This window comes from Zoogloea sp. (assembly GCF_041908905.1).
Taxonomy (GTDB): Bacteria; Pseudomonadota; Gammaproteobacteria; order Burkholderiales; family Rhodocyclaceae; genus Zoogloea.
Genome location: NZ_JAYREK010000014.1, coordinates 1 through 88,647, shown reverse-complemented (window position 1 = coordinate 88,647; position 88,647 = coordinate 1). Strand labels below are relative to the sequence as shown.

The window sequence follows — 88,647 nt, the reverse complement described above, 5'->3', positions numbered from 1 at the left end:
GGGACGGGATGCCCTGCTCAAGCTTCATGAAGCCCCGCAGCCAGTCGAGTTTCAACTTGGCCCACTCCTCGATGCCGACAAAGTCGTCCGCGCCACTGAGCACCCCGCACACCACGACCGTCAGAAGTTCGGCCAGATCGTGCTGTGTGTGCCGAGGGCTGCGCGGATCGGAGATCGAAACAAACACCTGCATCAGCGGCATCACTCCTGTCTTCATGGGAAGCCCAAAAAGCCAGGAAACTACACACTTTCTGCGGCTGTGAACAGGGGGTGTGTAAGGCTATGAAGGTGAACGATGTTTTGCGGTGGGGTATGTCGGGTCGGTACGATTGCCCTGTCCCCAAGGGATCGTGGACTGCAGCCGAAACGGGTCGGCGACGATTCGTCACTGGGGATGAAGAGGACGTTGAGCGTCGATATTGCATGGAAATGCCTACCTACGGTGCGCTATTAACCCGGCTCTTGAATAAAGACTCCGCGGCACCGTCGGCTACCCATGTACTGCTTTGAATACATGCGTATTTCAGACTCTCAGCCACCAGTAAATTCAAGGGCCTTGTTAATAGCTCGACTCACCCGAGACGCGACCCGCAAGCGCGATGCTTTTACCGGCCCCTTCGCGGCTTTGAGCTCCGACCCCGTAGCCCTCAGGCTGGCAGCTTGCTGCTTTTTGCAGCGCGACGGCAGCCCGAGGGCTATGCCGTTGATGCAAAAAGCAGCACCGGAGTAGCCCTCGGGGTCGGGTGTCGATGCAAAAAGCAGCAAGCCTGGCGCTTTGACGGCCGAGCTTGCACCTTTCTGGTGCGTGCCCGGAGCCTTCGGGCTTCGGAATTGCCCGTCCGGGCCGCGAAGTCAGGGCTCAGCGCTGCGCCACCGCAGCCTGGACGGGCGAGATGGGGGCTTCGGGCATCCGGCGCCGGGCCCCGCGGGGGAGAAACTCAGGCGTCGGGCGCGGGGGTGTCGCCGGACTTGGTGCCGCCGCCACCGAAACGGCTGGCGGCGGCGGCACGCAGGGCGTCGAGGGCCACGCCCTTGCCGCCGGCCTTGGCAAAGCGGTAGCCGTCCAACACGGCCTCGCTGAGGTCGCTGCCGAGGGCCATCTCGGTGTCGTCGGCGCGCGCGGTGAGCCGGCGCAGGCGGTGGAAGAGCGGGCGCAGGGTGTCGAGGGCGGTGAGGTCGCGGCGCATCTCCTCGAGGTCGAAGCTGCGCGGGAGCAACTCGGGGTTGGCTTCGAGCACGGTCAGCCCCTCGCGCACGAAGGCTTCGGAGCGGGGCCCCATCTTGACGAGTTCGATACGCTGGTCGACGGAGAGCTCGACCAGGTCGGCGAGGCTGGCCTCCAGGCTGGCGAGGGCCTGCTGCACGGCGGCGAGCCGTTCGGGCGAGACGGTGAGGGAGACGATGTTCTGGGGCATGGCGGCGGATCTCCTGGGGGACATGACATGAGCTAGGCCGGCAGTCGCACGGCCGGGGCCAAGTCTAGCCAAACAGGCTAAAAATATACAAATGTATTTAAGACGGACCCCGTCTGCGGCTCGTCAGCGGCAGCAGCTCCGGTGTACCCTCGCGCTCCCGAGCCCTGTCAGCCGTTTCCGCCCCCTCGCCATGTCCGACACCCTCCTCGTCCTCACCAACCTGCCCGACGCGGCCAGCGCGGAGCGCATCGCGCGCCTGCTGGTGGAGCAGCGCCTGGCCGCCTGCGTGAACCTCCTCGCCCCGTGCACCTCGGTGTATCGCTGGCACGGCGCCGTCGAGACGGCCACCGAGGTGCCGCTGCTGATCAAGACCACCCGGGCGCGCTACGCCGAGTTGCAGGCCACCCTCGCCGAGGCCCATCCCTACGAACTTCCCGAGATCGTCGCGGTCCCTCTGGAGGCTGGGCTGCCGGGCTACCTGGCCTGGGTGGCAGCCGAGACCACGCCGCCGCAAGCCTGATCGCCGTTTCTTGATCCAAGCGGGCGCCGCCCGGCGCCCTTGCCCCTACACTGCCGGCCATGACGCATACCGCCCGCCTCCCCCGCTTTATTGCCTTCCTGTTTGCCACGCTGCTCGGCCTGCTGGCCCTGGGCGCCCACGCCGCCGACGAGCCGCTGCCGGCCGAGGAGGCCTTCCGTGCCAGCGCGCGGCTGATCGACAACCAGCAGATCGAGATCCGCTTCCAGGTGGCCGACGGCTATTACCTCTACCGCCACCGCTTCAAGTTTGCCGCCGACGGCATCAGCTTCGGCGAGCCCGCGCTGCCGCCGGGCAAGCCCAAGAAGGACGACGCCTTCGGCGAGGTCGAGATCTACCGGGGCGAGCTGGTGTTCACGCTGCCGATCACCACCGGCCAGCCGCCCTTCACGCTGCAGCTGACCAGCCAGGGCTGCGCCGACATCGGCATCTGCTACCCGCCCCAGCAGCACGCGCTGCAGGTGTCGGCCGGCGGTGGCGGGCTGCTCGACCGGGCCCTCGGCCGCAGCGCGGCGCCGGCGGCCCAATCCACGGCCCCGGCCGCGGCCGCGGCCGCCCCGTCCGGCGACGAGCATGACGAATCGGGCCGCATCGCGCGGCTGCTGGCGGGCGGCTCGACGCTGGCCACCCTGGCGAGCTTCTTCGGCTTCGGTCTGCTGCTGGCCTTCACCCCCTGCGTGTTCCCGATGATCCCGATCCTGTCGGGCATCATCGTCGGCCACGGCCACGCGATCTCGAAGGGCCGCGCGCTGGGGCTATCGCTGCTTTACGTGCTGGGGATGGCCGTCACCTACGCCGCCGCCGGCGTGGCGGCCGGGCTGTCGGGCACCCTGCTGGCCGCCGCGCTGCAGAACCCGTGGGTGCTCGGCGGCTTCGCGCTGGTGTTCGTGGCGCTGGCCCTGTCGATGTTCGGCTTCTACGAGCTGCAGCTGCCCACCGCGCTGCAGAGCCGCCTGTCCGACAGCGCCAACCACCAGCAGGGCGGCTCGCCGGCCGGGGTGGTGGCGATGGGCGCCCTGTCGGCGCTGATCGTCGGGCCCTGCGTGGCGGCACCGCTGGCCGGCGCGCTGCTCTACATCGCCAGGAGCGGCGACGCGGTGCTGGGCGGCGCGGCGCTGTTTGCGATGGCCCTCGGGATGGGCGCGCCGCTGGTGATCGTCGGCGTGCTGGCGCGCAGCGCGCTGCCCAAGCCCGGCCCGTGGATGGAGGGCGTGCGCCGGGCCTTCGGGGTGATGCTGCTGGCCGTGGCGGTATGGCTGGTGTCGCCGGTGCTGCCGAGCATCGTGCCGATGCTGGCCTGGGCCGGGCTGCTGATCTTCTCGGCGATCTACCTCCACGCCCTCGACCCGCTGCCCAGCCACGCGGCGGGCTGGCAGCGCTTCTGGAAGGGCGTCGGGGTGCTGGCGCTGCTGGCCGGCGCGGCGCTGTTCGTGGGCGCGCTGGCGGGCTCCCGCGACCCGCTGCAGCCGCTGGCGATCCTGCGCGCCCAGGCCGCCCAGGCACCGGAGGCCGGCACAAAATTCCAGCGCGTCGGCTCGGTGGAGGCGCTCGACCAAGCCCTGAAAACCGCCACCCGCCCGGTGATGCTCGATTTTTATGCCGACTGGTGCATCTCGTGCAAGGAGATGGAACGCTTCACCTTCGCCGATCCGGCAGTGGCGCGGCGACTGGCGGGCTTCCAGCTGCTGCAGGCCGACGTGACCGCCAACAGCGACGCCGACAAGGCGCTGCTCAAGCGCTTCGGGCTCTTCGGCCCGCCGGGGATCATCTTCTTCGATTCCGCCGGCCAGGAACGCCAGGGGCTGCGGGTGGTCGGCTTCCAGCCGGCCGAAGCCTTCGGCAGGGTGCTCGACGCGGCCCTGGCCCAGTGATGGGCACGGGGTTCAGGAAAGCGTCGCAAAAACCGATATAATCGCCGACGTCTTCGAGGAGCGCTGCAAGGCACGGGTGCAAGGCCCGCCGCCCCAGGCTCGATGTCAGCGCCGGCCTCCCGGCGCCGCCAACCGCGCTCACCCGTCCATGCTTAGTTTGCAAACCCGTGCCGGGCACGGGGAGACGCGGTGAGCCCCCGCAAAGCCACGCGCAGTCCCCTCCCGGCCACACGTTCGAGGAAAACCCATGAACACTGTGGCTGAAAAGTTCACCGATTACGTCATCGCCGATCTCTCCCTGGCCGACTGGGGCCGCAAGGAGATCCGCATCGCCGAAACCGAAATGCCGGGCCTGATGGCGATCCGCGAGGAGTTCGCCGCCAGCCAGCCCCTGAAGGGCGCCCGCATCACCGGCTCGCTGCACATGACCATCCAGACCGCGGTGCTGATCGAGACCCTCACCGCCCTCGGCGCCGAAGTGCGCTGGGCCTCGTGCAACATCTTCAGCACCCAGGACCACGCCGCCGCCGCCATCGCCGCCGACGGCATCCCGGTGTTCGCCGTGAAGGGCGAGTCCCTGGCCGACTACTGGGACTACACCCACCGCATCTTCGAGTGGGCCGACGGCGGCTACAGCAACATGATCCTCGACGACGGCGGCGACGCGACCCTGCTGCTGCACCTGGGCGCCCGCGCCGAGCAGGACCTCGCCGTGCTGGCCAACCCGGGCTCCGAAGAAGAGACCGTGCTGTTCGCCGCGATCAAGGCCAAGCTGGCCACCGACCCGAGCTGGTACTCGGTGCGCCTCGCCGCCATCAAGGGCGTCACCGAGGAGACCACCACCGGCGTGCATCGCCTGTACCAGATGCACGAGCGCGGCGAGCTCAAGTTCCCGGCGATCAACGTCAACGACTCGGTCACCAAGTCCAAGTTCGACAACCTCTACGGCTGCCGCGAGTCGCTGGTGGACGGCATCAAGCGCGCCACCGACGTGATGATCGCCGGCAAGATCGCCGTGGTGGCCGGCTACGGCGACGTGGGCAAGGGCTCGGCCCAGGCCCTGCGCGCGCTGTCGGCCCAGGTGTGGGTCACCGAGATCGACCCGATCTGCGCGCTGCAGGCCGCGATGGAAGGCTACCGCGTCGTGACCATGGACTACGCCGCCGAGCACGCCGACATCTTCGTGACCGCCACCGGCAACTACCACGTGATCACCCACGACCACATGGCCAAGATGAAGGACCAGGCCATCGTCTGCAACATCGGCCACTTCGACAACGAGATCGACGTCGCCTCCATCGAGCAGTACCAGTGGGAAGAGATCAAGCCGCAGGTCGACCACGTGATCTTCCCCGACGGCAAGCGCATCATCCTGCTCGCCAAGGGCCGCCTGGTTAACCTCGGCTGCGCCACCGGCCACCCGAGCTACGTGATGTCCAGCTCCTTCGCCAACCAGACCATCGCGCAGATCGAGCTGTTCACCCGCACCGCCGACTACCCGGTGGGCGTGTACACCCTGCCCAAGCACCTCGACGAGAAGGTCGCGCGCCTGCAGCTCAAGAAGCTCAACGCCCAGCTCACCGAGCTGACCGACGCCCAGGCCGCCTACATCGGCGTGTCCAAGGAAGGCCCGTACAAGTCGGAGCACTACCGCTACTAAGCTTGATCCAAACTTAACCAACATCCACAATGGAACCATAACGATTCCATTGTGGACTGCGCCGTGCCCGTCACCCTCACCATCAAGAACGTCCCGGACGAACTGGCCGAACAGCTCCGGCTTCTCGCCGCTGCCCACCACCGTTCGCTTCAGGGAGAGCTGATGGCCATCGTCGAAGCCGTCGCGCGCAACCATAACGCCGGCAAGGCACATCCGGCGGTCTTTCAGCCCACGAGACCCGCCAGCCGAGACCACGCGAAACTCGACGAGGGGCCGTCCGACGACCTCCTCGATCAGCTTGATGCCATCGTAGTCGGCAGCCAGTGGGGGCAGGCCCCCATCCTGACCCGCAGCCAGGCCCACGACCGGGCACTGGCACGAGAGTTCGACTATCAGGTGCAGGAAGCAGAAGTGCGCTACAAGCCATGAGTTCCCCCTACTTCCTCGACACCAACATCCTGATTTATGCAACGTCGCTGGCCGACGATCACGCCGCCAAGCGGCCACTCGCACGAAGCTGGGTGGCCCGCGCCGATTGGGGTCTGTCCACCCAGGTGTTGATGGAGTTCTACGCCAACGCCCGCCAGGCCCGACACGGCCTGCTACCCACGGCAGCACAGGCTTTCGTCGAACGCCTCGCTGCCTGCCGGCCCGTGCAGGCGGTCGACCGCGAACTGGTGCTCGCCGCACTAAGCCTGCGCAACCGCTACAACCTCAGCCACTGGGACGCAGCCATCCTGTGCGCCGCGGCACGCCTCGGCGCCCACACGGTCATCAGCGAAGACCTCTCCCACGGGCAGCAGTACGATGGCGTCACCGTTCTCAACCCGTTTGTGGTTTAGGCCCAACTGACCTGCCTCCTATAACAACTCTTGTCGCCATCCCAATGAGCAAGCTGGAATAACCCAAGCTTTTTCCTCGCAGACATTATTTATCGGAGTGACGCGGTTCCCCTTGAGCTGCGCGACTTTGTCGAGACCTGTTGCCGGGCACCCGCGGCAGCGTAACCATTGCGACTTCGACCGCTTAACACGCCGTAGAGCTGAACCCGCGCCTTCAGGAGAACGCGCAGCCCATATCGAGACTATTTGCTCAGGATCTGCAATCAATGACTCAGCCAAGCCCCATCTCCATCGAATTCTTCCCGCCGCAGACCGCCGAAGGCGCCGAGAAGCTGCGTGCGGTGCGCCAGAAGCTGGCCGCCCTCGAGCCCGAGTTCTTCTCGGTGACCTACGGCGCCGGCGGCACCACCCAGGAACGCACCTTCGAGACGGTTTTCGAGATCCAGCGCGAAGGCCACCAGGCCGCGCCGCACCTGTCGTGCATCGGCTCGACCCGCGAGCAGATCCGCGAGATCCTGCAGCGCTACCAGGCCGCCGGCATCCGCCGCATCGTCGCCCTGCGCGGCGACCTGCCCTCCGGCGTCGGCTTCGCCGGCGAGCTGCGCTACGCCAACGACCTGGTCGAGTTCATCCGCGCCGAGACCGGCAGCCACTTCCACATCGAAGTCGCCGCCTACCCCGAATACCACCCCCAGGCCAAGACCCCGCGGGACGACCTGCTCGCCTTCAAGCGCAAGGTGGATGCCGGCGCCGACTCGGCGATCACCCAGTATTTCTACAACCTCGACGCCTACCTGCACTTCCGCGACGAATGCGAGGCACTGGGCATCACCATCCCCATCGTGCCGGGCATCATGCCCATCGTGTCCTTCTCCAAGCTGGCGCGCTTCTCGGACGCCTGCGGCGCCGAGATCCCGCGCTGGATGCGCCGCAAGTTCGAGGCCTACGGTGACGACACCGACTCCATCAAGGCCTTCGGCCTCGACGTGGTGAGCGAGCTGTGCGCCAAGCTGCTGGCCGCCGGCGCGCCGGGGCTGCACTTCTACAGCATGAACCAGGCGGCCCCCACCATCGCCCTGTGCGAACGCCTGGGGCTCGCCGGCTGACCGCCATGCGCGATCCCTATGAAGTCCTCGGCGTCGCCCCGACCGCCACCGACGAGGCGGTCAAGACGGCCTACCGCAAGGCCGCCCGCCTCTACCACCCGGACAAGAACCCCGACCCGTCGGCCGCCGCGCGCTTCCGCGACATCCAGGCCGCCTACGAGCTGCTGGCCGACCCGGCCCGCCGGCGCGACTACGACCTGCTGCGCCAGCGCAACCTGATCGACGACCCCCTCAAAGAGGCCAGCTCCCTGTGGGCCTCCTACCTTGAAAAGGTGCTTGCTTGACCTCGTTCTACTTTGAAGACCTCTTCGAGCGCTACGCCGCCGAAATCGACGACCTCAGCTCCGACTCCGAAGGCCGCGACGTGCTGAAGAAGCGCGTCCGCGAGAAGCACAAGGAATTCGGCTTCCTGCTGTCGATGATGGACACCGCCCCCGAGATGGTCGCCCCGGCCTTCCACGGCGCCTTCACCTTCCGCAGCCAGCCCCTCGTGTACGGCGCCGCCCACAGCGAGCCCGGCGAAGACGACTTCCCGGCGTGGAGCGAGCTCGCCCGCACCCTCGACATCGCCCCCTGGGCCGAGCCGCTGGTCGCCCAATGCCTGGCCCGGGACGGCGGCGACAGCTTCCTGGTCACCGCCGCGGTGCTCGAGCACATGCTCGGCAGCGGCATCAAAGTGCGCGCCGCCCCCGAGACCGCCCGCGACGACGAGGAGCAGGACGAAGACCTGGGCGAAGCCGGCGACGAATGGATGGCCGAACAGGGCTTCGATTCCGTCGACCGCTGAGCCGCGCCCACCCCACTTCCGACGAGATCTTCCATGAACGACCTGATCATCAAACAGACCCACGCCCTGATCCAGGCCGGCGAGATCGCCGAGGCCGAAGCCAACCTGGCCGTCATCGCCGAGCAGGAGGGCGACCACGCCCTCGTCGAAGTCCTCGACGAGATGGCCCCGAAGGACGTGCTCGCGGTGATGCGCGAGTTCGACACCAGCAAGGAATCCATCATCAACCTGGTGGTGAGCCCCGAGCAGTTCGTGCAGGCCATCGTGCTCGAACGCCAGTACGGCGAGCCCATCGAGCGCTACGTGCCGCGCCTGCGCAACACCATGAACGCGGTGATGCACCGCACGGCCGGCGCCTGCGCCGAGGTGCTCGAATGCCTCGCCGAGCACGACGAGGGCGTGCGTGTGCTGGCCGACTACTTCACCGACCACTACGACTCCCTGCAGGCCCTGGCCTACCACGGCGTCTTCGAGGCCGAGATCGACCTCGAGAAGGCCCTCGCCCCCAAGTCGGCCGCCACCTGGGACGCCGAGCGGGTCGACGAGCTCGACCAGGGCCTCGAGATCGGTGACGCCATCGAGATGGTGCGGGTGCGCATCCCCCGCTCCGAGGTGGCCGACGGCGACTGGATGGAGACCGCCTGGGTGCTGCGCCACGAGCTCCCCGACACCTTCGAGCTGATGATCATCGAGATCCAGGACCGCCTGCGCCGTGCCGCCGAGGCCGCCGCCGCCCCCGTCGTCGAAGCCGCCGAGCCGGGCGTGCCGCGCCTCGACGAGGACGACGAGGAATCCGCGATCTGAGCCCCGCCGCGCCATGACTTCCATCGCCACCGTCGACAGCCGCCCCTACTTCGAGCGGGCGCTGTGCCACGCCCGCACCGAGGGCCTCGTGGATGCCGCCCGCCTCGAGGCGATCCAGCGCGAAGGGGCCAAGGGCATCGTGCAGCTGGCAGCCTACTTCAGCACCGCCAACCTGCGCCCCGAGCTCGAAGCCGCCCGCACCCGCCTCGTCACCCTGGTCGGCCTGGCCCTCGAGGCCGAGTCCGGCGGCAAGCTCGACGTGGCGGCGCGGCTCCTGCGCGACAAGACCCTGCTGGCCCTCTCCAAGGCCGGCGCCGACCGCCTGCGGCGGCTCCACGCGCTGCCCACCGAGCGCCTGCTCGGCTCGCCCGAGATCTTCCGCGAGAGCGAGAAGGAGTATCTCGACCAATCCACCCGCGAGCCGGTGATCACCTACGCCCGCTACCTGGCCGAGCACGCCGCCCGCGAACGCAACCAGCACTACATCGACGCCGCCTACTGGCTCGCCGAGCGCTTCGGCGTGGCCCGCGGCGACGCCCAGGCGTGGCACGTGTTCTGTGAATCGGTCATCAACAGCGCGCTGCTGGTGCTGTTCACCGAGAAGAAGCCCGGCGGCTTCTTCAGCGTCGACCGCTTCGTCAAGCTGGCCGAGGCCGCCCGCAAGAAGCGCGGCAGCGACTTCGGCGCCCTCGAAGCCTGGCTGGGCGACGCCACGCCGGCGGTGCGCCGGGTCATCGAGCGGGAATGCGCGCGCTTCGCCGCCGAAGTGCTGCCCATCCTGCGCGAGGTTCCGGCCACCGAGATCTACCGCAACCAGGACCGCTTCTCGGGCCTGTTCTTCTTCGACAGCCACTCGGTCAGCGAGATCACCCACCACGACAAGGCCCGCGCCGAGGAGTGGCGGCGCATCACCGGCACCCAGGGCGAGCACGTGGATGTGCAGTGCGGCGTGCTCTTGATGGTCGCCTGCGGCCTCGAACCGGCGCGCAGCCTGCGCAAGAAGGACGCGCTGGCGATCCGGGACGCCTTCGGCGCCGGGGGCTTCGACGAGGCCGCCGTGGCCCGCTTCATCGACGAGGTGGTGCCCTTCGAGTACCAGGCCGACGTGCGCCGCATGTGGGACGACGACCTCGGCCCCGAGGCCCGCGTGCACCTCGACAGCGACGACGAGACGCGGGTGCTGGATTACCTGCAGGAAACCTGCCGGGCGGGCTGGAAGAAGCGCGGCTGAGACGCCGACCGCCCCCTCGCACAGGAGACACACCCATGAGCACCGAGATGCAGACAGTTCAGACCGACCACATCAACTTCAAGGACATCGACAAGGGTTACGAGCCCTTCGCGGAGGCCTTGCGCTCGCTCGGGTTCGATTGGCAGATCGCGCGCGCGGAAGAGCTCAAGGGTTTCTGCCAGGCTCACGGCGGCAACGCCCTGCTGTTCTTCCAGCTTCCCGCCGTCGGGCAGGGCCAGACAGGGGCAGAAGCCACCGAACGGGCGGTGATCTCCAACCTGTGGTCGGGCATCAGCGAAAGCCTGGCGGTGATCCGGCAGAAGCAGCCCGGCAAGCTGATCAAGGTGCGCAGCATGCAGCTCGACGGCAACAGGCTGACGTTCTCGGTGTCGTAATCCACCCACAAAGAGGAGAGCAGACTTGAGCGACCGGATCACCAAGGTATTCGAGCACGAGGACTTTGCCATCTGGCACGTGCCCCAGGCCAACGGCTACGTCTATGAAGCCGCCGGCATCGCCGTCGACAACGACAGCTACGCGGACTGCCCGTTCGAGAGCACCTACGACGATGCGCTCAACGCGGCCTGCGAACTCTACGACGTCGAGGTCGGCTCGCTGAGCACGCCCTTGCCGGTGGTGTATTCAAACGCGCTCTTCAAGGTGTATCAGACACCGGCCGGCGAATACATCCACGTCGCCTGCGACGACGCCGCCGGGACGCCCACCGACCAGAGCGTTCAGGCGTACCCGGGCGAGGTCTACAAGCGCAAGGAGGACGCGGTGATCGCCGCCTTCGAGCAAGACCTCGCAGCGCGGCGGCCCTGACCGGCGCGCTGCGCCGGGGGCCTGCCCGCGGGCCAGGCGCGATCCGCGAGCGGTCGGCCGCCCCGCCCCCTACCCTATCGTCCCCGGCTTGTTGCCGAGCATCGCCCGCAGGTTGGCGATGCGGGCCTTGGCGTCTTCCTTGCTCACCGGCTCCTGGGATTTTTTATCGGCGCGGCGGATGCCCTCCATGCCCATCTCGTCGATGAAGCGCGACGGGTCGCAGGTGCGCACCTCGCGGCCGGCCTTGCGGCGCTCGCAGTAGCTGATGGTAAGGCTGCGCTGGGCGCGGGTGATGCCCACGTACATCAGGCGGCGCTCCTCCTCGATCTTGTCCTCGTCGATGGAACTCTGGTGGGGCAGCAGGCCCTCCTCGACCCCCACCAGAAAGACGTGCTTGAACTCCAGGCCCTTGGAGGCGTGCAGGGTGGCGAGCTGGACCTGGTCGAGCTCGGCGTCGTCCTTGTCGAGCATGGTGATCAGGCTGATGGTCTGGATCATGTCGGAGAGCGTCTTGCCGTCCTCCTCGCCCTTGCGGCCGAGCCAGCCGGTGAAGTCACCCACGTTGGCCCACTTGGTCTCGGCCTCGCGGGGCTCGCAGCTCTCGTACAGCCAGGCCTCGTAGTTGATCGCCTTGAGCAGGTCGTTGATCACCTGGCCGGCGGGCTCCCGCGGGGCGCGGTGGGCGATGCGGTTCATGAAGTGGCAGAACTCGCGCAGGGACTCGAGCTGCCGCGCGCCCACGTGCTCGGTGACGCCCTCCTCGAAGACCGCGGTGAACAGGCTGATGTGGCGCTGGGCCGCGTAGTGGCCGAGGGACTCGATGGTGGCGGCGCCGATGCCGCGGCGGGGCACGGTGATGGCGCGGATGAAGGCCAGATCATCGTCCTCGTTGGCGATCAGGCGCAGGTAGGAGCACAGGTCCTTGATCTCGGCGTTCTCGAAGAAGCTGCGCCCGCCGGAGATCGCGTAGGGGATCTTGTGGTTGCGCAGCTGCTGCTCGAACAGCCGCGCCTGGTGGTTGCCCCGGTAGAGGATCGCGTAGTCCTTGAAGTGGGTGCGGTGCTCGAACTTGTGGGCCGACAGCTTCATCACCACCGACTCGGCCTCGTGCTCGGGGGTCTGGCAGGCCACCACCGTGACCGGCTCGCCGGCGCCGTGCTCGGACCACAGCTTCTTCTCGAAGAGCTTCTCGTTGTTGGCGATCACCGTGTTGGCGGCGTTGAGGATGCGCGTGGTGGAGCGGTAGTTCTGCTCCAGCTTGATGACCCGCAGGTTGGGGAAGTCGACGGGCAGCTGGCGCAGGTTCTCGATGTCGGCGCCGCGCCAGGCGTAGATGGCCTGGTCGTCGTCGCCCACCGCGGTGAAGGCGGCGCGCACCCCGGCGAGCAGCTTGAGCAGGCGGTACTGGGCGCGGTTGGTGTCCTGGTATTCGTCCACCAAGAGGTAGCGCAGCTTGTTCTGCCAGCGCTCGCGCACCTCGGGGTGCTCGTCGAAAAGCTTCACCGGCAGGCGGATCAGGTCGTCGAAGTCGACGCCCTGGTAGGCCCGCAGGGTCTTGTCGTAGTCGCGGTAGAGCAGCGCGGCGGCCGAGGAGATCTCGTCGTTGGCCCGGTGGGCGGCCTCCTCGGGCTCGATGAGGGCGTTCTTCCAGCTGGAGATCTGCCACTGCAGCGCCTTGGCGCGGTTCTTGTCGGTGTTGCCGGTGAGCTCGGCGATGATCTGCGTGGTGTCGCTGGCGTCGAGGATAGAGAACTGCGGCTTGAGGCCGAGCAGCTTGGCCTCCTGGCGCACGATGCGCACGCCCATCGCGTGGAAGGTGCACACCGTCAGCCCGTTGGCACCACGGCCCCCCATCAGCTTGGTGATGCGCTCGAGCATCTCCTTGGCGGCCTTGTTGGTGAAGGTGATCGCCGCGATGTTGTGGGGGCTCATCCCGCACTCGGTGATCAGGTAGGCGATCTTCTGGGTGATCACCCGGGTCTTGCCCGAGCCGGCCCCGGCCAGCACCAGGCAGGGGCCGTCCAGGTAGTGGATGGCTTCGCGTTGGGGGGCGTTGAGGAGCAGCGACATGGCGGGGACTTCGGGTGGAGCGGGCCGCCGAGTCTACTCCAAGCCGCCCGCCGCTTCGACCCGCCTCAGCCCAGGTGGTGGTGCTGGCGGGCGTGGAACTCGTCGAGGGCGACGAACTTGAGCCGCGCCTCGGTGACCTTGACGGTCTCGGGGCTGACCGGGTTGCGCCGGGTGAACACCTCGACGTCGACGGTGACGCAGGTGTGGCCCACCGAGACGATGCCCGCGTAGAAGCTGACGATGTCGCCCACCGCGATGGGCTGCTTGAAATCGAAGGAATCCACCGACACGGTGGCCACCCGCGACTTGGCGTGGCGCATCGCCGGGATCGCCCCGGCGACGTCGACCATCGACATGATCCAGCCGCCGAACACGTCGCCCGACGGGTTGAGGGCCGGCGGCATCGGCATCACCTGCAGCACGATGTCCTTGTCGGTGGGCAGCGCGCAGGCGGGCGCCTCGGCGGCCGGCGCCTCGGCGGGGATCAGGCGCTTGGTGCCGGCCTCGTCCACCGCCACGTAGGTGAGGCGCGCCTCGGTGACCTTGACCACCTCCGGCTCGTTGGGGTTGCGCTCGGCGAAGACCTCCACGTCCACCGTGATCGAGCTCCGGCCCACCGAGACCACCTCGGCGTGGAAGCTGACGATGTCGCCCACCCCGACCGGGTGCTTGAAGACGAAGGAATTCACCGCCACCGTCACCACCCGGGAGCCGGCCCGGCGGATCGCCGGCAGCGCGCCGGCCACGTCGACCATCGCCATGATCCAGCCGCCGAACACATCGCCGGACGGGTTGAGGTCGGCCGGCATCGGCATCACGCGCAGGGCAAGGGGCTTGCTCGTCAGGGCGTCGCTGGAAGGATGGTGGGCAGAGGGCATGGCTGGCTCCTGTTGAAGAGGACATCAAGGATACCCAGCCTGGCCCGGCAGGCAATGGGGGGAGCTACCTATGCCTAGGCGACCCGGTTGCGGCCCTCGGCCTTGGCCCGGTAGAGGGCGTCGTCGGCCACCCGGAGCAGGGCCGCGATGTCGTCGCCGTCCTCGGGGAAGGCCGACACCCCCAGGCTGACCGTCACCCGCGGCTCGTCGGGCAGGGCCATCACCGCGCGGCGGACCTTGTCGGCCACCTGCAGCAGCTGGGCCCGGTTGGAGTTGGGCGAGATGATGACGAACTCCTCGCCGCCCCAGCGGCACACCAGGTCGGAGCGGCGGATGCTGACCTGGGCCTGCTCGGCCACCTGCTTGAGGACGGCGTCGCCGACCAGGTGGCCGAAGTCGTCGTTGACGCGCTTGAAGTGATCCACGTCGAAGAAGCACACCCCCAGCGGCAGCCCCAGGCGACGGCACAGCTCGAGCTCGGCCTCGAGGAAGCGCTCGCCCTGGCGCCGGTTGGGCAGGCCGGTGAGGGCGTCGCTGGAGGCGAGGCGCTCGAGGCGGAGCTGGAGCTCCTTGCGCTCGGTGATGTCCTGCAGCATGCCGACCGCGCGGGTCGGCGCGCCCCGGCCATCGCGCTCGCAGACCCGGCCGCGGTCGTGCACCCACAGGTAGCGGCCGTTGCGGTTGCGAAGGCGGTACTCCGCCTCGTAGCGCCCGCGCTTGCCGTCCAGGTGCTCCTGCAGGATGCCCATCACCCGGTCGCGGTCGTCGGGGTGGAGCGCGTCGCTCCAGGTGGCCAGCACCCCGGCCATCTCGTCGGGGCTGTAGCCGAGCATGCGCTTCATCTGGGGGCTGAAGAACAGCTGGCCGGTGGCGATCTCCCAGTCCCACAGGCCGTCGGCGGCCTCGTTGAGGGCGAACCACAGCTGGCTCTCGCGGCTCTGCATGTCCTTCTCGAGGGCCAGCCGCCGCCGCACGTCGCGGGCCACCGACAGGAAATACTCGCGCCCGCCGAGGCTGAAATGGGTGGTGTTCACCTCCACGTGGATCTCGTGCCCATCGGCGTGGCGGTGGCGGCCGACGAAGGTGAAGCACGGCTGGGCGCGGATCACCCCGGCGATCTCCGACCACTGGGGCATGCCCGTGACATCCATCTGCAGGCTGAGCACGCTATGGTCGAGCACGTCCTCGCGGCTGAGGCCCAGCATCGCCCAGGCGGCCCGGTTGCCCCACACGATGGCGGAGGTGGCGGGGTCGATGAGATAGACCGCGTCGGCCATGTGGTCGAACAGGGCGGCGGCTTCGGGCAGGGCGCTGCGGTGCGTCACGAATCGTGTACGGTCGCTTGGAAAGCCCAAATGGTATACCGACTTGGCCGTCCCGGCGCCCCCCGTGCACGCCCCGGCGCGGCCGCCATGATGTAAGCTGCGGCCATCATGTCCGTGTTCACTTCCGTCACCGAATCCGATCTCGCCGCCTGGCTGCGCAACTACGCCATCGGGCGGCTCGAACTGCTGCAGGGCATCTCCGCCGGCGTGCAGAACAGCAACTTCTTCGTCACCACCAGCCTGGGCCGCTACGTGCTCACGCTGTTCGAGACGATGCCCCGCGCCGAGCTGCCCTTCTACCTGCACCTGATGGCCCACCTGGCGCGCCACGGCCTGCCGGTGCCGGCCCCCATCGCCAACCGCGACAACGAATACCTGGGCACCCTGTCGGGCAAGCCGGCCACCCTGGTGTCGCGGCTCGCCGGCCGCTCCGAGATGGCGCCGGGCGTCGGCCACTGCGCGCGCATCGGCGCGATGATGGCCGGCCTGCACCTGGCCGGGATGTCCTTCGGGCGGCGCCAGGCCAACCCCCGCGGCGCCGAGTGGCGCAGCGAATGCGCGGCCCGGGTGCGCAGCCACCTGCCGGCCGACCAGCAGGCCGAGCTCGACGCCGAGCTGGCCTACCAGGCCGGCTTCGACCTCAAGGCCCTGCCCCAGGGGGTCATCCACGCCGACATGTTCCGCGACAACGTGCTGTGGGACGGCGACTTCATCGGCGGCGTCATCGACTTCTACTTCGCCGGCCACGACGCGCTGCTGTTCGACGTGGCGGTCACCGTCAACGACTGGTGCGCCAGCGCCGACGGCGGGCTCGAGCCGGCCCGCAGCGCCGCCCTGCTCGCCGCCTACGCCGAGACCCGCCCGTTCACCGACACCGAGCGGGCCGCCTGGCCGGCCATGCTGCGCGCCGCGGCGCTGCGTTTCTGGCTGTCGCGCCTCGAAGACTTCCACCGGCCGCGGGCCGGCGAGCTGGTGCTGGTCAAGGACCCGGACGAATACCGGCGCATCCTGCGCCACCGGGCCCAGGCCACGAACCTGCCGGCCCTGCCCGCCTGACGCCGCGCGGTTTGAACTTCCGGCACGATTTGGGCTAGCATTCTGCCGCAGCGCAACATCCTGATTTTCCGTTCACTTTCCCGCCATGACCGAACCGGCCTCCCCGGCAGCCCACCCCTACCAAGACGCACGCCACCCGCGGCCCCGCCACGTGTCCCCGGCCGCCAGCCTGACCTGGCTGAAGAGCGGGTGGGCGTCCTTCACCCGCAACCCGGGGGTGTGGATGGCGATCAGCCTGGTGTTCTTCGTGATCCTCGTCGCGCTGCTGGCGATCCCGGTGCTCGGCATGGTCGTCGCGATCATCGGCTTCCCCGTCCTCGCCGCCGGCATGGTGCAGGGCTGCGCGGCCCAGGCGCGGGGCGAGCCGCTCAAGGTGGACCACCTCTTCGCCGGACTGCGCGTGCACGCCGCCCACCTCGCCCTGGTCGGCTGCTTCTACCTGCTCGGCACGGTGGTCGCCGGGGTGCTGCCGGCGCTGCTGGGCGGCCTGCTGCTCACCGGGCTGTTCTACACCAAGCTGCACAGCCTCAGCTGGCTCGCCGTGGTGCTCGGCAGCGCAGCCTTCGCCACCGGGATCATCATCACGATCATGACCATCATGATCACCGCCCTGTGGTTCGCCACCCCGCTGGTGGCCCTCAAGGACACCCCGCCCCTTGACGCCATGAAGATGTCGCTGGCCGCCTGCTTCAACAACCTCGGCGCCTTCGTGGTGCTGGGGGTGCTGATCTACGTGCTGATCTGGGTCGCGCTGCTGCCCCTGGGGCTCGGCATGCTGGTGCTGGTCCCGGTGCTGGCTGGCACCCTGCATGCCTCCTTCCTGGACGTCTTCGGCGCCCCGCCGGCCCTGGCGCCCGCCGGCGGCACGGAGACCTGAACCGATGCAGGCCCACACCCTACCGGCCCAGCGCGGCTGGGCATGGATCATCGAGGGTTTCCGGCTGTGGAAGCGCAACCCGGCGCTGCTCACCTTCCTCGTCTTCGGCTACTGGCTGTGCCTGCTGGTGGTGGCCGCCATCCCCTTCGTGGGCCAGGTGCTGATGTCGCTGATCATGCCGGCCCTCGCGCTGGGCATCTACAACGGCTGCAAGGCGGTGGCCGACGGGCGCAAGGCCGGGCCGGACATCCTGCTGTCGGGCTTCCGCCAGAACTTTCCCGAGCTGGTCAAGATCGGCGGCATCTACCTGATCGGCACCTTCGCGGTGCTCGGCCTCACCGCCCTCGCCGACGACGGCATCCTCGCCGAGCTGATGCTCGGCCGGCGCAAGCTCGACGAGGCCACCGCCGACGACCCGCGGCTCACCGTGTCGCTGCTGATCGGCGTGCTCGGCTCGACGCCGCTGATGATGGCCTACTGGTTCGCCCCCCTGCTCGCCGGCTGGGGCCGCATCTCGGCGCCGAAGGCGATGTTCTTCAGCTTCGTGGCCTGCTGGCGCAACTGGCGGGCCTTCCTGGCCTACAGCTTCGGCCTGCTCACGGTGGTGATGCTGCCCAGCATGCTGATCGGCATTCTCAACCTCGTCTCCCCCGTCCTCGGCCTGCTGCCCAGCATCGCGCTGCCGGCGATCTTCATCCCGGTGGTGTTCGCCAGCTTCTACGCCAACGCCGTCGACGTGTTCGGCAAGATCACCCCCGATGACGCGGCCTGAGGCCGGGCCGCTGGGGATTTTCGGCGGCACCTTCGACCCCATCCATTACGGCCACCTGCGCCTCGCCGAGACCGCCCGCGAGGCCCTCGGCCTCGGCCGGGTGCGCCTGATCCCCGCCGGCCAGCCGCCCCACCGGGCCACCCCCGGGGCCGCCGGCGCGCACCGCCTGGAAATGGCCCGCCTGGCCGCCGCCGACAACCCGGCCTTCGAGGTCGACCCGGCCGAGGTCGAGGCCGCGCAGGCCAGCTACACCATCCTCACCCTCGAGCGCCTGCGCGCCGAGCTCGGCCCGCGCCGGCCGCTGGTGCTGCTGCTGGGCGTGGACGCCTTCCTCGGCCTGCCCACCTGGCGGCGCTGGACCGAGCTCTTCGACTTCGCCCACCTGGCCGTCGCCAACCGGCCGGGCTATGCGCTCGACGGCGCCGCGCTGCCGCCGGCCCTGGCCGACCAGGCGCGCCGCCGCCAGGCCGCCCCGGCCAGCCTGGGCGAAGCGCCCGCCGGCCGCCTGGTGCAGTTCAACATGACGCCGCTGGCCATCTCCGCCACCGACATCCGCGCCCGCTGCGCCGCCGGGCAGAGCCTGCGCTATTTGCTCCCGCCCGCCGTTCTTGACTATATTTCCCGGCATCAACTCTATCTCTGATTCAATGGACATCCAGCACCTCGAAACCCTCGTCGTTTCCGCCCTCGAAGACATCAAGGGCAAGGACATCCGCGTCATCGACACCACCCGCCTCACGTCGCTGTTCGACCGGGTGGTCATCGCCACCGCCGACTCCAACCGCCAGACCCGCGCGCTGGCCCGCCACGTGGCCGACAAGGCCCGCGAGGCCGGCATCGAGGTAATCGGCGTCGAAGGCGAAGACGGCGGCGAGTGGGTGCTGGTGGACCTCGGCGGCATCGTCGTGCATGTGATGCAGGGCGCCGTGCGCAGCTACTACAACCTCGAGGAGCTGTGGGGCGCCGCCCCGGCCCGCGCCCATCGCCCCGGCGGCTTCGCCGCCCACGCCGCCTGACCCGGGCCGCCCCGGCGGCCGCCGCACCATGAAACTCATCCTCGTCGCCGTCGGCACCCGCATGCCCGGCTGGGTCGACACCGCCTTCGACGACTTCGCCAAGCGCATGCCGCGGGAGCTGCCGCTGCAGCTCGTCGAGGTCAAGGCCGAGCCGCGCACCACCGGCAAGACCGCCGCCGCGATGATGGCCGCCGAGGCGGCGCGGATCGAAGCCGTGCTGCCGCCGCGCTGCCGCCGCCTGATCCTCGACGAACGCGGCGAAGACCTCACCAGCAAGGCCCTGGCCCGGCGCCTGGAGCGCTGGCAGGAGGGCGGTGACGACGTGGCCATCATCGTCGGCGGCCCCGACGGCCTCGACCCGGCCCTCAAGGCCACCGCCCACGAAACCCTGCGCCTCTCCAGCCTGACCCTGCCCCACGCGCTGGTCCGCGTGATGCTGGCCGAGGCGGTCTATCGCGCCTGGAGCGTGCTCAAGAACCACCCCTACCACCGGGAGTAAGCCCCCGCCCCCGCACCATGTCCATCTACCTCGCCTCCAACAGCCCGCGCCGGCGCGAGCTGCTGCACCAGATCCACGTCCGCCACGAAGTCCTGCTCTTCCGCGGCCCCGGGCGGGAAGACCACGACATCAACGAGGACGCCCTCCCCGGCGAGGACGCCTTCACCTACGTCCAGCGGGTCGCCCGCGCCAAGGCCGAGGGCGGCATCCAGCGCATGCACTGGCGCGGCCTGCCGCAGCAGCTGCTGCTGGCCGCCGACACCACCCTCGAACTCGACGGCGAGATCATCGGCAAGCCGGCCACGCCCTCCCACGCGATGGAGATCCTGCGCCGCCTGTCCGGCCGCAGCCACCAGGTGCTCACCGCCGTGGTGCTCACCGACGGCACCCGCTTTGCCCAGCGCCTGTCGGTGAGCCAGGTGCTCTTCCGCACCCTCGACGACGACGAGATCCACCACTACGTTTCCAGCGGCGAAGCCGCCGACAAGGCCGGCGCCTACGGCATCCAGGGGCGCGCGGCGATGTTCGTCGAGGAGATCCGCGGCAGCTACAGCGGCATCATGGGCCTGCCCCTGTTCGAGACCGCGGCCCTGCTGCGGGAATTCGGCTATTCTCTCTGACTGAGCGCCGGAAACCTCCGGCCCCCACCACAGGAAGATCCAGCCACCGGCCGCCCGAGCGGCCGGGTTTCTGCACGAGTGGCGATCGGTGAAGGCCCGGCCGTGGCCCGCCCTCACCCATCACCATTTGCCCTTGCCACCATGTCCGACGAATACCTGATCAACTTCACCCCCCAGGAGACCCGGGTCGCCCTCATGCAGCAGGGGGTCGTCCAGGAAGTGCATGTCGAGCGCAGCGCCAGCCGCGGCATCGTCGGCAACATCTACCTCGGCCGCGTGGTGCGCGTGCTGCCGGGCATGCAGTCCGCGTTCATGGACGTGGGCCTGGAGCGCACCGCCTTCCTGCACGTGGCCGACATCTGGTGCGACCGCCACGCCGGCGAGGGCCCGCGCCCGATCGAGCGCATCCTCGCCGAAGGCCAGAACCTGATGGTGCAGGTCCTCAAGGACCCGCTGGGCACCAAGGGCGCGCGGCTGTCCACCCAGATCTCCATCGCCGGCCGCATGCTGGTCTTCCTGCCCCAGGACAAGCACATCGGGATCTCCCAGCGCATCGGCGACGAGGCCGAGCGCGAGGCCCTGCGCGAACGGGTGCACCGCCTGCTGCCCGCCGACGAGAGCGGCGGCTACATCGTGCGCACGATGGCCGAGAACGCCACCGACGAGGAGCTCGCCGCCGACATCGCCTACCTCAAGAAGCTGTGGGCCGAAATCAAGAACCGCGCCATCGGCGCCCGGCCGCCCACGGTGCTGTACCAGGACCTCAACCTCGCCCAGCGGGTGCTGCGCGACCTGGTCACCGAAGACACCACCCGCATCGTCGCCGACTCCCGGGAGAACTTCCAGAAGCTCAGCGCCTTCGCCCGCGAGTACATGCCCCAGGTGGCGCCGCTCCTCGAGCACTACACCGGCGAGCGCCCGCTGTTCGACCTGCACGGTGTCGAAGCCGAGATCGAGAAGGCGCTGGCCCGGCGGGTGGACCTCAAATCCGGCGGCTACCTGATCATCGACCAGACCGAGGCGATGACCACCATCGACGTGAACACCGGCGGCTTCGTCGGCGCACGCAACTTCGACGACACCATCTTCAAGACCAACCTCGAGGCGGCCCAGGCCATCGCCCGCCAGCTGCGGGTGCGCAACCTGGGTGGCATCATCATCGTCGACTTCATCGACATGGAGAACGTCGAGCACCGCAGCGCCGTGCTCGACGAGTTCCGCAAGGCCCTTGCCCGCGACCACACCAAGATGACGGTGAATGGCTTCACCTCGCTGGGGCTGGTCGAGATGACCCGCAAGCGCACCCGCGAATCCCTCGCCCACCTGCTGTGCGAGCCCTGCCCCACCTGCAACGGCCGCGGCGAGGTGAAGACCGCCCGCACCGTGGCCTACGAGATCCTCCGCGAACTCCTGCGCGAAGCCCGCCAGTTCAACGCCCGGGAGTTCCGCGTGCTGGCGGCCCCCAACGTGATCGACCTGTTCCTTGAGGAGGAATCGCAGTCGCTGGCGATGCTCTCCGACTTCATCGACCGCACCGTCTCACTGCACCCCGAGGCCAGCTACGGGCAGGAGCAGTTCGACATCGTGCTGTTGTAGCCGGCAGGGCGTTGCTCCGCGCCCACCGGTTTTACGGACGCTCGACGCTCCGGAACTCCCTTCAGGCCTGCTCCGTCGGGGCAGGTGCCGACGCTGCGCTCCCCCACAGCGCCGCCCCGCCCGCCTCGACCCAGCACAGCCAGGCCCGCACGTCGAACTCCAGCTGGTGGTAGGCGGGCTCGATGCGGCAGCACAGCTGGTAGAAGGCCTTGTCGTGGTCGGGCTCCTTCAGGTGGGCCAGCTCGTGGGCGACGATCATCTGCAGGAACTCCTGCGGCGCCGCGCGGAACAGGTTGGCGATGCGGATCTCCCGCTTGGTCTTGAGCCTGCCGCCCTGCACCCGCGCCACCCGGGTGTGGGTGCCCAGCGCGTTGTGGATGCTGGCGAGCTTGCCGTCCCAGATCACCTTGTTGAGCGGCGCGGCGTTCTTGAGGTGACGCGCCTTGAGCCCGCCCACGTAGTCGTACAGGGCCCCGTCGTTGCGCACCGCGTGGGGCGCCGGGTAGCGACGGCGCAGGCGCTCGCCCAGGCTGCCGTCGTCAAGACAGGCACGCACCTGGTCGACGAGATGCTCGGGATAGCCGGCGAGGTATCTGAGGTGGGCTGGGGTCATCGCGGGAGCCGGACGGGGACGGGGCGGGGGCGGGATTCTACCCCGCCGCCGTACCCGCGCGGCAGGGCCCGCTCAGGTGCAGTCGCAGTTGGCGGTGAGCCGGCTCAGCACCGGGATGATCTCGTCGCCGATCGGCTCGAAGCCCTTGAACTTCAGGTCGTCGAGGACCTTCTGGCCCGACGGGTCGAGGTGCATGCCGCACAGGATCTGCTGGATCGCCTCCCGCTTGTCGGCCCACTCGGGCGCCACCATGAAGCAGTGGAAGGCGTGGCCGTCGTGGCTCTCGCCGATCACCTGCAGCTCGGAGCGGGTGGTGGCGTTCATGCCGGCCCAGGTCTCGTTGAAGACGAAGCCCAGGTCGGCCTCGCCCTGCAGCACCGCCTTGGCGGCGTTGAGGTGGTTGCCGACATACTTGAACTCGGCCGCCGCGGCGTCGATGCCCAGCCGCTCCAGCACCTGCAGGCCGAGGTTGTGGATGATCAGCTTGTCGGTGGCGCTGGCGATGCGCGGCGCGGCCGGCACCTCGGCGCCAGCGCGGGCCACCACGATGGTCTCGTCGACCACATTGACGGGGCGGGCCACCGGCACGAAGCCCTTGTCGCGGGAGAAGCACAGGGCGCTGTACGGGTTGGCATACACCACCACGTGGTGAGGCTGCTCGAGCACCGTCCTGCGTTCGACCAGGAAGTTGTCCTGGGGGTCGAAGTGGATGCCCGTACCGAGCTTGCGCTGCAGGTAGGTGTTGAGGGTGAACCAGCCAAGCAGGTTCTTGGCGGTGTCGTGGGGGCAGACGCTGAGCTTGTATTGGCTGACCATGCGCTCAGGCTCCTGACCGGTGGGAAAGGGAGGGAGACGGCGGAGATGCCGGATTGTCGTGATGGGACATGGGGTTTCACCTCTGACGGGTTGAATTGTTGTTTGTCACCCTCGACCAGAAGTGGCCGGGTGTGGTCGGCCATGATACCTGCAACAATTTTCACACAAAATTGCATTTTCACGCCCTGCAGCAAAATGCGTCACACCCCGATGTCGTTTGCGTGCCCCCTTGTCCTGAACCCAGCGCTAGAGCCAGTCCACCAGTGAGACGCCGAGCCCAAAGATGCTCTGGCGATGGTTGTAATCGATCAGTGTCTCGCCATAACCGGTGAAGAACTGCAGGTAGCCCTTCAGGTTGCGGTGGATGGGGAAAGTCCAGTCGAGCTGGGCCGAGCCCCGGCTGTAAAAACCCGGCCGCAGGTTGAGGGACAGCTCGTGAGCATCGAGGCGCCAGGTGGCCTGCAGGTCGCCGTAGCCGAGGTAGCGGCTGATGTCCGGGTTGTCGTCCTTACTGGCCGTCTCCTCGAAGCGCTTCCAGCTGCGCAGCATCAGCGCGAAATCGCCCCTCTCGATGCCGCCCTGCAGCATCAGCCGATTCCAGCTGCGCGACAGGGGCTGGCCACGGCCGTTGGACTGGTGGTTGAGGCCGACGGAGAGCATCTTCACCTTGAAGCCCAGGCCGGCATCCAGGTTGGTGCGGAACACCGCCATCAGCTCGGGCTCGTAGCCGGTCTCGCGGAAGGGCGACGAGAAGCTCTTGTTGTACACCTGCCAGTTGGACTGCTGGGTGTAGCCCAGCCACAGATCGCCGTGATGCCCGACGAGGCCCTCCCACAGCTTGGTCTTGAAGCTGATCTGGTATTTGGCCTCGGCGGCGTTGACGTCGAGCTTGTCGTCGACCTGGTTGGCCGGGTTGGGCGACGCCGGCTGCCGGTTGGGCGAGTTGCTCCAGCGCCCGACCAGCATGTAGGTGGGCTTGTAGGGGGTGATCAGGAAGGTGCCGCGCTTGTCGCCGGCGTCGAGCTCCCAGCGCCGGGAGAGGGCCGAGGCCTCCGCCGGCACCGGCGCCGCGGCGACCGGCAGCGGGGCCTCCTGGTGCGGGCGGCCGACGGCGCCGTCGTAGCAGGCGAGGCGCTCGGTGTTGTCGGCGATCGCGGCACAGGCCGCCGGGTCGCCGGCGAGGGCCGGGCCCGCGGCCAGCAGGCCGAGGGCGAACGGCAGCAGCGTGGCCGGGCGCGCCCGGCCCGCCGGGGCGGTGTTGCTGAATGGCATGTTCATGACCTCGTAATCACGTCGCGGCGGATTATCGGCGACCCGCCCACGCCTTGTCGAGCCGGGCCGCCGTTCAGCCCGCGGGCGGGCGCCGGGCGGCCAGGAACTCGCCGAGGATGCGCCCGGTGTGGGAGCGAACCTGCTGCACCACCGCCTCCGGCGGCCCCTCCGCGACGATCTCGCCGCCGCCGTCGCCCCCTTCCGGGCCGAGGTCGATGATCCAGTCGGCCTCGGCCATCAGGTCGAGGTCGTGCTCGATGACCAGCACCGTGTGGCCGGCCGCGGCAAGGCGGTGCAGCACGTGGATCAGCTTCTCCACGTCGGCCATGTGGAGGCCGACGGTGGGCTCGTCGAGCACGTAGAGGGTGTGCTTCTCGGGGGGCAGCGGGCGGCCCGGGCCGCTGGGCGATTCGCCGGCCCGGCCGCGCACCTTGGCCAGCTCGGAGACCAGCTTGATGCGCTGGGCTTCGCCGCCCGACAGCGTCGGGCTGGGCTGGCCAAGGGTGAGGTAGCCGAGGCCCACGTCCTGCAGCAGCTTGAGCGGATGGGCGATGGACGGGTGGGCAGAGAAGAAATCCACCGCGTCCTCGACGGCCATGTTCAGCACCTCGGCGACGCTCTTGCCCTTCCAGCGCACGGCCAGGGTCTCGGGGTTGAAGCGGGCGCCGCCGCAGGCCTCGCAGGGCAGCTTCACGTCGGGCAGGAAGTTCATCTCGACGGTGATCTGGCCCTGGCCCTCGCACACCGGGCAGCGCCCGGCGCCGGTGTTGAAGGAGAAGCGTGAGGCCGTCCAGCCGCGGATCTTCGCCTCGTTGGTGTCGGCGAACAGCTTGCGGATGGCGTCCCAGAAGCCGATGTAGGTGGCCGGGCAGGAGCGCGGGGTCTTGCCGATGGGGGTCTGGTCCACCTCCAGCAGGCGGCCGATCAGCTCGCGCCCGGCGAGGCGGGTACAGCCCACCGGCGCTTCCGCGGCCAGGCTGGCGTGCAGCACGTCGCGGGCGAAGGTGGACTTGCCCGAGCCGGAGACGCCGGTGACCACCGTCAGGCGGCCCAGCGGCACGCGGGCGCTGACGTTCTTCAGGTTGTGCAGCGTGGCGCCCTCGACCACCAGGGCCGGATGGTCTTCGGCCACCGGCCGGCGCGGGGCCAGCGGGTGCTGCAGCGGCGCCAGCAGGCAGCGCCCGGTGGCCGACTCGGGGGCCGCCATCAGGTCGGCCAGACGTCCCTCGGCCACCACCCGGCCGCCGCGCACCCCGGCGCCGGGGCCGAGGTCGATGACGTGGTCGGCGCGGCGGATGGTGTCCTCGTCGTGCTCCACCACCAGCAGGGTGTTGCCGCGGCCGCGCAGGGCCTCGAGGGTGTCGAGCAGCAGCTGGTTGTCCCGCGGGTGTAGGCCGATGGTGGGCTCGTCGAGGATGTAGCACACCCCGGTGAGGTTGGAGCCCAGCTGGGCCGCCAGCCGGATGCGCTGGGCCTCGCCGCCGGACAGGGTGGGCGCGGCGCGGTCGAGGGCCAGGTAGCCGAGGCCGACCTGCTGCAGAAAGTCGAGCCGGCCGCGGATCTCGGCGACCAGGTCGCGGCCGATCTCGGCCTCGCGGCGGGCCAGTTGCAGGCCCGCGAAGAAGCCGGACACCTTGCCCACCGCCAGCGACGCCAGCTCATGCAGGCCGAGGTCGCGGAAGCGCACCGCGCGGGCCACCGGGTTGAGGCGGGCGCCGTGGCAACTGGGGCAGGCCTCGTCGGTCTCGGTGTCGAGTTCGCCGAGGTCGAGGTCGTCGGGGTTGTCGACGCGGCCGGCGATCTTGAGGCCGGTGCCGTAGCAGTCCGGACACCAGCCGTGCTTGGCGTTGTAGGAGAACAGCCGCGGGTCGGGCTCGGGGAAGCTGGTGCCGCAGTCGGGGCAGGCCCGCAGGGTGGACAGGGTGAGCAGCGGCGTGCCGGGCGCGTCGAGGCGATTCACCTTGAGCACGCCCTTGCCGTGCTCCAGCGCGGCCTGCACCTGCTCGCGCAGGGCGGCCTCCGTGGCGGGGCCGACCTGCACCTGGCCCACCGGCAGCTCGATGTTGTGCTCCTTGTAGCGGTCGAGGCGCGGCCATTTTTTGGTGGGCAGGTAGTCGCCATCCACCCGCAACTGCTCGAAGCCCTTGCCGCGGGCCCACTTGGCGAGGTCGGTGTACAGGCCCTTGCGGTTCACCACCAGCGGTGCCAGCAGCTCCACTGACTGGCCGGCCGCTTCGCGCATGATCTGGGCGACGATGGCCTCGAAGCTCTGGGGCGTGACGGGCACGTCGCAGTCGGGGCAGTACTGGGTGCCGAGCTTCACGTAGAGCAGGCGCAGGAAGGGCTGGATCTCGGTGAGGGTGCCCACCGTGCTCTTGCGCCCGCCGCGGCTGACCCGCTGCTCGATGGCGACGGTGGGCGGGATGCCGAAGATGGCGTCCACGTCCGGCCGCGCCGAGGGCTGGGCGAACTGGCGGGCGTAGGCGTTGAGGGACTCCAGGTAGCGGCGCTGGCCCTCGCCGAACACGATGTCGAAGGCCAGCGTGGATTTGCCCGAGCCGGACAGGCCGGTGATCACCGTGAACCGGTCGCGGGGGATGCTGAGGCTGACGTTCTGCAGGTTGTGGTGGCGGGCGTGGCGGATGGTGATCGCCGGGTCGGGCACGGCGCGGTAGCGCACCGGCGGCTCGGCCACCACCGGCGCCGCCTGCAGCGCGGCGAGCTGGGCGGCGTAGTCGGCCAGGGCCCGCCCGGTGTGGGAGGCCGGGGTGGCGACGAGCTGGGCCGGCGTGCCTTCGGCGACGATCATCCCGCCGCCGCTGCCGCCCTCGGGGCCCAGGTCCACCAGCCAGTCGGCGGCGGCGATCACGTCGAGGTTGTGCTCGATGACGACCAGCGAGTGGCCGGCATCCAGCAGCTTCTCGAAGGCCGACAGCAGCGTGGCGACGTCCTCGAAGTGCAGGCCGGTAGTGGGCTCGTCGAACAGGAAAAGCAGGCCGGGCTCATCACCGGTGGCGCCCTTCTTCGCCTTCTTGCCGGCCAGCTGGGCGGCCTCGGCGAGGTAGCCGGCGAGCTTGAGGCGCTGGGCCTCGCCGCCCGACAGGGTGGGCACCGGCTGGCCGAGGCGCAGGTATTCGAGGCCGACGTCGGCCAGCGGTGCCAGCGCGGCGAGCACGGCCTTTTGATCGGCAAAGAAGGCGATGGCTTCGGAGACGGTCATCTCGAGCACGTCGGCCACGCTCCTGCCGCGCCATTGAAGGGCCAGGATATCCGGCCGGTAGCGCTTGCCGTCGCAGTCCGGGCAGCGCAGATACACATCCGACAAAAACTGCATCTCGACGTGCTCGAAGCCCGAGCCGGTGCAGGTGGGGCAGCGCCCGGTGCCGGAGTTGAAGCTGAAGGTGCCCGGCGTGTAGCCGCGCTCCTTGGCCTCGTCGAGGTTGGCGAAGAGCTTGCGGATGGCGTCCCAGGCGCCCACGTAGCTCACCGGGTTGGAGCGGGCGCTCTTGCCGATGGGCGACTGGTCCACCATCACCACGCCCTTGATGTGGTCCAGGCCGGCCAGCCCGTCGAAGGCGCCGGGCGGCTCGGCCGGCTGGCCGAAGTGCTTGGCCAGCGCCGGGAACAGCACATCCTGGATCAGCGTGGATTTGCCCGAGCCGGACACGCCGGTGATGCCCACCAGCCGCCGCAGCGGGATCGCCAGATCGACGCCCTGCAGGTTGTGCTGGCGGGCGCCGGTGAGGGTGAGGCGTGCGTCGCCCTCGGTCACCGGGCGCGGCTGGCGGCGGGTGTCGACGCGCTTGCGGCCGGCGAGGTAGGCGCCGGTGAGGGAGGCGGGGTCGTTGGCGATGGCGGTGGGCACGCCGTAGGCGACGATCTCGCCGCCGCGCTCGCCGGGGCCGGGGCCGATGTCGAGCAGGCGGTCGGCGGCGAGCATCAGCTGCGGGTCGTGCTCGACGACGACCAGCGAGTTGCCGGCGTCACGCAGGCGCTCCATCACCCCGAGGATGCGCCCGATGTCCCGCGGGTGCAGGCCGATGGACGGCTCGTCGAGCACGAACAGGGTGTTCACCAGCGAGGTCCCCAGCGCGGTGGTGAGGTTGATGCGCTGCACCTCGCCGCCCGACAGGGTGCGCGACTGACGATCCAGCGTGAGATAGCCGAGGCCCACGTCCTGCAGGTAGCGCAGGCGGCCGCGGATCTCGCCGAGCAGCAGCTCGGTGGCCTCGTCCAGCGGTGCGGGCAGCGCCAGCGCGGCGACGAAGGGCCCGACCTCGTCGATGGGCAGCGCGAGAAGCTGGTGGATCGCGAGGGATCCGGCGAGGAGGCCCGGCGCCGCAGCGGTACGCTGACGATCCGCCGCCCCCACGCCTTCCTCAGCCCGGCGCTGGAGACGCCACAGCAGCGCATCCGGCTTGAGGCGGGCGCCGTGGCAGGCCGGGCATTCGGTGTAGCTGCGGTAGCGCGACAGCAGCACCCGGATGTGCATCTTGTAGGCCTTGGTCTCCAGCCAGTCGAAGAAGTGGCGCACGCCGTACCAGTGGCGCGGCCAGCTGGAATCCCAGTTCTTCCACTTGTCGTCGCCTTCGAGCACCCAGCGGCGGTGCTCGGCGGGGAGGTCGCGGAAGGGGATGTCCATCGCCACGCCGTACTTTTTGGCCATCCGGGCGAGGTCGTCCTGGCACTCCTTGAAGCTGGGGCTCTGCCAGGGCTTCACCGCGCCTTCGGCGAGGGTCTTCGATTCGTCGGGAATGACCAGCCCGAAATCGACGCCGATCACCCGCCCGAAGCCGCGGCAGGTGTCGCAGGCGCCCACCGGCGAGTTGAAGGAGAACAGGCTGGGCGTCGGCTCGGCGTAGGCGATGTCGCAGTCGGCGCAGTGCAGGCCGGTGCTGAACTTCCAGCGGGTCTCGCCACCCTCGCCCAGCGCGTGCACGGTGAGGCGGCCGTGGCCGGCGGCGAAGGCGGTCTCGAGGGCCTCCATCACCCGGGCGTGCTCGGCGCCGGCGAGGCGGAAGCGGTCCTGCACCACGTGCAGCAGGCTGCCGTCGCGGGCGTGGATGCGGGTGTAGCCCTGGCGGGCCAGCAGCTCGGTGATCTCGTCCTCGCTGAAGCTGGCCGGCACCGTGACCGGGAAGCTGACCACCAGGCGCGGGTCGCCGGCCGCCGCGGCGCGGGCCGACAGGTCGGCGAACACCGTGGCCGGCGTGTCGCGCTGCACCGGCTGGCCGCAGCCGCGGCAGTGCAGGCGCGCGGCCCGGGCGTAGAGCAGCTTGAAGTGGTCGGCCAGCTCGGTCATCGTCCCCACCGTCGAGCGGGAGGTGCGCACCGGGTTGGTCTGGTCGATGGCGATCGCCGGCGGCACGCCCTCGATGCGATCCACCTGGGGCTTGTCCATGCGGTCGAGGAACTGCCGTGCGTAGGGCGAGAAGGTCTCGACGTAGCGGCGCTGGCCCTCGGCATAGAGGGTGTCGAACACCAGCGAGCTCTTGCCCGAGCCGGACACGCCGGTCACCACCACCAGCTCGTGGTGGGGGATGTCGAGGGACAGGTTCTTGAGGTTGTTCTGGCGGGCGCCGCGGATGCGGATGGCGGCAGCGTCGTCAGCGCCGGCGGCGTGGGGAGCGGGGCAGGCAGGGTCGGAGCACATGGCAGCAGGCGAAAAATGCGGGCGGACCGCATTGTAGAGCGCCCGCAGCCGGCTGGCTGCGCCCGCCGCAAAACCCGCTCAGGCGGGCCCGGGCTGGAGGAGCCGGTTGCTGGCCGCCTCGTCGACGAGGGAGGCCGCCCGGAACAGCTGCGACTCGGGCAGCTCGACCTGCTGGGACAGGGCCCGGGCGGTGATCGACAGCTGGAGGTTCTGGTCGCCGTCGGCGATCAGGATGGCCTGGCGCTGCGGCGCGAACAGGGCCACGAAGCCGCGCATCACGCTGTCGTCGGGCAGGGCCACCGAGACCGGGTCGCCGACCTCGAGGGCCGCCCAGGCCGGCGGCAGCGGGAGTTCGCCGGGGACATACTGCTTGTGCTTGAGCACCCGCAGGCCGTTCTTCTCGGCGCGGCGGCCCAGGGTCGGCCGGCAGGATGAGCGGCGCGGCACGAACTCGGGAGCCGGCTTGCCGGCGATGAGGTTGGCGTGCAAGGCCATGCAGGGCGCGAGGGCGTCCCAGATCCGGCTCTCGGTGAGGCCGACCCAGGCCAGGCCCTCCTTGAGCTCCTCGATCAGGTAGGGGATGTCGGCGATGCGCCGCTTCAGGCTGCGTGCGCCCTGGCTGTCGTCCACGGAAGCCAGCAGCCGGTTGGCGGTGTGCAGGCGGGTCGCCCACTCGACGCTGTCGGAGCCGTGGCGGTAGGCCACCTTGGCGATCACATGTACCCAGTAGTTCTCGAGGAAGTTGCGCACCGGGCTGGGCTTGGCGTGGCCGATCACCAGATAGAGGGCGCGGCAGGCGTGCTGCAGCGCCACGTCGCGGCGCTCCATGCGCTCGACCTCGTCCTTGAACGCCGCGGCGCGGGCCAGGGCGGTCCGCTGGCGGCTGGTGACCAGCTCTTCCACCGCCCCGAGGGCCGCCTCGAACTCCTTGTCGGAGATCCGCGGCGCGTGGACGAGGGTGTTGACGATGGCGAGCAGCCCCCGGCAGACGGGCAGCTCCGGCGAGCAGTCGGGCGCCAGGGTGCGCCCCAGGTTGGCGATCTGGTCCACCAGCCGCAGCGCCGCGTGGCGCTCCGGCGCGAGCAGGGTCTCGCTGCGCAGCGCCAGGCGCAGCAGCGGCACCCGCAGCCGGGCGATGAGGGAGCGGAATGCCGCCGGCAGCCGGGGCGCGTCCAGGGCGTAGTTGCAGATCGTCTCGATGACCTCGACGGCGGCCGCCTTGACCGGGCTGAGCAGCGCGCCCAGCTCGCTCGCCCCCAGCGCCACCGGAACACCGGCGCCGTATTGCTGGCGTTCCCCCAGCCAGGCCTCGATGCGCTCGATCAGCGCCGAGGCCAGCCCCGGGTCGAGGTTGCTGGGGGGCTGGGACGGGTTGTCCTCGTGGCGGGCCAGCACCGACAGGCGCAGCGCATCCACCGGCTGGATGGCGAGGCCGGCCCGCCCCGGCCTGCCGTCGGCCGCGTTCGCCTCCTCCGGCTCGGGCTCGGGGTCCACGTGCTGGGGACGGCCACGCACGCGGGAGCCGAGGCTCTCGTTGGCCAGCTCGTGCTCGAAGCTGCGATAGAAACCGGAAAGATGACGGCGCAGGGGCTCCTCGAGCTGCTGGGCGAGCCGCAGGGCCTCGGTGGCGCTGAGCCGCTCGACCTCCTTGAGACCCCGCAGGGCGCGGCAGACGCTCTCGGTGCCGAGGGGGGATTCGTCCTGCAGCACCATCGGCGTGCCCATCAGCTGCATGCGCATGCGCATGTGGAGGGCCGCCAGGTCGCGGCCGCAGTAGTCGTGCAGGCGCTGATCGAGGTTGATCAGGCCGATCGAGTAGTCGGTCTCGTTGTCCTGGACCAGATTCATCCGCGACGCGGTGAGGCCGCGGGAGTCGTCGAAGACCTGCCCCGGACGCGCGCTGGCGAGCTCGTCGAAGCACTCGCCGGCAGCCCGGGTGAGGGCGTCCAGCCAGTCGGGGTGATGGATGACCTCCTCCGCCGCTTCGCGGAGCGCTTTCAGGAAGCGGCCCCGGCAGCGGGTCAGGAGGGCCTCGGCCCGCTCGGCAGGCGAGCCGCCGGATCGGGACTGCTGGGTCATGGGTTGGGGGCGCGGGAGTCCGGTTTATCTTGAAACAGTTATACACAAGCCACCCGGGGCTCGGCCGTGACGCACGCCCTCATCGCACCAATTTAGCCGACAGGCGCCACCCCATCCACAGCGCAAACGCCAGCACCAGCGCCCACTTGGCCGCCGAGCACAGGGCAGACAGGGGGATCGCCGCCACCTGCGCGCCGGAGGGCCCGGCCAGCAGCTGGAGCTGCAAATGGTTCTCGAGCAGGTCGAGCAGCGCCGCCACCGGCAGCATCCACGCCGCCCGGCGCCCGAGCCGCGCCTCGGCGGCGGCGAACACCCCGCCGCGGGTCGCCAGCAGGTAGCCGAAGACAGCGTAGATCAGGGCGTGCAGGGTGTCGTAGCCGAAGTGCCCGCGGTACGCCTCCCGCCCGGCCTCGCCCCACTGCCCGAGGATTCCCCAATAGCCATTGGCATCGAAAGTTAACTGAAGAACCAGAATATTCGGCCGTAAATCATCAACGAGGTATATGAGATACGCCTGAGATGCCGCAAGAACCAGGCCGGCGACCAGCACCAGGGGGCGAGAGTCCTTCGTCATGGAGCCCCTCCATTGCCCCCGGTGAAGGCGCAGGCAGACGAGCCCCGGCGCGAGCATCCGGATGAACCGACCCATTGAGAGAGCCCCGAGCCCAGCATTGCAGCCCTCCTACACCATGAACACAGACACCTTACACCAAGCGCCCTCCCAGGCGGAACTCGAGGGCGTCCTCGCCAGCATCCGCATTCCGGCCTGCCCGGCCATCGTCTCCGAGGTGATGTTCGAAGCCCAGCGCGAAGAGCCCTCCCTCAAGGTCCTGACCCGCATCCTGTCGTCCGACGTGGGCCTGTCGGCGATGGCGGTGAAGCTGGCCAACTCGCCGATCTTCGGCAGCACCGCGCCGGTGCGCAGCGTACAGCAGGCGGTGAGCCGGCTGGGTATCGGCAACATCCTCAACGTGGTGATCGCAGCGGCCCTGCGCAATGCCTCGGAGCATCCGCCGACGCCGCTGATGGAGAGGTTCTGGTCGCGCGCCTCCACCCTGGCCCTGGCCGCCGGCGTGCTGGCGCGCAGGCACGTCGGCATCCCGCCCGAGAGCGCCTACACCTACGCCCTCTTCCACGATGCGGCGATCCCGGTGATGCTGTCGAACTTTCCCGAATACGCCGACGTCTATGCCGCCTCCCAGGACCGCGGCGCGACGCTGCTGGCCCAGGAACAGCAGCGCTTCCGCTGCGACCACGCGGTGGTGGGCTGGCTGCTGGCCCGCAACTGGGGGCTGCCGGCCAAGATCGCCGCCGCGATCCGCTACCACCATGATCCGGAAGTTTACATCCTGCCCGAGAAGGAGCTCCCGGCCGGCGCCCTGGCGCTGATCGCCGTCACGCTGATCTCCGAGCACGTGCTGAGCGAGTTCGTCGAGGACGCCGACATCGTGAATGAACGCGCCCTCGAAGACGCCCGGATCTTCCTCGGCACCTCCGACGCCGACATCGACGACTTCCGCGAGACCATCATCACCGCCATCGCCTGACGCCCCCGAGATGAAAAAAGCCCGCCGGAGAAGGCGGGCTTTTTTATGCCTGACGCAAGCGGCGCTTACTCGGCCGCCTTCTTGCGGGTGGCGGGCTTCTTGGCGGCGGGCGCCTTGGGCTCCTTCTTCTCGAACTCGAAGCCGACCTTGCCGTCGTCGCCGCGCACCAGGAAGGCCGAGAACTTGCGCTTGGTGCGGCTGGAGACGAAGCCGCGCAGCAGGTCGGTCTTGCCGGTCTCGAGGAGCTTGTGCATCTGCTCCCGCTCGATGGGTTGCTGCAGGATGATCTTGCCGGAGCGGAAGTCGCAGGACTTGCCCGGCCCGACGGATTTCTCGCAGACGTAGGACAGGCCCTGCTCGAAGACCCGCGACGCGCACTTGGGGCAGGCGCCGAGGGGCTGCTGGTCGGAAAAATCGACCGGCTCGGCGCTCTCGTCTTCCTTGGGCTGGCCGAAGTCGAACTCGGGCTGCTTGTCGTCGTTGAGGCGGATCTCGGCGTTGAACAGGCGCCCCATCTTGTTGCGGAAGCCGAGCAGCGGCCCGACCCGGCCAGTGGACAGCAGCGCCTCGATCTCCTCGATCTCGAACTGGCGGCCGGCGACGATCTTCCAGGCGCTCCAGTCGCAGCTCTGGCAGGCGAACTTCTTGTAGTTCTCCTTCACGACGCCGCCGCACTTGGGGCAGGGCGTGGCGAGGGTCGCGAAATCGCCGGGCACGGTGTCGGACTCGTAGCGCTTGGCCCGCTCGACGATGTCGCGGGTCATCGCCTGGATGTGCTCCATGAACTCGGCGCGGGACAGGGCGCCGCGCTCCATCTGGGCGAGCTTGTGCTCCCATTCGCCGGTGAGTTCGGGCGAGGTGAGTTCGTTGGTGCCGAGGCCGCGCAGCAGGGTGATCAGCGAGAAGGCCTTGGCGGTCGGGATCAGCTCCTTGCCGTCGCGCAGCATGTAGGTCTCGCCGATCAGGTTCTCGATGATCTGGGCACGGGTGGCCGGGGTGCCGAGGCCGCGGCCGGCCATCGCGGCGCGCAGCTCCTCGTCGTCGACCATCTTGCCGGCGCCTTCCATGGCCGACAGCAGCGTGGCTTCGTTGAAGCGTGCAGGCGGCTTGGTGACCAGCGCCTTCAGCAGGATCTCGTCGGTGCTCACCGTCTCGCCGGGCTCGACGGCCACCAGCTGCGGCGCACCGCCGTCATCCTCGCTGACCGCCGCGGACTTGCCATACACCGCCAGCCAGCCCGGATTGACGAGGATCTTGCCCTCGGTCTTGAAGGCCTCGCCCTCGACCCGGGTGATGCGGGTGGTGACGCGATATTCGGCCGCCGGGTAGAACACCGCCAGGAAGCGCCGGGTGACCAGGTCGTAGATCTTGGCCTCGGCCTCGGACAGGCTCTTGGGCGCCGTGCCGGTGGGGATGATCGCGAAGTGGTCGGAGATCTTGGCGTTGTTGAAGATGCGCTTGTTGGGCTTCGCCCAGCCGTGCTTGACGATCTCGTTGGCAAACGGGGCGTAGGTGTCCGGCAGGCCGCCGAGGATGCCCTTGACCTGGCCCACGTAGTCTTCGGGGAGCGCGCGGGCGTCGGTACGCGGATAGGTGAGGACCTTGTGCTTTTCGTAGAGGGCCTGGGCCAGCTGCAGGGTGGTGCGGGCCGAGAAGCCGAAGCGGCCGTTGGCCTCGCGCTGCAGCGAGGTGAGGTCGAAGAGCAGCGGCGAGAGCTGGGTGGACGGCTTGGACTCTTCCTCGACGCTGCCCGGCTTGCCCTCGCACTTGGCCTTGATGGCCTCGGCGCGTGCCTTGTCCCACAGCCGGAAGGCGGTGGCGTGTTCCGCCAGCGGCGCGCCTTCCTCGGGCTTTTTGAAGCCTTCGTCGAACCAGCGGCCCGCGTAGGCGCCGGCCTGGCAGCCGAAGCTGGCCTCGAGCTCCCAGTAGTCGGTGGGCTTGAAGGCGCGGATCTTCTCCTCGCGCTCGACGACGATGGCCAGCGTGGGCGTCTGCACCCGACCGACGGTGGTGAGGTGGAAGCCGCCGGTCTTGGAGTTGAAGGCGGTCATCGCCCGGGTGCCGTTGATGCCGATCAGCCAGTCGCTCTCGGCGCGGCACACCGCGGCCTCGCGCAGGCCCTCGACCTCCGAGGCGGCCCGCAGCTGGGAGAAGCCGTCGCGGATCGCCGTGGCGGTCATCGACTGCAGCCACAGGCGCTGCACGGGCTTGCTGGTGCCCGAGTGCTGCACGATGAAGCTGAAGATCAGCTCGCCCTCGCGGCCCGCGTCACAGGCGTTGATCAGGCCGGTGACGTCCTTGCGCTTGATGAGGCGGGTGAGGAGCTTGAGGCGGTCCTCGGTCTTCTCGATGGGGTTGAGCGCGAAATGCGGCGGAATCACCGGCAGGTGCGCAAACGACCACTTGCCGCGCTTGACCTCGAACTCGGCCGGCACGGTGAGCTCGAGCAGATGCCCGACCGCCGACGACAGCACGTAGTGCTCCGACTCGAAGTAGTCTTTCTCTTTGGTGAAGCCACCGATGGCGCGGGCGATATCCGCCGCAACCGAAGGTTTCTCAGCGATGATCAGTTGCTTGCTCATGCCCGTGGTGCGACCGAAGACGCCTGACTCTGGTTATGGGGGAGCGGCGCATCATACGAAAGGCTGCGCCGGGCTTGCAAGCGGCTGGGCGGTCAATGCAGGACGATTGCCTCGATGGCGTCCTCGGGCTCGTCGGCCTCGTTGAGCAGCTCGTCGAGGATCAGGCCATTGATCGGCCGATCCTGCTGCCACAGGACCATCAGCACGATGACCTTGAGGTTTTCGAGTTCGATCTCGCCCTCGCCCAGCGCGAGGGCCCGCTCGACGATCATCTCGCGGCAGGCGGCATCGAGGATGCCGGCGTTCTCGAGGAACAGCAGGAAACCGCGGCACTCGACGCCCAGGCGACGGAGCTCGTCCTCGCCATAGACGCGCAGCGAGCCGGGACGCGCACAGTGGGGCGGGCGGTCGGCGTCGGAGAGCTGGCGCAGCCCCGACAGCCACTCCAGGGCGTCGGCGATCTCGTCCTCCTCGAAGCCGGCGGCGGTCAGCTTGCGCGCCAGTTGCGCGGGCTCGGGGCACGCGTCGGCGTGAACGTAGTTCTCGAAGAGATAGACGAGGATGTCGAACATGGCTCGGGGGCCTGGGGCCGGTCGATTTCAGAGGCGCTGGAGACGTCCGCCGGGCAGGCGCGACACTCGCCCGTCAAGCTCCAGCGCAAGCAGAATGGCGTAGAGCGCTTCCGCCGTCAAGGTGGTGCGCTGCACCAGCGTGTCGACGTCCACGGGGTCGTGCCCCATCGCCTGCATCACCCGGGCTTCGTCGCCACCGCCCTCCTCGGGCGCCAGATCGCGGGCTGGCGCGGCTTCGCGGGGCGCGAGGCGTAATTCATCGAGGATGTCGGCGGCCGTTTCGACGAGCTTGGCGCCGTCGCGTATAAGCTGATGACATCCCCGCGCGACCGGCGAATGGATCGAACCGGGGATCGCGAAGACATCGCGACCGCAGTCGGTGGCCAGCCGCGCGGTGATCAGCGAGCCGCTCTTCAGGGCCGCCTCGACCACCAGCACGCCCTGGGCCAGCCCGGCGATCAGCCGGTTGCGGCGCGGGAAGTGGTGAGCCAGCGGGCCGCTGCCGAGGGGAAACTCGCTGACGATCGCGCCGGCCTCGGCGATCTGGCGGGCCAGCGCGGCGTTGCGCGCCGGGTAGATGCGATCGGCGCCGGTGCCGATGACCGCCACCGTGGCGCCCGGCCCGGCCAGCCCGCCCCGGTGGGCGGCGGTGTCGATGCCCAACGCCAGGCCGCTGACGATGCACAGCCCCGCCTCGGACAGCGACCGGGAGAAAGCCTCGGCGTTGGCCTCGCCCTGGGGCGTCGCGTTGCGGGCGCCGACCACCGCCAGCGCAGGCCGCGACAGCAGCGCGACGTTGCCCTTCACGTAGAGGGCCACGGGCGGGTCGGGGATCTCGAGGAGCGCCGCCGGATAGGCCTCGTCACCGAGGGTCAGCAGCTGGTTGCCGGGCTGTGACAGCCATTCGAGGGCGGCGTCGACGGCCGGGGTGGCGTCGTGGGACAGCAGGGTGTGGGCTGCCGGACCGCCGATCACCGCGGCGATGGCGGAATGCCCGGCGGCGTAGATGGCATCGGGCGGGCCGAAGGCGGCGAGCAGCTGGCGCTGCTGGCCCGGCCCGACCCCGGGGGTGAGGACGAGGCGCAGCCAGGGCGCCAGGGGATCGGCGGAGGGCAAGGCGGCGCGCGCGGCGTCAGGGCTTGCGGACGCTGTCGGCCACGCTCACCGGCCCGACGCTCTCCATCACCAGGCCGTAGGAGATGCGCTCGAAGACGCGGAACACGAAGAGCAGGCCGTAGCGCTGCTCGGGCAGCTGGAAGGGCTGCGGCGCGCCGACGTCGTCCTCGCGGTAGATGGCCTTGCCGCGGTTGCGGTGCAGCGACAGCACATGCCCGACCTCGATGCCCTCGCGCTTGCCGAGGCTGAGGGACACCACGTGGTAACGGCCGGTATCGGCGACGCCATTGACGATGGAGACGATCCGGCCGTTCACCTCCTGCTCGGGGGCATGGGGCACGTAGCTGAGCAGCTCGGGCCGGCCGGCGGGGAGCAGGCGATCGCCCTTGCCGATCTCCTGCTTGGCGCTGGTGACCATCAGGCCGGCCGGGATCGGCGTGGCCTCCTTGCCATCGGCGCCCCTGGCATCGGCATCGTCGGGGGACAGCACACCCGCCTCGGATTGCACCCGAGCCTGGCCGAGATAGGTGGCTTCGTAGCCGAGGATTTCGCCGGTCACCGGCTCGGTGAGGGGCCGGGCCTTGCGGTAGACGTTCCAGAGGGGGACGCCCGGGGTGATGCGGGTGGCGAAGATCGTGTCGCCGGCGCTGGTGAACACCCGGCCTTCCTGGGTCGCGACGATGATGCCGGCGGCGCTGTCTTCGGTGTCGCTGACGACCAGCGGCTCGGTGAGGAAGGGCGCGATGGCGCGTACCGGGATGCTCTGGATGGCCGCCTTGGCGGGCTCGGAATAGACCTGCGGGAAGCGCTTCTCGTAGAGGGCGCGGTCGCTGCCGCCCTGGCCGATGCGCCGCCCCAGGCTGAGGGTCGGCCCGCGACGGTCGAGGAAGATCATCTGGCCAGGATAGATGAGGTGCGGATTGCGGATCTGCTCGCGGTTGAGGCGCCAGACCTCGGGCCAGCGCCAGGGCTCCTTGAGGAACTTGCCGGAGATCCCCCACAGGGTGTCGCCGGGGACGACCTCGTGGCTATCGGGGGCGCCCTCGGCGAGCTGGATCGGGCTGGCGGCACCGGCCCCTGCGGGGAGCAGGGCGGCGACGCCGATCAGGAGGGCGGATATAATGCGCATCATTGGAATTTTGCTCGCTTTCGAATTTCGCGCGCGTTCAGCGGTCTGACATGCAGGGCCGGATGCCCGCATCGGCACGACGTGGTCATCCCGTATTTGGCTCAAAATTCTGCACGTAAAGTCTTCATCCGGCAATCTTTATGGCTCTCCTACCCATTCTCCGTTACCCCGACCCTCGCCTCCACACCCGCGCTACCCAAGTTGCCGAGGTGAACGACGAGATCCGCCAACTGGTCAGCGACATGGCCGAGACCATGTACGAGGCGCCGGGCATCGGCCTGGCCGCCACCCAGGTCAATGTGCACCAGCGCGTCGTCGTCATCGACGTCTCCGAGGACAAATCGGGCCTGCTGGCGCTGATCAACCCCGAGATCATCGCTCGCTCCGGCGAACAGGTGTGTGAAGAAGGTTGCCTGTCGGTGCCCGGCATCTACGACAAGGTCACCCGCGCCGAGAAGGTGCGCGTGCGCGCCCTGAACCCCAAGGGCGAGACCTTCGAGTTCGACGCCGAGGGCCTGCTGGCGGTGTGCGTGCAGCACGAGCTCGACCACCTCGACGGCAAGGTCTTCGTCGAATACCTGTCCCAGCTCAAACAGACCCGCATAAAGGGCAAACTGGCCAAGAAGGCCCGGATCACCGCCTGATGAAAGTCGCCTTCGCCGGAACCCCCGAATTCGCCGCCGCCGCCCTCGAGGCCATCCTCGCCGCCGGCTTCGACGTGCCCCTGGTCCTCACCCAGCCCGACCGCCCGGCCGGCCGCGGCATGCAGCTGCAGCCCAGCCCGGTGAAGCGGGTCGCGCTGGCCGCCGGCATCCCGGTGCATCAGCCCGAAAAGCTGCGCACGCCCGAACAGCAGGCGCCGCTGGCCGACGTGCAGGCCGACGTGCTGGTGGTGGCGGCCTACGGCATCATCCTGCCCCAGGCGGTGCTCGACCTGCCGCGCCAAGGCTGCCTCAACATCCATGCCTCGCTGCTGCCGCGCTGGCGTGGCGCGGCGCCCATCCACCGGGCGATCCAGGCCGGCGACGCAGAAACCGGCATCACCATCATGCAGATGGACGCCGGCCTCGACACCGGGCCGATGCTGCTGTCCCGCGCCGAGGCGATCCACGCCGACGACACCACCGGCAGCCTCCACGACCGCCTCGCCCTGCTGGGCGCCGAGATGATCGTCGAGGCCCTGCGGGCGCTGCCGGGCGGCCTCACCGCCACGCCCCAGCCCGCCGACGGCGTGACCTACGCCGCCAAGATCGGCAAGGCCGAGGCCAGCATCGACTGGAGCCGCCCGGCCGTCGAGCTCGAACGGGCGATCCGCGCCTTCAACCCCTTCCCCGGGGCAGTCGCGACGCTGCAACAGACGCCGGTCAAGCTGTGGCGTGCGCGGGCCATCGACGCCGCCGGCACGCCGGGCGAGGTGCTGCTGGCCGAAGGCGCCGGCGTGATCGTCGCCTGCGGCGAGGGCGCCCTGTGCATCACGGAGCTGCAGAAGCCCGGCGGCAAGCGTCTGCCCGCAGCCGACTTCCTGCGCGGCATGCCGATCGCTGCAGGCAGCCGGTTCGATTGAAATCCGTGCCGGCCGATTGAATTTTCTGCGGCCGGCATCATCTAAGCCATAGTTTCCCGTCAACATCCTGGAAGGATGGATAGTCAAAAATGTTAGGCAACTGGCTGAAAACCTCGATCCTGATGGCGGGCATCATCGCCCTCTTCGGCGTGATCGGCATGATGCTGGGCGGCAAGCAGGGCATGCTGCTGGCGCTGGCCTTCGGCGGCGCGATGAACGTCTTCGCCTACTGGAATTCCGACAAGATGGTGCTGCGCATGTACAACGCGCAGGAGGTCGACGAGACCAGCTCACCCTACCTCTACAACATGGTGCGCGAACTGGCCGGCCGGGCGCAGCTGCCGATGCCCCGGGTTTACATCATCCACGAAGACCAGCCCAACGCCTTCGCCACCGGCCGCAACCCCGAGCATGCCGCCGTCGCCGCCACCACCGGCATCCTGCAGATGCTCTCCGAGCGCGAGCTGCGCGGCGTGATGGCCCACGAGCTGGCCCACGTGAAGCACCGGGACATCCTGATCTCGACGATCTCGGCCACCATGGCCGGGGCGATCTCGGCGCTGGCCAACTTCGCGATGTTCTTCAGCGGCCGCGACGAGGAAGGCCGGCCCACCAACATCGTGGCGTCGATCGCGGTGTCCCTGCTCGCCCCGCTGGCGGCCAGCCTGATCCAGATGGCGATCTCCCGCGCCCGCGAGTTCGAGGCCGACCGGGGCGGCGCCGAGATCGCCGGCGACCCCCACGCCCTGGCCGACGCGCTGCTCAAGATCGACGCCTTCGCCCGCGGCATCCCGATGCCGACCGCCGAGGCCCACCCGGAGACCGGCCAGATGATGATCATGAACCCGCTCTCCGGCGGCGGCCTGCGCGGCCTGTTCAGCACCCACCCGGCCACCGAGGAGCGCGTCGCGCGGCTGCGCGCCCTGGCCGGCGGCCGGCGCTGAGACACCCTCCCGCCCGATCCGGAACCCGGCCCTGGCCGGGTTCTTTTTTTCAGCGGGTCGGAGCGAGGGGCAGCGTGACCCGGAAGCAGCTCCCGCGGCCGGGCGCGCTGCGCACGGCGATCCGCCCGCCGTGGCTGCTGATGATGCGATAGGCCGACGACAGCCCCAGCCCACGCCCCTGCCCCACCGGCCGGGTGGTGAAGAAGGGCTCGAAGATCCGGGCGCGGGTGGCCTCGTCCATGCCGCAGCCGTCATCCTCCACCTCGATCACCAGTTCGCCCCCGTGCTCCCGCGCGCGCAGCACGATACGGCCGGAGGTCTTGCCGAGGGCCTGGGCAGCATTGCGGAGCAGGGCTTCCAGGGCGCTGCCGAGCAGCGGCGCATTGGCCTGGAGCACCGGCAACACGCCGTAGTCGCGCTGCAGCGGCTGGTCCGGCAGGCGGCTGTCGGCGGTCGCGGCGGCGACCCCGTCGAGCAGCTGCGCCATCGGCACCGGCGCCACCTCCAGGGGCCCGGGGCTGGCCAGCCCCTGCAGCACCTGCACGATCTCGCCCACCCGCTGCAGGCCGCCTGAACACTCCTCGAGCAGCCCCGGCAGGTCGGAGACCAGGAAATCCACGTCAGCAGCCCCGCGCAGGGCCTGCCACGCGCGCCCCTGCCCGCCGACCTCCGCGAGCCGGCCGGCCTCCTCGGCCAGGGCGAGCAGGCGCTTGGTGTACTGGTGCAGGGTGCGCAGGTTGGCGCTGATGAAGCCCAGCGGGTTGTTGATCTCGTGGGCGACGCCAGCCGCCAGCTGCCCCACGGCGGCCAGGCGATGGGCCTCGTGGAGGCGCTGCTGGGCGGCGGCGAGGGCGGCGGTGCGCTCGGCGACCCGTGCCTCGAGGCTGGCGTTGATGTTCTGCAGCTCCTTGTTGCGGTCGGCCACCAGCCCGAGCAGGCTGCGCACCGCCGTGATCAGTGCCGCGCTGCCCGGATCGCGGCCCTGAGCCTGGTCGGCGGCCAGCGCCTGCGCCGGCGACATGCCGGCCGCCACCGCGCGCAACTGGCGGGCCATGCTCTGGTCGGTGTCCAGGATGTGGAAGCTCAGCCAGCTGGTCACGAAGTTGTACAGGCCCGGCAACACTTTGGCCGGGTCGACGGTGTTGCGCATCGCCTCGACCTGGGTGACGAACTCCTGGTGCGCCCTGCGGTGGGGGTCGATGTGGCGCGGGTCCAGCCCGGCCTGCTCCATCAGCGCCTCTTCTTCCGCGAAGTGGTGGAGCGCATAACGGCCCAGGCCGTCGAGGGCGTGGGTCAACTCGTCCGCCTGGATCGGCGTGCCGCTGACGGCGCGGCCGGCCAGCGCGTTGATGAAATCCACCAGCTTGTGATGCTGCCCGTCGATGTCGTCGAAGCCGGTTTCAAAGTAGTCCGCCCACACGAAGGGGTGGATCGCCGGGCTGCTCATGGCTGGCCCTCCCCGCCCATGGCGAGGCGCTCGCGCAGCGCGGCGACGAGGGCCTGGGTGCTGTCGGCGAGGGCCTCGACCTGCCCTGCCAGGGTGGCCGGGTCGCCCTGCCCGCGCACTGTCGTGCACACCCCCGTGGCCAGCTCGAAGACCCGGACCGCACCGATGTTGCCGGCCGACCCCTTGAGGGAATGGGCCAGCTGTTCGAGTTCCTTCAGCCGCCCGTCTGCGAGGCAGGCACGCAGCCCGTCGGCCACGGTGGCCTGGGCGTTCAGGAAGACCCCCAGGATGCGCAGATAGACCAGCCACTTGCCGCGCACGATGGAAACACCCTGGCGCGGGTCGAACCCGTCGATGCCGGCCAGGCGCGCGGCCCAGTCGATCTCGGTGACGACCGGCGGCGGCGGGGCTGGCACGGCCGGTAGCCGTGCCGGCGGATCCGCCGGCTCGTCGCTGGCGAGCCAGCGCAGCAGCACGCGCTGCAGGGCCTCGGGGGCCACCGGCTTGGTGATGAAATCGTTCATGCCCGCCGCGAGACAGGCGGCCTGGTCTTCCTCGAAGACGTTGGCGGTCATCGCCAGGATCGGGATGTCGCCGCGGTCGGGCAGGCGGCGGATCTGCCGGGTGGCCTCGAGGCCGTCCATCACGGGCATCTGCATGTCCATCAGGATCAGGTCGTAGTCGCCGCGGGCGGCGCGCTCGACGGCCTCCTCGCCATTCTTGGCCAGGTCGATGCCCAGCCCCAGATCACTCAACATATCCACCGCCACCTCCTGATTGAGCGGGTTGTCTTCGACCAGCAACACCTGGGCCCCCGCCAGTCGCCCGACGGCCGACGCGCTGATGGCGGGCACGTCACCGGGCTCCGGCTGCGGCAGCGTGACGCCGGGGCGCTTCTGGAGGCGGGCGGTGAACCAGAACACGCTGCCCCGGCCGGGCTGGCTCTCGGCGCCGGCGTCGCCCCCCATCAGGCTGGCCAGGTGACGGGTCAGGGCGAGGCCCAGCCCGGTGCCGCCGTACTTGCGGGTGGTCGAGGCGTCGGCCTGCTGGAAGGACTGGAACAGCCGTCCCAGTTGTTCGGGGGCGATCCCGATGCCGCTGTCGCTGACCTCGAAGCGCACCCGCAGCGTATCGCCCTCGTCCTCCTCGACCCGCGCCCGCAGCACCACCGCGCCGTACTCGGTGAACTTCACCGCGTTGCTGAGGTAGTTGAGCAGGGCCTGGCGCAGCCGCGTCACGTCGCCGCACAGCACCGGCGGCAGGTCGCCCAGGTCGCTGTGGAAACCCAGCTTGCGGGCGACGATGCGGTCGTGGATCAGGGCATAGGCCTGCTTGAACAGCACCTCCGGAGAAAAATCCACCGCGTCCAGGTGCAGCTTGCCGGCCTCGATCTTCGAGATGTCGAGGATGTCGTTGATGATCGCCAGCAGGTGGGTGCCGGCGTGGCGGATGCGCGCCAGGCGGTCCTGCTGGGCGGCATCCAGCCGGCTGCGCTCGAGCAGCCGCGCCTGGCCCAAGATGGCGTTCATCGGCGTGCGGATCTCGTGGCTCATGTTGGCCAGGAAGGCGCTCTTGGCCCGGCTGGCCGCCTCGGCCCGCTGGCTGGCTTCGGCGAGCTGGGCGGTGCGCTCGGCCACCAGCTCCTCGAGGTGGTGGTGGTAGCGGGCCAGCTGCGCGTCGAGCTGGCGCATCTCGGTGATGTCGAAGAAGGTGGCCAGCAGGCTGTCGTCCACCGGGATGCCGGAAGCCATCAGGGTCCGCTCGCTACCGCTGCGGCTGACCACCCTCAGCTCGCGGGGCTCGACGGGGCGCCCGCTGCGGCGGGCCTCGTCCATCGCCTGCTCCCACATGCCCTGGGCCCAGCGGCGGTATTCCGGGTCGGGCACCGCCCGCTCCCACAGGGCATCGGTGGTCGGGACATCGGCGCGGACGTAGCCTAGGGTGTCGACGAAGCTGCGGTTCAGATCGCCGATCCGGCCGTCGGGCATGACATACACGAACGGCACCGGGGCCAGGTCGAACAGCTTGCGGAAACGCGCCTCGCTGGCCCGCAGGGCCGACTCCTCCCGGTGGCGGCCGATGGCGATGGCGGCGCCATCGGTGGCCAGACGGATCTGCTCCAGCTGCGCCAGCGTGGGTTTGACCACCCGCATCGAGTAGAGGGCGAGGGTTCCCAGCACCTGCCCGTCCCGGCTCAGGATCGGGAAGGACCAGCAGGCGCGCAGGCCATGGGGCGCCGCCAGCGTGACATAGGGCGCCCACAGGGGATGCCGGGTGATGTCGTCGACGATCACCGCCCGCCCGGTCGCCGCGGCGGTGCCGCAGGACCCGACCCCCTGCCCGATGGCGATCCCGTCGACGACCCGCACATAGGGCTCCGGCAAGGTGGGGGCCGCGCCGTGGCGCAGATGAACGCCGTCGGCGTCGAGCAGCAGGATGGAGGCCAGCATGTCCGGCAGCAGCGCCTCGAGACCGCGGGCGAGGGTGTCGAGGGTGGACGACAGGCTCGCCCCGGAGGCGACCATCTCGAGCACCTTGCGCTGGTTCTCGAGGGACTGCTCGACCATCTTGTGGTGGGTGATGTCGGTCAGCACCCCGAACACCTCGACCTCGCCGCCCCCGCCGGCGAGGCGCGCCTCGTCGCGCAGCCACACGTAGTGCCCGTCGCGGTGGGCGAAGCGGTACTCCACCGACACCGGCTGCCCGCCGAGGAGCGCCGGCACGATGCCAGCGACCCGGGGGGCGTCGTCGGGATGGATGTGCTCCGACCACCAGCAGGGCGTCATGATTTCGGCGGGCACGTAGCCGAGGATGCGCTGGACGTTGTCGCTGACGGCGCTCGGCACCAGCTTCCCGCTGGCCTGGCGAAGGGAATACAGGATCGTCGGGCTGGCCTCCACCAGGCGGCCCAGCTGCCCTTCGGCCACCTGCTGGCGGCGCCGGGCCTCGTCGCGCTCGCCGCGGTCGCGCAGCGCCCGCAGCCCGAAGGACAGATCGCCGCTCAGCTCGGCGAGCAGGCGCATCTCCTCGTCGTCGAAGGCGTCCGCCTCGACGGAATACACGTTGAGGGTGCCGAAGCACACGTCGCCATCGACCAGCGGCAACGCGCAGGACGAGGCGTAGCCCCGCCTCATCGCCGCGTCGCGCCACGGCGCCAGCGAGGGATCGCTCTGGATGTTGCGGCAGCTCACCGGACGATGCTCGCGGATGGCCGTGCCGGTGGGGCCTTCGCCGGCCTCGGTGTCGGCCCACGAGATATCCAGCCCGGCCAGATACTCGGGGTCGGCACCGGCGCTCGCCACCGGCCGCACCGGGCGCCCCGGCCCCTCCTCGGCCAGGCCGAACCAGGCCATCCGATAGCCGCCCATCTCCACCATCAGGCGGCAGACGTCCTGCATCAGGCGGGTTTCGTCGCTGGCGCAGGCCAGCAGCTGGCTGCATTCGCTGACGGTGCGCAGCGCCCGGTTGGCGCGCTTGAGGTGCTGCTCGACCGGTTTCCTGTCGGTGATGTCGCTCCAGATGGCGGCCAGATAATGGGTCTCGCCACGGATGCGGATGCCGCGGCCGCTGATCCGCACATCGCAGAAGCGTCCGCAGCGGTGGCGCAGCCGGCTCTCGGTCACGAAGCCGGCCGGGGTGTTCATGCGCGCCAGCCACTCCGTCACCGTGGCCGCATCTTCCGGGCAGCCGAGCTCGTAGACCGACAGGCCGGCAAAATCCGCGCGGCTGTAGCCGAGGTTATGGTGGGCGGCGTCGTTGAATTCGACAAAACGGCCCGTCCGCGCGTCCAGCACCGCGATCGAATCGGCGGCCTGGGCGACGATGCTCGAGAAGATCTCCTCCCGGTCCCGCAGGGCTGCCTGAACGGCCCGTGTCTCGCCGACGTCCCGCGCCACCGCCAGCACGCCGATCAGGCGCCCGTCGTCGCCCCGCATCGGGGTCTTGATCACCTCGAGCAGCTCGCTGTGCCCGTCCCGGGCGAACACCCGCTCCATCTCGCCGCGCAGCGCGCCGGCCCCGTGGATGGCGGCGAGGTCGCTCCTGCGGCACTCGTCGGCATCGGCCCAGCCGAAGAAATCGTAGTCGGTCCGGCCCACGATCTCCGCCTCGCTCGCCCCGACCAGGGCCTCGAAGCGGGGATTGCAGGCGATGAAGATCCCGTCCGGGTCCTTCAGCCAGACGAGGTCGGGCAAGGTGCGGACCAACGCCTTGAGAAAATTGCGCTCCGCCACGACGGCCGGCGCGGCACCGAGCAGGCCCGCCCGCAGCGCCGCCGGCTCCGTCACCCGGGCCCCCTGCGGGCATTCGGCAAGCGCTTGCCCGGCAGACGGATTGTCAGGACTGGACGACAGCGGCTTTGACTCCTGATCCATTCGATCACCATCACTGATTGGTCATGCCAGGCATCCACCCGCTCCGGAAGATCACGCGGGCGCCGCCGGGAGCCAGCCCACCCGGCCACAGTGGGTGCCTTGCGTTACGACATCGTTTAACGGCACAGGGGCGCCGGTATTGAGGCAATCGGCCCCGAATACGCCCGGGGCAGCTCCGGCGGCCCGCCCGAAAAGCCTCCGAACTTACCCGAAAATGCCGGTAAGCCGTTGTAAAAGCGCCTCTTTTCGGGGGTTACGGGGTGCGTGGCGCTGTATTTTTGCAGCGCGAGGTCGTATCATTCGGCTCCCCCGATTCACCTTCCCCCGGTTTCCCATGCTTCACCCCACCCGATTCGACGTGATCGTTGTCGGCGGCGGCCATGCCGGCACCGAGGCTGCACTCGCGGCGGCGCGGGCCGGATGCGCCACCCTGCTGCTCACCCACAATATCGAAACGCTCGGCCAGATGAGCTGCAACCCGTCGATCGGCGGCATCGGCAAGGGGCACCTGGTGAAGGAGGTAGACGCCCTCGGCGGCGCCATGGCCGCGGCCACCGACGAAGGCGGCATCCAGTTCCGCATCCTCAACGCCAGCAAGGGCCCAGCGGTGCGCGCCACCCGCGCCCAGGCCGACCGGGTGCTGTACAAGGCCGCCATCCGCCGCCGCCTCGAGAACCAGCCCAGCCTGTGGCTGTTCCAGCAGGCCGTGGACGACCTCACCGTGGTGGGCGACCGGGTCACCGGCGTCGTCACCCAGATCGGCCTGCGCTTCGAGGCGCCCGCGGTGGTGCTCACCGCCGGCACCTTCCTCAACGGCCTGATCCACGTCGGCATGCAGAACTACTCCGCCGGCCGCGCCGGCGACCCGCCGGCGATCAGCCTCGGCCAGCGCCTTAAAGAGCTCGCGCTGCCCCAGGGCCGCCTCAAGACAGGCACCCCGCCGCGCCTCGACGCCCGCACGATCGACTTCTCGGTGATGGAAGAGCAGCCCGGCGACGACCCGGTGCCGGTGTTCAGCTTCCTCGGCCAAGCCAGCCAGCACCCGCGCCAGCTGCCGTGCTGGATCACCAGCACCAACAGCCGCACCCACGACATCATCCGCGCCAACCTCGACCGCTCGCCGATGTACTCCGGCGTGATCGAGGGCGTCGGCCCGCGCTACTGCCCGAGCATCGAAGACAAGATCCACCGCTTCGCCGACAAGGACAGCCACCACGTCTTCCTCGAACCCGAGGGCCTCGACACCCACGAGATCTACCCCAACGGGATCTCCACCAGCCTGCCCTTCGACGTGCAGCTCGACATCGTGCGCTCCATCAAGGGCCTCGAGAGCTGCCACATCCTGCGCCCCGGCTACGCCATCGAGTACGACTACTTCGACCCGCGCCGGCTCAAGTCAAGCCTCGAGACCAAGTCCATCGGCGGGCTGTTCTTCGCCGGCCAGATCAACGGCACCACCGGCTACGAAGAAGCCGCCGCCCAGGGCCTGCTGGCCGGCATCAACGCCGCGCTGCAGGTGAAGGGGCAGGACCCATGGTGCCCGCGCCGCGACGAGGCCTACCTGGGCGTGCTCGTCGACGACCTCATCACCCGCGGCGTCTCCGAGCCCTACCGGATGTTCACCTCCCGCGCCGAATACCGCCTCAGCCTGCGCGAGGACAACGCCGACCTGCGCCTCACCGAAACCGGCCGCAAGCTCGGCCTGGTGGACGACATGCGCTGGGCCGCCTTCTGCGCCAAACGCGAGGCCATCGAGCGCGAAACCGCCCGCCTGCGCGCCACCTGGGCGACCCCGGCCAAGGTCTCCCCCGAAGCCGCCGAAGCCGTGCTCGGCAAGAGCATCGAGCGCGAATACAGCTACTTCGACCTGCTGCGCCGCCCCAACGTGAGCTACGCCGCGCTGATGACCCTGCCCGGCGCCCCCGAGGCCCCCGAAACCGACCCGCAGGTGGTCGAACAGCTCGAGATCGCCGCCAAGTACCAGGGCTACATCGACCGCCAGCAGGACGAGGTCGCCCGCCAGGCCGACGCCGAGAACACCCGTCTGCCCGCCGACCTCGACTACACCACCGTGCGCGGCCTCTCCAAGGAGGTGCAGGGCCGCCTCAACCAGCACAAGCCCGAGACCATCGGCCAGGCCAGCCGCATCCAGGGCATCACCCCGGCCGCCATCTCGCTGCTGCTGGTGTGGCTCAAGCGCAGCGAGCTGGCCCGCGGCAAGGCGGAGGTCGAGCGCCCATGAACCTGCAAGACGCCCTCGCCGACGGCATCCGGGCTCTCGGCCTCGACCTGCCCGAAGGCACGCCCGAACGCCTCGAAGCCTTCGCCCGGCTGCTGATCAAGTGGAACAAGGTTTACAACCTCACTGCCATCCGCGACGAAAACCAGGTGCTCACCCACCACCTGCTCGATTCGCTGTCGGTGCTGCCGGCGCTGGCCGGCATCACCCGGCTGGTGGACGTAGGCTCCGGCGGCGGCCTGCCCGGTGTCGTGCTGGCCATCGCCCGGCCCGACCTGCAGGTCGACTCCGTCGAGACCGTGCAGAAGAAAGCCAGCTTCCAGAACCAGGCCCGCATCGAGCTCAAGCTGTCCAACTTCCGCGCCCACCACGCGCGCATCGAGAACTGGCAGCCGGCCTACGCCCCCGCGGCGCCGGATGGCATCATCTCCCGCGCCTTCGCCGACCTGGCCGACTTCGTCGAGCTCACCGCCCACCTGGCCGGCCCCGACACCCGCATCCTCGCCATGAAGGGCCTCTACCCGACCGACGAAATCGCCCGCATCCCGGCCGGTTTCGCGCTGGAACGGAGCCTCGAACTGACCGTGCCCGGCCTAGCCGCCGAGCGTCACCTCATCATCGTGAAACGAACCTGACATGGCCCGCATCTTCTGCATCGCCAACCAAAAGGGGGGCGTCGGCAAGACGACCACCTGCGTGAACCTCGCCGCGGGTCTCGCCACCGCCGGCCAGCGCGTGCTGCTCATCGACCTCGACCCCCAGGGCAACGCCACCATGGGCAGCGGCATCGACAAGCGCAGCCTCAGCCACTCGGTGTATCACCTGCTGGTCGGCCTGTGCACGGTGGCCGAAGCCCGGGTGCGCTCCGAGACCGGCAACTACGACATCATCCCCGCCAACCGCGACCTGGCCGGCGCCGAGATCGAGCTGGTCGACCTCGAACGCCGCGAGAACCGCCTGCGCGACGCCCTCGCCCTGCACGAGGGCGAATACGACTTCATCCTGATCGACTGCCCGCCATCCCTGTCGCTGCTCACCCTCAACGGCCTGTGCGTCGCCCACGGGGTGATCATCCCGATGCAGTGCGAGTACTATGCCCTCGAGGGCCTCTCCGATCTGGTCAACTCGATCAAGAAGGTGCACGCCAACCTCAACCGCGACCTGTCCATCATCGGCCTGCTGCGGGTCATGTTCGACCCCCGCGTGACCCTGCAGCAGCAGGTCTCGGCCCAGCTCGAGGCCCACTTCGGCGACAAGGTCTTCAAGGCGGTGGTGCCGCGCAACGTGCGCCTCGCCGAAGCCCCCAGCCACGGCATCCCCGGCGTGGTCTACGACCGCAGCGCCAAGGGCGCCCAGGCCTATCAGGCCTTCGCCAACGAACTGATCGAACGGGTCAAGGCCCCCTGATGCACAAGCACGCCCCGGCAGGCGGCATCACCGGATCGCCGCACCGCCCGGCGACTCCCTGAGAGCGAACCATGGCAACTCCCAAACTCAAAGGCCTCGGCCGCGGCCTCGACGCCCTCCTCGGCGCCAACAACGACGACACCGACGCGCCCCAGGGCCAGCTGCAGAACCTCCCCGCCACCGAGCTGCAACCCGGCCGCTACCAGCCGCGCACCCGCATGGACCCGGGCTCCCTCGAAGAGCTCGCCGCCTCGATCAAGACCCAGGGGGTGATGCAGCCGATCCTGGTGCGGCGCCTCGACGGGCCCCAGGGCGGGCTGTTCGACGCAAAACGCTACGAGATCATCGCCGGTGAACGCCGCTGGCGCGCCGCCCAGATCGCCGGTCTGGCCGAAGTGCCCTGCCTGGTGCGGGAGATCCCCGACGAGGCGGCGCTGGCGATGTCCCTCATCGAGAACATCCAGCGGGAAGACCTCAACCCCCTCGAGGAGGCCGCCGGCATCCAGCGCCTCATCGACGAGTTCGGCATGACCCACCAGCAGGCGGCGGAAGCCGTCGGGCGCTCCCGCCCGGCCGCCACCAACCTGCTGCGCCTGCTCCAGCTGGCCACGCCGGTGCAGGAGCTGCTGATGGCCGGCGACATCGACATGGGCCACGCCCGCGCCCTGCTGCCCCTCGACGGCGCCACCCAGATCGGCCTCGCCAACCTGATCGCCGCCCGCGGGCTGTCGGTGCGCGAAGCGGAGCGCCTCGTCCAGCAGGCCCTCAACCCCAAGTCCAAGCTGCCGGCGCCGCCCCCCAGCCGCGACCTGCTGCGCCTGGAAGAGGAAATCGCCGACCGCCTCGGCGCGACCGTCAAGATCAAGGCCAACAAGAAAGGCGCCGGCGCGGTGACGATCCAGTTCGGCGACCTCGACCAACTCGAAGGCCTGCTCGACAAGCTGCGCTGAACCGGCGCCAGCCCGCGCAAAGACAAACGCGCCGCCCGCCATGGACTGGCCGGCAGCGCACCCGCGCTGAATCTCCGCAAGACAGAACCCGACCTCCCGGCAACCAGGCCGGGCCGATGGCTCAATCTGATGCCTTCTCCGGCTTCTGGCCGCCATGCCCCTCCAGCTGCCGCGAAACCTCGCGTTTCGCCGCCTGACGTTGCGCCCCCGGCGTCTTGGCATGGGCGCCGGCCTTGCGTTGCAGAGCCGGCAGCACGAAGGGATTACGGGGCTTGTTCAGGCCGCCAGCTTGTCCGGGCCCCTTTCCGGGCCCGCGGAAGACGAGCTTTTGACGGGTGCCGAGGGTTCGGTTGGCCATGGGGATGAAGCCTCCTCCCGGGTGACGTGATGAGCCGCCTCGGCGGCGGCCACTTCCGCGATCACCGCGGTTTCGGTGACGCCGGACATGTCGGCAAAACAACCATCCAGCGGGCAGTGACGACCGGGCGGACATTCATGCTCGCGTGCGCATTCGGCCTGGGTCTGGTCGGTCAGCACCATTTCGCGCACGGCTTCGCAACGGCTGATGGGCGAATCAATGAAGCACATGGTCTTTCTCCTCTCTTCTCTACTTGAACTATAGACAAGAGAGGAAAAATTACCTTGTTACAAGCAGGGTTTCTTGATCAACCGCTACCCGATGCGAGCCGGCCCCCGCGCCTCGTTCAGTGCTGGACGACGAAGGGCTTGAGCTTGAGCACGCCGGCGATCCGCTCGGCCATCGTGCGGGCCTCGCCGGCCGACGCGAAGGGGCCAACCTGGAGGCGGTACTTGCCCCCCAGCGAGAGCACCTGCACCGACTCCGTGAGCCACTTGAGCTCGCTCTCGACGAAGACCTTGAACGATTCTGCGGTCGGCAGCGACGGGAAGGACGCCAGCTGCAGGAAGACCTGCGCCCCCGCGCGCTCCGGCGCCTTGCCGGCCACCGCGACGGGCGCCACCGCCGTGGGAGCGGCGGACACCACCACGGGCGGCGGGGCGACCGCCACCACCTGGGGCTCGGCGGCCGACGGGCGGGACGGCTCGACCGGCACCGGCGTCGCCGGCTGACGCGCGGCGGCAACGGCCCGCGCCTTGCGCATCGGCGGGATGGGGCGTGCCGGCTGCACCAGGGCCACATCCTCGGGCAGCACCAGCGCCACTTCGACGCTGGCCTGCCCCTGATCGAGATAACCGAGCTTGTAGGCCGCGGCGTAAGAGAGGTCGATGATCCGGCCCGGATGGAAGGGGCCCCGGTCGTTCACCCGGACCACCGCCGAGCGGCCGTTGCCGAGATTGGTGACGCGCACGTAGCTGGGAATGGGCAGGCTCGGGTGGGCCGCCGTCATCGCGTACATGTCGTAGGGATCGCCGCTGGAGGTCTTGCGGCCATGGAAGCCCTTGCCATACCAGCTGGCGAGGCCCTGCTCGCGGAACGCGCCGCCGCTGCCCGGCAGGGCGGACGGCAGGGCGTAGTCGGTCTTGTCGACCTTGTGGACCGGACGCGGCGCCACGCCGTCGGCGAGGCCGGGGGTCTCGTCGCCCGGCGCATCGGGGGCGCCGTCGAACTTGAAGCGACCACCCGTCAGGGCCGCCGGGGACGACAGCTTGAGACCGGCGTGGGGCGCCACCTCGGGCACGACGGGCTCGGCGTCGGACGCCAGCACGCCGGCGGAAAACAGGAGGGCAGTCAGAAACTGCGCCAGCAGGGGGCCGGCGCGACGGAACATCGCTACAGGGGGCATGACGCGCTTTCCTGTTCGGGCACGCGCAGCCAGGCGCGCGCGGGTTCAGGTACCTACCCGGCGGCGATGGCGCTGGATGCTCATGAGCATTCCGACGCCAAGACACAGGGTAACGAGTGCAGTGCCACCGTAACTGACGAAGGGCAGCGGAACCCCCACAACCGGGAGGATTCCGCTCACCATACCCATGTTGACGAACGCGTAAGTGAAGAGGATCAGCGTCAGTGCGCCGGCGAGAAGGCGCGAGAACAGGGTCGGGGCACCAGCGGCAATAAAAAGACCGCGTAAAATCAATAATATATAGACTACAACAAGAAACAGCGCACCGGCAAGCCCGAATTCCTCGGTGAGCACCGCGAAGATGAAGTCGGTATGCCGTTCGGGCAGGAAGTCCAGGTGGGTCTGGGTGCCCCTGCCCCACCCCTTGCCGAACACGCCGCCGGAGCCGATCGCGATGGTGGACTGGATGATGTGAAAGCCCTTGCCGAGGGGGTCGGAGGTGGGGTCGAGCAGGGTGCACACCCGGTGCTTCTGGTATTCCCGCAGGCCCGGCCACTCGACGCCCGGCTGGCAGATGGTGTCGCCCATCGCGACGATGGCGCCGATGCCGACGATGCCCACCAGCGCGACGGGCAGGATCAGGCGCCAGGCCAGGCCGGCAAAGAACAGCACGTAGAAACCGGCCGCCGCGACGAGGATCGCCGTGCCGAGGTCGGGCTGCTTGGCGATCAGCGCGACGGGCAGCAGCAGCAGGCCGGCGGCGATGAAGAAGTCCTTCGCCCGCAGCATGCCCTCGCGGCTCTGGAAGTACCACGCGAGGGTCAAGGGGACGGCGATCTTGAGCAGCTCGGACGGCTGGATGCGGGTCACGCCGATGTTGAGCCAGCGCCGGGCGCCCTTCGAGACGTCGCCGAACAGCGCCACGGCGATCAGCAGCAGCACCCCGACGACGTAGAGCGGCAGGGCGGCGCTCATCATGCGCGAGGGCGGCGTCCTGGCGGCGACCCACATCACCACGAAGGCCACGCCCGTGTTGAGCGCCAGCATCCCGAGGCGCTCCGGCGAAGCGCTCACCATCACCACCGTCGCGTAGCCGACCAGGATCAGCAGCAGCAGGGTCAACGGGCCGTCGAGGGGGGCCAGCAGATAACGCAGCCAGCGGCGGGGGTCGAGGCGCGGGTTCATTCCGCCGACTCCTCGGCCGCCGGATCCTCGGCGGCGATGCCCGCCGGCACCTTGCCGAGCAGGTAGTAGTCGAGGGCCTGGCGGGCGATCGGCGCGGCGGACTGGGCACCGAAGCCGCCGTTCTCGACCAGCACGGCCAGCGCGATGACCGGCTTGTCGGCCGGCGCGAAGGCGATGAACCACGAGTGGTCACGCAGGCGCTCGGCCACGCGGCCCTCCACGTACTTGCCGCCCTTCAGCGAGTAGACCTGCGCCGTACCGGTCTTGCCGCCCACCTCGTAGGGCGCCCCGGCAAACGCGCGGGAGCCCGTGCCGGCCTTGTTCACGCCGACCATCGCGCGCTTGACGAGGTCGATGTGGGCCTGCTTGAGGGGGATGGTGCGCAGGGGCTCCGGCTCGATGGTCCGCTTCTCGCCGGTCTTGGCATCGACCACGTGGCGGGCGATGTGGGGCCGGTAGAGCACGCCGTTGTTCACCATCGCGGCCAGCGCCTGGGCCAGCTGCAGCGGCGTGTAGGCGTTGTAGCCCTGGCCGATGCCCACCGAGATGGTCTCGCCGCCGAACCACTTCTGCTGCTCCGGGCGCTTGAAGCGGCGCTTCTTCCATTCGGGCGACGGCAGCACGCCCTCGGCCTCGCCGGGGAGGTCGACGCCCGAGCGCTGGCCGAAGCCGAACGGACGCATGAAGTTGGCGATCGCGTCGATCCCCATGTCGTTGGCGAGCACGTAGTAGTAGGTGTTGCACGACACCACGATGGACTTGTAGAGGTCGACGGGCCCATGACCGCCGGCCTTGTCGTCCATGAAGCGGTGACCACCGTAATTGAAGTAGCCGGGGTCGGCGAGGACCTGGCCCGGGGTGCGCTTGCCGATGGTGAGCGCGCCGAGGGCCATGAAGGGCTTGAAGGTGGAGCCTGGCGGGTAGGCGCTGTAGATGGCCCGGTTGAGGAGCGGCTTGTCGATGTCGGTGTTGAGCTGGTCCCAGTCCTGGGGGGCGATGCCGTCGACGAACAGGTTGGGGTCGAAGGTGGGCGTGGACACCATCGCCAGCACCCCGCCGGTGGAGGGCTCGATGGCCACCAGCGCGCCGCGGCGGTTGCCGAAGGCCTTCTCGACGATCTCCTGCAGCTTGAGGTCGAGGGTCAGGACGACGTTGTTGCCCGGGATCGCCGGGGTGCGCCGCAGGAGGCGCACGGCGCGGCCGCCGGAATCCACCTCGACCTCCTCGAAGCCGGTGATGCCGTGCAGGTCGCGCTCGTAGCTCTTCTCGAGGCCCGACTTGCCGATGTGGTCGGTGCCCCGGTAGTTGGCGGCGTCGTCGCTCTCCTCGATGCGCTCGAGGTCGCGGTCGTTGATGCGGCCGATGTAGCCGATCACGTGGGACGCGAAGCTGCCCAGCGGATAGTCGCGGAACAGCCGCGCCTTGAGCTCGACCCCCGGGAAGCGGTAGCGCTGGGCCACGAAGCGGGCCACCTCCTCGTCGGAGAGGCGGTTGCGCAGCGGCAGGGACTCGAAGCTCTTGCTCTCGTCCATCAGCTTGCGCAGGCGGCGCCGGTCCTTGGGCTGGATGTCCACCAGCTTGGCGAGCTCCTCGATGGTGGCGTCCAGGTCGGCGATCTTGGAGGGGGTGACCTCCAGGGTGTAGGCCGAATAGTTGCGCGCCAGCACCGTGCCGTTGCGATCGGTGATCAGCCCGCGGTTGGGCACGATGGGCACCAGCGAGATGCGGTTATCCTCGGCGCGGGTCGAGTAGTAGTCGTAGCGGACCACCTGCAGGTAGAAGAAGCGCGCCACGAGCAGCCCGAAACACAGCAGCGCGACCACCCCGGCCACCGCCAGGCGGCCGCGGAAGCGGGCGAGCTCCTGCTCGGACGTGCGGATGACGGTCATGGCGCGCTAGATCGGCCGGTTCTCGTCACGCGAGACCGGCTGGTACTGGGGCAGCAGCAGCACGTAATGCAGCGGGATCCACAGCAGCGCGGCGACGAAGGCGCCGAAGAACATCCACCAGCCCGGGAACTCGGCGCCGGCCATCAGGCGCACCACCACCATCACCACCTGGGACATGAACAGCAGCGGCAGTACGTGCAGGGCCTGCTCGACCGGCGTGAACCACAGCACCCGACGCGACAGCTCGTTGGCGGCATAGGCCAGCAGCACATAGGCAAAGGCATGCTGGCCGAGGGCCGCGCCGACCCCGACGTCGGTCAGCAGCCCGAACACGAAGCCCGCACCGATGCCGATCTTGAGGGGCTCCCGGACGCACCAGAAGGCCAGCACCAGGGCGACGAAATCCGGCACCGCCGGCAGGTGGCCGGTGGGGATGTAGTTGAGGAACAGCGCGATGAAGAGGGTCAGATAGACGAACCACATCTTCACCGGGAGCAGGATTCGGCGCGAACGGTGGGTGGGTTGCACGGCTTACTCCTTGGCGGCCCTGGCCTTGCGACCCTTGCCACCCTTGCCCTTGTTGATCGCCTCGGGCTCCGGCGGCCGCGGCGGCAGGCTCTCCCGGTGCCCCAGCACCAGCACGTGGCTGAACTGCTCGACCCCGGCGGCGGGCAGGCACGGGATGCGGGCGAAGGTCTGGGCCTGGTCGCGCTCCACCTTGACCACCGTGGCCACCGGCAGGCCGGGCAGGAAGACGCCGTCGAGGCCCGAGGTGACGACCCTGTCGCCCGGCTGCACGTCGGCGTTGGCGGCCAGATAGCGCAGCTCCATGAGGCCGTTGCCCGAGCCGAACAGCACCGCCCGCAGGCCGCTGCGCACGATCATCACCGGGATCGCCTGGTCCTTGTCGGTGAGCAGGGTAAGCTCGGACTGCATCGGAAAGACGCGGGTGATCTGGCCGATCACGCCGGATTCGTCCACCACCGCCTGGCCGGCGGCGATGCCGGCCTGGTCGCCCTTGTCGAGGATGACCTTGCGCGAGAACGGATCCTTGGCGGTGTACATGATCTCCGCCACCACCGACTTCACCGGCTGGCGCTCCCGCGCGTCGAGGAGGGAACGGAGGTGGCGGTTCTCGAGCTCCAGCTGCTCGAGGCGCAGCATGCGCTCGGCCCCCTGCAGCTGGCGGCTCTTCAGCTCCTTGTTCTCGATCTGCAGGCGCACCAGCGACGAGAAGTAGTCGGAGGCGTTGCGCACGAAGTCGGCCGGCGTGGCAGCCGCCATCTGCAGCGGGTAGGCCAGCACCGACAGCCCCTGGCGGAAGGCCTCGAGGTAGCGCAGATTGAGGTCGGAGACCAGCAGCGCCAGCGAGACCAGCCCGAAGAAGACGAGCTTGGCCAGCGGAGCCGGCCCGCGCTTGAAGAAGGGAGGAGGCGAATGGCCGACCACGGCAGGCGGGATCAGGTCGCTCGGTAAACGGCACGACCCGGGACGCGCCCGGGTCGCTGGCGCACGCGGTGGATCGGGGGATTCACGCGGGCGCCCGGCCGTTCAGCCGATACTTATTCGCTGGTGAAGATGGAGCCGAGCTGGTCCATCTTTTCGAGGGCCATGCCGCAGCCGCGCACCACGCAGGTCAGCGGCTCGTCGGCGACGATCACCGGCAGACCGGTCTCTTCCATCAGCAGGCGATCGAGGTCGCGCAGCAGCGCGCCACCGCCGGTGAGCACCATGCCGCGCTCGGCGATGTCGGCGCCGAGTTCGGGCGGGGTCTGCTCGAGGGCGATCTTGACCGCCGAGACGATCTGGTTGAGCGGCTCGGCGAGGGCCTCGAGAATCTCGTTGGAGGAGATCGTGAAGGCGCGCGGGATGCCTTCGGCCAGGTTGCGGCCCTTGACCTCCATCTCCTGCACCTCGGAGCCCGGGAAGGCCGAGCCGATGCCCTTCTTGATGGATTCGGCGGTGGTCTCGCCGATCAGCATGCCGTAGTTGCGGCGGATGTAGTTGACGATGGCCTCGTCGAACTTGTCGCCGCCGACGCGGATCGAGCCCGCATACACCATGCCGCCCAGCGAGATCACGCCCACCTCGGTGGTGCCGCCGCCGATGTCGACGACCATCGAGCCGGTTGCGTCGGCCACCGGCATGCCGGCGCCGATCGCCGCGGCCATCGGCTCCTCGATGAGGTACACATTGCTGGCGCCGGCGCCCAGGGCCGATTCGCGGATCGCCCGGCGCTCCACCTGGGTCGAGCCGCAGGGCACGCAGATGATGATGCGCGGGCTCGGCGAGAACAGGCGGGTGTCGTGGACCTTCTTGATGAACTGCTTGAGCATCTGCTCGGTCACCGTGAAGTCGGCGATCACGCCGTCCTTCATGGGGCGGATGGCGGTGATGTTGCCCGGCGTCTTGCCCAGCATCTGCTTGGCCGACATGCCCACCGCGAGGATGGTTTTCTTGGCGTTCGGCCCGCCCTCGGTGCGGATCGCCACCACGGAGGGTTCGTCAAGGACGATGCCCTTGCCACGCACGTAGATCAGGGTGTTGGCGGTGCCGAGGTCGATGGCGAGATCGTTCGAAAAATAAGAGCGCAGAGAACCAAACATCGGAGAAAAATCCCGGAGAAACCGTTGGAGGGGTTGGGAATTGGGGCAACAGAATCGCTTATGATAACCTACAAACCTTTGTCGTTTAAGCAACTTTGTAAATTGCCATGTCACTTTCCCTCGATGAAGTCCGCCACATCGCCAAGCTCGCCCGCCTCGAACTCGCCGCCGGCGAACTCGAGGCCACGCAGGCCAAACTGAACGGGATTTTCAGCCTCATCGAGGAGATGCAGGCGGTCGACACCGACGGCGTCGAGCCCATGAGCCACCCCCAGGAGCTCGCCCAGCGCCTGCGCGAGGACCGGGTCACCGAAACCGACCGCCGCGCCGCCTTCCAGGCCGTGGCACCGCAGACCGAGGCCGGGCTGTACCTGGTGCCCAAGGTCATCGAGTAAGCCGCCGCCCCGAACCCCGGCGCCGGCCCCGGCCTGCGCCCCGTCACGCATCCATCGTCGTCCACGCCCATGATTGATTCCAGCCTCAAGGACATCGCCGCGGCCCTCCGCGCCAAGACCGTCTCCGCCGTCGAACTGGCCACCGACAGCCTCGCCCGCATCAAGGCCCGCGACGGCCAGATCAACGCCTTCGTCACCGTCGACGAGGCCGGCGCCCTCGCCGCCGCCCGCGCCGCCGACGCGCGCCTCGCCGAAGGCAGCGCCGGCCCGCTCACCGGCATCCCCCTCGCCCACAAGGACGTCTTCTGCACCGAGGGCGTGCTCACCACCTGCGGCTCGAAGATGCTCGCCAACTTCGCGGCCCCCTACGACGCCCACGTGGTCAGACTGCTCAAACAGGCCGGCGCGGTGATGGTCGGCAAGACCAACATGGACGAGTTCGCAATGGGCTCCTCCAACGAGAGCTCCCATTTCGGCGCCACCCGCAACCCCTGGGACACCACCAAGGTGCCCGGCGGCTCGTCGGGCGGCTCGGCCGCCGCGGTGGCGGCGCGCATGGTGCCGATCGCCACCGGCACCGACACCGGCGGCTCGGTGCGCCAGCCGGCCGCCCTGTGCGGCATCACCGGCATCAAGCCCACCTACGGCACGGTGTCGCGCTTCGGCATGATCGCCTACGCCTCGTCGCTGGACCAGGGCGGCGCCTTCGCCCGCTCGGCCGAAGACTGCGCCCTGCTGCTCAATGCAATGATTGGATTGGACGAGAAAGACTCCACGAGTTTTTTAGGAACATCCCTTGATGAGAAGATGCGGGAAATTCCGAACCGAGATCTTGGTGATTTAACCCGCGAGATTTCCCGAGTTCCTGAAGATCCGGCACGCCCCCTCGCCGGCCTGCGCATCGGCCTGCCCCGTGAGTTCTTCGCCGAGGGCATGTCCGCCGACGTGCGCGCCGCCGTCGACGCCGCCATCGCCGAATACCGCCGGCTCGGCGCCACCCTGGTCGAGGTCAGCCTGCCCAACGCCCGCCTGGCGATCCCGGCCTACTACGTGATCGCCCCGGCCGAGGCCAGCTCCAACCTCAGCCGCTTCGACGGCGTGCGCTACGGCCACCGCGCCGCCGAGTACACCGACCTCAACGACATGTACTGCAAGAGCCGCGCCGAAGGCTTCGGCGCCGAGGTCAAGCGGCGCATCCTGGTGGGCACCTACGTGCTCTCCCACGGCTACTACGACGCCTACTACATCAAGGCGCAGAAGCTGCGCCGCCTGATCGCCCAGGATTTCGCCGCCGCCTTCGCGCAGTGCGACATCATCGCCGGCCCGACCAACCCCACCGTCGCCTACGGCCTCGGCGAGAAGACGTCCGACCCGGTGCAGATGTACCTCGGCGACATCTACACGGTGGCCGTCAACCTGGCCGGCCTGCCCGCCCTGTCGCACCCGGCCGGCTTCGGCGCCGGCGGCCTGCCGGTGGGCCTGCAGCTGATCGGCAACTACTTCGGCGAGGCCCGCCTGCTGAACGCCGCCCACCAGTTCCAGCAGGCCACCGACTGGCACACCCGCGCGCCGGCGCTGCAGGACGCCTGATGCCCGCCCTGCGCCACCTCGCCCTCGCCGGGCTGCTCGCCGGCCTGGCCGGCTGCTCGACGCTCCCCGACCTGGCACCGGGCGGCGACCGCACCGGGCCGGGCAGCGCCGCCGACGCCCCGGCCGCCGGGAAGGGCCGCCTCAAGCCGATGCCGCTGCGCACCTTCTCGGTAAGCACCCAGTGCAACTTCCGCGACGAGACCGGCAACTTCGGCAAGGCGACGGTGGACATCGCCAACTCCAGGGTCAACGCCCTCAAGATCGAGCTGACCATGCCCAAGCGCGGCAGCTGCCGCTACGACCTGGCCAGCTTCCGCCAGACCCAGGCCCTGCCCTCGGTCGAGCTCGCCGGCCCGCGCGACTGCCGCATCCACATCTGGGAACAGGCCAACCAGGTCACCGTGGCCTTCGCCGACTGCCACCAGATGTGCGCCCCCGCGAGCGCCCACGACTACGTGTGGCCGCTGCTGATCGACAAGGCCACCGGCCAATGCGACTGAACTGAACGAACCGGAATCCAGAGAACAAACATGAGCAGAACCGACTGGGAAGTCGTCATCGGGCTGGAGATCCACACCCAGCTCAACACGCAATCCAAGATCTTCTCGGGCGCCAGCACCGCCTTCGGCGCCGAGCCCAACGTGCAGGCCTGCGGCGTCGACATCGCGCTGCCCGGCGTGCTGCCGGTGCTCAACAAGGGCGCCGTCGAGCGGGCCATCCGCTTCGGCCTGGCGATCGGCGCCACGGTGGCCCCGAAGAGCATCTTCGCCCGCAAGAACTACTTCTACCCCGACCTCCCCAAGGGCTACCAGATCAGCCAGTTCGAGCTGCCCGTGGTGCAGGGCGGCGCGATCACCATCCTGGTCCCCGACGGCAAGGGCGGCGCCTACGAGAAGGTCGTCAACCTCACCCGCGCCCACCTCGAGGAGGACGCCGGCAAGAGCCTGCACGAAGACTTCCACGGCATGACCGGGATCGACCTCAACCGCGCCGGCACGCCGCTGCTCGAGATCGTCTCCGAGCCCGACATGCGCTCGTCGGCCGAGGCCGTCGCCTACGCCCGCGCGCTGCACGCGCTGGTGCGCTGGATCGACATCTGCGACGGCAACATGCAGGAAGGCTCCTTCCGCTGCGACGCCAACGTCTCGGTGCGACCGCGCGGCCAGGCCGAGTTCGGCACCCGCCGCGAGATCAAGAACCTCAACAGCTTCCGCTTCCTGCAGCAGGCCATCGACTACGAGGTGCAGTGGCAGATCGACCTCATCGAGGACGGCGGCAAGGTCCAGCAGGCCACCGTGCTGTTCGACCCCGACAGCGGCGAGACCCGCGCCATGCGCAGCAAGGAAGACGCCCACGACTACCGCTACTTCCCCGACCCCGACCTGCTGCCGCTGGTGATCGACAGCGACTGGATCGCCCGCGTGAAGGGCGAGCTGCCCGAGCTGCCCGCCGCGCTGTCGGCCCGCTTCCAGGGCGAATACGGGCTGTCTGCCTACGACGCCACCACCCTCACCGCCAGCCGCGAGGTGGCCGAGTACTACCAGGCCGTGGTCGCTGCCGCCGGCGCCGCCAACGCCAAGGCCTGCGCCAACTGGGTGATGGGCGAACTCGCCGCGCGCCTCAACAAGGCCGAGCTCGACATCGGCGCCAGCCCGGTGAGCGCCGCCCAGCTGGCCGGCATTGTCCTCAAAATTGCCGACGGGACAATCAGCAACGCGGGAGCCAAGACCCTGTTTGCACACATGTGGGAAAGCATGCGACAGCAAGGCTCCTTCGCCTACGGCGCAGCGACTATCGGGCAGCTAAGTGCTACAGGCGGCAACATCGCACCTATCGAAACTAGCATTGACGGACTAATCGAGAGTTTGGGCCTCAAGCAGGTCACCGACAGCGGCGCCATCGAGGCGATCATCGACGAGGTGCTGGCCGCCAACCAGAAGTCGGTGGACGAGTTCCGCGCCGGCAAGGAGAAGGCCTTCAACGCGCTGGTCGGCCAGTGCATGAAGGCCAGCAAGGGCAAGGCCAACCCGGCCCAGGTGAACGAGATCCTGAAGAAGAAGCTGGGCTGAGGCACGCCCTCCCCCACGACGGGCCGCGCTCCTCCGGGAGGCGGCCCGTTTTTCGTGCACCGCGCGTAGCCACCCGATCGCATCGGCCGGGAGCTTTTTGGCTTTTTGCCTGTCATCCCATGGCAAGGCCGCGGATTGCGGCGGGCCCGTCGGGCCGCCGGCGCGACGCCGCCGCCCGGCGAAACGCTCCCGCAACATCCATCACAAATAATCCCAGCCACCAGGAGACCCCCATGACCCGCCAGATCGCCCTCCTGCTCGCCCTCGCCCTCGGCTTCGCGGCCGGAGCCCAGGCCTGCGGCGAGAACACCTCCAAGAACACGAAGCCGGAGATCAGCAAACCGGCCGCCCCCCGTCCCGGCGCCTGACCCGCGCCGCCACCCAGCACGCACCAGAGGAGACCCCCATGCCCAACCGAACCCTGCGCCAGGTCATCACCGGCCAGACCCTCGTCACCGCCCGGCGCGACACCAGCGTCCGCGCGGCCGCCGTCGCGATGGCCGAGCAATCCGTCGGCGCCATCCTGGTGGTGGACGACAGCGGCCGGCTGATCGGCCTGTTCACCGAACGCGACGCGCTCAACCGGGTCGTCGCCCGCGGCCTCGCCCCCGAGCAGACCCCGCTCGCCGCGGTGATGACCGACAAGCTGCAGACCGCCACCCCCGACAAGACCCTCGGCCACGCGCTGCACCTGATGTTCGAGGGCGGCTTCCGCCACCTGCCGGTGGTCGAGGACGGCCGCCCGGTGGGCATGGTGTCGGCCCGCAACGCCCTCGGCCTCGAGATCCTCCAGTTCGAGCGGGAACGCCAGGAACGCGACCACCTCGCCGAGATCCTCTGAAGCCCACCCCCGGCCCACCGGCCCGGACGGCCCCGCGCGGGCCCTCCGGGCTCTTCCGTTTGCCGCACAAACCGCCAGCCGGGCGCTGAAATCGCCTAAAATTGCGGTTTTAGCTCCCTGAGGCCATCCCATGTTCTCCGGAATCGTTGCTGCCATCGGCCGCATCCAGCAGGTCTCGCCCCTCGAAGACGGCGTCCGCCTGACCGTCGATGTCGGCAGCCTCGACCTCTCCGACGTCCAGCTCGGCGACAGCATCGCCAACAACGGCGTGTGCCTCACGGTGATCGCCCACACCGGCAACACCGTGCAGTTCGACGTCTCCCGCGAAACCCTCAACTGCACCGTGGGCCTGGCCGCGCCGGGCGAGGTCAACCTCGAGAAGGCGCTGCGCCTCTCCGACCGCCTCGGCGGCCACCTGGTCAGCGGCCACGTGGACGGCATCGGCGTCGTGCAGAAGTTCGAGCCCGTCGGCGAGAGCCACGAGCTGGTGATCCGCGCCCCGGCGGCGCTGGCCGGCTACATCGCCAAGAAGGGCTCGATCACCGTCGACGGCGTCAGCCTCACCGTCAACCGGGTCGAGGGCCGCGACTTCTCGATCAACCTGATCCCCCACACCGTCCAGGTCACCACCCTCAAGCGCGTCGCCGCCGGCAGCAACGTGAACCTTGAGATCGACCTGATCGCCCGCTACATGGAACGCATGCTGGCCTGGCGCGACGAAAACCCCGGCACCGAAGGAACCCCCGCATGAGCGCACTCGCCCCGATCCAGGACATCATCGCCGACATCAAGGCCGGCAAGATGGTCGTACTCGTCGACGAAGAAGACCGTGAAAACGAAGGCGACATCGTCATCGCCGCCGAGCACATCACCCCCGAGGCGATCAACTTCATGGCCAAGCACGCCCGCGGCCTGATCTGCCTGACCCTCACCGAAGAGCGCTGCCGCCAGCTCGGCATCAACCAGATGGCGCGGGACAACCGCAGCCAGTTCTCGACCGCCTTCACGGTGTCGATCGAGGCCGCCGAGGGCGTCACCACCGGCATCTCCGCCGCCGACCGGGCGCGCACCGTGCAGGCCGCGGTGGCCCGCCACGCCAAGGCCGCCGACATCGTGCAGCCGGGGCACATCTTCCCGATCATGGCCAAGCCGGGCGGCGTGCTGATCCGCGCCGGCCACACCGAGGCCGGCTGCGACCTGGCCGGCATCGCCGGGCTCGAGCCCGCCTCGGTGATCTGCGAGATCATGAACGACGACGGCACCATGTCGCGGCTGCCCCAGCTCATCGAGTTCGCCGCCACCCACGGCCTCAAGATCGGCGCCATCCGCGACCTCATCGAGTACCGCGCGCGCACCGAGAAGCTGGTCGAGAAGGTCAGCGAGAAAACCGTCGACACCCCCCACGGCCCCTTCCGCCTGTGCGCCTTCAAGGACAAGACCTCCGGCGACGTGCACCTGGCGATGGTCCATGGCCGCATCGACCCGGCGGTCGAAACCCTGGTGCGCGTCCACGAACCCGTCTCGGTGCTCGACTTCCTCGACCCCCGCAGCGGCCGCCACAGCTTCCCCGTCGACACCGCGCTGGCGCGCATCGCCGAACACGGCCACGGCGTGATGGTGCTGCTCTACAGCCCGCAGAGCGGCGAAGACCTCCTCGCCCAGCTCGACGCCGACACCCGCGCGCCCAAGCCCGCCCAGAAGTGGGACCCGCGCCTCTTCGGCATCGGCGCCCAGATCCTCCGCGAGCTCAACGTCGGCCAGATGCGCCTGATGGCCAACCCGCGCAAGATCCCCAGCATGGCCGGCTTCGGCCTCACGGTCGTCGGCCACCTCCCCGCCGAGGCCTGAGCCCCGACGCGCCGCCCTCATATTCCAGGTAATCCCATGCCCCGCTACGACAACATCCCCGAAATCGCCCCCAACCTCGACGGCAGCGGCCTCAAGGTCGGCGTCGTCATGTGCCGCTTCAACCTCGACGTCTGCGAAGGCCTGCTGTCGGCCTGCACCGACGAGCTGCTGCGCCTCGGCGTCGCCGCCGGCGACATCACCATCGCCACCGTGCCCGGCGCCCTCGAAGCCCCGCTCACCCTTCAGACCATGGCCAGAAGCGGCCGCTTCGATGCGCTGGTCGCCCTCGGCGCGGTGATCCGCGGCGAGACCTACCACTTCGAGCTGGTCTCCAACGAGCAGGGCGCCGGCATCACCCGCGTCACCCTCGACACCGGCGTGCCCATCGCCAACGGCATCCTCACCACCGAGGACGACGACCAGGCCCTCTCCCGCATGCAGGTCAAGGGCGCCGACTGCGCCCAGGCCGCCGTCGAGATGGCCCGCCTGCTGAAGGCCCTGGCATGAGCGCCGCGCCCAAATCCCCCCGCCGCCGCGCCCGCGAGTTCGCGCTGCAGGGCGTCTACCAGTGGCTGCTCAACCAGTCCGCCCTCACCGCCATCGAGAGCCAGATGGCCGAGGTCGGCGGCTTCGACAAGTGCGACCGCGACCTCTTCCTGGGCCTGCTGCGTGGCACCATCGGCAACGCCGCCGAGCTGCAGGTGGGCTTCGCGCCCTTCATCGACCGCCAGCTCAACGAGCTGTCGCCGATCGAGCGCGGCATCCTGCTGATGGGCACCTTCGAGATGGTGCATCGCCCCGAAACCCCCTACCGGGTGATCATCAACGAGGCCATCGAGCTCGCCAAGGGCTACGGCGGCACCGACGGCCACCGCTTCGTGAACGGCGTGCTCGACAAGCTCGCCGCCCGCCTGCGCCCCGAGGAGTTCGAGGCCAACCAGCTGCAGCGCCGCGCCGCCCGCGCCGGCAAGCAGGGCGGCGACCAGCCCGCCTGAGCCCGCGCGCCATGCCCTCCGAGTTCGCGCTGATCCGCAGGCACTTCACGCGTCCCGCCCGCCACACCGACCTGGCGGTGGGCGACGACGCGGCGCTGATCCGCCCCTCGGCCGGCATGCAGCTGGCCATCTCCACCGACATGCTGGTGGCCGGCACCCATTTCTTCGCCGACACCGACCCTGAAGACCTGGGCTGGAAGACCCTCGCGGTCAATGTCTCCGACCTCGCCGCGATGGGCGCGGCGCCCCGCTGGGTCGTCCTCGCCGCCAGCCTGCCGGCCGCCGACGAGGCGTGGATCGCCGCCTTCGCCCGGGGCTTCTTCGCCTGCAGCGAAGCCTTCGGCATCGACGTGATCGGCGGCGACACCACCCGCGGCCCCCTCAACCTGTGCCCGACCATCTTCGGCGAGGTGCCCGTCGGCCAGGCCATCACCCGCGCCGGTGCCCGGCCCGGTGACGACCTGTGGATCTCCGGCGCCCCCGGCCGCGCCGCCCTCGGCCTGGCCCAGCTGCGCGGAGAAGCCACCCTGGCCGGCGCCGACCGGGCCGACTGCCTCGCCGCCCTGCACCGGCCCCAACCCCGGGTCGCCCTCGGCCTCGCCCTGCGCGGCCTCGCCAGCAGCCTGCTCGACGTCTCCGACGGCCTGCTCGGCGACCTCGGCCACATCCTCGAACAATCCGCCGTCGGCGCGGTGATCAGCGCAGGCGCCCTGCCCCTCGCCCCACTCGAGGCCGCCTGCGGCGACGCCGCGCTGGCCTTCCGCGCCTGCACCGCCGGCGGCGACGACTACGAACTGCTGTTCACCGCCCCCGTCGCCCGGCGCGCCGAAGTCGGCGCCCTGGCCGAACGGCTCCATCTGCCCCTGCACCGCATCGGCTCCATCACCCCGGCCGAGCAGGGGCTCCGCCTGCGCGACCACGACGGGCAGCTGCGCCCGCTGGCCGCCAACGGCTACGACCACTTCGGGCGCTGACATGAAACCCGACCGGCGCTTCCTGCTGGCCGACCCGGCCCATTTCGTCGCCCTCGGCTTCGGCTCCGGCCTGTGGCCCAAGGGCCCGGGCACCGCCGGCACGCTGGCCGGCTGGCTGCTCTTCCCCTTCGTCAAGGCGCCGCTGTCCGACCCGCTGTTCGGCGCGCTGCTGGTGGCCTGCTTCCTGTTCGGCGTCATCGCCTGCGAACGCACCGGGCGCAGCCTGGGTGTCGCCGACCACGGCGCCATCGTATGGGACGAGATCGTCGCGATCTGGCTGGTCCTGTGGCTCACCCCCGCCACCCTGGCCTGGCAGGCCGCGGCCTTCGCGCTGTTCCGTTTCTTCGACATCGTCAAGCCCGCCCCCATCCGCTGGGTCGATGAACACACCCGCGGCGGCTTCGGGGTGATGCTCGACGACATCCTGGCCGCCGGCTACACCCTGCTGGCGCTGGCCCTCCTCCTGCGACTCATCGGCTGATGCACCTCGACCCCCAACTCGACACCCTCTCCCGACTGGTCGGCGAGCACCTGGCCGCCCGCGGCTGGCGCCTCGCCACGGCCGAATCGTGCACCGGCGGCTGGGTCGCCGAAGTCGTCACCGCCACCGCCGGCAGCTCTGGCTGGTTCGACTGCGGCTTCGTCACCTACTCCAACGACGCCAAGTGCGCCCTGCTGGGCGTCTCGCCGATGACCCTCGCCCGCCACGGCGCCGTCAGCGAGGCCACCGTCGCCGAGATGGCCCTGGGCTGCCTCGAACGCTCCGAAGCCGAGGTCACGCTGTCGATCTCCGGCATCGCCGGCCCCGGCGGCGGCTCGCCCGCCAAGCCCGTGGGCACCGTGTGTTTCGGCTGGGCCCGCCACGGCGAGGCGCCCCAGACCGCCACCTGTCGCTTCGACGGCGACCGGGCCGCCGTGCGCCGCCAGGCAGTGGTCTTCGCGCTCACCGAACTCCTCCGCCGCTTTCAGTAAAATCCCTGACGATTCAGGCCACTGGCGATTGGGCTGGACTCTGCCCGGAAGCTGTATAAAATAACAGCTCACGCAGCACCGGGCGCCTGCGCGCCACAACCCCCAGCTGCGCATCCACCCGCACGCAAACTCTGTGCCATAATCACCACAACCTTTCTTCAAGGATCACGACCCATGGACGACAACAAGGCCAAGGCCCTCGCCGCCGCGCTTTCCCAGATCGAAAAGCAGTTCGGCAAGGGCTCGATCATGCGTCTCGGCGACGGCGAGGTCGAAAGCGACATCCAGACCGTCTCCACGGGCTCGCTGGGGCTCGACATCGCCCTCGGCATCGGCGGCCTGCCCCGCGGCCGGGTGGTCGAGATCTACGGCCCCGAATCCTCCGGCAAGACCACCCTCACCCTGCAGGTCGTCGCTGAAATGCAGAAGCTCGGCGGCACCGCGGCCTTCATCGACGCCGAGCACGCCCTCGACGTCACCTACGCCCAGAAGCTCGGCGTCAACATCGGCGACCTGCTGATCTCCCAGCCCGACACCGGCGAACAGGCCCTCGAGATCGCCGACATGCTGGTGCGCTCCGGCGGCGTCGACGTGGTCGTCATCGACTCGGTGGCGGCGCTCACCCCGAAGGCCGAAATCGAAGGCGAGATGGGCGACCAGCTGCCCGGCCTGCAGGCCCGCCTGATGTCCCAGGCGCTGCGCAAGCTCACCGCCAACATCAAGCGCACCAACACCCTGGTGATCTTCATCAACCAGATCCGCATGAAGATCGGCGTGATGTTCGGCAGCCCCGAGACCACCACCGGCGGCAACGCCCTCAAGTTCTACGCCTCGGTGCGCATGGACATCCGTCGCGTCGGCACCATCAAGAAGAACGACGAGGTGATCGGCTCCGAGACCAAGGTCAAGGTCGTCAAGAACAAGGTCGCGCCGCCGTTCCGCGAGACCCTCTTCGACATCCTGTACGGCGAGGGCACCTCCCGCGAAGGCGAGATCATCGATCTGGGCGTGCAGCACAAGTTCATCGACAAGTCCGGCGCCTGGTACGCCTACAACGGCGAGAAGATCGGCCAGGGCAAGGACAACGCCCGCGAGTTCCTGAAGGCCAACCCGCACATCGCCCGCGAGATCGAGAACAAGATCCGCGTCGCCGTGGGCCTGCCCGAGATGGCGCCGATCGCACCGGCGGCGCCGGCAGCGGCCGCCTGACGCCACCCCGGCCTCCGTCCCGCCGCCCATGGCCGCCAGCCTCCACGAACGCGCCCTGCGCTGCCTCGCCCTGCGGGAACACTCCCGCGCCGAGCTGGCCCGCAAGCTCGGCAGCCTGGGCGACGCCGACGAGGTCAATGCCGAGCTCGACCGCCTGACCGAGCTCGGCCTGCTCTCCGACGCCCGCTTCGCCGATGCCTACGTGCGCGCCAAGGCCGCCCGATTCGGCGCCGCGCGGCTGCGCCTCGAGCTCGGGCGCAAGGGCGTGAGCGCCGAGCTGATCGCCGCCAGCCTCGAAGACAACTGCAGCAGCGGCGAACTCGACCGCGCCCGCGACATCCACCGGCGCAAGTTCGCCGAGCCCCCCCAGGACGCCCGCGAATGGGCGCGACAGGCACGTTTTCTTCAAGGCCGGGGCTTTTCTTCCGAAATAATCCGTAGCGTCCTCAAAGGGCACCCCGGCGATGAGCCTGCTTAAAGTCAGCAACCTGCAAAAGAAATACAAGGCCCGCACCGTCGTCCACGACGTCTCCTTCGACGTGGGCAGCGGCGAGGTCGTCGGCCTGCTCGGCCCCAACGGCGCGGGCAAGACCACCTGCTTCTACATGATCGTGGGCCTGGTGACCGCCGACGGCGGCGAGATCACCCTCGATGACCAGGTGCTGACCCACCGCCCCATCCACCAGCGCGCCCGCCTCGGCCTCTCCTACCTGCCCCAGGAGATGAGCGTCTTCCGCAAGCTCACGGTGGCCGAGAACATCCAGGCCGTGCTCGAGCTGCAGGACCTCTCCAAGGCCCAGATCGACGAGCGCCTCGAGACCCTGCTCGGCGAGCTGGGCATCGAGCACCTCCGCGACAACACCGCGATCTCCCTGTCGGGCGGCGAACGCCGCCGCTGCGAGATCGCCCGCGCCCTGGCCAGCGACCCGCGCCTGATCCTCCTCGACGAGCCCTTCGCCGGCGTCGACCCGATCGCCGTGATCGACATCCAGAAGATCATCCGCTTCCTCAAGGAAAAGGGGATCGGCGTGCTGATCACCGACCACAACGTGCGTGAGACCCTCGGCATCTGCGACCGCGCGTTCATCATCAACGCCGGCGAGGTGCTGGCCAGCGGCCGACCCGACGAGATCGTCCGGAATGAACAGGTCCGTCAGGTTTACCTCGGTGAGCACTTCCGGCTCTGAGGCATCATCGCATCATGAAGCCCAGTCTCCAGCTCAAACTCTCCCAGCATCTCGCGCTGACGCCGCAGCTGCAGCAGTCGATCAAGCTGCTCCAGCTGTCCACCATCGAGCTCAACCAGGAAATCGAGAAGGTCCTTCTCGAAAACCCCATGCTCGAACGCGACGAGCCGGAGAGCCAGCTGGGGTCGAGCCGCGTCGAAGCCCCCGGCCCGCTGGCGCCGGCCGGCAGCGAGGCCGCCCAGGAGCGTGAGCAGGAGCAGGCCCGCGACGCCGACCGCGACCGCGGGGCCGAACGCGACTTCGAAGGCGACGGCGAGGCGGGCGAATGGCAGGGCAGCGCCAGCGGCCCGCGGGACGACGACGATGAGACCGACTTCCAGGAGTTCCAGGCCGCCGTCCCGACCCTGCGCGACCACCTCGACGCCCAGATCGCCCTGACGCCCCTCTCCGACCGCGACCGGGCCCTGTGCCGCTTCATGATCGAGGCCCTCGACGACGACGGCTACCTCAGCCAGTCCCTCGACGACCTCCTGCCCCTGCTGCCGCCCGAGCTCGAGGTCGAAACCGACGACCTCAAGATCGCCCTGCGCCACATCCAGAGCCTCGACCCGGCCGGCATCGGCGCCACCGACGTCAGCGAATGCCTGGCGCTGCAGCTGCGCGCGCTGCCCGCCGACGCGGTCCGCGACCTCGCCCTGGCCCTCGTCGCCGAGCACCTCGAGCTGCTGGCCGCGCGGGACTTCCTCAAGCTTAAGCGCGCCCTGCGCTGCACCGACGAGGCCCTGCGCGAGGCCCACCTGCTGATCCTCGGGCTCAACCCGCGTCCCGGCGCCCAGTTCGCCGCCTCCGACACCCGCTACGTGGTGCCCGACGTGGTCGTGCGCAAGGTCCGCAGCACCTGGGTCGTCAGCCTCAACCCCGACGCCATGCCGCGCCTGCGCATCAACAGCCTGTACGCCCAGATCCTGCGCGACAACCGCGGCGCCAGCGGTTCCCTGTCGAGCCACCTCCAGGAAGCCCGCTGGCTGATCAAGAACGTGCAGCAGCGTTTCGACACCATCCAGCGCGTTTCGCAAGCGATCGTTGACCGCCAGCGCCAGTTCTTCGATTATGGCGATGTGGCAATGCGTCCGCTTACCCTGCGGGAAATCGCCGAACAGCTGGATCTACACGAATCCACCGTCTCACGGGTGACCACCCAAAAGTACATGGCCACGCCGAGGGGCATTTTCGAATTCAAGTATTTTTTCGGCAGTCACGTTGCCACCGACACCGGTGGAGCCGCCTCCTCGACAGCGATTCGGGCGCTGATTCGCCAGTTCGTGGGAGCGGAAGACAAGAAGAAACCCTTGTCCGACGCCAAGATTGCCGAGTTGTTGGGCCAGCAGGGCATCGTCGTCGCTCGCCGGACGATCGCAAAGTACCGCGAGTCCCTCGATATCCCGCCGGTCAGTCTGCGCAAAACCATCTGACAGAAAGGTAAGAATCATGAACCTCAACATCACGGGGCATCACGTCGAAGTCACTCCGGCCATCCGCGACTACATCACCAGCAAACTCGACCGCGTGATCCGGCATTTCGACAACGTCACCAGCGTCGGCGTGATCCTCTCGGTGGAGAAGCTGCGTCAGAAGGCTGAAGTCACTGTTCATGTCCGCGGCAAGGACATCCACGTCGAGAGCGAAGATTCCGACCTCTACGCGGCCATCGACGCCCTCGCCGACAAGCTCGACCGTCAGGTCCTGAAGTACAAGTCCAAGGCGGCCGACCACGGTCATGACTCCCTCAAGAACCACGTTGCCGAATCCTGATCGACAACGGCTGTAATACCCTGGCAATCCCCGGGACCGTTGTGGCTATAATGCGCCCCAACTGACACAACGGCCCCGGTGGCTCCCACCCCGGATCTTCCACGCAGCGTTCCTCACCGGAAACCCGCTCCGGCACCTACCGAGCAGGCGAGTCCACCCATGAACCTCATCGCCAAACTCCTGCCGCCCGCCAACGTGGTCGTCGGCCTCGAGGCGAGCAGCAAGAAGCGCGCCTTCGAGCAAGCGGGCCTGCTGTTCGAGAACAACCACGGAATCGGTCGCAGCACCGTCTTCGACAGCCTGTTCGCCCGCGAAAAGCTGGGCTCCACCGGGCTGGGCCAGGGCATCGCGATCCCCCACGGGCGCATCAAGGGCCTCAAGGACGCGCTGGGCGCCTTCATCCGCCTCGCCGAACCCGTCCCCTTCGACGCCCCCGACGGCCGCCCCGTCTCGATGCTGTTCGTGCTGCTGGTACCCGAGCAGGCCAACGAACACCACCTCCAGCTCCTGTCCGAACTCGCCCAGATGTTCAGCGACCGCGACTTCCGCGAGCAGCTGATGAGCGCCCCCGACAGCCTGTCCGTCCATCGCCTGTTCGCCGAATGGGGAAGCCATGCGTCAGACGACGGTAGCGCGGCTGTTTGACGACAATCTCGAACGCCTGAGGCTGCGGCACATCTGCGGCAGCCTCAAGACCCGCATCGCGGTCTCCGAAGACCGCATCTGGCCGGCCGACATGGTCGGCCACCTCAACCTGATCCACCCCGACCGCCTGCAGATCCTCGGCTCGTCGGAGCTCTCCTGGGCCCGCCGGCAGACCCGCGAGAAGGTGATCCACCACGTCCGCGAGATCCTCTCCTACGGGCCGCCGGCGATCATCGTCGCCGACGACGAGGACATCCCGAGCATGATGCGCACCCTGTGCGCCAACGACGACATCGCGCTGTTCGCCAGCCCGCTGCCGTCCGCCAACGTCATCGACCACCTGCGCAGCTACCTGTCGCGCCAGCTCGCCGAGCGGGCCGCCCTGCACGGGGTGCTGATGGACGTGCTGGGGCTGGGGGTGTTCATCACCGGCGACTCCGGCGCCGGCAAGTCCGAGCTCGCCCTCGAACTCCTCTCCCGCGGCCACGGCCTGGTGGCCGACGACGTGGTCGAGTTCTCGCGCATCGCCCCCTCGGTGCTCGAAGGGCGCTGCCCCCCGCTGCTGCAGGACGTCATGGAAGTGCGTGGCCTCGGCATCCTCAACATCCGCACCATCTTTGGCGAGACGGCCTGCCGGCGCAAGATGAAGCTCAAGCTGGTGGTGCACCTCCAGCGGCGCCAGCCCGGCCAGGAAGACCCACTCCGCCTGTCCCTCGACAGCGAGCAGCAGACCATCCTCGGCGTCCCGGTGCGCCGGGTCGTGCTGCCGGTCGCGGCCGGGCGCAACGTGGCGGTGCTCCTTGAGGCCGCCGTGCGCTCCACCATCCTGCTGCTGCGCGGGATCGACTCCACCCAGGAGTTCGTCGACCGCCAGCGCCGCGCGATCGAGGAAGGCGGGCACTGAGGCCCGCGCCGTGGTGCACGGCGGCTTGTTCCGGCCTGGGTCAACGGATTGGCCGACCCGGCGTTTATCATCCAGATGCAGTCCCCCAAAACCGTCCATTCAAGGAGTAGCCAGATGAAGAAAGTGATCCTGAGCGTCGCTGTTTCCGTGTTTGCTGCCAGTCTGGCGCCCGCGGCCCTCGCGGCAGGCTCCCAGCAGAACAAGATGAAGGAATGCAACGCCTCCGCCGGCGAGCTGAAGGGCGACGAGCGGAAGGCCCACATGAAGTCGTGCCTGTCGGCCAACAAGGGCACCGCCCAGCAGGAGAAGATGAAGGCCTGCAACAAGGAGGCCGGCGACAAGGCCCTGAAGGGCGACGACCGCAAGAAGTTCATGAGCGAGTGCCTGAAGGGCTGAAGCCCCCCCGGCACACCCATGCAAAAGGGCCCTTGCGGGCCCTTTTGTCGTTGACGCTCCCCAGCCCCTCAGTCGAGGGCGAAGGCCACCGCGTCCGACATGTTGTCGGCCACCGAGAAGCCGCAGCCGATGTGGCCTTTTTCGGCGAGGGTCATCTCGTCCCGCTTCACGCAGTGCTCGGGGCTGCCCTCTTCGAGCACGTAGGTGCCGTTGGTGCTCGAATCCGCCAGGTAGAAGGCGCCGTTGCGCAGCTCGATGCGGGCGTGCTGGCGTGACACGCGGGGGTCGGAGACGACGATGTCGTTGCCCGTCTCACGCCCGAACAGGAGGGTCGGATGGGCCGCATCGATGATCCAGCTCTGGCCGCGGAAGCTCACCCGCATCTGCTTCTGGGGCGGCGCGGGCTCCGGGCGCGGCTCGACCGGCGCCGCCGGCTGCGCCTGCGGGGCCTCGGCCGGCTCGACGGCGGGCGCGGGCGGCACCGGGGCCGCTTCGTCGCCCTTGCCCAGCATCCGGCGCATGGCCGGCGAGAGGATGCGGCCGAGCCTGTCGGATACCGTGATGGAGTCGGGGTTGCTGGCCTCGACCAGCCGGGCCGCCAGCTTCTCGGCCACGCTGCGCTCGCCGTCACCTTCGGATTCGAGGACCACCGCGGCGCGCAGGACCAGCTTGATCCCGCTCATCGGCGGCAGGGCGCGCACCCGCTCGCGCATCTCGCGGGCCGCCAGCAGGGCCGAGTCGGCGTCGGGGAAGCCCGCCACGAGGACCTCCGGGCGCAGGTCGAGATCGCTCCCGGAATAGGCTTCGGCACAGCGGGACATGCGGTTCATGCAGCGCTCGACGGCGTAGCCCGCCTCGGCCTCGCCAAACTTGACGGCCAGGCGCACACCGCCGGCGACATCGGCATACAACAGACAGCGGTTCGAAGCGCGCTCGTTCATCGTTACGGAATCCGTAGGAGCCCTGAAGGCGACCACGCCACAAGGCGGCGCGGGAGGTTGAAAGAAGAAGGAATGACGGCCATGGCGATCAGGGTCTCCAGATTCCGATCGGGATGGCCGCGGCGTCGGCGCCGGCGGGCAGGTCGGGCGCATCGAAGACGATGTCGCCCTCCCCCACCTCGGTGGTGCGGGACACGTTGCGGAAATCGAACAGCTCGCCGTCGGCCAGATGGGACGGCACGACGTTCTTGAGGGCCGTCCCGATCGACACGATGCGCCCCGGGAAGCGGCTGTCCCAATCGCGCAGCATGGCCTTGATCTGCTTGCGCTGGGCGTTTTCCTGGCTGCCGCAGAGGTTGCACGGGATGATCGGGTACTCCATGCCGCGGGCGAAGCGCTCGATGTCCTTTTCGGAGCAGTAGGCCAGCGGGCGGATCACCACGTTCTGCCGGTCGTCGCTGACGAGCTTGGGCGGCATGGCCTTCATCTTGCCGCCGAAGAACATGTTGAGGAACAGGGTCTCGATCATGTCGTCGCGGTGGTGGCCGAGGGCGATCCTGGTGGCGCCGATCTCCTTGGCCGTGCGGTAGATGATGCCGCGGCGCAGGCGCGAGCACAGGGAGCAGGTGGTCTTGCCCTCGGGAATCTTGTCCTTGACGATCTTGTAGGTGTCTTCGGTGACGATGCGGTATTCGACCCCGATGGACTCGAAGTAGGCCGGCAGGATGTGGTCGGGAAAACCCGGCTGCTTCTGGTCGAGGTTCATCGCGACGATGCGGAAGTCGATCGGCGCCTTTTCGCGCAGGGCCAGCAGCAGGCTCAGCAGCGTGAACGAATCCTTGCCCCCCGACACGCAGACCATCACCACGTCGCCGTCCTCGATCATGCCGTAGTCGACGATCGCCTCCCCCACCTTGCGCATCAGGTGCTTGCGCAGGCGCAGGAAGGAATTGGAGAACCGGCTCTCGGTTTCGGGAGGCTCGATCGGCGAGGTTGCGGGAGACGCCACTGCTTGATCCATTTTCTTAATGTCCGTTGATTATAAGCTGATGCAAAAAGCTGTTACACCAGCATAAATGTTAAATACGTTATAAATGCGCCGTCCGGCCACCGTCGACGGGAATGACCTGCCCCGTGATGTAGGGCGCATCGAGGAGCAGAAAGCGCACCGTGCGGGCGATGTCCGAGGGCGAGCCGATGCGGCCGAGCAGGGTGTGATCGATGATCGCCTGCCGCGCCTCGGGCGGAAACTGGCCGTCCTCCGGCCACTCGATGGCCCCCGGCGAGACGCCATTGACGCGTACCTCCGGGGCCATCTCGAGGGCCAGGGCCCGCGTCAATCCAAGCAATCCGGCCTTCGCGGCACAGTAGAGGGGATAACCCTCGAGGGGGCGCTCGGCGTGGATATCGACGATGTTGACGACCGCTCCCCGGGCCGCCTTGAGGGCCGGCGCAGCCGCCTGCACGAGAAACAGGGGCGCCTTGAGGTTGGAACCGATCAGGTCGGTCCAGGCCGCCTCGTCGATCTCGCCGAGGGCCGTGGGGTAGAAACTCGAGGCGTTGTTGACCAGGCCGTCGAGTTTCCCGAATTGGGCAATTACCTCTGCCACGAGCCCCGGCAGGGCGCTCGAATCGAGCAGATCGGCCTGGAACACGGCGACCGACCCCGGCCGCAGCCCATTCAGGGCGTCGGCCAGCTGCCCGGCCTCGGCCACCGAGTGGCGACAATGCAGCGCCACCCGCGCCCCTGCCGCATGCAACTGACGGACGATCTCGGCCCCGACGCGCCGGGCGCCGCCGGTGACGAGGACCACAGGGGCCAGCGGTTCTTGGTTCATGACTCTATGGGGTATCTGGGAGGGAGGCGTAATCATACGGTGCGGGACGCCCATCGCCCAGTTTCACGGCCGGAAGCCCTCCCGCCGCGCTGCCGGGGCCACCCCGGAATAATACATCCGCATTCCTGTACAGGGCCGCGCCGGCGGGGGCGCCGCAACGGGTAAAATGCCCGTTTTAACCCGCCGGTGCGAACCATGAAGCTGCCCCAGCCCTCCCCCGAAGCCCTCGCCCAGAGCGGACATCTCGTCGACCACCTGCGCAGCCTGATCGACTCGCAGGGAGGCTGGATCTCCTTCGCCACCTACATGGCGGAGGCCCTCTACACGCCGGGCCTCGGCTACTACAGCGGCGGGGCGCACAAGTTCGGCCCCGGCGGCGACTTCATCACCGCGCCGGAGCTCACCCCGCTGTTCGGCCAGGCCCTGGCCAGCCAGGTGCAACAGATCATGGACCTGTCGGCGCCCCAGGTGATCGAGGCCGGCGCCGGCACCGGGCTGCTGGCCGCCGACCTGCTGCTCGAGCTCGAACGCCGCGGCGCCCTGCCCGAGCGCTACGCCATTCTCGAGGTGTCGGGCGAGCTGCGGGAGCGCCAGTTCGACACCCTGGCCGCCAAGGTGCCGCACCTGGCCTCCCGGGTGCACTGGCTGGACGGCCTGCCCGAGCGCTTCTCGGGGGCCCTGGTCGCCAACGAGGTGCTCGACGTGATGCCGGTGCACCTGATCGCCTGGCGGCCCGAGGGCATCTTCGAGCGCGGCGTCGCCCTGGGCGACGAGGGCAACTTCGTGTGGGCCGACCAGCCGGCCACGGGCAAGGTCGCCGAGGCTGCCGCAGCCCTCGGGCTGGCGCTGCCCGAGGAGGGCGAATACGTCAGCGAACTCAACCTCGCCGGCCGCGCCTGGGTGGCCGAGTGGGCCGCCCGCCTCGACCAGGGCGCGATGCTGCTGGTGGACTACGGCTACCCGCGGGCCGAGTACTACCTGCCCAGCCGCAGCACCGGCACCCTGCTGTGCTACTTCCGCCACCACGCCCACGGCGACCCCTTCCTGTGGCCGGGGCTCAACGACATCACCGCCTTCGTCGACTTCACCGCGATCGCCGAGGCCGGCTTCGACGCCGGCCTGGACGTGCTCGGCTACACCGACCAGGCCAACCTGCTGTTCAACTGCGGGGTGCTCGAATGCCTGGCGCGCCGGGCGCCCGAAGAAGGCGCCGACTACATCCGCGCCGCCAAGGCCCTGCAGCGGCTCACCGGGCCCCACGAGATGGGCGAGCTGTTCAAGGTCATCGCCCTCGGCCGCGGCATCTCGCAGCCGCTGATCGGCTTTCTGCGCGGCGACCGCCTGCACGCCCTGTAAACCAGCCCACAGCAGAGACAAAGGGCCCGCCGACCTTCCGGCCGGCGGGCCCCTCGGGCGTCCTGCGGACCGCCGCGGCGGGCTTATTCCTGGAAGCGATACACCGCGCTCAGGAAAGCGTCCACATCAGTCGGAACAGGGTGCTCGGCGTGCCCCGACAGCGGGATTTCCTGAAGGCCCAGGGCCAGCTCGGGCGGCACCAGATTGGCGTTCAGGACTTCGTCGCCATAGGCCGGGCCGATCGCGTCCTGCGGTTCATCGTAGCAGCGCTCACCACTTTCCATATCCATCCAGATCACCATTTCGGCCTCCGTTCCGGGGTCGTCACAGACCCCCTTGCTGATTTAACGGCCCAGGCCCCCGAAGGTTGAAGGAAATCCAGCGCCGCCGCGGGCCGTGGGGCACGCCCGCCAGGCAACTGGCCTGTGTTTTCAGGATGGATCAAGGCCGGCGCCGCGGCAATGACAAAGTTCACCGGGGCGTGCGGATTGGGGCGAGGCTCAGAAGCCCTGGGTCTTCAGCCAGTACAGGATGGGGTCGGCGGCGATGCGCCAGTCGGTCTCCATCATCATCCCGTGGCCGAGGTCGGGCAGGATGGTGGCGCTGACCCCGTAGCTGCGGGCGGTCATGCGCACCTGGTCGGGCGGGATGAGCACGTCGTGCTCGGCCCCCAGCACCAGCATCGGCGGCCGCGGGATGTTCGACAGGGACGGCAGGTCGAACAGGGACATGTCCCAGATCGCCCGGTGGGACTCGGGCTGGCACAGGTGGTAGTAGCGGCGCAGCCGCTCGAGCTCGATGGTCTCGTGGAACATCGCGTCGCGCAGGGTTTCCATCTGGGGCTGGCCGCCGCCCATCAGGCGGTTGAGGTCGCCCAGCAGATGCGGCTTGGCGAAGGCCAGCCCGAAGGCCGAGCCGAGCAGCCCCTGGGGCGGCACCGACGACATCAGCACGGCCGCCGGCGCGCGGTGCTTCTCGAGGTACTTCTGCACCACCATGCCGCCCATCGAATGGCCGATCAGCACCGGCGGCGCCGGCAGCTGGGCGACCACGTCGGCCACGTCGGCCACGTAGTCGGCGATCGAGAAGCTGTCGAGGTAGGCGCGCCCGCGGCTGCCGCCGTGGCCGGACAGGGAGACCGCGTAGGCGGCATAGCCCTGCTCCGCAAACCATGGCAGGAAGTTCTCGTCCCAGCACCAGGCGGCGGTGTAGGCGCCGTGGACGAACAGCAGGGGGGTCGGGCGCGCGGTGCCGGCGGGCGTTCGGCACAGGACTTCCAGCTCACCGAAGCGGGCGCGGTTCATGCGCGGGCTCCGGGCGGAAGGATAGGGGTCGGGATCATGGCGTGATGAGGCGGTATCATGTTGTTGTGGCGCAGAACTTACAGCACCCGCGCGGCGGAAGAAAGCAAAACGCACGCCGGGCCTCCACAACAAACGTTTGAATTCCCCCTCACAAGCCGCGGAGAAGCCTGATGCTGAAGTGGTTGCTGGCCATCGTGATCCTGGCCGTGGTGTCCGGGCTGGGCTCCGGCCTGTCGCCGCGGCGCTGGCGCTTCGGCCATCTGCCCGGCGACCTGCACTTCGACCTGTTCGGCCGCCACATCCACATCCCGCTCACCAGCACCCTGCTGCTGTCACTGCTGGTGGGGCTGCTGGTCCGCTGGCTTTGAGGGCTCCGCAGCGGGGCCCCGCACCGCAAAGCTCACGCTGTCGAGCACCGTGCCGTCCGCCGCCATCAGCTCGAGCAGATGGCGCCCCTCCACCGGCTGCCAGGGCTGTCGGCTGACGCCATTGCCTCCATTGCCGCCCTCGCCGCGTCCGTTGGCCGCGCCCAGGCGTTCGCCGTCGAGGCGCCACCAGCCGCCGGCCGGCACCCGCGCCGCCTCGAAGAACACCCGCAGGCCCTTGTCCCCGGCCAGCCCGGTGGCGTCGACGATCCCGCCGCCGACCGGATACAGGATGCGCGGCGGGTTGCGCGGCACGCTGACCCGCTCGGTCTCGGTGCCGCGGATGAACCACTCGCGCCGGGCGTTCTCGACCGTCGGCTCGAACACCACCAGCGCCGACACCACCCCCGGCGGCGGGTGGAGGCGCTGGGCCGGCTGGGTGCGGTGCAGCCCGCGCAGGAACTCCTGCCCCAGCGCCGCCACCTGGGCGGCCAGGCCGCGGCCGCCCGCCGCCCACAGGACAAGCGTGTAACGGTCCGAGGAAAGCACCGCCAGGCTCTCGCGGCCGTCCAGCAGGGATTGGCGGAACAGGAAGGGCTGGAGCGTGCCGTCGGCGTCGCGCAGGGCCAGGATGTCGTCCACGATGAAGCCGGCCTCGGCCCGCAGCAGGCGCCGCGGCGCACGCTCCGGCGCCGGCAGCAGCTGCGGGGCGAGCCACTGGCCGCCGCTGGCGAGGGCGCGGTACAGCCCGGCCAGCTGCAGCAGGTTGAGGTCCGGCAGGCCGCTGCGGGGCGGCTCGAGGTCGGCCAGGCGCAGGCGCTCGGCCAGGGCCTCACCGACCAGGCGGGTCACCGTCTGGGCCGGATCGGCCAGGCTGTCGGCCAGCGCGGTGCGGGCGCTGACCCACAGGCGCTCGTCGGGGTGGGTCGGCGCGTGGTTGCCGAGGGAATCCTCGAGCAGGGTCGCCGCGGTGATCTGGCGCCGCTCGATGGCCACCCCATACACGAGGGGCAGCAGCAGGTTGGCGGCGCCGCGCGGCGGCTGGGCCTGGTCCGGCCGGGCGGGGTCCGGCGCCCCCACATAGGCCCGCAGCTCGCCGCTGGCGTTATCCACCAGCACCCCCGCCGCCTCCGCCACACCGAGGCGCTTGAGCGCGCCGGCCAGGCCCTGCTGGAGTTCGGCGTCGAGGGTGCTGCGCAGGCGCTCGCCCGGCTGCCGCGACGCGAGCAGCAGGCGGCCGGCGTGGGGCGCGAGCTCCCAGCGCGGCGCGGTGCGCTGGCGATCGAGGCTGGCCTGGGCGAGGCGCTGGGCGGGGCCGCAGGCGGCCGGCGCGTTGATGCGCTCGGCCAGCACGCAGGCCCGCTGGGCGACGTGCTCGGGGCGGGCGTTGGGGCCGCGCAGCAGCACCGCCAGGATCAGGGCCTCGGCCCGCCCCAGCTCGGCCGGCGACTTGCCGAACAGGGCCCGCGCCGCCGCATGGACGCCCTGCAGGTCGCCCCGGAAGGGCGCCAGGTTGAGGTAGGCCTCGAGGATCTGCTCCTTGGTCCAGCGGGCCTCGAGGGCCTGGGCGGCGAGGGCCTGGTCCCACTTCTGGCCGAGGGAGCGCCGCGGCATGCCGCCGCGGCCGAGGGCGAGCTCCGGGTCGAGCAGGCCGGCCAGCTGCATCGACAGGGTCGAGGCGCCGCGCTTGCGGTCGTACCACAGGTTGTGCCACAGGGCGCCGACGAAGGCCCGCCAGTCGACGCCCGAGTGCTCGAAGAAGCGCTTGTCCTCGGCCGCCAGCAGGGCCTCGCGGAGGGCTGGCGAGAAGCTGTTGAGGGCCACCCACTCGAGCCGCCGCACATGAGGGTCGATCCGCCGCTCGGCCAGCGGGGTACCGTCACGGGCGAGGAGCACCGCCACCGACGGGCGGGCGGCGGCCTTGACGTCGGCGAAGGCCGGGATCGGCTGGGTGGCCCGGGCCGCCTCCACGACGAACACGAGCGCGAACACGGCGATCCGCCGGAGACGGGAGGCGAGCAAGGAGGCGGTAGCGGGCGAGGACATGGATGGCCCGCATTGTATGCCGGCCCATGACGGGCACAAGGCGGGATTCCTCCCGCCGCCGCAACGGAAATTTGTCAGGAAAGGTTGCGGGCGGCGGACCTCAGCCCAGCGCTTTGACCGCCGCCACGCGGGCCTCGTGGATGGCCTCGGGGATGCGCGCCTTGTCGGCCACGCCACGGGCGATGGCGCCGGCGTCCACGCCGCGCACGGCCTCCAGCACGGCCAGCAGCCGCTCCCGCTGCGGGTAGGGGCGCTCGCCCAGGCCGGCCCGGCCCCGGTGGTCGCAGGCACAGGCGTCGAGCATCGCCACGAAGCGCTCCGGCCGGCGCAGGCCGTCGCAGCGCTCGACGAGGCGCACCGCGGTGATCGCCCGCAGTTCGAGGGCGCGATGCACGTTGCCGTGCTCGCGGGCCACCATCAGCGCCAGGTCGCGGCAGTCGGCGGGGCACTTGAGGCGGGCGCACACCTCCACCGCCAGCCGCTCGCTGACGGCCTCGTGGCCGTAGTGGTGGGGCAGATTGCGGGCGGGGCTCAACGCCTTGCCCAGGTCGTGGAGCAGGCAGGCGAAGCGCCCCGCCAGCGGCAGGCCGGCGTCGGCGGCGGCATCGAGCACCAGCAGCAGGTGCGCGCCGGTGTCCACCTCCGGATGGTGCCGGGCCGGCTGGGGCACGCCGAACAGGCGGTCCACCTCGGGCAGCAGCCGGGCCAGGGCGCCGCAGTCGCGCAACACCTCGATCATCCGCGACGGGCGGGCCTCCATCAGGCCGCGGGCGAGTTCCTGCCAGACCCGCTCGGGCACCAGCGCGTCCACCTCGCCTGCGGCGACCATGCCGCGCATCAGCGCCAGGGTCTCGGGGGCCACCGTGAAACCGGCAAAGCGGGCAGCGAAGCGGGCCAGCCGCAGGATGCGCACCGGGTCTTCGGCGAAGGCCGGACTGACGTGGCGGAACACCCGGTCGGCGAGGTCGCGCTGCCCGCCGTAGGGGTCCACCAGGACGCCGTCGGCGCCGCGGGCGATGGCGTTGATGGTCAGGTCGCGGCGGGCCAGGTCTTCCTCGAGGCTGACCGCCGGGTCGGTGTGGAAGACGAAGCCGGCATAGCCCGGCGCCGTCTTGCGCTCGGTGCGGGCCAGCGCGTACTCCTCGTGGGTCCGCGGGTGGAGGAAGACCGGAAAATCCTTGCCGACCGGTTTGTAGCCCTCGGCGAGCAGCTCGTCGGGGGTCGCCCCGACGACGACCCAGTCCCGGTCCTTGACCGGCAGTCCGAGGAGTTCGTCGCGGATCGCGCCGCCCACGCAGTAGATCTTCATGAGCGGCGGAGCATGCTGGCGGCCAGGCGGGCGCGCTTGTTGGCCTCGCCGAGGTAGGTCGGGGCGATCGCCTCGAGGGGCGTGGGCTGGCGCCCCCAGGGCTGGGGCGCGCCGGTGGCGACGTTGTCGGCGCGCATCGAGCGCACGTTGTCGCGGCTCATCAGCGGGCCGGGCAGGCATTCGAGGGCCGCCGCCTGGAGCATCGCGAGGCCCTCGGGCAGCGGGATCACCGGGCGCCGGCAGTGGGTGAGGCGGCCCACATACTCGACCAGCTGCTGCAGCGTATACACGCGCGGACCGGCCATCTCGTAGACCTGCCCGACGGCGTCGGCACGGGCCAGGGCCTCCGCCACCACCTCGGCCACGTCGCCCACATACACCGGCTGGAAGCGGGCCTTGGCACCGCCCAGGGGCATCAGCGGGAAAGCCCTGACGAGGCCGGCGAAGAGATTGAGGAAGCTGTCGCCGGGCCCGAAGATCACCGACGGACGCAGGAGGGTCCATGCCACGTCCGGCGCCCCGGCGCGGATGGCCGCCTCGCCGGCGGCCTTGGAGCGCTGGTATTCGGAGGGGCCATTGGCGTCGGCGCCGAGGGCGCTCACGTGCACGATGCGTCGCACCCCGGCCGCGCGGGCGGCGGCCACCAGACGGGTCGGCAGCTCCACGTGGGCGCGGGCGAAGGCCGGGCCGTAGGGCTGGCCGGAGGGCGAATGGAGCACGCCGACGAGGCTCACCACCGCGTCGACGCCCGCCATCAGGCGCGCGAGGGTGGGCGGGTCGAACACGTCGGCCTCGACGACCTCGATGGTGGGGAGCGGCAGCAGGTGGCGGGCACGCTCGCGGCGGCGGGTCGGCACCACCAGGGCGACCCCGGCGGCGGCCAGCCGGCTGGCCACGGCGCTGCCCACGAAACCACTGCCGCCGACGATCAGGACTTTGCGCGGATACATGACTGGACTCCGGTGAGAAAGGGTGGAACCTGGAGACGGCCCTTCGGCGGCCCCCGTCGCTGCTTGACGTTGCTTGCAAATCCGGTGGATGCGCTTTTGACGCCCGGGCGCCCGGACCCACGGCCCGCCCCCGGCAAGCCCCGCCCGCGGGCGGAGGCTCCAGGCAATGGACTCCCGCCGGCGGGCAGAAATTCCCTTACTCGGCGGCGGGCTCCAGGCCGGCCCCCGGCGCGGGGCTAGCGAGGCCGGGGAAGTCGCCGCCGGCCCCCGGCGCGATGGTCCCGAGGCGCCCCTTCAGCGAAGGCGCCTTTCCGTCGAGGAGGGCGGTGTAGATGATGGAGTTGGCCATCACCTTCTTGACGTAGTCGCGGGTCTCGCCGAAGGGGATGGTCTCGGCGTAGATCGCACCCTCCAGCGGCCGCGCGTCCCGCCACTTGCGGGCGCGGCCGGGGCCGGCGTTGTAGGCGGCGGAGGCGAGCACGGGGTGGTTGTCGAGGCCCTCGAGGATCATCCGCATGTAGGTGGTGCCGAGCATCACGTTGGTGTCGGGGTCGCGCAGCCAGCCGATGTTGTAGCCCTTCATGCCGAGCTTGCCGGCCACCCACTGGCCGGTGGCGGGCATGATCTGCATCAGCCCCTGGGCGCCGACGCTGGAGCGGGCGGCGGTGACGAAGCGGCTCTCCTGGCGCATCAGGCCATACACCCAGCCCGGGTCGAGGGCCTGGTTACGGGCGTTGGGCTCGATGCGCTCCCGGTAGGGGGCGAGGTAGCGCAGGCTGTAGTCGTGCTCGCTGCGGGTACGGTCGGCGGCGTTGATGGCGCGGTCGTAGATGCCGAGCTGCTGGGCGAGCTGGGCGGCGCCGATCAGGAAGCGGTCGTCCCGGTTGCGCAGGGTCCAGTTCCACTCGCGGGCGCCCTCGGTGCGCCATTCGAGGCGGAACAGGGCCAGCGCGCGCTGCACGCCGGGGGTGCGCCGCACCTGCTCGAACTCGTCGGTGCTGAGCTCGCGGGCCTTGCGGGGCAGCGCAAAGCCGCGCCCGAGCTCCTCGTCGGCGAGGATGCTGTAGAAGGTGGGGTGGCCGGCGATGCGCTCGAAGGCCCGGCGCGAGGCGTCGCGGTTGCCCAGCGCCATCTCGGCCCGGCCGAGCCAGTAGGTCCAGTCGGGCAGACCGCGCTGCTCGGGGTTCATGGCCTCGACGCCGGCCTTCACGCCCCGCCAGTCGCCGGCCCGCAGCGCGGCGCGAACCCGCCAGGCGGCCTGCTCGTCGGACATCGGGGTGTCGCCGGCGGCCTTGAACCAGGGGTTGGCGTCGGGCATCAGCCGGGTGGCCGCCTGCCAGGCGATCTGGCCGAGGGCGTAGCTGCGCTCGGCGGCCGAGAAACGCTCGTTGAGGCCGAGGTAGCGGGTGTAGGCCCCCATCGGATCGTCGCGGGACAGGCGGGCCAGCGCGATCAGCGCCAGCTCACGGCCCGGGCGCTGGGCGGCAAAGCTCACCGGCAGGCGGTCGAGGTAGGTGGACGGGGTCTGCGCCACCCGCTCCAGTTCGCCGGCGGCGGGCTGCTGGTCGGCCGGCAGCCAGGCCGCCACCGCGCGGGCGCCGGCGAAGCGCTTGGCCTCCATCAGGCGGCGCACGCGGGTCCAGGTCTCGTCGGGGCTGACCCGCGCCTCGCGGACCAGGGCCTGCAGCACCGGGACGCAGCTGTCCGGCGTGTCGACCAGCGAGAACCACAGCGGGCGGGCATCGTCGAGGGCCGCGACGTCACCGAGGCCGAGGCGGGCCTGCAGGTGGTAGCACTTGAGGTCCTGCTCGGGCTGCTCCATGCCGGCAAACTCGGCGGCCAGGGTGTCCCACTCGCCGCGCTTGCCGAGGGCCCGCAGCCATTCGCCGCGCAGGCGCTCGGCCAGCCAGCTGCCCCGCTCGCGCTCGAGGAAGCCGAGGATGGGCAGCGGGTTGATGTCGCCCGGGCGGGCGAGCTGGGCCGACAGGGCCCAGTACTCGGGGTAAGGGTCGAGGGGATGGCCGGTCGGCGGCACCAGGGACGCCAGGCGCGCCCGGTCGCCGCTGCGCGCGGCGTCCCTGGCGAGCAGGATCCGCTCGTCGCCGGGGTCGCCGCCGGCCGGGGAGGCCATCCACAAAAACGCCGCCAGAACGGCCCACACGCTATTCTTCATTGCTTGCCACGCTCACCACATACCCGCCAGATTGCCGCAGGAGAATAGCACAGTGACCCCGCCCTCCCCGCCCGCCGACGCACCGATTGCGGCATTGCGCAAGGCCCTGCGCAACGAACGCATCGCCGCCCGCGAAGCCCTGCCCGACGCCGATCGCCAGACCCTCACCCGGCGCATCGAAGCGCACCTGGACACCCTGATGGCCCGGCTGGCGCCCCGCTGCCTGGCCTTCTGCTGGCCGTGGCGCGGCGAGGTGGATCTGCGGCCCTGGGCCCGCCGCTGGCTGGCCGCCGACCCGGCCCGCCAGGCGGCGCTGCCGGTGGTGCTGACGCCGGCCCGGCCGATGGCGTTCCTGCGCTGGCGGCCGGACGCGCCGATGGCCACCGACCACCACGGCATCCCGATCCCGGCAGGCGACGAGGTGGTGTCGCCGGCGCTGCTGATCGTGCCGCTCAACGTGTTCGACGCGGCGGGCTACCGGCTGGGCTACGGCGGCGGCTACTTCGACCGCACCCTGGCCGCCCTCGACCCGACCCCGACCTGCGTGGGGGTGGCCTTCGAACTGGCCCGCGCCGGGTCCACCCACCCCCAGCCCCACGACCAGCCGATGGACTGGATCGTCACCGAGGCCGGGGTGTTTGTGGGGAGTGGGAGCCGGGCTGGATACGCTACCAAGCAACTGAACTTTCACCCCTCTCAAGGGTAAATTTTGTGGCATCCTTCATGACAAGCGGTATGCAAATCGACATCTTCAATGAGTAAGCTTTATAGTCGGTCCTGAACAATCAGCCCGCCCCTGTCCCGGCGCGGGCTGATGGCCCCTGAGGCCTTGCCGAATCCTCCAGTTTCCAGTGCAATCGCATTCATTTTCTGGAAGATTTGGAGCGCAGGTTTGCGATGACCACCCCGGATTTTTTCCGCGCCCGGCTGGACGCGATGATCGATCTGCGCCACCCGCTCGCGGTATTGGGAGCCCGCATGCCGTGGGCCGAGA

85 protein-coding genes and 1 pseudogene are annotated in these 88,647 nt (G+C 69.6%); 52 read left to right on the top strand and 34 right to left on the bottom strand.

The window, feature by feature from the left end:
* Together ACE3OU_RS10075 and ACE3OU_RS10070 are read right to left on the bottom strand one after the other, a co-directional pair.
* A partial coding sequence (locus ACE3OU_RS10075) for a transposase family protein (protein ID WP_374241429.1) occupies positions 1 to 217 on the bottom strand: 217 nt, incomplete at its 3' end.
* Between the two features lie 721 nt (positions 218 to 938).
* The gene (locus tag ACE3OU_RS10070; RefSeq protein WP_374241428.1) at positions 939 to 1,415 is read right to left on the bottom strand and encodes a hypothetical protein; all 477 of its coding nucleotides are present in this window, start codon (positions 1,413 to 1,415) and stop codon (positions 939 to 941) included.
* 190 nt (positions 1,416 to 1,605) lie between these two features.
* Between ACE3OU_RS10070 and cutA the strand changes: the two genes are divergently transcribed.
* The 12 genes from cutA to ACE3OU_RS10010 all read left to right on the top strand — a co-directional run bounded on the left by cutA (position 1,606) and on the right by ACE3OU_RS10010 (position 11,079).
* Entirely contained in the window at positions 1,606 to 1,935 is a 330-nt protein-coding gene (gene cutA / locus ACE3OU_RS10065) for a divalent-cation tolerance protein CutA (RefSeq protein ID WP_374241427.1), read from the top strand.
* A 59-nt stretch (positions 1,936 to 1,994) separates the two neighbouring features.
* The gene (gene dsbD, locus ACE3OU_RS10060) at positions 1,995 to 3,824 is read left to right on the top strand and encodes a protein-disulfide reductase DsbD (RefSeq protein ID WP_374241426.1); all 1,830 of its coding nucleotides are present in this window, start codon (positions 1,995 to 1,997) and stop codon (positions 3,822 to 3,824) included.
* 247 nt (positions 3,825 to 4,071) lie between these two features.
* Positions 4,072 to 5,484 carry an adenosylhomocysteinase gene (gene ahcY, locus ACE3OU_RS10055; protein WP_374241425.1) on the top strand — a complete coding sequence of 471 codons (1,413 nt, stop codon included), beginning with the start codon at positions 4,072 to 4,074 and terminating at the stop codon, positions 5,482 to 5,484.
* Between the two features lie 63 nt (positions 5,485 to 5,547).
* Entirely contained in the window at positions 5,548 to 5,913 is a 366-nt protein-coding gene (locus tag ACE3OU_RS10050; protein ID WP_374241424.1) for an Arc family DNA-binding protein, read from the top strand.
* Positions 5,910 to 6,326, top strand: coding sequence for a PIN domain-containing protein (locus ACE3OU_RS10045; protein ID WP_374241423.1), 417 nt, complete (start codon positions 5,910 to 5,912; stop codon positions 6,324 to 6,326). The genes ACE3OU_RS10050 and ACE3OU_RS10045 overlap by 4 nt, the downstream gene beginning before the upstream one ends.
* A gap of 266 nt (positions 6,327 to 6,592) precedes the next feature.
* Complete coding sequence (gene metF / locus ACE3OU_RS10040; protein WP_374241422.1) at positions 6,593 to 7,432, top strand: methylenetetrahydrofolate reductase [NAD(P)H]; 840 nt, start codon at positions 6,593 to 6,595, stop codon at positions 7,430 to 7,432.
* 5 nt (positions 7,433 to 7,437) lie between these two features.
* Entirely contained in the window at positions 7,438 to 7,716 is a 279-nt protein-coding gene (locus tag ACE3OU_RS10035; protein ID WP_374241421.1) for a DnaJ domain-containing protein, read from the top strand.
* Positions 7,713 to 8,219, top strand: coding sequence for a hypothetical protein (locus tag ACE3OU_RS10030; RefSeq protein WP_374241420.1), 507 nt, complete (start codon positions 7,713 to 7,715; stop codon positions 8,217 to 8,219). Before ACE3OU_RS10035 ends, ACE3OU_RS10030 begins: the two co-directional genes overlap by 4 nt.
* Before the next feature lie 33 nt (positions 8,220 to 8,252).
* Positions 8,253 to 9,023, top strand: coding sequence for a hypothetical protein (locus ACE3OU_RS10025; RefSeq protein ID WP_374241419.1), 771 nt, complete (start codon positions 8,253 to 8,255; stop codon positions 9,021 to 9,023).
* 13 nt (positions 9,024 to 9,036) lie between these two features.
* On the top strand, positions 9,037 to 10,254 hold the full coding sequence (locus tag ACE3OU_RS10020) for a hypothetical protein (protein WP_374241418.1): 1,218 nt from the start codon (positions 9,037 to 9,039) through the stop codon (positions 10,252 to 10,254).
* 35 nt (positions 10,255 to 10,289) lie between these two features.
* Positions 10,290 to 10,649, top strand: a complete 360-nt coding sequence (locus tag ACE3OU_RS10015; protein WP_374241417.1) for a hypothetical protein — start codon at positions 10,290 to 10,292, stop codon at positions 10,647 to 10,649.
* A gap of 25 nt (positions 10,650 to 10,674) precedes the next feature.
* On the top strand, positions 10,675 to 11,079 hold the full coding sequence (locus ACE3OU_RS10010; RefSeq protein ID WP_374241416.1) for a hypothetical protein: 405 nt from the start codon (positions 10,675 to 10,677) through the stop codon (positions 11,077 to 11,079).
* A 69-nt stretch (positions 11,080 to 11,148) separates the two neighbouring features.
* On the opposite strand, the gene ACE3OU_RS10005 is transcribed toward ACE3OU_RS10010, so the two are convergent.
* The 4 genes and pseudogenes from ACE3OU_RS10005 to ACE3OU_RS09990 form a co-directional block, all read right to left on the bottom strand.
* Positions 11,149 to 13,149, bottom strand: a complete 2,001-nt coding sequence (locus ACE3OU_RS10005) for a UvrD-helicase domain-containing protein (protein WP_374241415.1) — start codon at positions 13,147 to 13,149, stop codon at positions 11,149 to 11,151.
* A gap of 65 nt (positions 13,150 to 13,214) precedes the next feature.
* Complete coding sequence (locus tag ACE3OU_RS10000) at positions 13,215 to 13,469, bottom strand: acyl-CoA thioesterase (protein WP_374241430.1); 255 nt, start codon at positions 13,467 to 13,469, stop codon at positions 13,215 to 13,217.
* A 156-nt stretch (positions 13,470 to 13,625) separates the two neighbouring features.
* Positions 13,626 to 13,964 (bottom strand): annotated as a pseudogene (locus ACE3OU_RS09995) (acyl-CoA thioesterase); the annotation flags it as partial.
* Positions 13,965 to 14,101: 137 nt separating this feature from the next.
* On the bottom strand, positions 14,102 to 15,352 hold the full coding sequence (locus ACE3OU_RS09990) for a diguanylate cyclase (RefSeq protein WP_374241414.1): 1,251 nt from the start codon (positions 15,350 to 15,352) through the stop codon (positions 14,102 to 14,104).
* 108 nt (positions 15,353 to 15,460) lie between these two features.
* Between ACE3OU_RS09990 and ACE3OU_RS09985 the strand changes: the two genes are divergently transcribed.
* The 8 genes from ACE3OU_RS09985 (at position 15,461) to rng (ending at position 21,788) form a co-directional block, all read left to right on the top strand.
* On the top strand, positions 15,461 to 16,408 hold the full coding sequence (locus ACE3OU_RS09985) for a homoserine kinase (RefSeq protein WP_374241413.1): 948 nt from the start codon (positions 15,461 to 15,463) through the stop codon (positions 16,406 to 16,408).
* Between the two features lie 85 nt (positions 16,409 to 16,493).
* A complete protein-coding gene (locus tag ACE3OU_RS09980; protein ID WP_374241412.1) occupies positions 16,494 to 17,285 on the top strand; it encodes a BPSS1780 family membrane protein in 792 nt (263 codons plus the stop codon).
* Positions 17,286 to 17,289: 4 nt separating this feature from the next.
* Positions 17,290 to 18,057, top strand: coding sequence for a BPSS1780 family membrane protein (locus ACE3OU_RS09975; RefSeq protein ID WP_374241411.1), 768 nt, complete (start codon positions 17,290 to 17,292; stop codon positions 18,055 to 18,057).
* Positions 18,044 to 18,700, top strand: a complete 657-nt coding sequence (gene nadD, locus ACE3OU_RS09970) for a nicotinate-nucleotide adenylyltransferase (RefSeq protein WP_374241410.1) — start codon at positions 18,044 to 18,046, stop codon at positions 18,698 to 18,700. The genes ACE3OU_RS09975 and nadD overlap by 14 nt, the downstream gene beginning before the upstream one ends.
* 4 nt (positions 18,701 to 18,704) lie before the next feature.
* Positions 18,705 to 19,073 (top strand): ribosome silencing factor, encoded by a 369-nt coding sequence (gene rsfS / locus ACE3OU_RS09965; protein ID WP_374241409.1) that lies wholly within the window; start codon positions 18,705 to 18,707, stop codon positions 19,071 to 19,073.
* A 28-nt stretch (positions 19,074 to 19,101) separates the two neighbouring features.
* Positions 19,102 to 19,572, top strand: a complete 471-nt coding sequence (gene rlmH / locus ACE3OU_RS09960) for a 23S rRNA (pseudouridine(1915)-N(3))-methyltransferase RlmH (RefSeq protein WP_374241408.1) — start codon at positions 19,102 to 19,104, stop codon at positions 19,570 to 19,572.
* Between the two features lie 17 nt (positions 19,573 to 19,589).
* Entirely contained in the window at positions 19,590 to 20,192 is a 603-nt protein-coding gene (locus ACE3OU_RS09955) for a nucleoside triphosphate pyrophosphatase (RefSeq protein WP_374241407.1), read from the top strand.
* Positions 20,193 to 20,333: 141 nt separating this feature from the next.
* Positions 20,334 to 21,788, top strand: coding sequence for a ribonuclease G (gene rng / locus ACE3OU_RS09950; RefSeq protein WP_374241406.1), 1,455 nt, complete (start codon positions 20,334 to 20,336; stop codon positions 21,786 to 21,788).
* 61 nt (positions 21,789 to 21,849) lie between these two features.
* Here rng and ACE3OU_RS09945 read toward each other — a convergent pair whose 3' ends face one another.
* From ACE3OU_RS09945 to ACE3OU_RS09920, 6 genes are all read right to left on the bottom strand, one after another.
* Complete coding sequence (locus ACE3OU_RS09945; protein ID WP_374241405.1) at positions 21,850 to 22,401, bottom strand: M48 family metallopeptidase; 552 nt, start codon at positions 22,399 to 22,401, stop codon at positions 21,850 to 21,852.
* Positions 22,402 to 22,473: 72 nt separating this feature from the next.
* Entirely contained in the window at positions 22,474 to 23,217 is a 744-nt protein-coding gene (locus tag ACE3OU_RS09940; protein ID WP_374241404.1) for a phosphate/phosphite/phosphonate ABC transporter substrate-binding protein, read from the bottom strand.
* Positions 23,218 to 23,463: 246 nt separating this feature from the next.
* Positions 23,464 to 24,489 carry a phospholipase A gene (locus ACE3OU_RS09935; RefSeq protein ID WP_374241403.1) on the bottom strand — a complete coding sequence of 342 codons (1,026 nt, stop codon included), beginning with the start codon at positions 24,487 to 24,489 and terminating at the stop codon, positions 23,464 to 23,466.
* Positions 24,490 to 24,562: 73 nt separating this feature from the next.
* Positions 24,563 to 30,142 carry an excinuclease ABC subunit UvrA gene (gene uvrA, locus ACE3OU_RS09930; RefSeq protein ID WP_374241402.1) on the bottom strand — a complete coding sequence of 1,860 codons (5,580 nt, stop codon included), beginning with the start codon at positions 30,140 to 30,142 and terminating at the stop codon, positions 24,563 to 24,565.
* 78 nt (positions 30,143 to 30,220) lie between these two features.
* On the bottom strand, positions 30,221 to 32,221 hold the full coding sequence (locus ACE3OU_RS09925; RefSeq protein WP_374241401.1) for a DUF1631 family protein: 2,001 nt from the start codon (positions 32,219 to 32,221) through the stop codon (positions 30,221 to 30,223).
* Between the two features lie 79 nt (positions 32,222 to 32,300).
* On the bottom strand, positions 32,301 to 32,795 hold the full coding sequence (locus tag ACE3OU_RS09920; RefSeq protein ID WP_374241400.1) for a hypothetical protein: 495 nt from the start codon (positions 32,793 to 32,795) through the stop codon (positions 32,301 to 32,303).
* 115 nt (positions 32,796 to 32,910) lie between these two features.
* Between ACE3OU_RS09920 and ACE3OU_RS09915 the strand changes: the two genes are divergently transcribed.
* Complete coding sequence (locus ACE3OU_RS09915; protein ID WP_374241399.1) at positions 32,911 to 33,768, top strand: HDOD domain-containing protein; 858 nt, start codon at positions 32,911 to 32,913, stop codon at positions 33,766 to 33,768.
* Positions 33,769 to 33,833: 65 nt separating this feature from the next.
* Here the strand turns inward: ACE3OU_RS09915 and ACE3OU_RS09910 are convergent, their stop codons facing one another.
* The 4 genes from ACE3OU_RS09910 to ACE3OU_RS09895 all read right to left on the bottom strand — a co-directional run bounded on the left by ACE3OU_RS09910 (position 33,834) and on the right by ACE3OU_RS09895 (position 39,170).
* The gene (locus tag ACE3OU_RS09910; RefSeq protein WP_374241398.1) at positions 33,834 to 36,350 is read right to left on the bottom strand and encodes a DNA topoisomerase III; all 2,517 of its coding nucleotides are present in this window, start codon (positions 36,348 to 36,350) and stop codon (positions 33,834 to 33,836) included.
* A 92-nt stretch (positions 36,351 to 36,442) separates the two neighbouring features.
* Entirely contained in the window at positions 36,443 to 36,922 is a 480-nt protein-coding gene (locus ACE3OU_RS09905) for a DUF494 family protein (protein ID WP_374241397.1), read from the bottom strand.
* Between the two features lie 27 nt (positions 36,923 to 36,949).
* Complete coding sequence (gene dprA / locus ACE3OU_RS09900; RefSeq protein ID WP_374241396.1) at positions 36,950 to 38,038, bottom strand: DNA-processing protein DprA; 1,089 nt, start codon at positions 38,036 to 38,038, stop codon at positions 36,950 to 36,952.
* A 16-nt stretch (positions 38,039 to 38,054) separates the two neighbouring features.
* Positions 38,055 to 39,170, bottom strand: a complete 1,116-nt coding sequence (locus ACE3OU_RS09895; RefSeq protein ID WP_374241395.1) for a LysM peptidoglycan-binding domain-containing protein — start codon at positions 39,168 to 39,170, stop codon at positions 38,055 to 38,057.
* A 137-nt stretch (positions 39,171 to 39,307) separates the two neighbouring features.
* Between ACE3OU_RS09895 and def the strand changes: the two genes are divergently transcribed.
* The 3 genes from def (at position 39,308) to htpX (ending at position 41,675) form a co-directional block, all read left to right on the top strand.
* Positions 39,308 to 39,811, top strand: coding sequence for a peptide deformylase (gene def, locus ACE3OU_RS09890; RefSeq protein WP_374241394.1), 504 nt, complete (start codon positions 39,308 to 39,310; stop codon positions 39,809 to 39,811).
* The gene (gene fmt / locus ACE3OU_RS09885) at positions 39,811 to 40,731 is read left to right on the top strand and encodes a methionyl-tRNA formyltransferase (protein ID WP_374241393.1); all 921 of its coding nucleotides are present in this window, start codon (positions 39,811 to 39,813) and stop codon (positions 40,729 to 40,731) included. Before def ends, fmt begins: the two co-directional genes overlap by 1 nt.
* A gap of 89 nt (positions 40,732 to 40,820) precedes the next feature.
* A complete protein-coding gene (gene htpX, locus ACE3OU_RS09880; protein WP_374241392.1) occupies positions 40,821 to 41,675 on the top strand; it encodes a zinc metalloprotease HtpX in 855 nt (284 codons plus the stop codon).
* 49 nt (positions 41,676 to 41,724) lie between these two features.
* On the opposite strand, the gene ACE3OU_RS09875 is transcribed toward htpX, so the two are convergent.
* Both ACE3OU_RS09875 and ACE3OU_RS09870 read right to left on the bottom strand, forming a co-directional pair.
* On the bottom strand, positions 41,725 to 43,122 hold the full coding sequence (locus ACE3OU_RS09875; protein ID WP_374241391.1) for a bacteriohemerythrin: 1,398 nt from the start codon (positions 43,120 to 43,122) through the stop codon (positions 41,725 to 41,727).
* The gene (locus ACE3OU_RS09870; RefSeq protein WP_374241390.1) at positions 43,119 to 47,408 is read right to left on the bottom strand and encodes a PAS domain S-box protein; all 4,290 of its coding nucleotides are present in this window, start codon (positions 47,406 to 47,408) and stop codon (positions 43,119 to 43,121) included. Before ACE3OU_RS09870 ends, ACE3OU_RS09875 begins: the two co-directional genes overlap by 4 nt.
* 421 nt (positions 47,409 to 47,829) lie before the next feature.
* Between ACE3OU_RS09870 and mnmG the strand changes: the two genes are divergently transcribed.
* The 4 genes from mnmG (at position 47,830) to ACE3OU_RS09850 (ending at position 52,091) form a co-directional block, all read left to right on the top strand.
* Positions 47,830 to 49,737 (top strand): tRNA uridine-5-carboxymethylaminomethyl(34) synthesis enzyme MnmG, encoded by a 1,908-nt coding sequence (mnmG, locus tag ACE3OU_RS09865; protein ID WP_374241388.1) that lies wholly within the window; start codon positions 47,830 to 47,832, stop codon positions 49,735 to 49,737.
* On the top strand, positions 49,734 to 50,369 hold the full coding sequence (gene rsmG, locus ACE3OU_RS09860) for a 16S rRNA (guanine(527)-N(7))-methyltransferase RsmG (protein WP_374241387.1): 636 nt from the start codon (positions 49,734 to 49,736) through the stop codon (positions 50,367 to 50,369). Before mnmG ends, rsmG begins: the two co-directional genes overlap by 4 nt.
* 1 nt (position 50,370) lies before the next feature.
* Positions 50,371 to 51,141 (top strand): ParA family protein, encoded by a 771-nt coding sequence (locus ACE3OU_RS09855; protein WP_374241386.1) that lies wholly within the window; start codon positions 50,371 to 50,373, stop codon positions 51,139 to 51,141.
* A 71-nt stretch (positions 51,142 to 51,212) separates the two neighbouring features.
* On the top strand, positions 51,213 to 52,091 hold the full coding sequence (locus ACE3OU_RS09850) for a ParB/RepB/Spo0J family partition protein (protein ID WP_374241385.1): 879 nt from the start codon (positions 51,213 to 51,215) through the stop codon (positions 52,089 to 52,091).
* Positions 52,092 to 52,367: 276 nt separating this feature from the next.
* On the opposite strand, the gene ACE3OU_RS09845 is transcribed toward ACE3OU_RS09850, so the two are convergent.
* The 7 genes from ACE3OU_RS09845 to ACE3OU_RS09815 form a co-directional block, all read right to left on the bottom strand.
* Positions 52,368 to 52,679: a hypothetical protein gene (locus ACE3OU_RS09845; protein WP_374241384.1), complete on the bottom strand. Its 312-nt coding sequence runs from the start codon at positions 52,677 to 52,679 to the stop codon at positions 52,368 to 52,370.
* Positions 52,680 to 52,795: 116 nt separating this feature from the next.
* A complete protein-coding gene (locus tag ACE3OU_RS09840; RefSeq protein WP_374241383.1) occupies positions 52,796 to 53,854 on the bottom strand; it encodes a septal ring lytic transglycosylase RlpA family protein in 1,059 nt (352 codons plus the stop codon).
* A gap of 45 nt (positions 53,855 to 53,899) precedes the next feature.
* On the bottom strand, positions 53,900 to 55,039 hold the full coding sequence (rodA, locus tag ACE3OU_RS09835; protein WP_374241382.1) for a rod shape-determining protein RodA: 1,140 nt from the start codon (positions 55,037 to 55,039) through the stop codon (positions 53,900 to 53,902).
* Positions 55,036 to 56,928 (bottom strand): penicillin-binding protein 2, encoded by a 1,893-nt coding sequence (gene mrdA / locus ACE3OU_RS09830; protein ID WP_374241381.1) that lies wholly within the window; start codon positions 56,926 to 56,928, stop codon positions 55,036 to 55,038. Before mrdA ends, rodA begins: the two co-directional genes overlap by 4 nt.
* A 6-nt stretch (positions 56,929 to 56,934) precedes the next feature.
* Positions 56,935 to 57,456, bottom strand: a complete 522-nt coding sequence (gene mreD / locus ACE3OU_RS09825) for a rod shape-determining protein MreD (protein WP_374241380.1) — start codon at positions 57,454 to 57,456, stop codon at positions 56,935 to 56,937.
* 3 nt (positions 57,457 to 57,459) lie between these two features.
* A complete protein-coding gene (mreC, locus tag ACE3OU_RS09820; RefSeq protein WP_374241379.1) occupies positions 57,460 to 58,377 on the bottom strand; it encodes a rod shape-determining protein MreC in 918 nt (305 codons plus the stop codon).
* A 113-nt stretch (positions 58,378 to 58,490) separates the two neighbouring features.
* Entirely contained in the window at positions 58,491 to 59,534 is a 1,044-nt protein-coding gene (locus ACE3OU_RS09815) for a rod shape-determining protein (protein ID WP_298598724.1), read from the bottom strand.
* Between the two features lie 107 nt (positions 59,535 to 59,641).
* On the opposite strand from ACE3OU_RS09815, the gene gatC reads away from it, so the two are divergent.
* The 21 genes from gatC (at position 59,642) to ACE3OU_RS09710 (ending at position 75,371) form a co-directional block, all read left to right on the top strand.
* A complete protein-coding gene (gatC, locus tag ACE3OU_RS09810; RefSeq protein WP_374241378.1) occupies positions 59,642 to 59,929 on the top strand; it encodes an Asp-tRNA(Asn)/Glu-tRNA(Gln) amidotransferase subunit GatC in 288 nt (95 codons plus the stop codon).
* A gap of 69 nt (positions 59,930 to 59,998) precedes the next feature.
* The gene (gene gatA / locus ACE3OU_RS09805; protein WP_374241377.1) at positions 59,999 to 61,519 is read left to right on the top strand and encodes an Asp-tRNA(Asn)/Glu-tRNA(Gln) amidotransferase subunit GatA; all 1,521 of its coding nucleotides are present in this window, start codon (positions 59,999 to 60,001) and stop codon (positions 61,517 to 61,519) included.
* Entirely contained in the window at positions 61,519 to 62,019 is a 501-nt protein-coding gene (locus ACE3OU_RS09800; protein WP_374241376.1) for a hypothetical protein, read from the top strand. Before gatA ends, ACE3OU_RS09800 begins: the two co-directional genes overlap by 1 nt.
* 30 nt (positions 62,020 to 62,049) lie before the next feature.
* A complete protein-coding gene (gene gatB, locus ACE3OU_RS09795) occupies positions 62,050 to 63,588 on the top strand; it encodes an Asp-tRNA(Asn)/Glu-tRNA(Gln) amidotransferase subunit GatB (RefSeq protein WP_374241375.1) in 1,539 nt (512 codons plus the stop codon).
* A gap of 233 nt (positions 63,589 to 63,821) precedes the next feature.
* A complete protein-coding gene (locus ACE3OU_RS09790) occupies positions 63,822 to 63,956 on the top strand; it encodes a hypothetical protein (protein ID WP_374241374.1) in 135 nt (44 codons plus the stop codon).
* Positions 63,957 to 63,994: 38 nt separating this feature from the next.
* A complete protein-coding gene (locus ACE3OU_RS09785) occupies positions 63,995 to 64,429 on the top strand; it encodes a CBS domain-containing protein (protein ID WP_374241373.1) in 435 nt (144 codons plus the stop codon).
* 130 nt (positions 64,430 to 64,559) lie between these two features.
* On the top strand, positions 64,560 to 65,180 hold the full coding sequence (locus tag ACE3OU_RS09780; protein WP_374241372.1) for a riboflavin synthase: 621 nt from the start codon (positions 64,560 to 64,562) through the stop codon (positions 65,178 to 65,180).
* On the top strand, positions 65,177 to 66,277 hold the full coding sequence (ribBA, locus tag ACE3OU_RS09775; RefSeq protein ID WP_374241371.1) for a bifunctional 3,4-dihydroxy-2-butanone-4-phosphate synthase/GTP cyclohydrolase II: 1,101 nt from the start codon (positions 65,177 to 65,179) through the stop codon (positions 66,275 to 66,277). Before ACE3OU_RS09780 ends, ribBA begins: the two co-directional genes overlap by 4 nt.
* 36 nt (positions 66,278 to 66,313) lie before the next feature.
* Positions 66,314 to 66,784, top strand: coding sequence for a 6,7-dimethyl-8-ribityllumazine synthase (ribH, locus tag ACE3OU_RS09770; protein WP_374241370.1), 471 nt, complete (start codon positions 66,314 to 66,316; stop codon positions 66,782 to 66,784).
* Complete coding sequence (nusB, locus tag ACE3OU_RS09765; RefSeq protein ID WP_374241369.1) at positions 66,781 to 67,272, top strand: transcription antitermination factor NusB; 492 nt, start codon at positions 66,781 to 66,783, stop codon at positions 67,270 to 67,272. Before ribH ends, nusB begins: the two co-directional genes overlap by 4 nt.
* A gap of 11 nt (positions 67,273 to 67,283) precedes the next feature.
* Positions 67,284 to 68,246 (top strand): thiamine-phosphate kinase, encoded by a 963-nt coding sequence (gene thiL, locus ACE3OU_RS09760; protein WP_374241368.1) that lies wholly within the window; start codon positions 67,284 to 67,286, stop codon positions 68,244 to 68,246.
* A 1-nt stretch (position 68,247) separates the two neighbouring features.
* Complete coding sequence (locus tag ACE3OU_RS09755; protein WP_374241367.1) at positions 68,248 to 68,727, top strand: phosphatidylglycerophosphatase A; 480 nt, start codon at positions 68,248 to 68,250, stop codon at positions 68,725 to 68,727.
* Positions 68,727 to 69,218: a CinA family protein gene (locus tag ACE3OU_RS09750; protein ID WP_374241366.1), complete on the top strand. Its 492-nt coding sequence runs from the start codon at positions 68,727 to 68,729 to the stop codon at positions 69,216 to 69,218. The genes ACE3OU_RS09755 and ACE3OU_RS09750 overlap by 1 nt, the downstream gene beginning before the upstream one ends.
* A gap of 174 nt (positions 69,219 to 69,392) precedes the next feature.
* Entirely contained in the window at positions 69,393 to 70,427 is a 1,035-nt protein-coding gene (gene recA / locus ACE3OU_RS09745) for a recombinase RecA (protein ID WP_374241365.1), read from the top strand.
* A 28-nt stretch (positions 70,428 to 70,455) separates the two neighbouring features.
* Positions 70,456 to 70,905 carry a recombination regulator RecX gene (recX, locus tag ACE3OU_RS09740; RefSeq protein ID WP_374241364.1) on the top strand — a complete coding sequence of 150 codons (450 nt, stop codon included), beginning with the start codon at positions 70,456 to 70,458 and terminating at the stop codon, positions 70,903 to 70,905.
* The gene (gene lptB / locus ACE3OU_RS09735; protein WP_374241363.1) at positions 70,892 to 71,614 is read left to right on the top strand and encodes an LPS export ABC transporter ATP-binding protein; all 723 of its coding nucleotides are present in this window, start codon (positions 70,892 to 70,894) and stop codon (positions 71,612 to 71,614) included. The genes recX and lptB overlap by 14 nt, the downstream gene beginning before the upstream one ends.
* 14 nt (positions 71,615 to 71,628) lie before the next feature.
* A complete protein-coding gene (locus ACE3OU_RS09730) occupies positions 71,629 to 73,086 on the top strand; it encodes an RNA polymerase factor sigma-54 (RefSeq protein ID WP_374241362.1) in 1,458 nt (485 codons plus the stop codon).
* A 16-nt stretch (positions 73,087 to 73,102) separates the two neighbouring features.
* On the top strand, positions 73,103 to 73,426 hold the full coding sequence (hpf, locus tag ACE3OU_RS09725; protein ID WP_374241361.1) for a ribosome hibernation-promoting factor, HPF/YfiA family: 324 nt from the start codon (positions 73,103 to 73,105) through the stop codon (positions 73,424 to 73,426).
* Between the two features lie 159 nt (positions 73,427 to 73,585).
* Positions 73,586 to 74,071 (top strand): PTS IIA-like nitrogen regulatory protein PtsN, encoded by a 486-nt coding sequence (gene ptsN, locus ACE3OU_RS09720; RefSeq protein ID WP_374241360.1) that lies wholly within the window; start codon positions 73,586 to 73,588, stop codon positions 74,069 to 74,071.
* Positions 74,040 to 74,975 (top strand): HPr(Ser) kinase/phosphatase, encoded by a 936-nt coding sequence (gene hprK, locus ACE3OU_RS09715; RefSeq protein WP_374241359.1) that lies wholly within the window; start codon positions 74,040 to 74,042, stop codon positions 74,973 to 74,975. Before ptsN ends, hprK begins: the two co-directional genes overlap by 32 nt.
* A gap of 114 nt (positions 74,976 to 75,089) precedes the next feature.
* Positions 75,090 to 75,371: a PsiF family protein gene (locus ACE3OU_RS09710; protein WP_374241358.1), complete on the top strand. Its 282-nt coding sequence runs from the start codon at positions 75,090 to 75,092 to the stop codon at positions 75,369 to 75,371.
* A gap of 68 nt (positions 75,372 to 75,439) precedes the next feature.
* Here ACE3OU_RS09710 and ACE3OU_RS09705 read toward each other — a convergent pair whose 3' ends face one another.
* From ACE3OU_RS09705 to ACE3OU_RS09695, 3 genes are all read right to left on the bottom strand, one after another.
* Complete coding sequence (locus ACE3OU_RS09705; RefSeq protein WP_374241357.1) at positions 75,440 to 76,312, bottom strand: FHA domain-containing protein; 873 nt, start codon at positions 76,310 to 76,312, stop codon at positions 75,440 to 75,442.
* A gap of 88 nt (positions 76,313 to 76,400) precedes the next feature.
* Positions 76,401 to 77,333, bottom strand: coding sequence for a tRNA 2-thiocytidine(32) synthetase TtcA (gene ttcA, locus ACE3OU_RS09700; RefSeq protein ID WP_374241356.1), 933 nt, complete (start codon positions 77,331 to 77,333; stop codon positions 76,401 to 76,403).
* 67 nt (positions 77,334 to 77,400) lie between these two features.
* The gene (locus ACE3OU_RS09695; RefSeq protein WP_374241355.1) at positions 77,401 to 78,150 is read right to left on the bottom strand and encodes a pteridine reductase; all 750 of its coding nucleotides are present in this window, start codon (positions 78,148 to 78,150) and stop codon (positions 77,401 to 77,403) included.
* Between the two features lie 195 nt (positions 78,151 to 78,345).
* On the opposite strand from ACE3OU_RS09695, the gene ACE3OU_RS09690 reads away from it, so the two are divergent.
* Positions 78,346 to 79,506: a class I SAM-dependent methyltransferase gene (locus ACE3OU_RS09690; RefSeq protein ID WP_374241354.1), complete on the top strand. Its 1,161-nt coding sequence runs from the start codon at positions 78,346 to 78,348 to the stop codon at positions 79,504 to 79,506.
* Between the two features lie 83 nt (positions 79,507 to 79,589).
* Here the strand turns inward: ACE3OU_RS09690 and ACE3OU_RS09685 are convergent, their stop codons facing one another.
* Positions 79,590 to 79,808, bottom strand: coding sequence for a hypothetical protein (locus tag ACE3OU_RS09685; protein WP_374241353.1), 219 nt, complete (start codon positions 79,806 to 79,808; stop codon positions 79,590 to 79,592).
* A gap of 198 nt (positions 79,809 to 80,006) precedes the next feature.
* Positions 80,007 to 80,810: an alpha/beta hydrolase gene (locus ACE3OU_RS09680; protein ID WP_374241352.1), complete on the bottom strand. Its 804-nt coding sequence runs from the start codon at positions 80,808 to 80,810 to the stop codon at positions 80,007 to 80,009.
* Between the two features lie 170 nt (positions 80,811 to 80,980).
* Here ACE3OU_RS09680 and ACE3OU_RS09675 point away from each other — a divergent pair, with 170 nt between their 5' ends.
* Entirely contained in the window at positions 80,981 to 81,178 is a 198-nt protein-coding gene (locus tag ACE3OU_RS09675) for a DUF2905 family protein (RefSeq protein ID WP_374241351.1), read from the top strand.
* Here ACE3OU_RS09675 and ACE3OU_RS09670 read toward each other — a convergent pair.
* The 4 genes from ACE3OU_RS09670 to ACE3OU_RS09655 form a co-directional block, all read right to left on the bottom strand.
* Entirely contained in the window at positions 81,143 to 83,221 is a 2,079-nt protein-coding gene (locus ACE3OU_RS09670; protein WP_374241350.1) for a transglycosylase domain-containing protein, read from the bottom strand. The genes ACE3OU_RS09675 and ACE3OU_RS09670 overlap by 36 nt on opposite strands.
* 100 nt (positions 83,222 to 83,321) lie before the next feature.
* Entirely contained in the window at positions 83,322 to 84,530 is a 1,209-nt protein-coding gene (locus tag ACE3OU_RS09665; protein WP_374241349.1) for a multifunctional CCA addition/repair protein, read from the bottom strand.
* The gene (locus ACE3OU_RS09660) at positions 84,527 to 85,480 is read right to left on the bottom strand and encodes a complex I NDUFA9 subunit family protein (protein WP_374241348.1); all 954 of its coding nucleotides are present in this window, start codon (positions 85,478 to 85,480) and stop codon (positions 84,527 to 84,529) included. The genes ACE3OU_RS09665 and ACE3OU_RS09660 overlap by 4 nt, the downstream gene beginning before the upstream one ends.
* Positions 85,481 to 85,676: 196 nt before the next feature.
* Positions 85,677 to 87,641 (bottom strand): transglycosylase SLT domain-containing protein, encoded by a 1,965-nt coding sequence (locus tag ACE3OU_RS09655; RefSeq protein WP_374241347.1) that lies wholly within the window; start codon positions 87,639 to 87,641, stop codon positions 85,677 to 85,679.
* A 64-nt stretch (positions 87,642 to 87,705) separates the two neighbouring features.
* Between ACE3OU_RS09655 and ACE3OU_RS09650 the strand changes: the two genes are divergently transcribed.
* A complete protein-coding gene (locus ACE3OU_RS09650) occupies positions 87,706 to 88,359 on the top strand; it encodes a 5-formyltetrahydrofolate cyclo-ligase (RefSeq protein WP_374241346.1) in 654 nt (217 codons plus the stop codon).
* Positions 88,360 to 88,647 lie beyond the last annotated feature (288 nt).

Bases quoted from the DNA above. Each gene is read 5' to 3' on its own strand.
- ACE3OU_RS10070 (WP_374241428.1), bottom strand. From the start codon at position 1,415: ATGCCCCAGAACATCGTCTCCCTCACCGTCTCGCCCGAACGGCTCGCC.
- cutA (WP_374241427.1), top strand. From the start codon at position 1,606: ATGTCCGACACCCTCCTCGTCCTCACCAACCTGCCCGACGCGGCCAGC.
- dsbD (WP_374241426.1), top strand. From the start codon at position 1,995: ATGACGCATACCGCCCGCCTCCCCCGCTTTATTGCCTTCCTGTTTGCC.
- ahcY (WP_374241425.1), top strand. From the start codon at position 4,072: ATGAACACTGTGGCTGAAAAGTTCACCGATTACGTCATCGCCGATCTC.
- ACE3OU_RS10045 (WP_374241423.1), top strand. From the start codon at position 5,910: ATGAGTTCCCCCTACTTCCTCGACACCAACATCCTGATTTATGCAACG.
- metF (WP_374241422.1), top strand. From the start codon at position 6,593: ATGACTCAGCCAAGCCCCATCTCCATCGAATTCTTCCCGCCGCAGACC.
- ACE3OU_RS10035 (WP_374241421.1), top strand. From the start codon at position 7,438: ATGCGCGATCCCTATGAAGTCCTCGGCGTCGCCCCGACCGCCACCGAC.
- ACE3OU_RS10025 (WP_374241419.1), top strand. From the start codon at position 8,253: ATGAACGACCTGATCATCAAACAGACCCACGCCCTGATCCAGGCCGGC.
- ACE3OU_RS10020 (WP_374241418.1), top strand. From the start codon at position 9,037: ATGACTTCCATCGCCACCGTCGACAGCCGCCCCTACTTCGAGCGGGCG.
- ACE3OU_RS10015 (WP_374241417.1), top strand. From the start codon at position 10,290: ATGAGCACCGAGATGCAGACAGTTCAGACCGACCACATCAACTTCAAG.
- ACE3OU_RS10005 (WP_374241415.1), bottom strand. From the start codon at position 13,149: ATGTCGCTGCTCCTCAACGCCCCCCAACGCGAAGCCATCCACTACCTG.
- ACE3OU_RS10000 (WP_374241430.1), bottom strand. From the start codon at position 13,469: ATGCGCCACGCCAAGTCGCGGGTGGCCACCGTGTCGGTGGATTCCTTC.
- ACE3OU_RS09985 (WP_374241413.1), top strand. From the start codon at position 15,461: ATGTCCGTGTTCACTTCCGTCACCGAATCCGATCTCGCCGCCTGGCTG.
- ACE3OU_RS09980 (WP_374241412.1), top strand. From the start codon at position 16,494: ATGACCGAACCGGCCTCCCCGGCAGCCCACCCCTACCAAGACGCACGC.
- ACE3OU_RS09975 (WP_374241411.1), top strand. From the start codon at position 17,290: ATGCAGGCCCACACCCTACCGGCCCAGCGCGGCTGGGCATGGATCATC.
- nadD (WP_374241410.1), top strand. From the start codon at position 18,044: ATGACGCGGCCTGAGGCCGGGCCGCTGGGGATTTTCGGCGGCACCTTC.
- rsfS (WP_374241409.1), top strand. From the start codon at position 18,705: ATGGACATCCAGCACCTCGAAACCCTCGTCGTTTCCGCCCTCGAAGAC.
- rlmH (WP_374241408.1), top strand. From the start codon at position 19,102: ATGAAACTCATCCTCGTCGCCGTCGGCACCCGCATGCCCGGCTGGGTC.
- ACE3OU_RS09955 (WP_374241407.1), top strand. From the start codon at position 19,590: ATGTCCATCTACCTCGCCTCCAACAGCCCGCGCCGGCGCGAGCTGCTG.
- rng (WP_374241406.1), top strand. From the start codon at position 20,334: ATGTCCGACGAATACCTGATCAACTTCACCCCCCAGGAGACCCGGGTC.
- ACE3OU_RS09945 (WP_374241405.1), bottom strand. From the start codon at position 22,401: ATGACCCCAGCCCACCTCAGATACCTCGCCGGCTATCCCGAGCATCTC.
- ACE3OU_RS09940 (WP_374241404.1), bottom strand. From the start codon at position 23,217: ATGGTCAGCCAATACAAGCTCAGCGTCTGCCCCCACGACACCGCCAAG.
- ACE3OU_RS09935 (WP_374241403.1), bottom strand. From the start codon at position 24,489: ATGCCATTCAGCAACACCGCCCCGGCGGGCCGGGCGCGCCCGGCCACG.
- uvrA (WP_374241402.1), bottom strand. From the start codon at position 30,142: ATGTGCTCCGACCCTGCCTGCCCCGCTCCCCACGCCGCCGGCGCTGAC.
- ACE3OU_RS09925 (WP_374241401.1), bottom strand. From the start codon at position 32,221: ATGACCCAGCAGTCCCGATCCGGCGGCTCGCCTGCCGAGCGGGCCGAG.
- ACE3OU_RS09920 (WP_374241400.1), bottom strand. From the start codon at position 32,795: ATGACGAAGGACTCTCGCCCCCTGGTGCTGGTCGCCGGCCTGGTTCTT.
- ACE3OU_RS09915 (WP_374241399.1), top strand. From the start codon at position 32,911: ATGAACACAGACACCTTACACCAAGCGCCCTCCCAGGCGGAACTCGAG.
- ACE3OU_RS09910 (WP_374241398.1), bottom strand. From the start codon at position 36,350: ATGAGCAAGCAACTGATCATCGCTGAGAAACCTTCGGTTGCGGCGGAT.
- ACE3OU_RS09905 (WP_374241397.1), bottom strand. From the start codon at position 36,922: ATGTTCGACATCCTCGTCTATCTCTTCGAGAACTACGTTCACGCCGAC.
- ACE3OU_RS09895 (WP_374241395.1), bottom strand. From the start codon at position 39,170: ATGATGCGCATTATATCCGCCCTCCTGATCGGCGTCGCCGCCCTGCTC.
- def (WP_374241394.1), top strand. From the start codon at position 39,308: ATGGCTCTCCTACCCATTCTCCGTTACCCCGACCCTCGCCTCCACACC.
- fmt (WP_374241393.1), top strand. From the start codon at position 39,811: ATGAAAGTCGCCTTCGCCGGAACCCCCGAATTCGCCGCCGCCGCCCTC.
- htpX (WP_374241392.1), top strand. From the start codon at position 40,821: ATGTTAGGCAACTGGCTGAAAACCTCGATCCTGATGGCGGGCATCATC.
- ACE3OU_RS09875 (WP_374241391.1), bottom strand. From the start codon at position 43,122: ATGAGCAGCCCGGCGATCCACCCCTTCGTGTGGGCGGACTACTTTGAA.
- mnmG (WP_374241388.1), top strand. From the start codon at position 47,830: ATGCTTCACCCCACCCGATTCGACGTGATCGTTGTCGGCGGCGGCCAT.
- rsmG (WP_374241387.1), top strand. From the start codon at position 49,734: ATGAACCTGCAAGACGCCCTCGCCGACGGCATCCGGGCTCTCGGCCTC.
- ACE3OU_RS09855 (WP_374241386.1), top strand. From the start codon at position 50,371: ATGGCCCGCATCTTCTGCATCGCCAACCAAAAGGGGGGCGTCGGCAAG.
- ACE3OU_RS09850 (WP_374241385.1), top strand. From the start codon at position 51,213: ATGGCAACTCCCAAACTCAAAGGCCTCGGCCGCGGCCTCGACGCCCTC.
- ACE3OU_RS09845 (WP_374241384.1), bottom strand. From the start codon at position 52,679: ATGTGCTTCATTGATTCGCCCATCAGCCGTTGCGAAGCCGTGCGCGAA.
- ACE3OU_RS09840 (WP_374241383.1), bottom strand. From the start codon at position 53,854: ATGCCCCCTGTAGCGATGTTCCGTCGCGCCGGCCCCCTGCTGGCGCAG.
- rodA (WP_374241382.1), bottom strand. From the start codon at position 55,039: ATGAACCCGCGCCTCGACCCCCGCCGCTGGCTGCGTTATCTGCTGGCC.
- mrdA (WP_374241381.1), bottom strand. From the start codon at position 56,928: ATGACCGTCATCCGCACGTCCGAGCAGGAGCTCGCCCGCTTCCGCGGC.
- ACE3OU_RS09815 (WP_298598724.1), bottom strand. From the start codon at position 59,534: ATGTTTGGTTCTCTGCGCTCTTATTTTTCGAACGATCTCGCCATCGAC.
- gatC (WP_374241378.1), top strand. From the start codon at position 59,642: ATGTCACTTTCCCTCGATGAAGTCCGCCACATCGCCAAGCTCGCCCGC.
- gatA (WP_374241377.1), top strand. From the start codon at position 59,999: ATGATTGATTCCAGCCTCAAGGACATCGCCGCGGCCCTCCGCGCCAAG.
- ACE3OU_RS09800 (WP_374241376.1), top strand. From the start codon at position 61,519: ATGCCCGCCCTGCGCCACCTCGCCCTCGCCGGGCTGCTCGCCGGCCTG.
- gatB (WP_374241375.1), top strand. From the start codon at position 62,050: ATGAGCAGAACCGACTGGGAAGTCGTCATCGGGCTGGAGATCCACACC.
- ACE3OU_RS09790 (WP_374241374.1), top strand. From the start codon at position 63,822: ATGACCCGCCAGATCGCCCTCCTGCTCGCCCTCGCCCTCGGCTTCGCG.
- ACE3OU_RS09785 (WP_374241373.1), top strand. From the start codon at position 63,995: ATGCCCAACCGAACCCTGCGCCAGGTCATCACCGGCCAGACCCTCGTC.
- ACE3OU_RS09780 (WP_374241372.1), top strand. From the start codon at position 64,560: ATGTTCTCCGGAATCGTTGCTGCCATCGGCCGCATCCAGCAGGTCTCG.
- ribBA (WP_374241371.1), top strand. From the start codon at position 65,177: ATGAGCGCACTCGCCCCGATCCAGGACATCATCGCCGACATCAAGGCC.
- ribH (WP_374241370.1), top strand. From the start codon at position 66,314: ATGCCCCGCTACGACAACATCCCCGAAATCGCCCCCAACCTCGACGGC.
- nusB (WP_374241369.1), top strand. From the start codon at position 66,781: ATGAGCGCCGCGCCCAAATCCCCCCGCCGCCGCGCCCGCGAGTTCGCG.
- thiL (WP_374241368.1), top strand. From the start codon at position 67,284: ATGCCCTCCGAGTTCGCGCTGATCCGCAGGCACTTCACGCGTCCCGCC.
- ACE3OU_RS09755 (WP_374241367.1), top strand. From the start codon at position 68,248: ATGAAACCCGACCGGCGCTTCCTGCTGGCCGACCCGGCCCATTTCGTC.
- ACE3OU_RS09750 (WP_374241366.1), top strand. From the start codon at position 68,727: ATGCACCTCGACCCCCAACTCGACACCCTCTCCCGACTGGTCGGCGAG.
- recA (WP_374241365.1), top strand. From the start codon at position 69,393: ATGGACGACAACAAGGCCAAGGCCCTCGCCGCCGCGCTTTCCCAGATC.
- recX (WP_374241364.1), top strand. From the start codon at position 70,456: ATGGCCGCCAGCCTCCACGAACGCGCCCTGCGCTGCCTCGCCCTGCGG.
- lptB (WP_374241363.1), top strand. From the start codon at position 70,892: ATGAGCCTGCTTAAAGTCAGCAACCTGCAAAAGAAATACAAGGCCCGC.
- ACE3OU_RS09730 (WP_374241362.1), top strand. From the start codon at position 71,629: ATGAAGCCCAGTCTCCAGCTCAAACTCTCCCAGCATCTCGCGCTGACG.
- hpf (WP_374241361.1), top strand. From the start codon at position 73,103: ATGAACCTCAACATCACGGGGCATCACGTCGAAGTCACTCCGGCCATC.
- ptsN (WP_374241360.1), top strand. From the start codon at position 73,586: ATGAACCTCATCGCCAAACTCCTGCCGCCCGCCAACGTGGTCGTCGGC.
- hprK (WP_374241359.1), top strand. From the start codon at position 74,040: ATGCGTCAGACGACGGTAGCGCGGCTGTTTGACGACAATCTCGAACGC.
- ACE3OU_RS09710 (WP_374241358.1), top strand. From the start codon at position 75,090: ATGAAGAAAGTGATCCTGAGCGTCGCTGTTTCCGTGTTTGCTGCCAGT.
- ACE3OU_RS09705 (WP_374241357.1), bottom strand. From the start codon at position 76,312: ATGAACGAGCGCGCTTCGAACCGCTGTCTGTTGTATGCCGATGTCGCC.
- ttcA (WP_374241356.1), bottom strand. From the start codon at position 77,333: ATGGATCAAGCAGTGGCGTCTCCCGCAACCTCGCCGATCGAGCCTCCC.
- ACE3OU_RS09695 (WP_374241355.1), bottom strand. From the start codon at position 78,150: ATGAACCAAGAACCGCTGGCCCCTGTGGTCCTCGTCACCGGCGGCGCC.
- ACE3OU_RS09690 (WP_374241354.1), top strand. From the start codon at position 78,346: ATGAAGCTGCCCCAGCCCTCCCCCGAAGCCCTCGCCCAGAGCGGACAT.
- ACE3OU_RS09685 (WP_374241353.1), bottom strand. From the start codon at position 79,808: ATGGTGATCTGGATGGATATGGAAAGTGGTGAGCGCTGCTACGATGAA.
- ACE3OU_RS09680 (WP_374241352.1), bottom strand. From the start codon at position 80,810: ATGAACCGCGCCCGCTTCGGTGAGCTGGAAGTCCTGTGCCGAACGCCC.
- ACE3OU_RS09675 (WP_374241351.1), top strand. From the start codon at position 80,981: ATGCTGAAGTGGTTGCTGGCCATCGTGATCCTGGCCGTGGTGTCCGGG.
- ACE3OU_RS09670 (WP_374241350.1), bottom strand. From the start codon at position 83,221: ATGTCCTCGCCCGCTACCGCCTCCTTGCTCGCCTCCCGTCTCCGGCGG.
- ACE3OU_RS09665 (WP_374241349.1), bottom strand. From the start codon at position 84,530: ATGAAGATCTACTGCGTGGGCGGCGCGATCCGCGACGAACTCCTCGGA.
- ACE3OU_RS09660 (WP_374241348.1), bottom strand. From the start codon at position 85,480: ATGTATCCGCGCAAAGTCCTGATCGTCGGCGGCAGTGGTTTCGTGGGC.